The organism is Methylophaga sp. (assembly GCF_048266885.1).
Lineage (GTDB): Bacteria > Pseudomonadota > Gammaproteobacteria > Nitrosococcales > Methylophagaceae > Methylophaga.
In genome coordinates this window covers 1-94,593 of record NZ_JBLWYR010000012.1, presented here as the reverse complement: position 1 = coordinate 94,593, position 94,593 = coordinate 1, and the positions used below count along the sequence as shown (strand labels likewise).

Here is a 94,593-nt window from a genome sequence, read left to right as displayed (position 1 = left end):
CCGAACTCCAACTGAAAGACTTTTCAATTATTGGTTCAATCAGTCCAGCGTTAGTGTTAAGTATTGAAAATGACACTGCTCAGGTTTTTGTAAAACGCCAAGGTCAAATTGAATTACCCTTTTCGACCGTGAGTTGGGCACAACCACAGCTCAGTGCTAACAGTATGGGGAAAAAACCCCAAGCTATTACTGACGTATTGGCCGTTGGCGATATCATCTATCTGCGTGCTTTAGAGGATGATGCCTGGCAATTAACCCAAATCCCTGAGGCCCAAGCAGCCTTTGTGTCACTGGCATCGGAAGATGGTGCAATTACCTCATTGCAGGGTGGCTTTGATTTCTTCCAGAATAAATTTAACCGCGTTACGCAATCTAAACGTCAACCGGGCTCAGGCTTTAAACCGTTCGTTTATTCTGCGGCCTTGGAAAAAGGCTACACCGCCGCGACCGTGGTCAACGATGCACCAGTAGTGTTTGACGATCCTGGACTCGAAAATGTATGGCGTCCCGAAAATTACAGTGGACGATTTTTTGGCCCAACTCGCCTTAGAGAAGCACTGACCCACTCACGAAATTTAGTTTCTATTCGTCTGTTAAGAGATATCGGCATAGCTTACACAGTAGATTACGTGCAACGCTTTGGCTTTAAGCCTGAACAAGTGCCACCTAATCTTTCCATTGCCTTGGGTAGTGGCAACGCAGCTCCGTTAGATATGGCCCGCGCCTATGCAACATTGGCGAATGGTGGTCACTTGGTGGATCCTTATATTATTTCCCGGATTGAAACGACATCGGGCGAGGTATTAATGCAGACAAAACCCCAAAAAGTCTGCGATAGCTGTGCAAGCCCAACCGAAGTGATGAATGAGGAAGAAGCTTTAATGCAGGCCGAGCTGTTAGGGTTTTATCCTGCCAAACAAGTGATCACTCCTCAAAATGCTTATATTGTTAACAGCATGCTCCGCGATGTAGTGAAATTTGGTACTGGTCGCCAGGCCTTGAGTTTAAATCGAAATGATTTAGCAGGGAAAACGGGTACAACAAATGATCAACTTGATGCTTGGTTCAACGGTTACACACCGGATTTAGTTGCTATTGCTTGGGTGGGTTTTGACAACCCACGCACACTTGGACGCTATGAAACGGGTGGAAGAGCAGCATTACCGATGTGGATTGACTTTATGCGTGTTGCTTTGGAAGACCAGCCTGAAAACGATTTTACTCAGCCGGTGGATATGGTGACCGTACGTATAGATCCTGAAACAGGCTTACTGGCGCGTCCAGGCGATTCAAATGCCATTTACGAGACCTTCCATAAGGATAAGGTGCCGGCTATGCGTGGTGGCAGTAGTTCTGCAAATGGCCAGCAGGATGATTCACTGATCGATTTATTCTGATAAAGCTAGTGACTTTCCCTCGGCAAAAACAGCCGGGGGAAACATTCATGTTTCGCTTACCAAACTAAACTCATCCGGGCTTGTTTTATCTTTCATATCCACCACGGCTGGCGACTATTTTTGTGTCAGGCAAGGCGGAAAGCACGCCGTGTAGCCTTCCTACATAAGTGACTGACAAAATGAGTCTGGAACTCATTTGAACAGCTTAGCTGGCCGCGTAGCGGTGAAATACATGGATGTATTTCATACAACACAGGCGACCGCAAAAATAGTCCCAACTTTTCGGGTTGTGACTGAAAAAGCGTAACTTATGTCCACGGACAGACGGTATGCCGGCGCGCCAGAAGGCACGCGCCGGTCTGCGTTGCTCGACACTTATTTAGAGTTATAAAAAGGCATTCCTCGTGTCTTGATTGACGCTTTTTCAGCTCACAACAGAGCCGGAGATGAAAGATAAACACGCCCTAGATCAATTCAAGTTATCGCCTCTACTTGGTTGAGGAAATAGCTATCTAAATGTATTTGGATAAGTGCGGAGCAGGCTAACAGTTGAATTAACGAATACGTTTTGCCAATTGTCCAGGTCGTAATTCAGCATTCGGATAATGACCATTCAATAAACGTAATTGTTGAATTGGGCTATTGCTAATGCGCGTTGTAGCTGCCCAACTTGCATAACTATCGTTGTTACCTACTTGAACCACTTCAATTCGCTGTGCTTTGGCTAGGTGTTTTTCGTCTTCACGAAGCGCATGGAAGCTCATCATAGTTTGACGAAAGTCTGCATCAAACCGCTTAAAATCAGCCGCGGCTTTGCTTGTGGCAATAAAAATATAGGCTTGTTCACGCAAATAAATGACCGCAACACGGACCGTTTTACCATCAGCAGTCGCTAACCCAGTATAACCTTCAAGACCATTGCTAGAGAGAGGTTCTCCGTTTTTCAAATCTTTAATATTTAATCGATCCCGGATAAATTCTGCCGGAGTCTGTTTGCGATTGAGATCAGCAGCACCCATTTCAATAATGGCTAAACCTTCTGGTGCAACGCCTCGTAAACTGGTCGGATTATTTTGAATATGCCAATTAGCTGGAAAGCTCAAAGCAAATTGCATTTCACCATGATAAAAGTTTCTGCCCGAGCGAATACCTTGTGATTCGCTGTCGCCAAATACCATACCGTCAATACGCTTCAGGTATTGTTCAACACCCTCTTCGCCCCCAGCAGATGTTTTATATTTATCCGCGGCTTTGACGACTTCCTGCAGCCGGGTATCGTTATCGGGATGGCTGGCAAACAATCCATGATAGCCTTGGGTCTCTTGGCCTTGCTTATTAGCTTCTGCGGCAGCAAACGTCGCCTGATCTTTTAATACCCCAATGACCTCAATCATCGCTTGAGGGTTATATCCTGAGCGGGCTAAATATTCGGCCCCCAGTCTATCCGACTCTAATTCGTGCTCACGGCCGTAACCACTCAGTAAAGCACCACCGAACATATTAAATAAGTCCTGAGCACCTGCCGTACGTAATCCAGGCACTAAAATCGCGCCAAGGGTATAACCTAAATTAGCGGCTTGAGATGCACTCTGCTGGCGTACACCATGCCTTGCAGTGACATGCCCAATCTCATGCCCCAATACCGCGGCCAATTCAGCTTCGGAATTAAGATAGGACATCAAACCACGGGTGATATAAATATATCCGCCAGGTAAGGCAAAGGCATTGATTACAGGAGAATCTAATACGGTAAAGCGATACACCAAATCATCACGATGACTAACGACCGCCAGTTTTTGGCCTACATCCTGAACATATCGTTGTAATGCTTCATCTTCATACAGACCATATTCTTTAATGATCTGCGGATGATAGGTGCGGCCCATCTCCAGCTCTTTGTTTTCGCTGAACATGACAAAATCTTGACCACCAGTCACCGGATTTTGCGCACAGCCTGTTACAAATCCCAGAAACAACAAAGCCCCTGTCAATCGACAGAGGCTTTGGTATGTAGCTTTAATGATGTTCATTAGTAACTTCGGCTGAGTGCCCGGAAGTTTACTTTCCGTATTTTTGACGGAATTTATCAACACGACCGGCGCTATCAAGCATTTTTTGTTTGCCGGTGTAGAACGGGTGACATTCTGAGCATACATCCAGCGTCAGGTCATTGCCGCGTGTTGAACGGGTTTTGAAGCTGTTACCGCAGCTGCAGGTAACATTGATTTCGCTATAATCTGGATGGATATCCGCTTTCATATCTGTTCTCGCCAATAATAATGTTTGCCTGACAAACATAGATAATATGTTTGCCCTTTCTGAACCGCGTAATTCTACTGATCAGCCGTCGTTTCAGCAAGCCTTAAATAAGTATTTATTTTTATTAAGACTTTTGAGCCACTAACATAGCCTGATTCCGCCAGCCTTGGGTAATGTCTCCCAGCAAACTCTCTTCACGGTATGCTCTGATTTTAAGACCAGCAAATAAACTTAGTAGTTCATTGTCCGCTAATAAAAACTCTGGATTTTGCGGACCTTTGTTATCCACCTTGTCGCGACAAAAGGTTTGATAAAACATTAACCCATTTGGTTTTAATGCTTTAACAAGCTGACTACATAACTGACGATCCAGAAAATGACTGACCACAATCACATCAAAACTGTTTTCTGCAGGAGGTTCAGTAGACACATCCCGTTGTTCGGTGCGTACATCTAGCTGACGTCGTTGTGCTTCGGCTGAGAGTTTTGCTAATGCTTCATTGCTGATATCCCAAGCTTGGGTTTGTAAACCAAGTTTGGTCAACAATAATGCATTGGCGCCCAAACCACAGGCGAGATCTAAAGCATGGCCTTGTTTTGGTAATAAATGCTGATTTTGCTGTAGTACCAGGGCTGGTTCTGGATAACTACCTATCACTTCACGATAGCGTTGATCCCATTTTTGTTGAACATCACTCATTTAGCGACGCCAGAATGCCGGTGTTAGCACCACCAACAAGGTGAAAATTTCTAGTCGACCCAACAGCATTGCAACACATAGAATCCATTTGGAAGTGGCATTAATCTGACCAAAGTTTGCCCCCACATCACCCAGACCTGGGCCCAAGTTATTTAAACAAGCTGTCACAGCCGAAAAAGACGTGACGACATCCAATCCCGTAGCCATCAACAGTAAATGCATAATGCTGAAGCAGAAAACGTATAAGGCGAAGAACCCCCATACTGCACCAACTACTTTGGACGGTAACGCTTTCCCATTCACCTTGATGGCAAATACCGCATTTGGATGAATTAACCTGAGTACTTCACGATAGCCCTGCTTAAACAACAACATGGCACGGATAACTTTAATCCCACCGCCAGTAGAAAAAGCACAACCACCGATATAACTGGTCATCAGCAACAAAATCGGTAAAAACCCCGGCCATAAGTAATAATCTGTCGTGGTAAATCCTGCAGTCGTACCGATTGAAACGGCCTGAAAAATACCGTGATGGGCTGAGGTCCAGCCATCATCGAATGTGCCAGTAAAATAAAGATAAGTAGAAGTTATCAGTGAAATAACAAACATAATGCTGAGGAATACCCTCAGCTCTGAATCACGCAGATAATGCATCAAACTGCGGTGTCGCCAAGCCAGAAAATGAAGTGAAAAATTCATCGCTGAAATTAGCATAAATGCCACAGCGATCATCTCAATGGTCGCGCTGTTAAAGAAGCCCATACTGGCATCATGAGTGGAAAAACCACCAATAGCGACGGTAGAAAAACTATGGCCAATAGCATCAAACCATGACATACCTGCCCAGTAGTAAGCTATGGCGCAAGCAATAGTCAGACTTAAATAGATATACCAAAGTGCTTTTGCGGTTTCGGTAATACGCGGCGTTAATTTGGCATCTTTCATCGGACCCGGCGTTTCTGCACGATATAGCTGCATCCCCCCGACGCCTAACAGCGGCAGAATGGCAACGGCCAATACCACGATTCCCATACCGCCCAACCATTGTAGAAATTGTCGATAGAACAATACGGCTTCAGGTAAGGTATCCAGCCCCACTAATACGGTTGCTCCTGTGGTGGTTAAACCCGACATGGATTCAAACACCGCATCGGTAATACTCATCTCAGGTGATTCAGTGAGATAGAAGGGCAATGCACCCGAAAAACCCAATGCTATCCAAAACATTACAACGACGATAAAACCATCACGAATCTTCAATTCTTTTCGGTGATTTCTCGCCGGTAGCCATAACAACAAACCGGTTCCAACTAAAATGACAAATGCGGTCAAAAACGCAGTAGCAGCGCCATCATCAAACCACCAAGAAACCAGCACTGGCGGAAGCATGGTAATACTGAACAAGCTCAGTAAGATGCCCAGAATGCGCTGGATGGTCATTAATTGCATGGCAGATTACGACTCGATACGGCGATAAAAAAATTGATAATACGCCCACAAAGCAAGCAATAACAAAGTGATTATCAGTAATGGCCATTGCCCAAATTGCACATAAGGCGTGCTGCCCTCACGAGCTTGTATATCACCCGTTAATACAGCCAGTTCGAACTGCCGACTCTGTTGCAGGAGTTTACCCTTGTGATCAATAAAAGCTGAGATACCATTAGTCGTTACACGAAGAATCGGTCTACCCGTTTCTAAACCACGACTGCGTGAAATCTGTAAGTGTTGGTGTGGTGCAAATGAATCGCCATACCAGGCATTGTTCGTTGCATTAATTAACAATGTAGCCGCTGGCACTGTATCAAGCACCTCTGATGAAAAAGCATCTTCATAACAAATAGAAACGCCAACCGGCTGGCCCGCCAACATCATTTGCGGTTGACCATTAGCGCCGGGCACAAAACCTGACATCGGTAAATCAAAGAACTTAATTAAACCGCGTAGCGTTTCAAAAGGAACATAATCACCGAATGGCACTAAATGACGCTTATGATAAAAAACCGGCTCTTCAGTCAGACTAACCATGCTGTTGTAATAATCTTCACCATTATCATCCAACACCGGCAGACCTAGAATAATATCGGTGTTGTGTGAACGAGCCTCTTGACCTAACGAAGCAAGGTAACCATCGGCTATTTGGTGATAAAACGCTGTTGCTGCATTTTCCGGCCAGACAATGAGATCTGCATCCCAATTCTGACGGCTTAGATCAGCATACAACTGCAATGTATTCCGCAGCTGCTGGGGATCCCATTTAATTTCCTGTGGCACATTGCCTTGTATCATTGCGGCTTTGATCGGACCACCGGTAGGTTGGGTCCACTCTATTGATTGTAATGAATAGCCGCCGCCCCATATCACTACAGGTAGCAATAAAAGCAGCCATTTACGCCAACAAATTGCCACCGCCAAACCACCAGCAGTCAATGCAACTAACCAAGATGCGCCATGCACACCAATTAACGGAATAAGACCAGCAAGTGGACCTTCTATCTGACCGGTACCAACCTCAAGCCAAGGAAACCCGGTTAAAAACCAAGCCTTAAACCATTCAAATAAAAGCCAACTTATGGGTAGTAATATCAGGAAATCTTTGGCGGAAAACACTGGCCCGGTCAGGCGTTTTAACAGCCAACCCAGGACACCGACCATTAAACCTAACGCGATGACAAATAAAGCGGTTAGCAAACCTGCAAGCAATATGCTGGCCTGACCAAATACATGGATAGCCACATAGACCCAGGAAACGCCCACACCGAACATGCCAGTGCCAAACAAGCTGCCACGCCAAAATGCTTGTCGAGGAGTGACATATTGCCAACTCAAAAACAAAATGAGCAGGCTCAATACCGCTAATGGATAGAAATGAAAAGGGGCTAGGCTCAACGGCAGAATAGCGCCCGCAATTAATGCAGCCCAGCTGCCCAATGCACTTTGCCAAGCCTTTTGACCGGGGTTTGTCATTATTCTGTTTCGCTATCGCTATCAGTAACTTCGGGTAAGACCACCATGCGTAACAAATGTACGCGACGCTTATCGGCTCTTAACACGGTAAACTCAAACTGACCAATGGTGACTTGTTCGCCTCGGCCCGGTAAATGACCAAATTGATTTACCACATGGCCACCGACGGTATCAAAATCATCATCGCTCCACTCGGTTTCGAAGTACTCGTTAAAGTCTTCGACTGGGGTCAATGCTTTGATAGTGAAAGTGTTTTCATCACGTTGCAAAATCGGCGCATCATCATCCACATCATGCTCGTCTTCAATCTCACCAACGATTTGTTCCAACACATTTTCGATGGTGATCATGCCGGCCACACCACCATACTCGTCTACAACGATTGCCATATGGTTACGGCGGGCACGAAATTCGCGTAACAGTACATTTAATCGCTTGCTTTCGGGGATGAACACCGCCGGACGTAATAATTCACGCAAATCAAAATTAAATTCACCAGAGCTGACGACTGCTGACAATAAGTCCTTGGCAAGCAAAATACCGATAACATCATCACGATCATCATCAATCACTGGAAAGCGCGAATGTGAGGTTTCCGTCACCAGCTTAAGCGTTTCTTCGGGTGGCGCATCTCTGGAAACCATCACCACTTGAGAACGCGGGATCATAATGTCGCGAGCTTGCATTTGCGAAACGCTCAATGCACCTTCGACAATCGACAATGCTTCTGCATCGAGAATATGCCGTTCGGAAGCATTGCGTAATAATTCAATCAGCTGTTCCTGGTCTTTTGGCTCCAGAAACAAATTACTTAATTTTCGCACCCAGGAAACTGGACTGTCTGAGCGACTCGGTCGTCCCTCACTCATGATGTAACCCTCTTCTCTATATAAGGATTGTTAATATCAAGCTTTTGTAAAATGGTAATTTCCAACGATTCCATCTCTTCGGCCTCATCATCTTCAATGTGATCATAGCCAAGTAAATGCAAACAGCCATGCACAATCAAATGCGCCCAATGATCGTTGATGGCTTTATCTTGCTCAGCTGCTTCACGCTCAACCACAGGAACACACAAAACCAAATCACCTAATAACATAGGCTCTAACGGCACGGGTGACTCAAAAGGGAAAGATAAAACATTGGTGGGTGAGTTTTTGCCACGATAATCGTTATTCAATTCCGCACTTTCGGCTTCATCCACCAAGCGAATACTTAATTCACAGTCTTCGTTGACTTCGGCCAGTGCAGCACTCGCCCAGAGTTGAAATTGTTGTTCAGATGGCACATCTGCATCAGTCGCCTGCTGCAAATCAATAATGACGTTCACGACTTTGTTTCAGCCTTTTCATAAGCCAAGATAACTTTTTGTACCAAAGAATGACGGACCACGTCCTTGGCCTGGAAGAAAGTAAAACCAATACCGTCAACATCTTTTAACACTTCAATCGCGTGACGCAAACCAGATCTCACTGAGCCGGGTAAATCTACTTGGGTAATATCGCCGGTGATCACAGCGGTCGAGTTATAGCCAAGGCGGGTCAAAAACATTTTCATCTGCTCAACTGTCGTGTTCTGCGCTTCATCAAGAATAATAAATGATTCATTTAAAGTACGGCCACGCATATAGGCTAGCGGAGCGACTTCAATAACATTCCGCTCGATCAGTTTGGCGACTTTTTCAAAACCCAGCATTTCATAAAGCGCATCAAATAAGGGCCGTAAATACGGATCCACTTTTTGAGCCAAATCACCCGGCAAGAAACCCAGTCTCTCACCCGCTTCAACAGCCGGTCTGACCAGCACAATACGCCGGGCAAAATCACGTTCCAATGCTTCTACCGCACAAGCTACCGCAAGATAGGTTTTACCCGTACCGGCAGGTCCAACACCAAAGTTGATGTCATGCGTCATCACACGACGTAAATAGGCTTGTTGATTTTCACCGCGTGCTTTGATCAAGCCACGCTTGGTTTTGATGGTCACTTCTTTTTCTTCTTCAAAACCCGTGGTGTCGGTACCACCGGATTCACGAATCGCAAGATGAACTTGCTCAGGTTCTAAAACAGATTGCGCCGTGTCGGCATACAAGGCATGAATCACATCTTGAACTTCAGAAAGAATTTCGGGCTTGCCAATGATCTGGAATTTGCCACCACGATTATTGATTTCAACACCAAATCCGCGCTCCATCATCCGGATATGTTCATCCAGATGACCGCACAGATTGGCTAAACGGGGGTTGTCCGCAGGACTTAATTCAAAGCTTATCGTGTCAACTGTTACAGTTGGAGTGACCACAAATTAGATTCCAAAAAGGAGTTAGAGGATAACGCTATCAGCAAGAAGTTCTCCTCGCAAGGAGTTGGTGTGCGCCTCGGTGACGCGTACATCGACAAACTTGCCCACCAGCGCCATATCACCAGGGAAATTGACCACCCGATTATTTTCTGTTCTGCCGGCAATTTCTGCTGCGTCTCGGTGTGCAGCCCGCTCTACCAATACTCGTTGCACGGTACCAATCATCGAGTCACTCACTGCATCTTCCAGTTCACGCAGCCGATCTTGCATGATTTGCAGACGTTGTTTTTTCTCTTCATCAGAGACTGAATCATTAAACATTGCTGCCGGGGTACCAGGACGTGCGCTGTAAATGAAGCTGAATGAGTGATCAAAACCGATTTGATTGATCAATGCCATGGTGGCATTAAAGTCATCTTCAGTCTCATTCGGAAATCCGACAATGAAATCACTCGACAGGCTGAGATTCGGGCGAATTTTTTTCACCCGCTCAATTTTCTCAATATATTGCGCGACACTATGGCCACGTTTCATCATCGCCAGAATGCGATCTGAACCCGACTGCACCGGCAAATGCAGATGATTAACCAGCTCCGGTATTTCAGCAAACGCTTCTATTAATGAATCGGAAAACTCCACCGGATGTGAGGTAGTAAAGCGAATACGTTCAATGCCATCAATCGCTGCAACATAATGAATCAATAACGCCAGATCGGCGGTTTCATCATCTTCGATAATACCGCGATACGAATTAACGTTTTGTCCTAACAGATTGACTTCACGTACGCCCTGAGCGGCTAGCTGACGAATCTCACGTAACACAGCACCAACCGGGCGACTGACTTCTTCACCGCGGGTATACGGTACAACGCAGAATGTGCAGTACTTGCTGCAACCTTCCATGATGGAGACAAATGCTGTTGGGCCATCGGCTTTCGGTGCAGGCAGATTGTCGAACTTTTCGATTTCCGGGAATGAGATATCAATTTCCGGCTTATTATTTTTTCTGACGTCGTCCAACATGGTGGGCAGGCGATGCAGAGTTTGTGGTCCAAAAATCAGATCCACATAAGGTGCGCGTTTACGGATCGCTTCTCCTTCCTGGCTGGCCACACACCCACCAACCCCAATCACCAGATGCGGTTTTTTATCTTTCCAGCGCTTCCAGCGACCCAGTTGATGAAAAACTTTTTCCTGGGCTTTTTCACGGATCGAACAGGTATTAAGTAACAACACATCGGCTTCTTCAGCGATATCGGTTGTTTCCAGTTGATGCGACGCAGCAAGCACCTCGGCCATCTTGTTCGAGTCGTACTCGTTCATCTGGCAACCAAAGGTTCTGATAAAAAGTTTTCCGGCCATAAAATCAGTTATTGATAAAGGGCGCACAGCATACGCTTTTTAGCGCGCAGAGTACAGACAAGTGATTGTTTTTGTTAGCGCAAAATTATTCACCATAAAACAAATCACTTGTCTCTGCTGAGCTGAACCTTCTACTAATTTTTTTAGCGGGTTACAGCGTATCCAACGGGGATCTGATAACTCCATGTTTCGGATAGGGGTTGCTGATTTTCATCGACCAGTGCAGCACGCATTTCCACCACTTTATTTGGATCATGAATCTGCGTACGCATCATTAAACGCCAGCCTTTAGTGGCTGGGTTATAACGTAAGTGACTGCTTAAAATTTCGGCATGATCACTGATACTGATTTGTGTTGCCGGTACTTGATGTTCTCCACGCTCGGTCAATACTGGTCCTTGAAAATCCACTTGCAATAATATGGTTTCATCCAAATCACGGATCAGATTGGCTTGTTTGTCTTCACCCGCAGAACGTAATGTTTGTGACACCCAGGCAATATTGGGGTCAGTCAATGATGATTCATCCAACGTCCAATGAATCCGATAAGACAATTCAAGCGGTTCGCCTAGCGGCGGAAGATTATCTGGAATCCAGAAAGCACCGATATTGTCATTGGTTTCATCCGCAGTACGGTATTCAATCAATTTAATACGGCCTTTACCCCAATCACTTTTGGTTTCAATCCAACCACTGGGGCGTAAATGATATAAATCATCCAATTCCTGAAAGCGTGAAAATTCGCGACCACGTTGCAGTAAACCAAAACCTTTTGGGTTTTCGACCTGCCAGGTGCTGACGGATACGCCATCAGGATTATTCAATGGACGCCAAATCCATTCACCATTACCAGCATGAATCGACAAACCATTTGAATCGTGAATTTGTGGACGGAAATTATGCTGACTTGGCGGTTGACGACCATCATATAAAAACATGCTGGTGAGTGTCGCTAGACCCAGCTCATGAACGTCTTTACGCAAATACACTTTGGCTTCAACATCCAGCAAGGTATCGGCACCCGGTTGTAACTCAAAACGATAAGCGCCAGTAGCACTCGGCGAATCCAGCAAGGCATAAATCACCAAATTATCTTCACCTGGTTTAGGGCGTTGTATCCAGAACTCGCGAAACTCCGGAAACTCTTCGGCAATATCATCCGAAACCGCAGTATCGATATTCATGCCGCGTCCAGACAAACCGTACACCTGATCTTTACCAATCACTCTGAAATAACTCGCGCCTAAAACGCTCATAATTTCATCATATTTATCCGCCTTGTTAATCGGATACAACACGCGAAAACCGGCATAACCCAGGTTTTCCGTCGTGGCTTTATCAAAGCTTAAATCACCAAACGCAAAATTTTCCGGGTCATACTGAATTTCGCTCACGCCATTAGGCAGGATCTCATTGATCTTAACCGGTACTTTAAAGTGCATACCCTGATGATAGAAAGCCAAGCGGAATGGAGTTTGTTGATCACTCCAATGAAATTTCTCTGTTTTGGGTTGGATCTTCATGTAATCAGCAAACTGCATCTGGCTGAACTCGGTAGGCAAATTGCTTTGTGGTTTGACGTAGTCCTGCTTCACTAATGCCTGTGCTTTTTCAGCAACATCATCGAGTGAAAAGGCATACAGACTGCTTGAGAGTGTTAATAAACTGATGGCAACGAGGCGTCTGAAAAATGCGGATGAGCGTCCTGAGCGATTTGCTAAGGGATAAGACATGTTATTTCCTCTAATCAAAGCTGAAAAATAAAACTAGCTGCGTATGAAACAGAAAAGCATCTCCACAAAAAATTAGGCTTATCTGGTGGCCGTCAATGGCAACCGTTTTAATATCCATTTACGTGTAGGCACTACGGCCCGCTCCATCGACCAGACACACAAAATGATGGTGAGCAGCAAGAACAATGGATAAAACCAAAGCGATAAGCTTTGTTCGCTTGCCTGAACCGCGCAGCTGTTCCAATTCTGTAAGCAGTCCAAAGAGAAGACATTGAAAATCTTTTCTGACCGAGAAAATAAGACAAAAGCCGGTACATGCAAGACGAATAAAGGCAACGATGCCGCGCCAAGCCGACGTGACCAGTTATTAAACCATTCACTACGAGGCGTTCCCACTAAGGCACAAAGATAAATCAGTGTCAGCTGGGCAGGCAACAATAAACCGTTGTGTAACAGAAAATACCAATAACGTTCGCCTTTAAGCAACCAGATGGCGCCAAAAAAACACAACAAGACAAACAGCGTCATCATGACGCGGGTCAGTAATTTTGGATCTCGACCACTATCCCGCATCTGACGGAATAAGGCATAACTGACGATACCGGCAAAAAACTCTGGAATACGAATAATCGGCATGCGATGCAATATGCCGGTAAAAGGCATTCCATAATCGCCATTCCATATCACCAAGATGGGAGGAATGAGATAAATCAGCATTAACGCGGCAATCCATAACACTTTATGTTTTACCCGCATCAAATACGGCGCAGCAAAGGGAAAAGTCAGATAAAAGAAAAATAAGGTTGAGATTGACCATAACGGCGCGTTAAAGGTCAGATAAAAAGGGTTCCATGCCTGCAACATAAACACTTGTAAAAACGAGTTGAGCAATAACTCTCCATTGCTCATGTAGTGTTCTATTGATGCTCTGCCCGCTTCGCCTAAATCCACATTGGTGTCATAAACGACAAATCTTACCGTCGCTTTGACATCATCAGGTGGAATGCCCAAATGGCTGATAATGGTCAGCACAGTAAACGTCAACAATAATGAAAAAATATGTAACGGGTATAAATTAGAAAATCGTTTAGCCCAAAAACTGGTTGCCGCTTCGCGTAATTCACCATTTCGGCAATACACATGCGCTAACAGAAAACCTGACAAGACAAAAAAGCTACTGGTCGCAAAAAAGCCGACCCCGACCATATCCATCAACCAAGGGACTTGGTCTTTGAGTTTATAGGTATGTAGCGTATGAAAAACGACGATGTATAAGCCAAGCAAAAAGCGCAGCCATTCCAATCCTATAAAATGTTCCTTACCGCCTCGTTCCACACGGTTTCCTTAATTAAAGTCGAATACACCCGATATTACAGGTCGTAATTTAAAACGGTTTAACCAATTTTTTGTACAAGATGTTCCAATCAGCAGAACTTAGTCAGCGTTGCGATAACTACGCCGATAATTCCAGGCCTTTTCACATTCTGGCAAATCATAAAATAATACCGCCTGATCACCACCTTGATTGCCATAGTCACTATAGAAACGATCACAATATTCTTGACTACGATCCCAGTCAGCGACGCACTCCGCAGCAAATTTTTCTCTAATTGGCCGAAGTTTTTCGAGTCTGGCTACTTCACAAGCCTGGTCGAGTTGCTGTTTAACGGCATCTTGATCTTCAGCGAAAGCCAACGGCAATGTGGCATTGACAATTATAGCCATGAGCATAAACACAAATTTCATAGACATATCCTTGATCAGTTTTAAGCCAATCGGCTTAATTTAAGTTAATGCGCATATTCCGTCACTCAATGAGAGTAGACATGATTTTTCGAACTTCACCTGAAAAGGTCTTTCGTTTTATTCGGGTGATACATCACCCTGCTGGATCATATTTCATATCGAAATGCTGCTGTAGATAAATCTACATACCGTCCTTTGTGATCCTAGAATTCTTTAAGGAGCTAATCATGCACGTAACTTCAGAAGCCGCAAAAAAAGCCATTGATGGCGCACTCAAAAAAGCCGAAGAAACCGGCACTCGCATGTGTATTGCCGTTGTCGATTCCGGTGGCGCACTTAAAGCATTCTATCGTATGGACGATGCCTGGGTCGGCAGCATTGATATTGCCATCAAAAAAGCCCGTACATCAGTTTATTTTGGTATGCCCAGCGGTGAAATCGGCCAACTCTCTCAACCCGGACAACCATTGTATGGCATTGAACATTCAAATGATGGCATGATTACTTTTCCAGGCGGTGTGCCGATTGTCGATGATGAAGGGTTTATGTCTGGCGCAATAGGTGTGAGTGGTAGCTCGGTTGAAAACGATGATTTAGTCGCTCGTGCAGGAGTTGAAACCATAGGTGTATGCGATTTACCGGATCATCCTTGGAGAACATAAATATTAAAAATAATTAATGGAGAGAGAACATGAGTCCCAAACTTTTAGGCATTATCTTGTTGGTTGTCGGCGTTATTTTGCTGATTTTCGGATTTAACGCTTCGCAGTCGTTAGGCGATCAAGTCACCGAAACGGTAACCGGCCGTTTTACTGATGAAACCATGTGGTACATCATCGGTGGTGCAGTAGCCATTGTCGTCGGTGGTTTTATGACTTTAGGTCGTAAATAACCATTTTGCTTCGGCGAGTCTGCTACTAAGTCATGACAAGTTTAGCCAGAATTGCCACCATCAAAAGCTGTTAAGATGTGAAGCCAAATCAGGCTAACTGAAAAAGCCCCCGTAACGGGGGCTTTTTTATCTAAACGAGTATCCCACCATGACTGAACAAACATTTATCAAAGGCAAAGATAGCGATCTGGAAACCAGTATTGCGACTATGCAGGCCAAATTAAAATCGTTTGGTTTTGATATCGAAGAAGCCTCTTGGCTTAACCCAGTCAGCAATGTTTATTCAGTCCACATTCGCGATAAAACCTGCCCGCTGATGTTTACCAACGGTAAAGGTAGCAGTGAAAAAGCATGTCTTGCCAGCGCGTTGGGTGAGTATTTTGAACGTCTCAGCTGCAATTACTTTTTTGCTGATTTCTACCTCGGCAAACATCACAGCAGCAGCGAATTTGTACATTATCCCAATGAACGCTGGTTTGATATTGATGGCGATGAAATGCCTGAAGGCTTGATGGATGAATCGCTGTGGAAATATTTTGATCCGGAAAATGAACTGACGCCAGATATGTTATTTGACACCAACTCAGGTGATGGAGAACGTGGTATCTGTGCGGTGCCTTATCAACGTCTGCGTGATGGTGAAGTCCGTTATATTCCAGTTAACGTTATCGGCAATATTTATGTCAGCAATGGCATGTCAGCCGGTAATACCCAGAACGAAGCCCGGGTTCAGGGGTTGTCTGAAGTGTTTGAACGTTATGTGAAAAACAAAATCATCGCTGAAGGGCTGTGCCTGCCGGAAGTCCCTGATGAAGTGTTAAACCGTTTCCCTAAAATCCAGCAAGCCTTACAAGAATTGCGTGATCACGGTTATCACCTGCGAGTGGCCGATGCGTCACTGGGCGGCCAATTTCCAGTAATGTCGGTCACCCTGATCAATCCAAAAGACGGTTCTGTGTTTGCCTCGTTTGGTGCCCATCCAAGCTTTGAAGTGGCATTGGAACGCACCGTCACTGAATTATTACAAGGCCGGGGCTTAGATCAGTTGGATGTGTTCCACCCACCGACGTTTGATTTGGATGAAGTTGCCTCGCCAGCCAATCTGGAAATGCACTTTATCGATTCCAGCGGTTACATCTCCAACGACTTTTTCCGCGAAACACCCGATTTTGATTTCGTCGGCTGGGATTTTGACGATGCCACTGCTGATGAATTCAAATTCCTCAGCGATACTATTCATAACTTAGGCTTCGATATCTATATTGCTGATTACAACCATTTGGATGTCTATGCCTGCCGTATCCTGGTACCGGGCATGTCCGATATTTATCCGGTCGATGAATTGGTTTGGGAAAACAATAATGAAGGCGCTTTATTCCGCGAAGACTTTCTGACTCTGAAAGATGGCGACCCAGAGCAATGGCAAGATATTCTGGATCGTCTTGATGAAGGTGGTTATAACGATCAAACTCCAGTGGCTCCGTTTATCGGACTGGCCCCAGATCCCGGCACCTTATGGGCGGATATTCGTCTTGGCGAACTCAAAGCCATGCTGTATCTGGCGCTGGAAGATGAAGAAGCCATCGATTGGATTGACTGGTGTCTGGCTTTGGATCAGGCCAGCGAAGAAAACATTTTGTTTTACCGTTGCCTGAAAGCCCTGCTGGAAATCAAATGGGATGATGAACGCGATTACGCTGATTACAGCAAAGGCCTAGCTTTAATGTACGGTCAGCAAAATGTCGATGACGGCATTCAGATCGTCGAAGGCGAAAAACTGTTCCACAACCTGCATTGCCCCGGCCTCAGCCTGGAGGGTTTTGAACGCCACAATGCACTATTGGCGGGTTATGACAAACTTCAGCAAGCCAAGCGGACCAACTGGAAGTAAATTATCATCCATAGCTATTTTGGTATTTAAGGTTTGCTAAGGCAATTATTCAGGCTTAACTCAATCAGCTGGTAGAGACTGTTACGGGGAATACGTCCTCTTCGTTCCGCATCAATCAATCCTGCCAATATGTTATAGAAAAGTTCGGTCATCGCAGCCGCACTTATATCTAAACGAAAGACGCCTTCCTTTTGTCCTCGGAAAAAAAATGCATCTAATGCATCCTGGCCATTAAGCCAGCTTTTATCTGGATGAGACTCATCCAAATAATCTGGCCGCCAGTTATGCATCATAAAAATACCAAATTCTTTGTTGGTCAGATAGGCATTTATTAATCTCGATAACGCCTCTTCTGGGGAGCCCTTATCCAGCTCTGCACGTTTTATCGCGTTTATGTAATACAGTGCAACATGCGATATCAAGCGATCGATCAACTGTTTTTTTGACGGACAGAAACGGTAAAGCGTGGCTTTACTAACTCCTATTGAGTTTGCCAATTCTTGCAGGGTCGCACGAGGCTGGTTTACTAAAGCAAGTGCTAATGCAGGTAAAAACCGAAATTCCATATCATCATATTCTGCGGAGTTCCGATCATTAGCTGGCATCAATAATTTCCTCTACGACCATAATTTAACCTTAATCAAACTTGATTAACATTCAGTATACAGAAACCACTGAACACAGACTGAATCAAAATTGATTCATATGAATCAATTTGGTACCATCCGTTTCTAAATTCATGACCATTAACATTTTAGGAATATGATGAATGCCAGCCTTTAAACTAGTGTTACCCGCTTTAATGCTGGTAAGTATGATTTTAGCGGGATGTGTAGAAGAGGAAGTCGTTGTAGCTGGTGAGCCTAAAAAAGTAGATGTTATCGAAGTACTAACAAAGCGCTTTACCCAAACAGACGAACTTCCCGGTCGAGTTACCCCTGTTCGAGTAGCAGAAGTTCGCGCCCGTGTTGCCGGTATTATTTTGAAAAGGGAATTTGTAGAAGGTGCGGATGTAAAGGCGGGGCAAGTGTTATTTAGAATCGATCCCGCACCTTTTAAAGCCGTATTATCTCGTGCTGAAGCTGAGCTTGCGAAAGCTGAGGCAGATACGTTTAATGCCGATTCAGTAGCTCGTCGATATAGAGCTCTAGCGGAACAACGTGCAATTAGTCAGCAAGAATTAGATGCTGCAGAAGCCACTTTAAAAAGTGCCCAGGCAGCTAAAATGGCTGCTCAAGCAAATATAGAAACAGCTAAGTTAGATCTAGACTATGCAACGGTAAGAGCTCCTATTTCAGGACGAATCGGCCGAGCATTTGTCACTGAAGGCGCGTTAGTAGGTCAAGGTGAAGCGACGCCAATGGCCACTATTCAGCAGCTTGATCCCATTTTTGTCGATTTTTCCCAATCAATTGAAAAGCTAATCCAAACCCGTGAAGCGATAGAGGATGGTCGATTATCTACAAATGAAAGTGGCGATGCCATCATCACGCTAACGATAGATGGCAGCAGCCGAACACGTGAAGGTCATCTTTTATTTTCAGATATAGGTGTTGATCAAACAAGTAATCAAGTTTCTCTCCGCGGCCGATTTCCCAATAGCGACAAATTACTGCTCCCAGGAATGTACGTTCGTATACAAATGGAACAGGGCGAATATCCTCAGGCAGTTTTAATTCCTCAACGTGCCATCAGTCGTAGTACGGATGGTAAACCTCAGGTATTGGTTGTAGGACAAGACAATATTGTCGAAGCACGCTTAGTCGAGACCGGCGCAATGCATGGTAGTGAATGGCATATTTTAAAAGGACTTGAAGCTGGTGAGCAGATAATTGTAGGAGGGGCAAGCACGGTCATGCCTGCTGACACAGTCATTCCCCAGCTGGAAACAGCGAAAGCAGAAAGAGTTACCTCTCCATCAACCAAAATTTGAACTGACGTTCAGCTGATTATTGGGTAAACCATGCCAAATTTCTTTATTTCACGTCCCAATTTTGCCTGGGTTGTAGCTATTTTCATTGCTCTAGCAGGACTGTTAGCAATCCCATCATTGCCAGTTTCACAATTTCCGGTTGTGGCACCTCCACAAATCGTGATTACTGCCACCTATCCAGGCGCTTCTGCTCAGGTTTTGGTCGAAACCGTTACCAATATCATTGAAGAAGAACTCAACGGCGCAAAAAATCTGCTTTATTACGATTCAACAAGCAATTCAAATGGGACAGCTGAAATTTCCGTCACATTCGAACCCGGGGCTGACCCTGATTTGGCGCAAGTAGATGTGCAGAATCGAATCAAAACCGCTGAAGCTCGTTTACCTGCTGAAGTGATACGCCAAGGTCTACAGGTGGAGCAAGCAAATGCTGGCTTTCTCATGATTTATTCATTGACCTACAAAGGTGATGACACCAACAAAGATATTGTGGGTCTTGCCGATGTTGCAACACGTCAAATCAATAATGAAATTCGACGAGTGCCGGGTGTAGGTAAGGTTCAATACTTCGGATCAGAAGCAGCCATGCGTGTTTGGATTGATCCAGAAAAATTGCGTGGTTATAACATTTCCATGGCGGATATAAGCGCTGCTATCGCCGCACAAAATGCTCAAGTTCCAGCGGGCAGTTTTGGGGGACGCCCAAGCTTATCTGAGCAAGAGGTCACTGGAACACTGGTGGTAAAAGGTACGCTTGATACGCCAGAGGAATTCGGTCAAATTATTCTACGAGCCAATAGAGATGGTTCTATTGTTCGATTATCTGATGTTGCCAAGCTTGAAATTGGTCGACAAGATTACAATTTTGAAACCCGCTTGAACGGAAAACAAGCTGTTGCTGGTGCCGTTCAGCTAGCGCCTGGAGCGAACGCAATTGCAACGGTAGAAGCCGTTAAAAAGCGCCTTGAGGAGCTCTCGGTAAATCTGCCAAAAGATGTTGAAGCATCTGTTCCTTATGATACATCCCTGTTCGTCAAGGTCGCGATTGAAAAGGTCATACATACCTTACTCGAAGCCATGGTACTGGTATTTCTGGTGATGTTCCTGTTCCTTCAAAATATCCGCTATACGATGATACCGACCATCGTCGTCCCGGTATGCTTGCTTGGAACATTTGCTGTGATGTCGGTTTTAGGCTTCTCAATTAACATGATGACCATGTTCGGTATGGTTCTGGTGATTGGTATTTTGGTCGATGACGCAATAGTGGTTGTTGAGAACGTTGAACGCCTTATGGCTACCGAAGGCTTATCTCCTAAAGAAGCAACCCGAAAAGCAATGAAACAGGTTTCTGGTGCTATCGTGGGGATTACACTCGTACTCTCCGCCGTCTTTCTGCCGCTTGCGTTTATGGATGGCTCCGTAGGCGTGATTTATCAGCAGTTCTCTCTTGCCCTTGCTGTATCCATTCTCTTTTCAGGTTTTCTTGCGCTCAGCCTAACGCCAGCATTATGCGCCACATTATTAAAGCCTATCCCAATAGGACATCACGAAGAAAAGAAAGGCTTTTTTGGCTGGTTCAATAACAAGTTTGGTTGGCTCACAAAAAAATATGTCGGGCTGAACAGCAACTTTGTACAAAAAACTGGGAGATATATGGGCATTTATCTAGGCCTTATTCTTACCTTAGGTTATTTTTACAGCCAGTTGCCGGAGTCTTTTGTGCCAGAAGAAGATCAAGGGTACTTCATCGTAGATGCCCAATTACCCTCAGGCGCAACCTATTCGCGTACGGATGCCACCATAAAAAAACTGGAAAACTTTCTCATTGGACGTGATTCCATGCAGGACGTGTTCTCAGTAATGGGCTTTAGCTTCTCAGGTATGGGAGATAACGCAGGCATTTTATTTCCTACATTGAAAGAATGGTCTGAACGAGAAAAATGGCAATCTGCCAAGAATGAAACAGAAGCACTTAATCAGGAATTTGCCAATGTGAGTGATGGCGTCATCATGGCAGTGATGGCTCCTGCCATTGAAGGATTAGGGAATTCTGGCGGCTTTGCATTGCGATTACAAGATCGTGCAGGATTGGGACGCGAAGCATTATTAAATGCACGGGACGAATTACTTGCTAAAGCAAACAGCTCTCCCACAATTGCTTACGCAATGATGGAAGGGTTGCCAGAATCGCCACAATTGAGAGTCAACATCGATCGTGAGAAAGCTGAAACGATGGGTATCCGAATTGAAGCCATTCACAGTGTGCTCTCTACTGCATTTGGCTCGGCAACTGTGAGTGATTTTGCCAATGCCGGTCGTCTTCAACGTGTCGTCATTCAAGCAGATGTAAATGCTCGCATGACGCCAGAAGATGTTTCACAGTTAAATGTCGAAAATAGTAACGGTGTACAAGTGCCTTTTAGTGCCTTCGTTACAACAGAATGGGAAAACGGTGCAGTACAAGTTGCTCGGTACAATGGATATCCATCCATCCGAATTGCTGGAGATGCCGCACCAACCTATAGTTCTGGTCAGGCAATGGCTGAAATTGAACGCATGGTTTCTGAAATGCCAAAAGGGATTGGCTTTGAATGGACAGGACTTTCCTATCAAGAAAAAGCGGCTGGTGCACAAGTACCTTTTTTATTCTCTTTGGCGATTTTGGTCGTATTTTTGTTACTGGTCGCACTTTACGAAAGTTGGTCTATACCGTTTTCAGTGATGCTGATTGTGCCAATTGGTGCATTAGGCTCGGTTCTCGCCGTAACGATTCTTGGCATGCCTAACGATGTGTATTTCAAAGTTGGTCTGATTACTATCATTGGTTTGTCAGCAAAAAATGCCATTTTGATTGTGGAGTTTGCCAAAGAATTACACGCTCAGGGTCATACGATTATTGAATCAGCTGTTGAAGCGGCGAAACTTCGATTTCGTCCCATTATTATGACCTCCCTTGCATTCATATTGGGTGTCGTCCCATTAGCATTAGCAAGTGGTGCGGGTGCAGCCAGCCAACAGGCTTTGGGGGTCGGAGTTATTGGTGGAATGTTAAGCGCGACATTTTTAGGCGTGGTGTTTGTGCCCATATTTTTTGTTTGGGTTTTAAAGACAATGTCCAAGCTTAAGCGTGAAAACAAAAAGACTCTAAACCATAGCGACGATATATTGGCTGAGAATTAAATTCAGAAAATTAACTTTGCAATGGTAAAGCCATTTACATCATGTTCTGGTTTTTCAAGGAAAAGATTAGGTTATCTCATTAAGTAACCTAATCTTTAATCTCAATCTTCTGCATTGCCTGATCGGCGAGCGACAAACCCGCCCCTTCATAGACTTCAAACACTTCATCAGCACCGAGATTTTTCAGTCGCTCAACTTCATCAGAATATTCGACAATCGCAGCCACATGTCCTTTAAAGTCACGGCCCTTTAACTGTTTCAAAGCATACACATTACCGGCATGATGTGGCATGGCCAGTACGACAAGTTGTATTTGCTCACTCATTAACAGTTTGTCCCAGAAATCGGAATCCACTGCATCACCTTCAACGATCTTAAATTTGTCGTTTAAACGAGAAATTTTGTTTTCATCGTTATCAATACCAAGAACTTTCAATCCGTATTTTTGCTCTAGACGTTGATACGCTCCACGGCCAATTTTGCCCATTCCTAAAATGACCACTTGAGTCGAATTTAACTCGATAGGTTTATCGTGCGGATGTAACTCGCCCGTGGGTACCTCAGTTAACCGAGAACGGCTTAACTGATACACCCGTTCGTTGTAGTTATTTAATATCGCGGACACCACGAAACTCATCGCGACGGATAACGAAAGTATGACCAGCCAATCGTTGCTCAGCCAGCCTTCCGACATCGCCAGGGCTGCCACAATCAAGCCAAACTCTGAATAATTAGTCAGTGTCAGGGAAGTCAAAACGGAGGTGCGTATGCGTAATTTGAAGCGAGGAAACATCACCACAAACAAAACTGTTTTCAGTGGTAACAACACTAACAGCAACAGTGCCAGTCCCACATGCTCCCAATTAGGTAAGGCAGTGAGACCTATCGACAAGAAAAAGCCGACTAGAAACAATTCTTTGATATTAAATAATGATCGGGCCAGATTGGCCGAAGTTTTATGTGGCGCCAGCAACACGCCCATGATCAGGGCACCAAGATCGCCTTTTAACCCGACCAGTTCAAATAATTTATAGCCGAGCACTAATGCCAGTACAAAGCCAAACAATACCTGCATTTCACCATGGCCAAGACGGTCTAATAATTGGCGTAAAAAAGGTGCGGCCGGAATGAGTAAAAATAGACTTATTGCCCAGATTGAAGGCAGTGAACCAGTGGTGGAAGACAGAAAGATCACTGCAAATATATCCTGCATGATCAATATACCAATCGCCACGCGACCATAAAACGACTGAGTTTCGCTTCGTTCTTCAAGGACTTTAACGGCAAACACAGTGCTGGAAAACGATAAGGCAAAAGCCAGAATCACAATCGCGGTCCAATCGGTAGATTGCATCAGCAAAATACCGGCGAACTTCAGCAGTCCCAAAATCCCTACAAATATCAAGCTGGATAAGGTGACATGTAAACTGGCCACACCCCATACTTCGGATTGCAACAGGGTGCGGATATTGAGTTTAAGACCGATGGTAAACAGTAATAAGGTCACACCAAGATTGGCGATAGCCTCAAGGGTTGGAGTCAGTTCGTAACCCGAATAATTCAGTAAAAATCCTGCGGCAAGAAATCCGGCCAACGGAGGCAGCCGTAAAATCATTGCCAGCAAGCCACCAGCAAAGGCATAAAGAAAATAAGCCGGTTCCACGATATGACTCCCTAGTCTGATTACCGATCGAAAGCCAATCGCTAGTCTAATCATACCGCAGAAAATCGAATTTCCGCAGAGTGCAGGTGGATTATTCGTTAATAAATTTTCTCGCTCTATTTAACAAGCTTGTGAAGAAGTTACCGGATGTTATTTTCCATCCCACATGACATCAGCATCAGCTTCAATTGCCGCGTTTAACAAGTTAATTAATGGCAAGGCACGTTGTGACAGACCTGGTTTAAATTCACCCTCTTTTGGATCTTGTTCAGCCACTTTGCTGGAATCAACAGCTTTTTGCAGATTAGCCAAGGCTGTTGGTAAGTCTTGTGGTTGAAATGCCCCTGGAACGGTACCGCTATGCCCCATAATTTTTAGCATGTCTTTAGCTACATCCCCCATCATGGTGATGTTGGCATACGCTTTAGTACTAAACGTGACGATCATTTTATTCCCCAGTATTGTTATTTTTAGCCGGCAAACTGCCAAGCCACTATGAGTGCGATCAGCAGTAATACCACCGAAATCACACTCCCTATTCGGCGAGCATATATATGCAACATATAAACTCCTTAGACCAAATTAAAGCGTTCAGAATAAATCCGACGTTTGTTATCCCCGCGTTTATGCAGCTCGGGTTCGACCAAATCCATCATTGGCGGCGGCCCGCAAACAAAGTAATCAATATCTTCTGCATCTTCTGGCAAAAACTCATTCAGCAAATCTTCATCCACATAGCCAGATTCACCCATCCATTCATCTGATGGCTCAGAGAGCACATGTATCACTTGTAAAGGAAGCTTTTCCGTAAACGCATCCAGTGTATTACGCATGATAATTTCATCTTCAGATTTATTGGCATAGATCAGCCACATTGGACTTTCATTACGTTCATCTAGTCTACTGCGAATCATTGAGAGTATTGGTGTAATTCCTATACCACCGACAATAAATACCGCTCGACGCTGGGCTTTTGGATCTAGGGTGAAGATTCCATACGGCCCCTCCAGAAAGGCTGTGTCACCCGGTTTTACCTTTGATAGATACTTCGTAAAATCGCCTACTTCCTTGATGACAAATTCTAAATGTCCCGGATTACTTGAACTAGAAGCCATCGAAAATGGATGCTGTTGAGTGGAAAACGGGGAATCCCCCATGGTCAGCCAAGCAAACTGACCCGGTTTAAAATTCATCCCTGGATGTCCGTCCGCCACTAAAATAAGATCGGTAGAGTCGGCGCGGGTTTCCTCAGACTCAACCACTTTCCATGGACGTTTTTGCAAACGATATGGCCGCAATAAGCGCGTTTCCAGCAATAGTAACAATGGAATGGCTATCACGGCTATCAACAATACCTGGGTTAATAAGCCATCCGTATGATGTTTGCCCATTAACGCATGTCCCAATCCACCAGCGACGACAAATAACGACAAACTGGCGTGCAGGGTTCGCCAGGTTTCATACTGCAAACCCAGCTCTTTTCGCCATAATGAACCGATAACCAGAGCAGACACCGCTAATGCCAAAGCAATTACGCCACTGGCACGCAACCAGTCTTCAGTAGGGTCCAGCCAGGCAATAAACTGGCTATCCCCAATCATCAGCAAAACAGGATGTGACAAAATAAATAACCAAGCAGCAATGCCGGTGCGTCGGTGAAACTGCAATAAATTATCTTGGCCTACATCACCGGCAAACCATCGATGTCGCCCAGAAATAATCAATTGGGTTGCCAACATACCTAGCCCTAATAAACCCAACATCGAGCCGATTTCCACTACCAAGTTTCGCGGGGCAGGGCGATCAATACCCATTGCGATCATCATCGGTAGCAAAGCAATCACCAGATATAACACCAGCCATAAAGCAATGGTAATAGGTTTTATCGGCATATCAACTACTCCGATTTGAATGAGACAATCAGCGAAAGCGCTAAACAAAGAAGATAAAGCAGAATGCTTTACCTGAATAATTATGAATCACCCTAAAGCAGAATACTGCATACAGTCTTTAACAGACATTAAACCCTATCTATAAAAAAACCCGGAGATCGCTAACGACCTGCCGGGTTTATTTTTAACCAACGATTGAAACGATTATCTTGGTTCGACTGTTGTTTCATATTCAGGGCTGACCAAACGAGGATCACCTTTATCCAAACACAAGAACGTCACATCATAAAAGTACTTCATCTGCTGACGCTTTAAGGTTTTGGTCACTAAAACTTCTTGCCCCTGATTGGCACAATACACGCCAGCTTGTTCCAAAACTGAGGCTTTTGCCTTGGATGCATTCAAATGATCGGCTGAAACTGTATAAGTATCCGGGCCAATTTTTTTAACACCCGATGTTTTCACAGCACAGCCAGATACTAATGCAACGGCTGACAAACTGATGATTAAAGCAATAATTTTCATTATATTCTCCATGATTAACCTGTGGCCATTATCTGCTGTTTACCTTGCATTAAACAACGACTATTAAAACCCATAAAAATCAGCCTAGCTTTAACCTAAATTTATTCTATTTTTGCTAGCTAATAGTATGGCCTTCAACCTCGCTTTTGGTTAGGCTACCGTCATGCGTACAACAGCCAAAAAAAATGATGTCGTTTTAGTTCGTCCCAGAATCTATCTGGGCAAAGGCTTAGCTATTGGACCAGGAAAGGTTGATCTACTAAGAACAGTCGCCGAACTGAAATCCATCGCGGCGGCAGCACGAAAACTGAGCATTCCCTATAAACGTGCCTGGGTACTGATAGATTCACTCAATCAGGGGTTTGGTAAACCAGTGGTTGAGACCACCAGTGGTGGTAAAGGTGGTGGTGGCACCTCGTTAACGATTCTCGGGCAGCAGCTGGTTGAGAAATACGATGCCCTTGAAAAACAACTTAATGCACAAGCCGCCAAAGAATTAGCCGCGGTTCGTGCTTTAACCGACTAACCTCCTCTCTCTCAACGAGTTGTTGTAACAAGTCACATGCATTATATTGGGCGTTATGTCTAAATAAACCTAACGATATTTCTCGCTCTAAAGGGCACCATGAAAGCTATTAAATTGATCGTCAGTTTTTGTATATTGCTGCTCTGCATTCCGGCAAAGGCTGACGAGCTAAATGTAGCGGCGGCAGCTAGTCTGAAATTTGCTATTGAAGAAATCGCGACCTTATTTGAGCAGGAAACCGGCCAGCCTCTTCGTTTAGTATTTGGCTCTTCCGGAAACTTTAAAACACAAATTTTGCAAGGTGCTCCATTTCATCTGTTTCTATCTGCCGATGAAAATTTTGTTTATGAATTAGCCGATGCTGGCAAAACCGAAGACCGCGGACAAACCTACGCCGTTGGCCGTATTGGAATATTCGTTCCCCACCAAGCACCATTCAAAGCGGATGCAGAACTAAACAATCTGAAACAAGCCCTTAACGCCGGCAATATTGAAAAGTTTGCTATTGCAAACCCTGAACATGCACCCTATGGGCAACGTGCTAAAGAAGCGCTGCAACACGCAGGACTGTGGGATCAGATAAAACCCAAATTGGTTTACGGCGAAAACATTGGGCAAGCAGCACAATTTGCGACTTCTGGTTCAACCCAGGGTGGCATTATTGCTCTATCACTAGCAGTGTCCCCACAAATGGTAAAACTAGGCCAGTTTGAATTGATTCCAGAAAGCTGGCATCAGCCGCTCAAACAACGGATGGTGTTGATGAAAGATGCTCCTCCCTCAGCACAGGCTTTCTACAGATTTATGACCACGCCCGAAGCACAAGCCATTTTGCAGAATTATGGCTACGCTCACCCTTAATTATCTTTTAGGCAACTGAGAAATATGGATTGGGAAGCCCTCACGCTCTCATTAAAACTGGCCGCAATCACTTTGCTTGTGTTATTGCCGATGGGATTATTACTGGGCAGATGGTTGGCCTATACCAATGTTTCGTATAAAGCATGGATAGAAGGCTTAGTGGTTTTACCATTGGTCTTACCGCCAACAGTCTTAGGTTATTATTTATTGGTGTCGATGGGCGGCGGCTCACCCGTTGGGCAATGGCTAAACGATACCTTTGGCATTCGGTTAACCTTTAACTTTCTCGGTCTGGTCATTGCCTCAGTTATTTTCAATATCCCATTTCTGGTGCAACCCATTCAACGCGCTTTTGAATCTATCCCAAGAGAATTAGGCGAAGCAGCTGCCGTTAGCGGTTTAAGTAAATGGCAAAGCTTTTGGCGTATTGAATTGCTATTGGCCTGGCCGGGCATTTTATCCGGCATGGTGCTGACATTTGTGCATACCTTGGGCGAATTCGGCGTGGTATTAATGGTCGGCGGCAGTATTCCTGGTGAAACCAAAACCATCGCCATCTCGATCTATGATCGGGTTCAATCGTTTGATCTTGATGGTGCCAATCAAATGGCGATTACATTATTGATCTTGTCATTAGCAGCTGTGGTCGCCTCATTTTTCGCCTCTGCACGATTGGCGATAAGACGATGAAGACTAATTCTCCCGTCCTGCAAGTCACAATAGAACAATCACTGCCAATGCCATTGAAAGGCAGCTTTCATTGTGAATCTGGGCAGTTATTGGCATTGGTTGGCCCTTCGGGGGCAGGTAAAACATCATTAATGCGGATTTTGTCTGGCTTGATGCACCCCCAACAGGGCAAAGTCATTGTTGACGAAGAGATATGGTGTGATACCGACAACAATATTTGTTTGCCGCCACAACGTCGTCATGTTGGCATGGTGTTTCAAAACTACGCGCTAATGCCGCATTTTGACGCCATTCAAAATGTATCGCTGCCATTATTACATTTACCTAAATCTGAACGGCTCAAACAGGCTAAACGTTGGCTGGATCACGTTGGTTTAACGAATGCCGAACAACACCGTAAACCTGCCGATTTATCGGGAGGTCAGCAACAACGCGTAGCTGTAGCTAGAGCACTAGCTCGGGAACCCAAATTGATGCTGCTGGATGAACCGTTTTCGGCAGTGGATCAGATGAATCGTCAAAGTCTTTACAAGCTGCTGGCGGATTTACGTCATGAATTAGCCATACCCATTATTTTAGTGACCCATGATTTGAATGAAGCGCGAATGCTGGCCGATCAGCTGGTGGTGATCGATAACGGTCAGATCCTCCAACAAGGTACGCCTTCGGATATTTACAATGCGCCTCGCAATGCACGGGTTGCCGATTTAGTCGGTATACATAACCGGTTTGTTGGTGAATGGATTGGCCCAGCAGAGCAAACGGGACAAGGGCTATTACGATGGAGAAGTGAAGCTCTGCAGGTAACTCAACAACCAATATTACAGGTTCGCGATAAAGGACGGCTTCCAGAGGGCCAGCCGGTCAATTGGGTTATCCCGAGTGATGGAATTGCCTTAATTAAACAGCATGAAATAGCCCAGGAAAATGACTTCAATGCCGAAGTGACTGAATCGAGGCATTTAGGCGAAATTAATCTGCTCACATTAACGGTAGAAGAAGTACCCGGAGCCGAGTTTGTGTTGACCTTATCGGGGTCATTTCGTAACAGTTTATCCGTGGGAACAAAACTAGGCATCAGGCTGGATTTGAACTTAGTGCATGTGATGCCGATCCGTGAAGATGGCAAAGGCAAGCTGAATCGCAATTCCGCGACTCAGCTTAAAACGTCAGCGTAACTATCTTTTACTGGTAAAACTCAACATAAAATCTGACTGGCCCGATGGGTTTTACCTGATGCAATACAGTGGGCTCCACCACCCCGTATTTATTTGAATCTAACGCTATTTCTTCAAATGGCTGTTGGATGGTGTATTGCAGCTTGCCACTCATCACCACTATCTTTCCCCAAACTCCTTCTTTGGTTTGATGATTATTCAGTAGACCGGTCGGCACAGAGTTTTGATCAAATTCCGGCGTACGTTTATAAGCGACAACATTGTCAGGTAGTGATTTCATCATTTACCTCTTAAGGATCCGGCACCTGCAGACAGCATATCTGCAAATTCATAAACTCATTGGTACTCTTTTCACTTTATAACATTCCATTATGTAGTTTTGCCTATCACGCCATTCAACATTCTTAATCAGATAGGACTCGAGCCACCTGATGGCGTAACTCCGGTAATAACGTTTCCTCAAACCATGGATTATTTTTTAGCCAACGATTATTACGTGGGCTGGGATGAGGCAATGGAACCATATAAGGCCAGGTTTCACGCCAATTCGTAACATTCTCGGTCAACGTATTGGTGTTATTTTGAAAATGATATGCCTGAGCATACTGACCAATTACCAAGCTAAGACGAAGTTGTTTCAATTGTGACAGCAAAGCCTCCCGCCATAGTGGAGCGCATTCGGGGCGAGGCGGTAAGTCTCCTGAGTTGCCTGTCCCCGGATAGCAAAAGCCCATAGGAACAATCGCAATACGTCGTTCGTCGTAAAAAACTTCCCTTGATATGCCTAACCACGATCGCAATCTCTCACCACTGGCATCATTAAAAGGCAAACCAGTTTCATGTACTTTTCGTCCGGGCGCCTGACCGGCAATCAGGATGCGTGCTTCAGGATGAAATTGCACAACCGGACGGGGCTCAACCGGTAGCATTTCGGCGCAAAACCGACAACTACGAACGTCATTTAATAAAAAAGAAATATCATCATTTTGAGAATAGGCTGATCGGTTCAATACTGAAAAACCTCAACGGCAATGAAGTGAGTACGGCTGATTAGAGTTCACCACGATCAATATGTAACTCACCATCAACCACTTTATGATTGAGGATCAATCCCTCAGCGATTTCTTCAAATTTATACTGATGTTCCAAAAACACCGTTTCTGCATCCATCTCATCATCGGGATCAGCCAAATCATCTAGAGCAGCTGTAGAAACAATACACGCCACGGTTTGATTATTTGCCACGGCATAAAATGTCACATCTTGATCATTAACCAAATATTCACCGGTAAAGTCGATATCCATAACGTCTCCATGGGTTAGTTACGTTTTAGAATGTTTCTAAACACACGAAATAGATGGTTAACGTGACAGATTGTTCCGTCGTTCGCGTTAACTGATGTTAATCAATTTATGATTGTTATCAGACCAACCAGATGATCATGCTTTGGTAACACGCTTTACCGATACTCAGTAGAGAAATTCCCTTAAACTCTATTTGAGATCACGCTGCATGTTCGTTTCAAAGCTAACGCAGTTGAGTCTGATTATTGCGGGTTGTATGTTTTTATTTAGTTTTAATGCATCGGGAGAAACAGTGGTCAAAAAAGTACCAGAAAGTATCGAAACAACGATGCAATTACTATGTGATCCCTTTCTTCAACTGCCCACCGCAGATTCAGTCAATGTGGTGTGGTTTACCAACTTTGAAGGGCAAAGCCATCAACTAAAATATGCTGATGGTTTAATTGCCGAGGCGACAACCACTAAGATGACTAAGATGTTTGAAGATGCAGATTCCTTCCAGCCGGGACAGGATTATCAGACGCTTACCCTGAGAAAGGTTTATCGCCATGAAGCCACCGCAACAGGATTGATTGCCGGAAAACGCGTGAATTATGTTGTGACCAGCACGACACAAACGGGACAGAGCATCACCAGTGATGTGTTTACGATGACACCACTACCCAAGAAAAATCAGCCGCTGAAAATTTTGCTCACATCGGATCTGCAATCCAAAACCAACTCTCCCGCCAATTACCAAAAAGTGGTGGAAACTATCGGTTTACCCGATGCCGTTTTCTTTGCTGGTGATCTGGTCAATATCCCCGATCGGGCTTCGGAATGGTTTGATCAAATCGAAGATGGCGCGCCGCCCTTTTTTCCAACCATGCAGGGACGTTATCAGCAACTCAAACCTGACTCGCCATATAACGGTGGAGAAATTTTGCAACACTCTCCGCTATTTGCCGCGATTGGTAATCATGAAGTGATGGGCCGGTTTCTGCCACAGCAGCCCGATCACAGAATGAATAACAGCTTTAATGATCCGCAGCCGCGCTGGTATGTTGAACTCGCCTATGAACAATTAAAACAGCAGATCAATCCTGATAATGATCCACAGATAAAAGCGCAATGGATTCAGGATAACTCGCATAACCAGCAAACTTATCTAGAGATTTTTTCCTTCCCGGAGGATGGCCCACGCGGCAAAGAATATTACGCCATGGCGTTTGGTGATGTGTTTCTGATCTCAATGAATGTCTCGCGGATCTGGCGTTCGTGGAATGTGAGCGGTCAGCATCGCAGCAAGTTTGTTGAAGCCTTATCCGAGCTGCAAATTCCAGATGCCTGGGGCTTTGGTGAATTTATATTCGAGCGTTTTGATGCCCAGTCACAGCAATACCAATGGTTAGAATCTGTGTTGCAATCAGAAGCCTTTAAACAAGCCAAATTTAAAGTAGTGCTCGCCCATCAAGGTATTTTTGGACTGGGCGATAATGTGGTGCCTGTGCTGGCGAATCCATCGATGCAGCTAGTCGAAACAGATGAAAACGATAACGAAAAACTGACAGAGCTAACCTTTCCTATCAGCCCACAAGATTGGCAAAATATCGTATTACCAAAGTTAGCATCGATCAGTGAGATTCGTTATCAGTACCCGCTGGGAGATGATATCTGGGTGAGGGATATTGAGCCGTTATTAATGAAACATGAGGTTGATCTAGTGCAAATCGGTCATTCGCACCTGTGGAACCGAACACAAGTCGGCAAGATGCATTATCTGGAAACCTCCAATGTCGGGAATACACTAGGGGCTTATTACAACGATCCAACCGGCGAATATCAACAAAACAATCGCAATAGCAAAGCCAACTTCTGGATAGAGTTGAATTCGGAAAACCCACGTTGGGATCCAACTAACTATGCTGCTAATGGTGATCCACATGGACGGAAAATGATCCAACCAAGCGTTTTCAGTCCGATGAATTTATTAAATACAGCGTTTCCGACATTACCATTCGTTTCCAGCAACCAGCTAACCACGTTTTCGATTCTCGATACTGAGACGGGAACGGTTAAAAGTTATGTCTTCGACACCGCTGATCCAGCATCGGAAGTGCAATTATTCGATGAATTTCCGATTGGAAATGATTAAAGGAGCCAAAATTTGGCTCCTTCTTAGTGTTTCTAAAGTTAATTTTAGAATTGATATCTCAGTCCAAGTGAGTAGACATCAACCCAGACATTATCAAACTTATAGGCACCAATGCTTTGATTCGAAGAAGGGGATACAAAATTTCTGGAATTATCTGAAGACATATCACCTAAATAATAAGCTGAGTAATCAACATTTAAATACACATTATTGCTAAGTTGAATATCAGCCCCAACCCCAAGCTTATAAGCGAGACTATTTTCACTATTGCTATTAACATAAGCCCCAACAGCGCCATTTTCAGTAAACTTTTCCTCAATATTCGTGAGCTTGTTTTTGCTGTTGCCAATACCTGCTGAGACGTAAGGTAAAAGCCAATTATTGACTCTAGTCTGGTAATACACAGACAGCATATACACTTCAGATTTCATGCTGGAGTTAAAGTATGAACTTGCCCCTCCTGGAAATTCAGTTCTCCAATCGTTATCTCTTTCGCTATTGAAATAACTAAGGTCTATTCGCCAGTTTGTGTTGAATCTATAGCCCAGCTTAATACCTGCTACTGTGTCATCATCCAGTTCAATATCTTCTATCAAACCATTGTTTGATGCGCCTGCGGTACGAGTATCACGGTCAGGGTTACCAAGTGAATCAGAGTGCCCCGTAAAAGCTTCAATGTATACGCCAGAATCTGCCGCTGTAACATTAAAAGATAGCGGTAGAACTAATAAGGGAAGTAGTGCTAATTTTTTCATAAATAAATTAAGGACCTAAGTTGATTTGGTTTAACGATTTTCAATCGACAGAGTGTCAGTGCATCCTTGCCAATTCTATGGAGAATATACTTTTATAAACTCAGGTTCTGCAATGACTAAATGTGTAAGTTCATTTGATTTAGTTCGTTTATTTGTCGGATATCACAAATATCTAAAGCATTTTCCTCAGGACTCTTTACTCAAAAAAGAACTAAAAAGTACTAATGCCAGTAGCTTCCATTATGCGATACAGCAGGCGGGGCCAAAGTCTCTCATCAGCGTAGGTGGTGTAGTCAACACTGTAATGCCGGTCATTGAGGTTATTCCAACGCTCTTCAAACCAGGTCTGTCCACGTTGCAAAGGGATAGCCTCGGCGGAGCCTCTAACGATAACGTTGGTTTCCAGATTAAGATTGTGCAAATTACGCCGAGTTAAATTTGTAGAGCCGAGCACCATCGTCGTGTTGCCCTCAACACCACGATGCATCAGCCATTTAGCATGACATTGTTCGCCACGCGTATCGCACCAGCGAACGGTGACACCCGCTTGCATTAATTCATGCGCCACCGGACGGTTAGGAACACCGTTTTTCTCCCTACCAAAAGCATCCTTATTCGGATCCAGCAATACCCGTAAAATCACACCCCGCGCCACCGCAGCTTTCAAAACATTCACAATATGCCGATCAGACAGATAAAACATGGCTAAATCCAGTGTTTCTCCCGGTTTCGCGCCATCAATCAACTCCAACGTCGCACGTTCAACTGCACGCTCTGTCACTACCTGAACGGTAAGCCCATTATTCGCAGTTTCGGATAATTGCTGCAGCTCAAATATGGGATTGGCTTCTCCAGAAAATGCTAATACCCCAACTTCACTTTTAAAGAGATCCCATGCAGCGTCACCATTAAACCGTAATGCCACATTGCCATGAGCACTACTGCCATCGTGAGGGTTGGCAGACGTCACCAATGCTGTCAGTTCATGTCCATTATCAGCAATGATCAACTTGCGGTGATTGGCTTTGAAATTCAGCATAGCGAAATATGTACGCAATGAAACACGGCCTTCCCCGAATGGGTTGGGAAGCAGCTCGCCAGGACTATTACCAAATGGCTGAACAAACAGACGCCAGAAAGTTGAATACACAGGATTACTATCCCGCAAACGGGTTAAGTCAGTTAATGTGACGGGAATACCAGCCGCTTCCAGCTGGGCAAAATGCAGTGAGGGTCTTCCACCATAAAGGCTATTTATCGGATCCGAGATGACGTGCACCTCTAGCTCAGGATAACGTTGTTTTTGAGCAATCAGTGCGGCGGTCAGCTCGGCAGAAAGTGCACGATGCTGCTCCGCTCCCTGTCCTTGATAATCGTTAAACAGAAACATATCCACCAGCACTATCTGACGAGCACCCGCAATCATGTCAAAAACCGCATCGAATATTTGCTGCTCAGAACGCCGCTCACCATTCACGGTATAGGTTCTGTCAGCCAGAAATTGGATATTTGTGGCTGAGCGGACGGGTGCTGAAAAATCCACTCCATTTGGCAGCGGTTTATAGACCTGATAAACCGCGACACAAACCATTATGCTAATCAGCAGCCCCAACCAACGTTTACGTAGCATTCGCAAACCACGTTTTAACTCTGCCATTAGGTTGTGCTCCTTTTGCATCTGGATTTTTTAAGCTGTTTCAAATCCATTTGAATACACCGCCAATTATCATTGAAAATCGAAAGATGATACTTGCTCATGTCGGGTGTCGGAAGCATTTGATCAATAATCACGTTTCAATATTCTAACTATGTAGCTTAAGGCGGAACCTCGCTAATGATGTAGCGACTTCGATGACCTGATTAGGGATTGAGGATTTACTCAAAAATGGGTCGAAAAAAACTACGTTCATAGCTCACGATGCATCTAGTTTCTTCAGCATATTTAAATGCTGCTAGGCATTCTGCATCTTCTAGAGACTTGGCCCGATAAGCCTCATAGCTAGCCAAACTCGGAAAAATGAACAGTGCCAATGCAATATTATTTGCGCCTTCTGATGGAAGAAAATAACCGTTGTGTGTACCACCGAACTTGTTCACTAGCGGAATCCACATCTTTGCATAGCGTTCAAACTCAACCAGCTTATATGGGTCGATGATGTAATTCAGATAACAGGTGATCATTCACATTTCCTATACTTTTGTTGATAAATCATAAAACCTGCTCTCGAATAAGTCTGCTTTTTAATCATATTTACATCACTTAGCTATAAACGTGGCGGCAGTTATCTTTTAATTCGGCACATTAATGATATGATGTATCAAATCACTAATTGCATCACATTAAATATCTTTCCATGATGGAAAGATTCGTTATCGCCAATTTCCTCTTGTTTATTAAGAACTTAAAATGAAGCATAAAAATCTAATTTACTTAAATTCTCTGGCTAATTTGCCACTTTCGTTATCGTCTAATTCAACCAGTATTCGTTTTATCTTAGCGGGTATAACCTTAAGTTGGGCCTGTTCGGCAGTTGCTGAAAATGTAGCTAAGAACGACTCTGCCAAGGAAGAGAGCTTGCCCACTGTCACCGTTAGGGGCTTGGCCGATGCGACAACCGAAGGAAGTGGAAGTTATACCTCCCCAGTGTTAACTATAGGTAGTAAAGCTGCCGTACCGGTGATGGAGATCCCCAACTCTGTGAGTGTGATTACCCGTCAACGTATAGAAGATCAAAATCTTGTCCGTGTAGAGGAAGCACTGGCTCAAGTCACGGGCGTTACTGTCACTCCATGGGATGGCGCGACATTCCAGATTCGTTCTCGGGGCTATTTTCTTGAACCGAGCTATGATGGTTTACCTGCTTTTGGTGGTTTGAATGCCACACAGCAATTTGATATCGCCATGTTTGATCGGGTCGAAGTGTTACGCGGTCCGGCAGGTTTGTTCCAGGGATCTGGGCAACCAGGCGGCACGGTCAATTTTGTTCGTAAGCGTGCTCCCAGTGAAGCTCAAGGCTCGATGTCTCTTACGCATGGTTCCTGGTCAAATAACCGGGCTGAATTTGATGCTGGTGCACCATTGAATAAAGATGGCAGTCTGAGAGGAAGATTCGTTGCCACGATTCAAGATCGCGAGTTTTATTATGATGATGCCAATAGTCGCAAAAAATTCTTATATGGTACGCTCGACTATGATCTGACCTCATCCACAACGTTTTCACTACATTTTGCATCCCAAGATGACAAAACCACACCATTTTCTGGGTTACCTACCTATACAGATGGACGGCTTATCGACACATCTCGATCAACCAATCTTATGCCTTCATGGGCCCAATCCGACACTCGCAACCAGACTATTGGAGTTGAGGCAGCACACTCCCTAAATAATGGATGGTTGATAAAAGCCGTTGCAAGTCATTCCACTAGCGACTGGTATCTCAACGATGCTTTTCCGACGACCGGTGTAGATCCAGACAATAATCTTATAGCGAATTACAGAAGTCGAGGCTGGGATGACGAGTCCTCACGTGATGCAGTTGATCTTTACGCCACGGGACCATTCTCACTATTTGGCCGCCAGCATGAGGCAACAATAGGTTCCAACTACGAACGTTATAGCGGTGAAACACTTTACGGCGCCAATACGAACCTTTCCAATATTCCATTGGGTAGTGCAGAACTGGTCCCTGAAAACAACGTCAAGCCTTATGTAAGTGGCTCGGGGTATGAAACAAGGCAAAATGGCATATATAGCCAACTCAGATTGTCCGTTACAGAGCCGCTAACACTTGTTTTAGGCGGTCGACTCAGTAATTTCACCACGCGTAGCCGCAGAGTTTCGCCCTCAATCGCGACACCTTGGGATGTCAGAACTCGTGAACGTGATACTTTCACGCCTTATGCTGGTGTGGTCTATCGTATTAACCAACAACTCGCGCTCTATACCAGTTACTCAGATATCTTTATGCCTCAGTCACAGATGGATGTTAGCGGTAATACACTGGAACCACGCGAGGGCAAACAAATTGAATTTGGCATCAAAGCTGACGCCTATGATGGCAAGCTACAACTCGGTGCTTCAGTGTTTCGTACCCGTGATGTCAACAGGGCATTTAACGACCTTGCCAATCCAGGCTTTTCCATTTCTGCTGGAGAAGTCGAAGTAAAAGGAGCCGAACTGGAGATAAGCGGTAGTCCAACAGATAATCTTGATCTGATGGCTGGTTATGCCTATCTGACAAGCAGCTATGAGGTCGATCGACTTAATGAGGGATCGAAATTCTCGTTGTTCGAACCAAAACACTCACTCAAATTCTATGGTACATACCGATTTGCGGGTACTCCCTGGCGGGCAAGTGCAGGCATGATAGCCAACTCGGCGATCAACGGCACGGGTGAAAAGGGGGTAAGAGAAGGTAGCGGTTATGCGGTGTTTAATGCTCAGCTGGGTTACAACATCTCGCAAAATACCAGCCTTACGCTTGCTCTGGATAACCTGACCGATCGGAAGTATTACGAAAGGATTGGAGGACTCAATAGCTACAATATCTACGGAGAGCCTCGTACTGTCTCACTTAATCTCAGAACGGGCTTTTAGTGTATTCATGCATGCATTCTCCCCCAATATGGCGTTATTGGGGGAGATGTGATGTGTGAACAAACTGTGTTAAAGGTAAAATCTAATCAACATATTTTCTAGCGATAACCCAACAACCCCACCACTTCTTTCACAGCATTCATTGAATGTTCGAGTTTGGCTTTTTCATCAAAATCTAAATTCAGTTCAATGATTTTTTCAGCGCCCTTACAGCCCAAAATAGCGGGCAAGCCAATAAATAAATCGGTATAGCCGTATTCACCTTGGGTATAAACAACACTGGGAATAAGCCGTTTTTGATCTTTCAATATCGATTCAATGGTTTGAGCAGTGGCGGCTGCGGCTGCGTAATAACTGCTATAGCCAAGCAAATTAACAATTTCTCCACCACCATGTGCCGTGCGATGAATGATTTCTTCCAGACGTTTTTCACTGATCAAATCAAGAATAGGAATTCCAGAAATGGTGGTATGCGTGGGTAGCGGTACCATCGCATCGCCATGACCACCAATCACCAGACCGTTGACATCTTTAACACTGACGCCCAGCTCCATCGCAATAAAGGCTTTATAACGGGTTGTATCCAGCGCCCCCGCCTGACCGATAATGCGTTCATTGGAAAACCCGGTAATTTCTTTTACCACATGACACATCGCTTCGATCGGGTTGGTCACGACAATGACTATGCTGTTGGGCGCATAGCGTTTTATGTTCTCTGCCGCTTGTTCGATCACGCTTTGGTTGATTTTGATCAACTCATCACGACTTGGATACTTTCCGGTCTCGGGATCTTTACGACGAGGCACTCCAGCAGATACCACGACAATATTGGCATCAGCGATTATCTCAGGATCGTTACTCCCCGTTATCTTTGCATCAAAACCCGCAGCAGGTCCCGACTGCATTAAATCCAGCGCCTTGCCTTCAGCCATCTGCTCATGAATATCAAATAAGGCGATATCTCCTAATTCTTTTTGAGCTAACCAATGGGCCGTTGTAGCACCGACATTGCCAGCACCGTAGAGAGCAACTTTATTTTGCACGTGGCTTCCTTTCTTTCTGGTTAGTTTCGGCTTTACTTCAAATATCTTATTGAAATTATCAAGTTAAGGTAAGGCTTAAAGATTAAGCCGCCTGGCACCTGATCGACCTATCAAAATTAAATTTCAATTTGCTCTGCTCCTTTTAATCGCTTGTTTAATTTTTATCCATTATTGACTCAACTCGCTATATTGGCCTTTTGTGCTCTCGACGTAACCATTCTGATGCCACATCGCCCATGGTTTTAGGCTTAGCATCTTTTATCCAAGCCATAAATTCCCGATTAAATTTAAAGTCAGGCCCACAGCTTTCTTCTAAAAATCGGCGAACATTCTGCGTATTTCGATAGGTACTTGTTACTGGAGTTTCTGCGGTAATTATATCGCCGTGCCAATTGAAACGATTCATCATCAGCCTCTCCCACTAATTATTTTAACGCTGCTTTACTTCTGACGAGTGCGTGACGGGAGTGTCAGCTACGTATGCGCCTCTTTGTCCCATTGGCTTGTCTTCCCCTACGGTGGAGTCGACTTTGGTTTGAAGTTCTATCTCGGCGTTTATTTCGGCCCCCAATAGCACAACAAAGGCACTGAGATAAAACCACAAGATGAGAATGATCACACTACCGATAGCCCCGTAGGTTTCATTGTAATTAGAAAAATTTTGCACATAGACAGTGAAACCGAAAGAAGCCAAAAGCCATAGCAAAGTCGCAATGATCGCGCCTACACTGACCCAGCGCCATTTGGCATTTTTTCTATTGGGGGCAAATCGGTAAACGCACTCAAGTATCAGAATGAATATCACCGCCAGAATAGGCCAACGCAATGTTATCAATAAAGTTTCTAACGTTTTCCCCAAGGGGATCATGCTGAGAATGATAGGTACCAGAATGGCGAGCAACGCTAAAACTACAAAACTGAAAATCCCTACCACTGTAAATAAAAGCGACATCAACAGCAGATTCCAAAACGGACGCTTTTCTTGTTCTCTGTAAATAATATTACACGCCTTAATCACCGCCATAGCGCCCTTGCGTGCTACCCAAAGCCACAACACCAGCGATACGACTAATGTGAGATTAAAGGTCGCTTCTCCAGTACTTGTAAGCTCAGTAAGCTGATCAGTAAAGATAGTGAAAGCCTGTTCGGGCAACAGTTGTCGAAGCGGCTCTACTTGGGAAATAATGATGTCAGGGGATGAAAAAAGCCCAAAAAGCGAAACCCCTACATTCAATGCAGGGAAGATGGACAACATCATAAATAATGCTACGCCAGCGGCAAGTAGCGAAATATCGTGTCGATTCACATTGTTAATGACTCGCCGAGTGATATCCCACCACCCTCGCCAAGAGATATCAGGCGGCGAGCTAGCTTGATGCCCACGCTTATTGTCGGACGATGGTTCTACTGAATCCTGCGAGATGTCATCTTTTGGCATAGAGCCCCTCAGTTTGCTGGCGTCTGATTAGGTTGGTGATGGCCTTTTTCTCTGTCTCTTTAAATCAAGTTTGCAGACACCTTAAGTCCTAGAAGACTTATTAATCCAACTCTAATTCGTTGTCGAAATCATCATCATTCTGGATTTCGATCTGTTTAGGAACTTCCTTTTTAGGGGGTGGGGTTCCACCCATCTTTTCAAGTACCCAAAATTGACCCGATACGTTTTGGCAGCTATCCATAAACGCTTTACCTTCGTGAACCGTAGAGGTGGCCTGATTACCTTCAAGGCATTCACCGTTCTCACGAAATTGTGACTTTAAGCGGTAAGCATTACCTTCAGGTACAAATTTCCACATTTGACCGGTGACATTCTGGCAACTATCCGTATGCGCAGCGCCACGATATACCGGCGAGTCGGCCCAATTACTCTCGAGACATTCTTGACCCGTCTTTAGGCGATACCAGCCGGAACCAATATTTTCTACTGTCCAAAGTTGGCTCGATACAGACTGACAAGTATTCATAAAAACAGCCCCACCAACTGAGGAGGTGGATGGATTTCCTTCGAGACACTCACCGTTACCACGAAATTGGTTTTTTAATTGATAGGTGCCGGACAAGTCATCAGCGGCATAGGAAATATTGGATAATGCCAGCACTGCAAATAAGCAAAGTGATAACGCATTCTTGAATATCATGATGAGATTCTTATTCTGTGGGAGATATCTCGTAAATTAGCACAAAGCCTGAGACCAGGAATAAAAACCTGATATGCGTTATTTGTTTTCTCTAAATTAGAGGAGCGGATTAATAATTCAAAAATAAAATACTAATTTTTTGAGTTATGACGAAATGAAAAACCGTCGGATTATTGCGCTCTTTAATATATTTATTGTGACTCTATTTTTCTGCGTTCAGGTTTTCTTCTTGCTCGCCAATACGCTATACGAATAAAGGCTATTAAAGTACCGAAGAATGCCCCAATGAGATGAGCTTCGGTTATAACTATCATATCGCCGACCAAGCTTTCAAAACCTGAGTACGCCCTTATCGTCTCAACGAATACTTTCACCCATACAACGATCAAACCCGCCCAAAATATCTTGTTTTCATCTCTGGCAAGGCACACGGAGAAATAGACGACTAATGCGTGCAGTAAACCTGATAGGCCGTTATACCAGCTAAGACTTGGATAAATACACAATAACGTAACACTGATTAGAGCGGCAAAAATAAAACCATACAACAGCAGTTCACCTAAATTTATCGTCTTAAAAAACGCAAAGTAGAGAACCATTGCCGCCATAATATTTAGCACAAAATGAGTGATATTCGTGTGCACCAAATGGCCGGTCCAGATTCGCCAAATCTGACCATTCAATACCTGTTGACGATCAAATTCTAGTACACCCAAATAACTCTGAAGAACCCAGAGACAATAAACAAAAACGGCAGCACCCAGAACTTTGTTCATTGCGGAGCCCATAATAACGCTACCCTTTAGCAATCCTTACAATCGCCAAGCCAGCCAGCATCAACAGAAATGGCCATTGAATTCCGCCACCACCGCCATATCCTTGTCTGTGCGTAATTTGCACACTCTTATCTTCTTTTATCTTTTCCTTGAACCGGTCAAGTTCGACGGCCAGATTTTGTGACATATCTGCCATAGCTAATTCGAACCCCTTTTCTCTCGCCTCTCTATTGACCTGATTCACCTCTACCAATGTAGATGATTGCTGTACATCACTCACGCCTGGCGCACGGAAAAGCATTTTTCTTGAATTAACATCAAATACAGCGGTATCGACAAAAGTAGTCGCTTGATTCTGGTTTCCCTTTATGAAATAAGCACCCACAATGGTCCAATACAATACGGAGCTTTTCGTTTCCGAGGTAACGGCGACCTGGTCATAAGATACGAGCGCGACAATGTCTAGACCGTATAACCGAGCTATCTGCCCCACGCCCTCAAATCCTTTAGATGACCGCATGTATGTCTCGGGAACAATGATTATTTCTTTTACATAATCCAGCCCAACAAATTTCTGTTTCGCCTCCTCAAGTAGTCGCGTTTTTTTGGCTTCAGGCAGTGCGAAAGATGTACCTTGCTGCGCCGGCACAAACGCCAATCCCACTGTAAGCGGAAGACGGAGATGCGGTATGGTTTCCTCATGTTGTGGAGGAACCTGACCATCTGGATACAGGTAATCCACAAGGCTGCTGGAAACGCCTCTACGGCCATCTTCAAAATATGATGCGCATGAGGTTAAAAAGAAGGCGATAAACACCAACAGGCAGACTTTATTAATCATAATTCTCATAGATTCTCCTGAAAAATTGATGTCAGAGTGATAATTCAAAAATAAACCACTAATCCATTCATAAGTGGTTATGAGTTTTTAATCTGATCCCAAATATCTCAGGAACATAAGCGGCGAGATCTTCATCACCAGTAAAACACGCTTGGCGACTTACTCCTCTTTGAATGATGTTTTGGTAAATATCAGGTAAGCTAATCCATGGAAGTCTGACCATTTATCATCCTTGATGTGTGGGATAGTTAATGCACTAATAATAAATATTATTCAGTCGAACGGCTAGTTTTCACACTGACCCTAAATATCGTTATCTCTCAAATGCACGCTAATAAGGTGGGTTGATTTTGTGGGGATCCGTCAGATACTGACCCTACCCTAAATACCCTAGCGAGTCCCTTTCAGGCTTTTGTTATATCACGACTTCGTACAGTGAAACTTATATTCATTCACCACTTAAATCTAGCTCTTTCACGCTAATTATTTCGCTATTATCTTCATTCAATTCAAATGCTGATTCAGTAAAGTCTAACTCTGTGATTTCAGCATTAGCTCTTATTCCATCCATGTAATCAATGCATACATTGGCAGAAAACACTTCTGTATGCTTTTTCACAATGTGACTATAGAGTACAAACATATAGACTTTATCTTCTGGATCCCAAGGTGAACGATCGTAGTCTGCAATAGAATAGTGGGCCTTCAAGGTGACTTCAAAATCGACCTCATACTCCACTTGCTCGCTGGATACCGAAATTATGTTTTTCTTATTTATACAAATAGACTCAATATCGATTAGGTATATTTCATCATCGAAATCATTCGCCGCATCCGAATAAAATTCAGATTCGCTGATTATCTCTTTGGCATCTCCAATTAAATTCGCTTCTAGCTGATCAAAAATGCTATCTGCAAATTTAACAGGTTCTTTTAATTCCTCTTCTTTCCTCACTACCAAATCTAAAAAGTCATCAACTCTTTTTAAGTGAATCAAGTTGTCCAAAGTAGCGGCATATTTATCCATATCTCCATCATCACTGATCACGTATAAAGTATGGCCTCTATCTTTACTTACTTTAGACACAGCTTCTAAAACAAATGCATCAGGGAACTCAGATTTTTTGTTTGCTCCTCCAAATGGAGGTTCCGATTTAAAGTATTTATCGAAAACAATTGAGGCATCAACATCTTTTATATCAACAATTTCAGCGGAACTCCTATCAAGAAACTCCTCAAATTTCTCTAAAGCTACTTTATAAATATCTTCGGATTTTACTTTCTCAAAAATACCATGACACGCAAGTTCAGGAGTATTTCTTAAGAACATAGCGTCTTTTTGTAGTTTCTGTATGGCTCTTGCTGACTCTTCAGATTTTTCTAATAAGTGGGCTTTTATTTCGTTGATCGTAATTTGAGTAATTAAGAGATGAAGCCTTTCAGATTCAAGAAAGTCACAAAGCTTACCTAACGCATGTTCACTAAACTGATAATTTTTACTTTCATATGCCGATGTATCAACGAAAACCAATCGACTTTCTAATTCAATGCTCATAAGTTACCTAGTGATATAACAGTCTGTTAATGAGGTCTACGACCTCATAATAATTATTAACGTGAATGGATCATAATTATTTTTCAAAATCCATCTGCCTTTTCTAACTTATTGAAATCAAATGTCTTATTTTTAACACACTATAGCCGAAAAATATGATTGTTGATTTGCAGCAAAAACATGCTTTATTCCAATCAAAAAACTAACCGCACCAGTTCACAGAATCACCAAACTAGTTTTGTATTTATGATTCGCCATCATTAAATTTAAACTTCAATAAAATCTGAAATCGCAGGGAGCGAATCATGGCAATAAAGGACTGGCCGGCGGATGAGCGTCCGCGTGAAAAACTGCTTCAATCAGGAGCTGCAGCATTATCGGATGCTGAGCTCTTGGCTATCTTTCTTCGAACCGGTGTGACGGGGATTTCGGCTGTTGATTTAGCTCGCAAACTACTTGCTGACTTTGGAGGTTTACGAGCTTTATTTGAAGCAGATCATCAGAGCTTTTGTCAGCAGCATGGTTTGGGCACGGCAAAGTTTGTGCAGTTGCAAGCTGTGTTGGAGATGAGTCGTCGGCATTTGGAGTCTACTTTGACTCGAGGCAATGCGTTTACTGATGCTGCGACTACTCGGCTTTATTTGCAACGTCAGTTACGCCATTTTCCGCATGAAGTATTTGCCTGTCTGTTTCTCGATACCCGGCATCGGTTAATCAGTTTTGAACCGTTGTTTCGTGGCACGATCGATGGGGCCAGTGTGTATCCACGTGAGGTGGTTAAGCAGGCGTTAAAACATAATGCTGCAGCAGTAATATTTGCTCATAACCACCCTTCCGGTGTGGCTGAGCCGAGTCAGTCGGATATTCAGATCACTCAACGATTACGCAGTGCCTTGGAGCTGGTAGATATTAGGGTGCTGGATCATATTATTGTTGGCGATGCTGAAACTACATCATTGGCTGAATTGGGGCATTGTTAAGCGCCTTTTACGGGTTTTGCCACACTATTAGTTCATATCACCTATTTTTGTTGGCAAACAGACCGTTATGCTTTTGGGATTGTAAAACCTAACCATTTATAAGACGTGACCCACATCATGACGATAAGCAAAACACTTAAACCGATCAGCATTGCTCTGGCTGTCATTTATACCAATGGCGTATATGCCGAAACGCCCAACTTGCTGGATGATGCCAGCTTGAGTCTGGGAAGTATGGTGGTGTCTTCAGACAATATCGGCCCACTGACTTCACGTAATCTCTCTACTTCGGTGGATGTATTAAGCCAGGATCGCATTGAAGATCAAAATGTGAATTACACCTGGCAATTGTTTGATCAAATGCCTGGCGTGATGCTCACACAATATGGGATGGGGAATGAATCCGGCAAAATATCATTTCGCGGCTTTAATGGTGAAGGCGAAATTAATGCCGTTAAATTGCTGATTGATGGGGTTCCGAGTAATCAGAATTCAGGAAACATGCCTTATCTGGAGTTACTGACACCACTTGAGATTGAGAGCATTGAGGTGGTTCGCGGTACCAATGACCCGCGTTATGGGTTACATAATATTGCTGGCAATGCTGACATACTGACTCAACAAGGCGGCAATTATAATAAAGCGCGTGCCAGCTACGGCAGCTTTGATACGCGTCATGTTCAATTTGTCAGTGGCCTTGAAAGCAACGGTTTTTCACAAAACTATGCCGTCAGTTATCTAGATTCAAATCGCTATCGTGATCATAGTGATATCGAAAAAAGCACGTTTTCAGGTAAATGGTTTTATACTCCGGAAAGTGGCCGTGCTCAGATCGGTTTTATCGCCCGTCATGGTCAGGCCGATGCTGAAGAGGCAGGTTATTTAACCCGTTTTGAAGCCCGAGATGATCCAGAACAATCGCGTCCCCACAATGCGCCGGATGGCGGGGATCGCTCGATGAATCAATTCAGTGCACATCTGGATGTTGATCTCAGCGATAACTTATTCTGGAATACCAAAGCCTATCTGAATCAGCTTGATGAATATCGCTATGTGACCTTTGCCGCCGGTGGTAATCATAATGAACGCATCACCCAGGAAGATCACAAAGGCGCTTTAAGCACGTTAACCTGGCGACCTGAAGTGAGTTGGGCCCATGAGTTCGCCTTGATGGGTGGATTAAGCGCCGAGTTTCAAGACAATGAAAGCCGCCGTTATATTGTGGATGATTTTAGAAATCGGACTTCTAAGACACGGGATCAAAACTTTGACTTTGATATCTACGGCGGCTTTGTTCAGGCCATTTACAAACCGACCGAAAAATTAAAACTGGTACCGGCTTATCGCGTGGATACGGTTCGCGGCAGCTTGAACGATGCCGGTGTACATCGCGAGATAAATGATTATGGCAATATCAGTCAGCCAAAATTCAGTGCAGTGTATTCGCTGACCGACCGTTATGCCGTTTATGGTAACTGGGGCAAAACGTTTCAAGTCGCTTCAGGTGCCGCCAGCTACCAGAAAAATGTTTTCTCCGAAGATTTGGATGCCTCTATTAACGAAGGCTGGGAGATCGGGCTGAAATTAACGCCAACCGATTGGCTAAATGGACGTGTTGCGCTTTGGGAACAGGTTGCCTCGGGAGAGTTCAAAACAAGGTTAGGTGATGCCAATAATGACAGTGAGAATATTGGTAAGACCGAACGGCGTGGGATCGATATTCAATTTAATGCACAAGCCACCGAAAAATTAGGATTATGGTTTGCCGCTGCATTTCAAGATTCGGAAATACTTAAAGCTGGCTCAGATAAACCAGGTTCTAAAGGCAATGAAATTGATCATGTACCGAACTATTTAATTGATGCCGGTATCGATTATCAGGCCAACTCAAAACTGAAACTGTCGAGCTGGGTCAGCGCACAAGATGAGTACTATCTGACCGTGGACAATGACACTCGAAAATTTGGTCAGTATGTGTTGGTCAATGCTTCAGCCAGTTACGCGCTCACCAGCAAAGTAAAACTGGGATTGGAACTGAAAAATGTATTTGATGGTGATTATGAATATGTTTGGTTAAATACCGAAAGCATGCACTCCCCAGGTGATGGACGTGCGGTGTATGGCTCAGTTCAGGTAGACTTCTAGGGCTTGTTGATCTTTCATATCCACCACTGCTGGCGACTATTTTTGTGTCCGACAAGGCGGAAATCACGCCGTGTAGCCTTCATACATAAGTGATTGACAACGCAGGCGGCCGCAAAAATAGTCCCAGCCCCTCGGGTTGTGACTGAAAAAGCGCCACTCTGCGTTACTCGTCACTTATTTAGAATAATAAAAGGCGCTCCTCGTGCCTTGATTGACGCTTTTTCAGCTCACAACAGAGGCGGAGATGAAAGATCAACAAGCCCTAGCCCATTTTTTTTCGTTGATTCGCTGTCGATATTTGGCAGCGAATCAGCTACGTCATTCGGATAAAAGCCCACCATGAAAAACACCCGCCGAATCTGGCTGAGCATTCATTTATATCTCGGTCTGAGTATCGGTGCCCTGCTGGTATTGCTGGGGCTGACCGGCAGTATTCTGGTGTTTTATCTGGACATCGATCAAATCCTCAATCCGCAAATGGAACCCACCAGCGTTCCCTATGAAATGCCAGCCCAACAGGACATTCTAGATGCCCTGCAGCAGGCACACCCCACTCGTACCGATCCATGGCGTATTGAACAGCCGATGCATGGCGACTGGCCGATTATGGCTCGTTATTACACGCCTGTTGAATCTATTGGTAAGGACTTTGCCCCATTAATGCTAACGGTGGATCCGGTGACCTTGGAAGTCACAAGCTCCCGTTTATGGGGTGATTATGCAATGACCTGGATTTATGTTTTACATTACAGTCTGCTGCTGGACAAACCCGGCAAAATTGCCATTGGCATTATCGGCCTGATTTCATTAATCTCATTTATTTCGGGGATTTGGCTATGGTGGCCTGGTTGGGCTGGCTTGAAACAGGCATTAAAACCGCAGCTTCGCTCTGGCAAAGCTCGACTTAATTACGATCTGCATGTGCTGTCGGGTAGTTATGGTTTAGTGTTTTTGCTGATTTTAAGTCTGACCGGTGCAGCACTCGCTTTACCTGATGAAACAGCGATCCTGGTTAAGCCATTTTCACCGTTAACCAGTGCACCGAAAATTGCCTTAAATCATGACGAAAGTGTTGATCGAATTACCGCGGACCAAGCTGTTGAGATTGCCAAAAAACGGTTTCCTGACGCGGAATTACGTTGGGTTGAAACACCCGGATTAAATAACCAAAAAGCCTGGCGAATTGCGATGTACCAAGAGGGAGAACCCAGTCGACGTTTTCCTCGAACTCAGGTGTGGATTGATCCAATTAGTGGTGAGATTTTGGGGCTTCGTGATACTAAACAAGACACTGGTGGTGATGTATTAATGCACTGGTTACATCCACTGCATAACGGTGAAGTGTTTGGCATGACCGGTCGGATCTTAGTGTTTATTTCTGGATTTTTACCGCTGATATTATTTGTGACCGGACTGGTTCGTTGGTTACAAAAGCGCCGAGCTCGCCGACGAATCAGCGAGCGACAGCATTAGCCTTTTTAGAATTTAATCGGCATCAAATGGTTTTTCGTTAAACACTTTTTCACCAGTAATCATGGCCGATGTCAGGCCGTTAAGTTTGCGTTTTTCTTCGACGATGACGGCTGTGATATGAATCACAATTGACAACATCAACAGATAAAAGAAATAGGTATGCAGGGTGCGGTAAGGTTTACGAAAATCACGCATTTCCTGATAAGCAATGGCATCAATACCTTTTTCGCGATTGCCCGGTTCAATCAACGCCATTGAGGCTTCGTCTTGGGCAACCCAGGCTTTCATTTGCGATCCGAATGGCGGCATGTACAAGTCGGTACTGGCTAATATCAGGCCCGTTACGCCCTGACCAATCATCAGCAAGAACATCAGTAACACACTCCAGCGACCTAAAGGATTATGCCCCAGGAAATGCACATTTCGACCAATTTTTCGACCTTCTAAGTACGCTTGAAATTGAACTTTATAGACTCTGCCAAACGGTAGCATGGCTTTCCAACGGGCAAATCGGTTGCCAAAAAAAGCCCAGATCAAACGGACGAACAAATTGATTACAAACACATAACCTACCCAGATATGCACGGCTTTCAGAAGAATTTTACCGTCGTCGCTCACCCCGAATTCTTTGCTAAACATTAAACCTAAGCCAAGGGCCAACAATCCTATAATTGCTAACACATTTATCCAGTGAAATAGGCGAACTCCTCGATCCCATACTGGATAAGCTTTTAAGGTTTGTTGTGACATTTTGACCTTCCTTAAATTTAATCAGTTGTGTTTAGCTTGAACCTATATTCTTAAAAAAAGCTTAAGGTTCCTAGTAAACAGTGCAGCGGAATAATTATTGAGTAACCCGACAATAATCACCTTTCCATTCATGCAAATATGGGGTGATTTTTTCATGCAGTTCTAGATGGTTTTGCCACCAATTTCTCAGACAAATCAGTAATGTCGTCGGATCGTTCTCGGAAATACCCTGTAAAAAGCAGGCATCAAAGTCTTTTAAGGTTTTTGCCGCATCTGCTTTATATAACTTCATTAATGGGCATTCCAGAGCTTCTAAAATTCCCTGCTCTGTCATGAAATGAAAATTCAGATAGTTTTTCAGAATATGCACTGTCGGCTTTAACTGATTTAGTGAAAACCCCTGCTGTATAAAGTAATGCAAGGAATTGATGATCGCCACTGCGCCTCGATGTTGTTCATCAATGATTGGTTCGTGTTGCAGAAATTTATCCTGCCAGACGATATATAACGGTTTTTGGGCTTTTTCAATCATACGGCTATTGGCGCTTTAATGTGTGCTTGCGCCTCGTAATCAACGATTTCAAAATCATCAAAACGATAATCCAGTATAGAGGGCGGTTTGCGATGAATTTTCAGTTTTGGTAACGGTCCTGGAGTACGTTGTAATTGGGTTTCAACTTGCTCGAAATGATTGCTGTAGATATGTGCATCGCCAATGCTAAGCACGATTTCACCAACATCCAGATCACACTGCTGCGCCAGCATATGGGTCAAAAAAGCCAGCGATGCTGTGTTGTAGGGATTGCCCAGAAACAGATCATTTGAACGGATATACAACGAGGCGCTGAGTTTGCCGTTGGCGACATAGAACTGATATAGAACGTGACATGGTGGCAAAGCCATTCTGCCAGCAGCGGCATTTTCCCAAGGCTTTTGTTTTTCATCGGGTAATAAAGCCACATTCCAGCCGTTGATAATATGCCGACGGCTATCTGGGTTGTTTTTTAGGCCTTCAACCAAAGCTATAATTTGATCATAATTTTGGCCGTCAGCACCCTTCCAGTTTCGCCATTGCGCGCCATAAACCGGACCGAGTTCGCCATCTGGAGTAGCCCATTCATCCCAAATCGATACACCGTTTTCTTTAAGGTAACGGATATTGGTTTCGCCACTAAGAAACCACAGAAGTTCATGAAGAATGCTACGAATATGCAGCTTTTTGGTGGTCAATAACGGGAAGCCTTCGGCTAAATCGTAACGTACTTGTCGACCAAATACTGACCGTGCGCCGGTTCCGGTACGGTCGCCTTTGTCGACACCGTTTTCCATCACATCGCGAAGTAAATCGAGATATTGTTTCATGCTTGATCACTCGTTTATTGCAGTGTCGCTACTGTAAACCAAAAGTGCATTTGACGCACTGACTAAGGGTCTATTTGTGGTTTATCGCCGCCACTGCCGGGGTGTCACTTAGCTTCATCAGACAAACCATATTTTTGCATGCGATATAACAAGGTATCACGGGTAATACCTAATAATCTGGCTGCTTTGGAGCGATTACCAGCGGCCATTTCTAAAGCTTGTTCAATCAAATCCAGTTCCAGCTGCGCCAGATCAATACCTTCTGGTGGGATATTGAACTGCTGTGAAGTGGATGAGGTTTTCTGCTGCATTTCTGATGGTAAATCCTTTAACTGCACCATAATCCCCGGTTGCAATAAACTCAGACGTTGGCAGAAGTTGGATAATTCACGGACATTGCCGGGCCAGTTATAACGCTGCAGTTGTTGGATAGCTTCTTTGGCAAACCTTAGCGGTGCATTATTGCCGGCAAATTGTTTGGCAAAATAGGTTAACAACAGTGGTATATCCTCACTACGTTTTTGTAATACCGGCAATTCGATCGGCACGACTTGCAGTCGGTAATATAGATCGGCACGAAACCGTCCAGCTTTGACTTCAGCAGGCAAATCTACGCTGGTAGCCGCTAGAATTCTGGCATCAATCACATGTAATTTATGACTGCCTGCTAATTGGCATTCTCCGGCTTCTAGAAATCGCAGTACTTTGGCCTGAACACTTAATGGCAAGGCATCCACTTCATCAAGAAACACTGAACTGCCTTGTGCAGCCAGCAAACGACCCGGCTCAATCACCTCTCCATCAGCATTAGCCCGGCCAAATAAATCCACCTCAGCATCTTGCACTGGTAGAGCTGCACAATTAATGGTCACCATCGGTTTATCAGCGCGTCGACTTAACTGATGCAAACGTTGGGCAACCAATTCTTTGCCGGTTCCTGTTTCGCCAGAAATAAGCACGCTGGCATCACTCAAGGCGATCATCGGCAGCACCCGTTGAATGTGGGTGATTTGTGGAGAGTGGCCGATCATTTCAGTCGTCATATTGGCATGCTCACCTTAATGCTGATGCTCATTAGGCGCTTCATCAACTACAAAATCAGTGACTGGATTCATATCCATTTTTCCATGATGCTGATGCTCGCCCTGAGGCCACAGTAAAACCAATAAGGCCATCAACATAATCATGATGCCAGCCAATTTTCGAAACAGTTGATTGCGGGCTAATGAAGCCAACATGCCAGCAAACATACCAGCGCCCATTACCGCTGGTAAGGTTCCCAGACCAAAGGCCAGCATGACCGATGCAGCATATAGAACATCACCAGTGGTGGCAGCAACCGCTAGTCCGGCATAAACCAGACCACAGGGCAGCCAACCCCAAACCGCACCCAACAGAAACGCTTGTTTCAAGCTTCTTACTGGCAATAACTTCTGGCCAATGGGTTGCAGCTTACGCCAGATGGGTGCACCGATTTTTTCGGCGTGAGCAAACTTAGGAAACCAGCCAGCGAGATACAACCCCATACCAATCATCACCAAAACCGACAGATAACGTAAAAAAGGCAAACCATTGATTTGAGCCAAAGGCGAAGCAAGTAGCCCCACCAATCCACCTGCAATGGAATAGCTAAGAATACGACCGAGATTGTAGTTCAAAACAAATGGCAGCATTTTGCGTGGCTGCTCACGGATATGTGCAGGTAAGGTCAACGTTAATGCACCGATCACTGAGCCACACATGGCAATGCAATGGGCCGAACTGAATAAGCCCAGCAGAAAAGCGGTAACTAAAGAAGTAGTGAGCGCATCCATTTATATAACCTGAAAATCATCTTGCGGGCAGATTAACACTTTAACCCTGTAATTATTGTGTGATTTGCCTTACTAGGGCCGCAAAAAACACATTTTCCATTTATTAGCATTTACTAAACTAGTCTCGACAGGTTAGATGAGGTCTGTGTTCATAAACGATGACTGACTCATTTTGACTGTAAGACAAAAACAGCAGTTTACACGTGAATGTGGCATTGAATCACGGTTTTGCTGGTTATAAAGATAAGACTGGAGAGTGTTTAACTTGGCGCTAATTGAGTTCAAGTTTATCCATCAAAGGTCTGATGATTGATATTTAAGGGGTAAAAAATGCAAATAAATACAATAAAATCAATTGCTTTAGCCATTATGGTTGGTTTGTTAACATTCAGTGCTTTCAGCCGTGCAGAGGATAAGCCTTATACCGTCACCGATGGCAATGCTCTGGATAGTGAAACCTTTAATGGCTATAAACTCTATCGCAATTGGTGTGCTCGTTGTCATGGCACTTTTGCACAGGGCATGGTGGGACCAAATCTGGCAGATAGTTTAAATGCCATCACTAAGGATGAATTTATTGCCACCGTTACCCACGGCAAGATGGGACAAATCGGCATGATGCCAGCCTGGGAAAGCAATCCCCAAGTCATTGAAGGTATGGATGATATATATGCTTATTTAAAAGCCCGTGCTGATGGGGCCATTGGTGAAGTCAAACCGAAAAAAGCTAAATAGAAAGAACCTGCTGGCACTGAAGTATTAGGGCCAGCATCGTTTTTTATTGCGGTCGGAAAATAGCGTGATGTTGCTGCCCATCATCGGTGACAAACCGAAATTTCAGTGTTTTGGCTGATTTTAATTGCTGAAGATTGATCGTTTCATCATTCAACACAAAATCAACTGTTTCAGCACGTCTATCAGCAGGTATTGCGGTAAAAACATCACGCTGCCTGACTTGCTGAAAACCTTTGGGTAGCGGTTGCGACTCAGTCGTCGCGAACACGTTTTTGGCCGAGTCCGAAAAATCATAAAACACAGTTTGCTCGGCTTTAGCGGGAGATCCACAACTCAAATTGCCATGCTCTAATGATATAGGCGTTTGATCATCGAGCTGCAGCAAAATTAATTCATTATGAGCAAAGCTTGCAGTGTGATTATCGCTGATAATCAAAGTGCCCCAATATTTACCGTCTTTGGTTTGATTGATGGTGAAGCGATCGCCAGTATCACTCAAGTAAAGCTGTTCTTCTGCCCAAAGTGGCTGGCTTAATATCAAACTCGAAATCATTACCGATGTAGTGCGCCACATAACTTATGCTCCAGTCTCATCAACATTGACTGCTACGGTAAAGCGAAATTCCATCAAGGGCCTATTGATCTTTCATAGCCGCCTCTGTTGTGACTGAAAATGTACCAACCAAGGCGCGAGGAGTGAAGTTTAGTCATTCTAAATAAATGACGAGCAACGCAGAGTGGTGCATTTTCAGACACAACCCGTAGGGCTGAAGCTATTTTTCCGCCCAAAGTCGTAGTAAATGATTAATGTAGAACAACTACACCTCATCATATCCGCTTTGTTGAACAACAAAATAGCCTCCAGCAGTGGTGGCTCTGAAAGATCAACAGGTCCTAGTCCCGGATCTTCAAACGAATATCAATTTCTTTCAGTTCTTGTCTTTCCTGCACTAAATCGGCTTCTGTTAATGGATGCTCTTCTAACCAACCTGTTGGTAAGGTCAATATTAATGAATTGCGATGCAGACTTAGCCCAACATGGGTATCGGTTTTTTCACTACGGCCACGGTTAAATACCAATGACAAGCGCAGCAAAATCGTTAATCGCATGGTGGATTGCTGCATTTCATCCGAGAGTTGCTTGATATGTTTTCGTGGAAAACTGCGACGTTGGCCTCTGACCATTGCTGCCAGTGCTTGCTGCTCTTCACGTGAGAAACCGGGCAAATCGGAGTGTGCGACTAAGTAAGATGAATGCTTGTGATATTGATAATGTGAAATGGCTAGCCCGACTTCGTGTAGTTTGGCTGCCCACTGCATACGCTGTAAGTGCTCTTCACTATTAATTTCCCACTCGGCAGCCACTTGCTCGTATAACTCGGTAGCCATTTGGCTTACCCGTTCGGCATGGGTTTCATCGACGTGATAACGACGAGCCAATGAGTTGACGGTGCGATCACGCTCATCATCATGCTGAATACGCCCTTGTAGATCGTAGAGCAAGCCTTCACGCAAGGCGCCATCAGAGACAATCATGCGATCAATTCTTAACCGGTCAAATGAGGCTTTTAATACGGCAACACCGCCCGCTAGTACATTGGCACGTTCAGGGCTCAGACCTTCTAGTTGAAACTGATCGTAATGACCTGCCGCCACGATATGAGCAATTAATTTATCCAGAGATTCGGCAGTGATGACCCCGTTCTCGCTCCAGTTCTGAGCAGTAACAATACTGGCCACCGTGCGAATAGTCCCTGAAGCACCTACAGCCTCAACCCAACCGAGATTTTGATAAGGCCGTTGAATCGATCGTAATTTGATCGCCGCGGTGAGCAGCGCCGCCTGCATCCGTAATTGGCTTATGTTGCCATCATTAAAGAATCGCTGACTAAAGCTGACGCAGCCCATTTCAAGGCTTTCACGACGCATTCCTTCCAAGCCTTCACCGATAATATATTCGGTGCTACCTCCGCCAATATCCATCACAAATCTGCGACTGTTATCAAACGCCAATGAACGCGAAACGCCCATATATATCAGCCGCGCCTCTTCTTCGCCGGTGACAATTTCAATGGGGTGACCTAGAGCCTGACGGGCTTTACGTAAGAATTCACGGCTGTTTTCGGCAACACGTAAGGTATTGGTGCCTACGACGCGCACTTTGCCTGCAGGAAGGTGACGAATACGTTCGCCAAAGCGTTCCAGACAAGCAATGGCACGGGCCTGCGACTCCTCGGACAACATATTATGCTTATCCAACCCTGCACGTAACTGCACCATTTCCCGCAGTCTATCCATTATCTGGAAATGTCCATCTCTCAGGCGGGCAATGATCATATGGAAGCTGTTAGAACCAAGGTCTACAGCAGCGAGAACATCATTATCTTCAGTTGTTTCCATAAACTCAGCTTTTATAGACGTGATGGCATTTTGCCTGACTAAAATAGAGGATGCTATGAACTTTGCATTTTATGCTCAAAAAAAAGCCCGCCTCCATGATAGAAACGGGCCGAGTCACACAGGGGAAAACTACTCGCCGCCTTTCACCACTTTTTCCATTTTTTCCACAGATAAATGTCTGACGTCTTTACCTTCAACCAGGTAAATAATATGTTCTGCAACATTACGTGAATGATCACCAATACGTTCCAGCGAACGTGCGGACCACATCATGTCAATTACTCGACTGATAGTACGAGGATCTTCCATCATATAGGTCATCAACTGACGCATAATACTTTCGTATTCAGCATCTACCTGACGATCTTCATGGGCTACCTGCAAGGCCGCATCGACATCAAAACGCGCGAAAGCATCTAAGGTGTTATGCAACATACCCGACACGTGTTGGCCTAATGCATGTAACTCACGGTAATTCTTTTTCGGCCGATCTTTTTCAGCCAAATTCAGTGCCATCCGAGCAATACGTGCCGCTTCATCGCCAATCCGTTCCAGATCGGTAATGGTTTTCAGAATGCCTGTGACCAGTCTTAAATCGCTGGCGGTTGGCTGACGTAATGCGATGATTTGAATACAATCTTCGTCGATACTAACATCCAGTTTATTGACGTCTTCATCGCCACTGATAACTTGACGAGCTAAATCGGCATCACCTGTTACCAACGCTTCCATCGCATTGGTTACTTGTTGCTCTACCAAGCCCCCCATGGCAAGTACACGGCTGCGGATATCTTGAAGTTCTTTTTCAAACTGTTGCGAAATATGTTGTGATTTATTTGTAGCCATAAAGGATCTCCTGAACCTGCAGCTTAGCCGTAACGGCCAGTAATATAATCTTCCGTCTGTTTTTTGCCCGGATTGGTGAACAGTTCATCGGTCGCGCCAAACTCAATTAATTCACCCATGTACATAAACGCGGTGTAATCGGAAACCCTGGCCGCTTGTTGCATGTTATGGGTGACGATAACGATGGTATATTTTTCTTTTAGCTCGTAAATCAGCTCTTCAATTTTCAGTGTAGACAATGGATCCAGAGCAGAGGCCGGTTCATCAAGCAATAACACTTCCGGTTCAATGGCGATGGCACGAGCAATCACCAAACGTTGCTGTTGACCACCTGATAATCCCATTGCAGAAGATTGCAGACGATCTTTGACTTCATCCCACAACGCCGCGCCTTTTAATGATTTTTCGACCACCTTATCCAGGGTCTGCCGATCATTAATACCTTGTAAACGTAAGCCATAAGCCACATTTTCATAAATAGTTTTTGGGAAGGGATTAGGTTTTTGAAACACCATACCCACCTTACGGCGCAGGTCAGATACATTGACAGCTGGTGAGTTCACATCTTCACCATCTAACAACAACTCACCTTGAATATTAACGTTATCAATCAAGTCATTCATGCGATTGAAGCATCGGAGGAACGTCGATTTACCACAGCCACTAGGACCGATAAAGGCCGTGACTCTGTTGCGAGGAATGGTCAGGTTGATATCTTTTAACGCCTGAGCTTCGCCATAAAACAGATTGAAATTTTTGATTTCAATACAGGCAGTTTCATCAGCCAGATTCAGTTTCGGACCACGTTGCATTGATTCGATATCAATCGCGCGTGCTGCGGATTTGTTTTGATTGGCGGCTTCCATTAGTTATCACTCGCTTTAAAGTTTTCACGCAGACGATTACGAATACTAATCGCCGTTAAATTCAACACTACAATGATCAGCAGCAGCAAGAAGGCTGTGGCATAGACCAACGGCCGTGCGGCTTCAACGTTCGGGCTTTGGAAACCCACGTCGTAAATATGGAAGCCTAAATGCATAAACTGACGATCTAAATGTAAATAAGGGGCCACAGAATCGACCGCTAATGCTGGAGCCAGTTTAACCACCCCCACCATCATCAGTGGTGCTACCTCACCTGCCGCTCGGGCCACCGCTAATATCAAGCCTGTCATCATGGCCGGAGCCGCCATTGGAATGACGGTACGCCATAACGTTTCTGCTTTGGTGGCACCTAAAGCCAAGCTGCCTTCACGCATTGCACGAGGAATACGCGACAAGCCTTCTTCGGTTGCCACAATCACCACTGGCACGGTCAAAATCGCTAAGGTTAACGACGCCCACATTAAGCCTGGTTGACCGAATGTCGGCGATGGTAATTTCGCCTGGAAAAATATCTCATCGATATTGCCACCGAGGAAATAGACAAAGAAACCTAAACCAAACACGCCGTACACAATTGAAGGCACACCCGCCAAGTTATTCACTGCAATACGAATCGTGCGAGTAATAAACCCTTGTTTGGCATACTCTTTAAGATAGATGGCAGCAATAACACCGAATGGGGTGACGATCACCGACATAATTAATACCATCATCACGGTACCAAAAATCGCTGGGAAAATGCCGCCTTCAGTATTGGCCTCACGTGGTTCGCCAGAGATAAACTTCCATACTTCATGAAAATAATGCTGCAGCTTCTCGAAACGATTCATTTCGTTGGGCTTCACTACATCGACAATTTTTGCCATTGGCAAAGTCACTTCTTGGCCGTTAGACATTTGCAAAACGACCTGATCACGAACCAACGCCTGGCTTAAATCGCTGAGTCGCGTTTGTAATTTGGTATATTTGTCATTTTGCACTACTTTTGCTGCTTCAATTTCAGCATAAGCAGGATTGTCTGCAGGGACATTATCCAATTCCAAACGTCGCTCATCGAGACGCAATGACTCAAGTGCTTGGTTGATTTTGCCAATTTCAATTTTTTCAATGTATTTAATTTCAGCGACTAGATTATTGCTGCGTTCCAATCTTTGCTGAAATTCCGGCCAGGCTTGTTCACCCTCAGCAACTGTTTCACCGTTTTGCTGCACTGACAGTAAATAGCCGTAAAAATGACCCCATTCGCGACGCTCAACAGCCAGTATGTCTTCCGGGTAGCTGATATCGCCCATCCAGTCTTTATTTACCCAACGGAAATCCAAACCAAATTGATCCCGATTACCAATTTTCAGCAGGTAACGCTCGACGGTCGTCTGACCTTCTCTTAACTGATAATCAGCAGGCACTCTTTCTGCTGGCACAATTTCAGAGTTCACCTTTTCGCCCATAAGAACGGTTGGCTCTATGCCTGGTTCGTTATATGGCACCGACATAATGTCTGCTGGCCAGAAATGACTCAGGCCACGTACTGCTATCAGTAAAACGAGACCAATAACCGCGATCAGACTGATAGAAACCGCACCCGCATTGAGCCAGACCCAAGGACTGCCACTTTGATACCAGGATTTAAATGTTGAATTAGACATGCTGATCTCTGTTTAAAGGCTGCTATATTTCTTACGCAAACGTTGGCGCACCAACTCTGCAAGGGTGTTAAACACAAAGGTCGCTGAGAACAGCACCAACGCTGCAAGGAACAAGACGCGATAATGGGTGCTGTTGACTGCTGCTTCAGGCATTTCTACTGCAATATTGGCTGATAAGGCTCTAAATCCTTCAAATATATTGAAGTCCATAATTGGCGTATTACCGGTCGCCATCAACACAATCATTGTTTCACCTACAGCACGCCCCAAACCAATCATCACGGCCGAGAATATAGCTGGACTCGCGGTGAGTAACACCACTTTTGTTAAGGTTTGCCATGGCGTCGCGCCCAATGCCAGTGAGCCAATGGTCAATTGCTTGGGCACACTGAAAATAGCATCTTCGGTGATAGAGAAAATGGTGGGGATAACCGCAAACCCCATGACCATACCAACGACTAGTGAATTACGCTGGTCATAACCAATGCCGGTAGATTCCAACCAGCCAGGCATATCGCCACCAAATAAAAGATTTTCCAGTGGCAGACTTAATTTCATCGAAACGATGCCCACCAAAATCACAATAGGGATCAATATGGCTGCTTCCCAGCCATCGGGAATACGATGGCGTATTGATTTCGGTACTTTGGTCCATAACCAAGCGGTGACAAGCACCATAATTGGCGTAAGGATTAGAATACTGAAAACACCGGGCAGATTATTTTCCACCAGTGGCGCCAACCATAAACCGGCTAGGAAACCCAGAATAACGGTTGGTAAAGCCTCCATGATTTCAATGGTCGGTTTGACCAGATTGCGCATCCGTGGCGACATAAAGTACGCAGTAAAAATCGCACCCATTATGGCCAGCGGTACTGCCACCATCATGGCGTAAAATGCCGCCTTGATAGTGCCGAACGTTAATGGGGTAAGGCTGAGTTTCGGTTCAAAGTCACTACTGGAAGACGAAGACTGCCACAGATATTCTGGCTCGCTGCGGCTCTCATACCAGACTTTTTCCCATAAGGAATGCCAGGAGACTTCGGGATGTTCATTTTCAATTTCATGAAACTGCGTGTCGCCATTCATGCTAACGGTTAACAATCCATTTGCTCTGGGAGACAACGCAATTTTGGCATTGCCATCCGACAAAATATTATCCACCAGCAGATTGCGTTCGGCAGTGGTGTGATAAATACCAATATCACCGTTATCATCTAATGCAATAAAGCCTTTACGGGCTTGTTCAGGAAGAATGCTACGAATTGGTGCAGTCTGATCAGCGAAACTTCTCACCAATTCAATGGTGTAGTTATTATCAGCATCACGAACCGGGAACCACTGATCAATCTGACCATCACTACGGCCTATTAATAATGAAATACCACCAGTTAAAAATTCTGCTGTGGTGATCTCAACATCCTCGGGTACCGCACTGACACGCTGCAGCAGTCTGACATTGTCAGTATTTTGCACATCGTAATAGGCAATATCTCCGTCAGCATGAATAACATATAACTCGCGCTGGTCAATATCTAGACGGATCTTTGAAACCGGAGCATTACTGTCCAATGTGATTTCGAGAGTTTCGTTGTCTAGGGTAAAGTCAGTTTCATCGAGGAAATTCACATCCTTTGTGATACGAGACATCACCAAACGGTTATCAGCGGTTAACGCCACTAAGGTAGTCAGATCGTCATAACTTTGAACCGTAAGCATCTGCAGCGATTGCCCCTGCGGATCAACTTCGACCAACTCTTCGCCAATAGGATATTGAATTTCAGGTGTTATCAGCCGTTGCGTTCCCTGGGGATAGCTGATTTTGTAGTTTTCCTGAAACACAATCGCTTGACCATTATCCAAACCATAAGCAAACACACCGGTAGATGCACTACCTGCAGAAAAGCTGCTAACAGAGTTTTCTTCTGGGATAGGTAAATCAAAGCTAGCTATGGCATCACCATTATGTGCATTGAAGAAGCGTAAATTGGCCTTTTCATCCAGCGCTAAACCGACTTCGTTATATTCGTCTAATGTGAGATGAACATTGTTGGTCGGTACTTGTTCAAACTGCTGCTCAGTACGCAGATCAGCGCTGTTAAAGAGTGGAATAACAACATAAAGCAAATAAAAGAAAATCAGCACGATAGCGACTATCACCATAATGCCGCCACCTGTTACAACTACTCGGGCCAATTTATCTTTAAACTCTCGCCAGTTTCGCCGACGACGGGCCGTTTTTGAATTAGCAGCAGCTATAACGCTATTTTCAATAGTTTGCTCAGCCATAATCTAATTTAGTTTCCGTTTAAGAAATACGCACGCAACACGGTGATTGCTTAATGTTAATACTGTTAATCAATCTGCAAGCAAATTGATTAACGCTATTAGATAAAAAAACCCCGTACATCATGCAATGTACGGGGTTTTTTATTAAAAAATATTTACTTCAGCATTTCCATATATTTCGCTGCAGTTTTAGCTGGCAGTGGCACATAACCATCCTTAACAACAACTTCTTGACCTACTTTTGACAGAATCATTTTCATGAATTCACGGTCAATTGGAGACATTGGTTTATTAGGCGCTTTGTTTACATAAACCCATAAAAAGCGTGACATTGGATATGAACCATCAGCAGCATTTTCACCGTTAGCTTCGATAAACGGTTGACCCGCTTCTTTCGCTAATGGAACCAGTTTTACACCAGAAGTTTTATAACCGATACCTGAGTAACCTAAACCGTTGGTTGATTTAGTGACACCTTGAACAACTGAAGCGGAACCAGGTTGCTCGTTCACACTGTTTTTATAGTCGCCTTTGCATAGAGCGTTATCTTTAAAGTAACCGTAAGTACCAGATACAGAGTTACGACCATATAACTGGATTGAACCCAGACCTTCAACACCTAATTGTGACCAGTTTGTAACATCTTCTGGATAACCACATTTACGAGTAGCAGAGAAAGCAGCGTCAACTTGAGCAATAGTCATGCCTTCAATTGGGTTGTCTTTGTGTACATAAACAGCCAAGGCATCGATTGCAACAGGTATAGCGGTTGGTTTGTAACCGTATTTGTTTTCGAATTCTTTGATTTCGCTGTCTTTCATTTCACGGCTCATCGGACCTACGTTCGATGTACCTTCAGTCAAAGCAGGAGGTGCAGTTGAAGAACCAGCCGCTTGAATCTGGATGCTGACATTTGGGTATTCACGTTTGAACTCTTCTGCCCATAAAGTCATCAAGTTCGCTAATGTGTCAGAACCGACACTGGATAAGCTACCTGAAACACCACTGGTTTTTTCATAATCTGGCAGGCTTGGATCAACATCAGCGAAGCTGGCAGATGAAAATGTCATGGCCAGTGCAGCACCGTATAAAGCAAATTTTTTCTTGAACATGAGGATTCAACTCCTTGGGTTTTAAAAAAGTTCCAACACTTATCGCGTTGAGCACCGGAGCAGTATCGCGATTAACTGTGACAAGGATATGAAAGAATTATGACAATCCCGTGACAATGGGAAAGTATTGAAAACATTAGATGTCGCTGGGTTCAACCAGTTTATTTTCCGGGAAAATACAACTGAAACGCGAACCCTGTTCGATCTGACTATCAATCGTTAACACCGCATTATGACGTTGCAGAACATGCTTCACGATAGCCAACCCCAATCCCGTGCCACCGGCTTCACGTGAACGGCCAGAATCCACACGATAAAAACGCTCGGTCAGCCTTTCTAAATGACGTGCTTCAATACCATCCCCATGATCGATCACCGTAATGGAAGGCACGTTTTTATCCACTGCCCAGATTACTTCGATCTCACACTCCGTTGGAGTATATTTCACCGCATTGAAAACCAGGTTGGATATAGCACTGCGTAACTCATCTACGTCAGCCATCAGCCATTTATCACTGAGGATTTGTAAATGAATTTGATGTGATTTGTAATGTTCCAACCGTTTTGCATCATCGACAATTACCGTCAACAACCGTGGAATATCGGTAGGCCGGTGTAACAGGGGCTTATCCCCGGTTTCCAATTGCGAAAGTGCCAACAAATCCTTAATCATCAAATGCATACGCTGACTTTGCTGCTGCATAACCGGCAACGCCTGACGCCATAAATCGGGGCTGCTCTCAGTATCAAGCGTTTCCAGATAACCACGCAGCACCGTCAGTGGTGTGCGTAACTCATGTGACACATTGGCAACAAAATCACGACGCATCCGTTGTAATTTCTGTGTTTGGGTGATGTCTCTGGCAATTAGCAGACGATCACTGCTGGCATAACGCACCACTTTAAATTCCAGTTGAATTCGATCGTTCATTGGTGATGGTGCGACCACTACTACAGCCGCATCAGAATCCTTTTCCAGCAGTTGCTGAAAGGTCGGATCCCGAACCAGATTATTAACGCGAACACCATTATCACGAGGCCAACTGATGCCAAGCAATTCGGTCGCTGAGGTATTGGCCCAACTGACCTGACCAAACTCGCCCATAACAACGACCGCATCCGGCAAAGCGGCAGTGGCTGATTGGAAACGTTTAAGGTAGCCGGTGAGCTTCTTTTTACGGCTGCTGTTTTGTGCACGCATCTGCTCAATCTGCCGGCACACGTCATCAATGACACCCTCAGCTTGGGGTGAGCTATTTTTTTTAGGTTTGTCCAACCAGGTACGTAATTGAAACCACTTACCCTGTAACCAGAAAATATAGATTAACGAGGCAACAAAAAGGAAGGTCATCATATGTCCAGCCACCAGGCCAGCAAAGCCTGCCAAACTGAGCACCGTCAGCAAACGCCAATAATCCCATTGCATTAGAAGACTCCGTTATTCAGCAGAAAAACGGTAACCTACACCACGGACAGTTTGGACTAAGTTGTCATGACCGCTGGATTCCAATGCTTTACGTAAACGTCGAATATGCACATCCACTGTGCGCTCCTCTATATATACTGTGTCGCCCCAAACGAAATCCAACAGTTGTGAGCGGTTATAAGCTCGCTCTGGATTTTTCATAAAGAAGTGTAATAAACGAAATTCTGTGGGCCCTAATTCAATGCGCTCACCATTGACGGAAACCCGATGGCTTTTAGTATCCATCACTAATTCACCCATCTGCAGCTTCTGGGCATCTTCATCTTCCATCGGACGGCAACGACGTAATACGGCTTTGATGCGTGCTATCAGTTCTGGTGGAGAAAACGGTTTATTGATGTAATCATCGGCGCCTACACTCAGACCTTTGACCATATCTTCGCTTTCGCCTTTGGCAGTAAGCATAATCACCGGAATGGAGGCTAAAAACTCGTTAGCCCGCAGACGGCGGATAAACTCAATGCCATCAATTCCAGGTAACATCCAGTCGAGTAAAATCATGTCTGGTTGCTGATTTTTCAGCCATTCCAAACCTGATTCAGCATCCTTGGATGTTTCACAGGTAAATCCAGCCTGACGTAAACTGAAATTAATCATGTCACGAATGGCGGCATCATCTTCCACCAACAAAACCGATATGCTCATATCCGAAATTCCCTAATCTATTTTTGCTTAGCGTAAAGCTTAACCGGCAAATATGACAATTTGATAACAGCGCTGAAACCTTTATCAGGGCTGAGCTTGCCGCGGTAACATTTTTGAAATAATACTTGCGGCAAAAATCATCAGGGCAGAAATCAGCAAACAGGCAGCAAGCCCGGCCACTTGATAAACCCAGCCGGATAATAGCGTCCCAAATAGACGTCCAGCTGCATTTGCCATGTAATAAAACCCCACATCAAGCGATACACCAGCCGCATCGGCGTAGGACACAATAAGATAAGAATGGATGGCAGAGTTAATAGCAAAGATTGCCCCGTAAACTAGCAAACCCACTGTTAACGCAGGCAACACGGCCCATTCGAAATAAATAGCGGCTGCAATTACCAAAGGTAAAACCATTAATGGCAAGGACCATACCCAGACATGGTAGCCATCAGGTGCGTGACCTTCGGAAAAGCCGGTTAGTTTTGGTGCTAATGCTTGCACGATACCGTATGCGATCACCCATGCCGCCAGTAACCCACCTACATATATCGCTGGCCATTGCAATTGAGCGTGTAAAAACACTGGTAAGGCGACCACAAACCAAATGTCGCGAGAGCCAAACAGAAAAAACCGGGCTAGTGACAATCGATTGACTGCCGCACTTTTAGACCAGATATCTTTGAACTTAGGTTTGTTTTTTGCTTTGCCTAGATCGCGTTGTAGCATAAGGATGCTGAAAATCAATACAACAAGCAATACCACCGTCATGGCGAGAATGGCACCACGAAAGCCAATCCAGGATAACAATGCCGCACCGACAAAAAATCCCACGCCCTTAAGTGCATTTTTGGAACCCGTTAAGATGGCGATCCATTTATACAACGTCGATTGAGCGTCATCTGCCACCAGCATTTTGATGCTGGATTTAGCACTCATTTTATTGAGATCTTTGGCGATACCCGATAAAGCCTGCGCCACCATCACATAAGCAACCGTTAACCAAGCAGGGTCGACCAGCAACATACCCAAGGCTATGACCTGCAATAACAAGCCAAGATGCATCGTGACATTGAGGCCCAACCTGGCGGCTAACCAGCCACCAAACAAATTCGTCACGATGCCAAAAAATTCATACAAAACAAACAGCATCGCCACTTCAAGCGGGCTGTAACCAAGCTGATGGAAAAATAACACCACCAACATTCGTAAAGCTCCGTCAGAAACGGTAAACGCCCAATAGCTAAAGGTCACCACCAGATATTGCTGAATCGCAACGGGTAATGCTTTTAGTTTATTCAGCATTTTCAACATCCTGACAAATTATCAAATCGAATAAGAATATGTCAGTTTGATGAAGGTTTGATTACACCATGATGCCTTTGATCATAAAGAAGATGCAGGCTGATAATGTGGCTGCTGCGGGGACTGTGACCACCCAAGCCGTGACGATTTTTTTCACCATATCGCGTTTTACATACAGGTTTTTCTTATCTTTTTTGAGCAGTTTTTTAGCTTTTTTCAGTTCAGCTTTTTCTTCGTCTATCAAACGGAATAACTCGGTGATTCGTTGATATTCTTCAACAGTTTTAGCAGATTTTTTTTCCAAACTTTTCAGCTCATTGCGTAAAGCATTAAGCATTTTTTTATCGTCTTTTATTTCAGCTTTTTCACGATCGATCTGCCGTTCAATTTTGTTGGATTCATCTAACCATTCACGCAAAAATCCGACCCCGAACACACCACCAATCGCAATATGGGTGGTGCTAACAGGCAAACCTAACTGACTGGCAATGATGACGGTCAAAGCAGCAGCCATCGCGATTGAATAGGCGCGCATTTGATCTAACTCGGTGATTTCACCACCAACGGTACGAATCAATCTAGGACCGTAAAGTCCCAAACCAATTGCAATACCTAACGCACCCACTGCCATCACCCAAAGCGGAATACCGGCTTTATCAGTGATACCGCCTGACATAATGGCGTCATTTATTGCTGCCAGAGGACCGATAGCATTGGCCACATCATTTGCACCATGAGCAAAACTTAACAAGGCCGCAGCGAAGATCAATGGAATGGTGAACTGAGCATTAACACTATGACGATCATTTTTCATCGATGACATATTGCGTTTTAAAGTCTTTTTCACTAAGGCAAAGATCAGACCGCCAATAATAAGACCTATAAGAGATGCTGTCAGAAAAGTAGGTTTACTTTGTGCTTCTAATGAAATCAATGGCAATGAATTAATCAGGTCTATCCAATGTCCCCATACTTGGCCGAGCCCTTTTAAGATTAAGTAGGTCACAAATGCCCAGGCCATTACTGACACGTATATTGGCACCCAACGATAGGAGGCCTGAATTTTATCATCGCGGAAAATGATGGTTTTTTTGATAGCCAATAAAAATGAGGCGGCAATGATCCCGCCCAACAATGGCGAAATAACCCAGGAACTAACAATCGCTCCCATGGTGCCCCAATCGACAATACCGAATCCTGCAGCGGCCATACCCGCTCCCATAACGCCGCCCACAATAGAGTGAGTTGTAGATACCGGTGCACCCGCCATCGTAGCAAGGTTCAGCCATAAAGCCGCGGCCAGTAATGCGGCCATCATTGCCCAGATAAAACTGTCGGTATCCGTTCCAAATTGTTTGATATCAATGATGCCGCCTTTGATGGTGGAGACCACTTCGCCACCGGCAATAAAGGCACCCGCGGCTTCAAAGATCATGGCGATCATAATCGCGCCACCCATGGTCAACGCCTTGGAACCGACTGCCGGCCCGACATTATTGGCGACGTCATTGGCACCTATATTCATTGCCATATACCCACCAAATACGGCAGCGATAGCGAGGAAAAGATTGTTTGGGACACCGCCGGTAGTGGCGAAACTGTATGCGAGGATAGCGGCGAGGAAAAATAAGGCGAAACCTATTCGTGCTATTTCAGCATGGCTCTTTTTATAGGCCTGCTTTTCAAGTTTATGAATGGTTTTGATTTCCACAAGACACCTGTGTTTTGCCAAAAATGAGGCTAATTATTACAGTTTAAAGACAACATGACATCCTGTTGCACTCACTCGTGTAACGATCGACTGTTAGAATGGTCTGTAACTGCAACGAATCTGTGGCGATAACTTGATGAAACAATTTTTAATCTTGCTCATGCTGCTCAGCAGTATTACTGCACAAGCGCGGCCAAGCCTATTGGAAAAATTTGGTTTTGATACAGCCGACTCGCCGCCCGAAGTTGATGAAGCCTTTGCTTTTGATGCGGTGCTAACCGATCCAGAAATGATTCTGGCTGGCTGGCAAATCATGGAAGGCAATTATTTATATCAAGATAAGATCCGATTCGAAATAACCGATGACAGCAATGTGCAGCTAGGTGAGTTTACCCTGCCGAGCGGCCATATGAAAAATGATGCGTATTTTGGCTTATCTGAGGTTTACACCAGTGATGTGCAGATCAACCTGCCGCTGATACGGACTCAGTCTGAGGGCACCAGCATCACGCTGACAGCGCATTACCAGGGCTGTTCTGAAACGTTTGGCATCTGTTATCCACCTACCCGCAAAACGATCAACCTGGATTTACCTTTGCTCGCCGAGAGTAAAGCCACAGAAACTTCTGGCGCGCCAACATCTTCAACATCGGCTTTATCTTCAACACCAATTAGCCAACAAGATGAAATTTCCCAACGTCTTCAAGATGACAATCTGTTACAAATTTTGCTCGGCTTTCTAGGACTTGGACTGTTACTCGCCTTCACACCCTGCGTGTTCCCCATGATCCCCATTTTGTCGGGCATTATTGTTGGTCAGGGTGAACAAATCACCACCCGACGAGCGTTTATTTTATCGTTAACTTATGTGCTAGCCATGTCCGTTACTTACACTGTGGCTGGCGTACTAACTGGCTTACTCGGTGGAAATTTGCAGGCTATGCTGCAAAATCCATGGGTGATTTCCAGCTTTGTCGGCATCTTGCTACTACTTGCCTTATCTATGTTTGGTTTTTATGAATTGCAGTTACCGCACGGATTGCAACAACGCCTGCATCAACTCAGCCATCGTCAACGCGGTGGTACGTTAACTGGTGTGGTGTTAATGGGTTTGTTATCAGGATTAATTGTTGGCCCTTGTCTGGCGCCCCCATTAGCGGGTGCGTTGTTGTTTATCAGTCAACATGCCGATCCGGTATTAGGTGGCGCAGCCTTATTTGCGATGAGTCTAGGCATGGGAATTCCGTTACTGATTATTGGTACTTCAGCTGGAACGCTGCTGCCCAAAGCTGGACGCTGGATGGAAAATATCAAGGCGTTTTTTGGCGTTATGCTGATTGCCTTAGCCATCTGGATGCTGGATCGCATTTTGCCAGGTTGGGCCATTCTGTTTATGAGCGGAGCACTTTTAGTTATTACGGCGGTATATCTGGGCGCACTCAATAGTCTGCCAATCGAGGCCACTGGCTGGCAGAAGTTTTGGAAAGGACTCGGATTGTTATCACTTATTAGTGGTGCTTTGTTGTTGATTGGCAGCGCCAGTGGTGGACAATCTATTCTGCAACCTTTGCATAAATTGAACATGTCATCCAACACAACAGCGGCTCAACCTAGCTTGCAATATACCTACGTGAATTCATTGGATGAGCTGCAAACTCAGCTAAGCCAAAGTAATCAGCCAGTGATGCTGGATTTTTATGCGGACTGGTGTACTGATTGTAAAAGTATGGAGCAAACCACTTTTCGTGATGCTCAAGTAGTCAATACTTTGCAGAATTTTACGTTGTTGAAAGTCGATCTGACTGACAATACCGCTGCGCACCAAGCATTATTAAAAGCACTTCGGGTGTTTGGCCCACCCAGCATGTTGTTTTATGACAAAAATGCTGAAGAATCTTCCTCACATCGTTTAGTCGGACATGTCTCTGCCGCCCAGTTGAACGCCCATTTGGCGGATTTTCTGTCCCAACAATCGAAATAGCGAGAATAACTGTATTTCGGCGAAATTAGCGACAAAAAGCCGGATTTTTAGTTAAAAAGCTGGACAATAAAGCGCTGGCTGGTGCAAAATCCCGCCTTATATTTCCAGTGCTGGTGTGTGATTATTATGGCGAAATTTCTTGTGTTGCACGGCCCCAATCTGAATCTGCTGGGTCAGCGCGAGCCTGAAATTTATGGTGCCACAACACTCGACGATATCAACACTCGATTACAACAGCTGGCACAAGCTGATGGCCATCAACTCAATTTTCTGCAAAGTAATGCCGAACATGAACTTATCTCAGCCATACAGTCCGCTCGCCAACAATATGATTTTATTTTAATAAACCCCGCAGCTTTTACGCATACCAGTGTGGCAATTCGTGATGCTCTAGCTGCGGTCGCGATTCCGTTTATAGAGATACATCTTTCAAATGTGCATCGTCGTGAAGCATTCCGCCAACAGTCCTATTTTTCTGATTTGGCTGTCGGTGTGATTTGTGGATTCGGTGCACAAGGCTATGAATTGGCATTACAAGCTGCCATTAAACACATCAACCCTCAAGGCTAAATCATGGATATTCGTAAAATAAAAAAATTGATTGATTTGATTCAGGAATCAGATGTTGCTGAAATCGAAATTTCTGAAGGTGAAGAATCTGTTCGCATCAGCCGCGCCAGCACTGCATACCCACAACAACAACAATATTTTGCAGCTCCACAGCCTGCACCGGCATCCGCACCCAGTGTGCCGTCATTTGCCAGTGAAGCTGCAACCGCTGCTGCCGCTACCGCAGCAACTAAATCATCTAATGAAGCCAATGCTGTACGCTCGCCAATGGTTGGCACATTTTACGGTTCACCATCTCCTGATGCGGCTGCTTTTGTGGAAGTAGGCCAACAAGTCTCTGCCGGTGATGTGATTTGCATCATTGAAGCGATGAAAATGTTCAATCAGATTGAAGCCGATCGCAGTGGAACAGTTAAAGCTATCCTGGTAGAAGATGGTCATCCGGTTGAGTATGACGAACCCTTGATCGTTATCGAATAATATTGCTGACAGCTTCGGCTGTTATCGCATGCCAAAAACTGCGGATAAAACATCATGATTGATAAAATTGTCATCGCTAATCGTGGCGAGATTGCTTTGCGTATTCTCAGAGCTTGCTGGGAATTAGGTATTAAAACTGTTGCCGTCCACTCTGACGTGGATCGTGATTTGAAACATGTGCTGCTGGCCGATGAAAGTGTCTGTATCGGGCCTGCGCCTTCCGGTCTCAGCTACCTAAATGTACCTGCCTTAATCAGTGCGGCTGAAATCACCGATGCCACGGCGATTCACCCTGGTTATGGTTTCTTGTCTGAAAATGCTGATTTTGCTGAGCGAGTTGAAGAAAGTGGCTTTATTTTCATTGGCCCCCGCCCTGAAACCATTCGTATCATGGGTGATAAAGTTGAAGCTATAAAAGCCATGAAAGCCGCTGGGGTCCCTTGTGTACCAGGCTCTGATGGTCCACTGGGCAATGATGATGAGACTAATATGCGCTTGGCACGTGAAATCGGTTATCCGATTATCATCAAAGCCGCTGGCGGCGGTGGTGGTCGTGGTATGCGTGAAGTTCACAGTGAAGCACATTTGCTGAATGCCATTGCTTTGACCAAAAGCGAAGCTAAATCTGCGTTCAGCAATGATATGGTTTACATGGAGAAATTCCTGGAAAACCCACGTCACATCGAGTTCCAGGTACTGGCCGATGAACACGGCAATGCAATCCATTTAGGCGAACGCGACTGTTCTATGCAACGTCGCCACCAAAAAGTAGTTGAAGAAGCTCCAGCACCAGGCATCACCAAAGAAATGCGTGATCGTATGGGTAAAGTCTGTGCCGATGCCTGTGTACGTATCGGCTACCGGGGTGCAGGTACCTTTGAGTTTCTGTATCAGGATGGCGAATTCTATTTCATCGAGATGAATACCCGTATTCAGGTTGAACACCCCGTAACAGAACGCATTACAGGCGTTGACCTGGTGGTTGAACAGATTCGCATTGCATCAGGTTTACCACTGTCTATTAAACAAGAAGATGTAATGATTCGTGGTCATGCCATTGAATGCCGGATTAATGCTGAAGACCCCCGTACCTTTATGCCAAGTCCTGGTCTGGTTACCCATTATCATGCTCCGGGCGGTGCCGGTATTCGTATGGATTCACATCTATACAGTGGCTATAAGGTTCCACCTAATTATGACTCGTTGATTGGCAAACTGATCGCTTATGGTAATACCCGTGAATCGGCGATTGCCCGTATGCGTACGGCATTGAAAGAAATCGGTATTGAAGGCATCAAAACCAACGTCGAACTACAGCGCGACATCATGGATGACACGCATTTCCAAACCGGTGGCACTAATATCCACTATCTTGAAAAGAAACTCGGACTGTAAGTCCGTTAATTATGGCTTGGATCCAACTTATTTTCACCAGCTCACCGCAGCAGGCAGAAGCATTATCTGATGCACTGTCTGAGTGCGGTGCTGCGGCTGTTACTTTTCAAGATAATGCCGATCAGCCTATCTATGAACCGGCGATTGGTGAAACACCTTTATGGTCGGCAACCTCAGTTATTGCATTATTTGATGCCGAAACTGACACTGATTCTCTTCTAGCATCATTAAAATCGCAACTAGCTGATTTACCTGAATGCAGGATTGAAGCGGTTGAAGATAAAGATTGGGAACGGGAGTGGATGGATAACTTCAAACCCATCTGCTTCGGTGAAAAATTATGGATTGTGCCCAGCTGGCATCAACCGCCTCAACCAGAAGCCATTAATATTCTGTTAGATCCCGGCTTGGCGTTCGGCACCGGCACGCACCCGACCACCGCATTATGTTTACAATGGTTAGATCAAGCTGATTTAACCGGTAAAACCGTGATTGATTACGGCTGTGGCAGTGGCATCCTGGCGATAGCAGCGGCGCTGCTTGGGGCAAATAAAATTATCGGTGTCGATACAGACCCGCAGGCATTGGAAGCAACCCAGGCCAATGCACTGCGTAATGGCGTCATTATTGAAACCTATCTGCCACAACATTGCCCGACCATTGAATGTGATTTATTACTGGCGAATATTCTGGCTGGTCCGTTACTTGAATTAATGCCACGCTTTTTAGAATTAACCCGTCCTCAATCGCAACTGGTGTTATCAGGATTATTGGATGTACAAGCTGATACTTTACGTCAGCATTACCAAACAGCTTTTGAGATGGATACCCCTGTTGTACTAGAAGAATGGGCTCGTCTGACTGGAGTTCGTCATGGCTGATAAAACACTTTCTATTGGTCCGTACACCTTACCCAATAATTTGTTTCTGGCTCCAATGGCCGGTGTTACTGATCGTCCATTTCGGCAACTGTGCCGAAAACTTGGTGCCGGTATGGCGGTTTCTGAAATGATCACTGCCAATAAAGCGTTATGGGCAAGTAAAAAGTCACTATTACGGGCCAACCACGAAGGTGAACCGGAACCAAGAAGTGTGCAGATAGCCGGTGCTGATCCACAAATGATGGCTGAAGCCGCGCGGCATAATGTGGCAGAAGGCGCTCATATTATTGATATCAATATGGGCTGTCCGGCGAAAAAAGTCTGCAATGTGATGGCGGGTTCCGCTTTGTTACAACATGAAAAGCTAGTCGGTGAAATCCTCGAAGCAGTAGTGAATGCGGTTGATGTTCCGGTGACCTTAAAAATACGTACCGGCTGGGATCGCGATAATCGTAATGGTGTGCGTATTGCTCGAATTGCTGAAGATGCCGGTATTCAAGCCTTAGCCGTGCATGGTCGTACTCGCGCAGATGCCTATAAGGGTGATGCTGAATACGACACCATTGCAGAAATCAAATCGCGAATCGCGATTCCAGTGATTGCTAATGGGGATATTGCCAGCCCAGAAAAAGCATTGTTAGTACTACAGAAAACCGGTGCTGATGGTTTGATGATTGGTCGTGCAGCGCAAGGCAACCCATGGATATTCCAACAAATAAATCATTTTCTACAAACTGGTAATAATTTAGCTGAGCCTTCTGTAACAGAAGTGCAACAGATCTTGATTAGTCACCTCAACACGCTGTACGATTTCTATGGTGAATATTCCGGTGTGCGTATGGCGCGTAAGCATATCGCTTGGTACAGCAAAGGTTTTCGTAATGGAAATGCCTTTCGCCAACAGATGAATACACTGGAGAAAGCTGAACAACAGCTGGCTTTTACAGATGGTTTTTTTGCGCAACTCGCTGACAAGGATTCACTGGCCGCATGAATAACGCGCTGAACAACGACTTAGCTGATTGTATTGATCTTGGCGTGACCGCTGAACAGCAACATGCACCTTTAAATCAATGTGTCACCAACGCGCTGAAAACCTATTTTGAGCAACTGGATGGCCACTCCCCCGCCAATCTTTATGAAATGTTGATGACAGAGGTTGAAGTACCTTTGCTACAAGCAGCATTAGCACACACCCATGGAAATCAAAGTCGCGCTGCCGAAATTCTGGGCATTAATCGCGGCACCCTGCGAAAAAAACTCAAGCAATACGGCTTGTAATCAAGCCTAAATCTCAATCTGGAATCCTGATGAACTCGATTAAACGCGCACTGTTGAGTGTTTCTGATAAAACCGGCATTGTTGAATTTGCCAAACAATTACAAGCTTTGAACGTTGAATTACTGTCTACCGGCGGCACCGCTAAATTGCTTAGCGAAGCCGGTATAAACGTTAAAGAAGTCTCCGAACATACCGGTTTTCCGGAAATGATGGATGGCCGCATCAAAACATTACATCCTAAAATTCATGGTGGCCTGCTGGGGCGTCGCGGCAAAGATGACAGCATTATGCAACAGCATGATATTGCGCCGATTGATTTGGTGGTGGTGAACCTGTATCCGTTTGAAGCGACCGTAGCGCGTGAAGACTGCCCGCTGGAAGATGCGATTGAAAATATTGATATCGGTGGCCCGACCATGTTGCGCGCAGCAGCCAAAAATCATGCTGATGTAACCGTGATTGTTGATCCGGCTGATTACACTCGGGTGATTGAACAGATTCAATCGCAAGGTGGTACCGATGATCACACCCGTTTTGATCTGGCGCTGAAAACCTTTGAACACACAGCCCACTACGATGGTGCTATCGCCAATTATCTGGGCACTATTCAGGCTGATAAAAGCAAATCCGCATTCCCACGCACATTTAACAGTCAGTTCCAGCTCAAACAGGCGATGCGTTATGGTGAAAACCCGCATCAAAAAGCCGCTTTTTATGTTGAAAAACAGGCTGAGACTGGTTCAATCGGTGCTGCTATTCAGCTGCAAGGCAAAGAATTGTCCTATAACAATATTGCTGATACCGATGCCGCCTTGGAATGTGTCAAAATCTTTAAAAATAAATCGGCCTGTGTGATTGTTAAACATGCCAATCCCTGCGGTGTTGCTACTGCAGATGATTTGCTGACAGCTTATGATCTGGCCTATCAAACCGATCCCACCTCTGCGTTTGGCGGTATTATTGCCTTTAACCGTGAGCTGGATGGCAAAACAGCACAAGCCATTATTGACCGTCAGTTTGTTGAAGTGATTATCGCCCCAAAAATCAGCGATGCTGCCAAAGCCGTGGTTGCCGGTAAAGCCAATGTGCGTTTGCTGTGCAGTGGCGATTTCCCATCCACTCCGACCACTGATTTTGATTTCAAACGTGTGACAGGTGGATTACTGGTGCAGGACCGTGATATTCAGATTGTCACTGAGGCTGAATTAAAAGTTGTCACTAAACTGCAACCTACCCAAGAACAACTGGCTGATCTGATGTTTGCCTGGCGAGTGGCTAAATTTGTGAAATCCAACGCGATTGTTTATGCCAAAAACCAGCAAACCGTTGGTATTGGTGCCGGTCAAATGAGCCGCGTAGTCAGCAGCCGTATTGCAGGTATTAAAGCTAATGATGCTGGATTAACGGTTCCCGGTGCGGTAATGGCATCCGATGCCTTTTTCCCGTTCCGAGATGGACTTGATGCAGCTGCCGAAGCTGGAATCAGCGCGGTTATTCAACCTGGTGGTTCGATGCGTGATGATGAAGTCATTGCTGCAGCGGATGAGCATGGCATTGCGATGGTATTTACCGGCATGCGGCATTTCCGCCACTAAGTTTGAGTGACTTGTGGATCGCGCTCAGGCTCTACGTGTATTTCAGGCACATAACCGCGCCAGAATCAGCCGTTTAATAGAGTTAGCGCCGCCCAAGCAGGCGATGTTTTATCGTCTGCTGCCATTGTTGTTTCATATTAATCATAAACTGCTGCCGGGCTATGTCAGTGATGACTGCCCGGCAGGCATAATGGATTATCAGCCTGATAGTGAGGCACTGAACTGTGCCATCAGCCTAAATCGAAATTTCAGCCATCGACGTAAAGCCCTACGTCGTTATGCATTACGCGGCCTCTATCTAATTAATTCTTCAGGACAAATTCGCTACCCAGAGTCTGCCAGCTTTGATTTATGGTTGGTGCATCACGCGACATTAAAGTCAGAGCAACTAGAAATGTTGCAAAAAAAAGCGGAGACAATCTCCCAATGGGCAGCCAATCTGGGGATTCATTTACGCTATCGCTTATTAGACGAAACACAATGCCGGGCTGAGGCCATTTCCAGTTCAGAACGTGAACAGTTTTACCTGCAGGGACTTTGTATCGCTGGTAGTGCTCCACTTTGGTGGCTAATTACCACTGAAGAACAAAAAACTTATGCGCAAATTGCTGAACGTTTATTGTCTCAAAGAGGCTTAACCCAGATCAGTTTGCTGGACTTTGGTTTTGACCAAGCAGCTGAAGCAACTTCTTTATTCAATGAAGCCAGCAAAGCACTGACTAAAGGCATTCAAGGTGATATCACGGCCTTGCTGGATTTAGTGTTTCTGCAACGCCAATTATCGCTGTTCCCAGATACTATTCATTTATCCGAACGCTATAAACAACAGGTGGAGCAATCTGAAACGGACAGTATGTTGGTTGAACCCGCCAGCTTAAAGCTCGCTGAAATAGAACAGTTTGCCAATAGTGAAGAACTGCATCTCGCCCGGCAAGCTTATTACGCACTGTGTTCGGAGAGATTATCCCTTCAAGTTAAACATCCTCCGTTTGCCTGGCGGCGTTATAGTCTGCAAAAGCTTCAAGCTGATTGGAATTGGTCTGCTGAGACACTTAAAATTGAAGATAGCCGCATTAGTTGGAGCTACCCGCAACGCCAACAATGGTGGACATCTCTCACACCAGCATTACAACGGTTTATGGCAACTTTGCAGCTATTTGCCGATCAGCATTTGCCTGGTGGTGTGGATAAGCTCAATGATTTGCAGCAATTACTTGCCATCAGTCTAGACAATGAAGCATCCAGCATTGAACAATTGCCTATTGCTTTGCAGATGAATGAGGGGCCTGAACAGCTGTATCTATATCGATTCAGTGAGCAGGCCGAATGGAAGCTCAGCACTATTCCGCTCAACGATGCAAAACAAATTGGGCTGCAACAACACACCTCTTTGTTACATTTATTGGCTTGGGCCGTGCGTAACCATATCCTTACCTCACGAAGTTGGTTAAGGGTATCTGACCATAAAAATCAGATAAATATTAATCTAGTGCTGGAACTTACCCAGACCTTACTGAAATCTACTTTACCCTACCCTCAGTCAGAAATTACCAGCGAATTATTGCAACAACCGGCAAAAGCAGAACAGGTTATGTTGTTTGCCAATCTGCAAACGGCTGGTGTTGATACTCAACAGGCTGGTGCGGTGCAAATGGCCAGCCTGAATAACGATCCGTTAAGTTATACCTCCAGTAGACAAAATCTGGTGCAAAGTCTTGATCTGTTGATTTATAACAGTTGGGGAAAATGGCATCACTATCGATATGACGGCGACCATGCAGTGGTTGAAACACTAAGCCAGATTCTCAAGTGCCAGCCAACCACCCAACTCAGTAGCCATACTACATGTTGGTGTGCCACCGGCTTTTTTGGTCAAGCTATTAACACACGGTTATTGCGTTTATTTGAGGCGGTATTGACGCATTATCAGTATCACTCTCAACAAGGACGTTATCTGTTAATGCTGGGAGATCGTCTGTCTCAACTGCAATGGCATAACGGTCAAATACACATAAAACTGTTTGCTGCAGAAAAATCGCTGCACCAAGCTCTCGCCGAAGAACAAAAACTATATCTACCGACCCGCGTGGACAGCTATCTGGATACAGATAATTTGCTGAACGCTTTATTAATGTATCAACAACAACAAACCGTTAGCTTATTTGCCTATCGTTTGACAGAAACGACGCAGATTTATGTCGTGGATGAACTGGGCCGCTTACAACAATTTGTTTATCCTGCATTATCGGAGGCTCAGCTCCTCGCACAATTGAAATTATTTATTCGTAACAGCTTGGGTGATGTTGTTATGTACTGCAATTGTTATCAACTACTTAGGCAACAACAGCGCTGGCAGATCAATGCAACCCAACCCGCCCGCCCTAACTCAGCGACTTTCTCAGTTATCTGGCAAATTACCGGCGCTCAGCTGGCATTAAGCTTAAATGCACATACGGTAAAAACCGATCTCGGTGATCCGCAGTTAGTACCCATTTTGACCGAATTATTTCATCAAAACATAGGTCATAAACCTGCCTTTTATTTTATTGATAAGTTACAGTTCGTTCCTAAGGCACCCTACTCCAGTTTATTTTTCCTGAATCGAAAATACGAATTAGAGCAGCAGTTTAATCTTGTTAGACTTTAGATTTCGCCACAGCTCTTTTATGATGTGGAACCTGACCAACAATAAAGAATATGTATGATTAAAGTAGGAATTGTCGGCGGCACTGGTTATACCGGTGTTGAATTACTCCGGTTATTAGCAGTTCACCCACAAGTATCGTTGGAGGTTATCACCTCGCGCAGCGAAGCTGGAATGCCGGTGAGTGACATGTACCCCAATCTGCGTGGACATGTTGATTTGTGTTTCACCGTTCCTGATGACGATGCATTAGCCGCCTGTGATGTAGTGTTTTTTGCTACCCCCCACACAGTAGCTATGGCCACTGTGCCCGCTTTAATCGAACGTGGTGTACGGGTAATTGATTTGTCAGCTGACTTCAGGCTTAAGAATATCGAGTTGTGGGAGAAGTGGTATGCAACACCTCATACCTGCCCGCATTTGGCCGAGCTTGCTGTATATGGTCTGCCTGAACTTAATCGTGAACAAATCCGTGATGCACAATTAGTTGCTGTTGCTGGCTGTTACCCAACCGCTGTCCAGTTAGGTTATATGCCATTGCTGGAAGCTGGACTGATAGATCCGAAACATTTGATTGCCGATGCAAAATCAGGCGTCAGTGGTGCTGGACGCAAAGCCAGTTTCGGCACAATGTTGACCGAAACCAGTGAAAATATGAAAGCTTATGCCGTAGCAGGTCATCGTCATTTACCTGAAATTCGGCAAGGTTTGAATCAAATGAATGGCTCAGAAGTTGGCCTGACATTTGTGCCACATTTAACTCCAATGATTCGCGGCATTCATGCCACGCTATACAGCCAGCTGCAAAAATCAACTGATTTACAAAGCTTGTTCGAACAACGTTTTGCTGATGAACCGTTTGTGGATGTGATGCCAGCAGGTTCTCATCCGGAAACCCGTAGTGTCCGTGGCGCTAATGTTTGCCGAATTGCCGTACATCAACCAGAAAATGCTGATACTGTTGTGGTTTTATCAGTAATTGATAATTTGGTGAAAGGCGCATCAGGTCAGGCGATACAAAATATGAATATCATGTTCGGTCTTGATGAACGTTTAGGCATTAATCACATTGCGACACTTCCCTAATGACGTCACCATTGGATAATTATGTTATTCAACCAAAGCGCACTCGACGTTTTATCTTGTGGATAGTTTTTGCCGTCGTTGTCACAGGGTTACTTCAATGGTATTGGTTTAATCATGACAGCGGCGAAAAGGCGCGTTTGATTGAGCATAATAAACAGATGACGGAACAAGTTGCTTCATTGAAAACGCAACTTATGCAACAAACTGAATCCTCCCAGAGCATGCAACAACTGCAAGCCATGCATCAAGCAACGGTGCAGCAATTGCAAAATCGGCTTGAACAATTGCAAAAGAACGTGATCGAGCTGGACAAAGAACTGCTTTTTTATCAAAACATCACTCAAGGCAATAGTACCAGTGAACTGCAAATACGCGATTTACAGATCCGCCCAGATCCAGAAAACCCGACGCAGTTGCGCTATCGTTTAGCCATAACCCAAGGTAAAAATCTTAGCGAACCTATCACTGGTGAGGCCATTATCAGACTCCAAAACGTTGAAGGCGAAGGTGAGAAAGCGAAAGCCATTGATCTTAACGTCATCGAACACCCACTTAACCTTCGTCATGTACAAGTTATTGAGGGCATATTTAATATGAATGAATTAAAAACGCCTCAGCAAATCAACGTTAGTTTGCGCCAAAAAGACAAAACCCTTGTTTCACGCACCTTTGATTGGCAAACAGATTCGCCCATCGACCAATGAGGTAATTCATGTTCAGTAGTAAAAAGCAAACACGCCGTAAAGCCGCCCGAATAGATACATTAATTGGTGAAAACACCCATATTAAAGGGGATATTCATTTCAGTGGTGGATTACGTATTGATGGTGTTATTACCGGGAATATTACAGCGGATGAAGGCGAACCAGCCTTGTTGACCTTAAGTGAAAAAGGCCGCATAGAAGGTGAGGTTCGAGTACCTTTTCAACTTATAAACGGTGATGTGAAGGGTAACCTTTATGCTACTGAACACATCGAACTTGCCGATAAAGCCAGTATCCGTGGTAACGTTTTTTACAAATTTTTAGAGATGGCAATGGGCAGTGAAGTGAACGGCCAATTAATTCATGTTGGCGAAGCAGAAGAGTCAAATCTTAACCTTGATCATTCCCAATCTGACCCCAACTTAAATATTGAACAACAGTCATAATTCTTGACTATTTTAGTCAGAATTGGATAATAAATGAACAATCTTAGATATTTACGGAGTTAATCATGACCAGCGAAATGCCAAGTCCAGTTCTGTTTACCGATTCGGCGGCGTCAAAAGTCAGTGAACTGATTGCGGAAGAAGGCAATGACCAACTGAAACTGCGCGTATTTATTACAGGCGGTGGTTGCTCCGGATTCCAATATGGTTTTACTTTTGAAGAAGAAGTTAGCGAAGGTGACACCGAAGTTGAAAAATCGGGTGTGACATTGTTGATCGATCCCGCCAGCTACCAATATTTGGTAGGCGCTGAAATTGACTATACCGATGGTGTTGAAGGCTCACAATTTGTGATTCGTAATCCAAATGCCACTACAACATGTGGTTGTGGTTCATCTTTCTCGCCATAGTTCTCACACTTAAAATAGTGCAAAGAAACCACTTTCCCGCGATGCGGTAGAGTGGTTTTTTTATGCTCGTTTGAAATGCACAGCAGGATAAATAAGCTGTAAAACGTTTAAATAAGGACTTTAGAGCATGTTATCCAAATGGCAATGGTTTCTCTCTCAACTCACACGCACTCTGTGGATCCGCGCTTCATTTTTTGCCCTGCTTGCCGTTGTGACAGCACTCATTGCTATTCCAGCCCAACATATGATCGACAACCCGTTTCCATTTAGTGTCGGCTCTGATTCAGTCGGTCAGATTTTGGATATTCTGGCCTCCAGCATGTTGGCAGTAACGACATTTTCATTAAGTGTAATGGTCGCGGCTTACACGGCAGCAAGTAGCAGTGTGACGCCACGTGCCACTAAATTAGTTCAACAAGATACAACCACACAAAATGTTTTAGCCACATTCATTGGCTCATTTTTATACAGTTTAGTTGGCATTGTGGCTTTAAGTACCGATCAATATGGAGAAAATGGCCGCTTAATTTTATTTGTCGTCACTATCGGTGTGATTATTTTAATTGTCATTACTATTTTGCGGTGGATTGAACACCTCTCTCAACTCGGACGAGTAGGTGAAACCACTGAGCGAGTTGAAAATGCTGCAGCCGAGACCATCCTGCAACGCATTAAGAACCCAACACTGGGGGCTAACGAGCTTGTTGAGAAAGATGTCATTCCTGATAATGCCGAAGCGATTTTCGGTAAGAGCATCGGCTATGTTCAACATATTGATATTGGTGCATTGAATGCTTGTGCCGAAAAATATCAGGCTGAAATTGCTGTGCTGGCATTACCTGGAGAATTTGTTCATCCGGCAAAACCGATCGCCTGGATAAATCTGCATGCTAAGGATGAAATCGTTGCGAGTATTTGCTCTGCGATTACTTTAGGTAATGAACGTTCGTTTGATCAAGATCCACGCTTTGGTTTATCCGTTTTAGCAGAAATTGCCTCCAGAGCGCTGTCACCAGCCGTCAATGATCCCGGTACGGCGATTGATGTCATTAACCGTGGGCTGCGAATCTTAATTCCTTGGAAAGACTACAAATCTACCATTAACGATGAGCAAATAATTTATCCCCATGTGTTAGTTCCAGCATTAAATCTTGCTGATTTGTTTGATGATATTTTTATGCCCATAGAACGTGATGGTGTCAATATGATCGAGGTGCAACTTCGTTTACAAAAAGCGTTGGCTTCGCTTGCTCAAGTTGCCCCAAATATTTTTGGCCAAGATGTTTCACGTCATTTGCAGCTTATGAAACAACGCACGTCTCAGTCATCGTTAATTGAGGCAGATAAACAGCGGTTACAACTTATTTATGATGAGCTAATCTAATATTTACCCAATTAACAGTCTCCATATCTCAATAACTTTTTGGCTTTTGTTAACTTTACCTTAACCTAGGACAAGTATATTATGAATGAACGTTCATTCATAAAAGCGTCTTATGTCTCCAGCGAAACCCTCCATCGATAAACGGGAAATTATTTTTTCCGCCACGATAAAGCTACTGGCCAAATATGGATTCCATGGATTTTCCATTAAACAACTCGCTGAAGAGGCCGGGGTTGCTGCCGGTACGATTTATCTTTATTTCAAAGATCGTGATGAGCTTATTCGAGAGTTAAACACCCAAATAATTGATGACTTCATTAAAGCAACGCTTGACGGTCATGATCCAGAGCAATCCATCAAACATCAATATCGCCGTATGTGTTGCAATCTCTGGCATTTTTGTATTGAAAACCCCTGCATTACCCATAGCAAAGCGCAATTTGATCACCTTCCACCGGATATATTACGCAGCCAACGTAGTCATGCATGGGTTGGCCTTCAACCGGTTAAGAATTTGTTTGAGCAGGGACGTAATACAAAACAAATCAAAAATTTATCTGACGATATCTTAATCAGTTTAAGTTTCGAACCTTACTTGTTTCTTTCTCGTCAGCATTTATTGGGTCTTATCCAAGTCAACGACGAGACACTTACACATATCATTGATGCTAGTTGGGACGCTATTGCTTGTTCAACAGCAACTCACGGAAAACACAATCAGGAGTAACAAATGCTGCGCCATTTTTTAACTTATAAAACACTGATGTGGATGAGTATCGTAGCGCTCAGTTTAACGGCATGCCAATCACCAAGTTCCGATGAAGCTCAACAAAACAGCACACCGCCGCCAGCGGCTAAAGTAGATGTTCTGACCTTAATTCCTCAAACAGTTACCGTTATTACTGAATTACCTGCGCGCACCGTAGCATTTCGACAAGCAGAAGTGCGCCCACAGGTTAATGGCATCATCGAAAAGCGTCTGTTCGAAGAAGGGGCGGAAGTTAAAGCAGGTCAACAGCTTTATCAAATAGATGAGGCGCCATTTCAAGCGGCATTACAAATGGCTAAAGCCGAATTAGCCCGAGCTGAGGCAAATATCAAATCCACTAAAGCACGTGCCGATCGCTTTGAGGGGTTAATCAATAATAAAGCCATCAGTCAGCAAGATTATGATGATGCCTTAGCATCATACTTACAGGCGCAAGCCGAAGTTGCTGTAGCTCAGGCAAATATTAAAACAGCTGAAATAAATTTACGTTATACCAAAGTAGATGCGCCGATTGAGGGTCGTATTAGCCGGTCAAATATTACCGAAGGCGCACTGGTCACCGCTCAACAAGATAATGCGTTGGCTACGATTACCCAAATTGACCCAATTTACGTCGACATTTCTCAAGCGTCAAAAGAAATCTTGAGATTACGCCGGCAATTAATGTCGGGGAAAATTACTGAGGGAGATGCTGCTCAAGTCACATTAAAGTTGGAAGATGGATCGACTTATCAACATAAAGGTGAACTGCAATTCTCCGAAGTAAATGTAAATGCAGATACTGGAAGCCTGGTGATGAGAGCCAAATTTCCTAACCCAGAGGGCCTGCTTTTACCTGGCATGTATGTAAAAACTGAAATCAATGAAGGAACAATGCAAGATGCGATTTTGGTGCCGCATAAAGCCGTCATGTTTTCACGTGAAGGTAACGCAAATGTCATGTTGGTCAATAGTGAAAATAAAGTTGAGCAACGCCTTATCGAAGTGAAGCAATCGATTGGACATAACTGGTTGGTGTATGAAGGTCTCTCAGGCGGAGAAAAAGTGATTGTAGAAGGTTTGCAGAAAATTGGCGTAGACGCTCCTGTAGAAATCGAAGTCGATACTGAGTCCACTAGTCTGGAAACTAAGGAGTAATCATGGCGCGCTTTTTTATTGATCGCCCTATTTTTGCTTGGGTTATTGCGATCTTAATCATGCTGGCCGGTTTGCTGTCGATTTTCCAGTTACCGATTGCACAATACCCAGGTATCGCCCCTACTGCCATTGAAATTCGCACAACTTATCCAGGTGCTTCGGCCAAAGTAGTGGAGGATTCGGTGATTCAGGTTATCGAGCAAAACCTCACCGGTTTGGATGACTTGCAATATATCAGCTCCACCAGTGATTCCAGTGGCGTTGGACAAATAACAGTAACCTTCCAAGCCGATACTGATCCCGATATTGCACAGGTTCAAGTACAAAATAAACTGCAAGCAGCCATGCCTTTGCTGCCTCAGGAAGTACAACAACAAGGACTTGAGATCACTAAATCCAGTACAGGTTTTTTGATGGTGTTGGGGTTTGTTTCAAATAACGGAAAAATGGATCGATATGATATCGCCGATTATGTCGCGGCCAATATCCAAGACCCAGTGAGCCGAGTAAACGGTGTCGGGCAAATCAATCTCTTTGGTTCGCAATATGCGATGCGAATTTGGCTAAATGCCAATAGTCTGGCCAATTACAAATTAACCACCGCTGATGTCGTCACGGCTATTCGTGAGCAAAACGTGCAAATTGCCGCGGGCGAAATTGGTGGAACACCAGCCGTCGAAGGGCAACAAATTGCTGCCAGTATTGTGGTCGAAACGCGGATGGAAACCATCGGCGAATTTGAAAACATTCTACTGCGAGTCAATCAGGACGGCTCCGAAGTCCGTATTAAAGATGTTGCTGACGTGTCGTTAGGTGGTGAAAATTTTCAGTTTGAAACCGAATACAATAAACAATCTGCTGCCGGACTTGGGATCACCTTGGCTTCGGGTGCAAATGCACTTGAAACTGCTCAGATGATCCGTGATCGCATTGCCGAACTCGAGCCTTTCTTTCCAGAGGGCTTAGAAGTCACTTACCCTTATGACACCACGCCTTTTGTCAAAATATCTATCGAAGGCGTCGTAAAAACACTGGTTGAAGCGATGATTCTGGTGTTTCTGGTGATGTATCTGTTCTTACAGAATTTTCGTGCCACGCTGATCCCGACCATTGCGGTACCGGTAGTAATTTTGGGTACCTTCGGCATTCTGTTTGCGTTTGGTTTCTCCATCAATATGTTGACCATGTTTGCCATGGTGCTGGCGATCGGTCTATTAGTGGATGATGCCATCGTTGTGGTGGAAAACGTAGAACGGGTTATTCATGAGGAAGGCTTGCCTCCCAAAGAAGCCACCCGAAAATCTATGGACCAAATTACCGGCGCGCTTGTCGGGATTGTGTTGACCGTTTCCGCTGTGTTTATACCCATGGCCTTTTTCCCAGGTTCGACCGGCGTAATTTATCGACAATTCTCCATCACCGTGGTCTCGGCAATGGCGTTATCATTATTAATCGCCGTCACCCTGACACCAGCACTTTGTGCTTCATTACTGAAAGATGCCAAACACGATCCAGCGAATAAACGCGGCTTTTTTGGCTGGTTTAACCGCAGCTTTGAACGCACCAGTAAAGGCACTCAAAGTGCCGTCGGTTATTTAATTAAACGCTCATTACGCGTGATGCTGATTTATGTATTGATTTTGGGTGGTTTGGCCTATTTATTTACGCAATTGCCTTCTTCATTTTTCCCAGATGAAGATCAGGGTATTTTATTCACTGAAATGCAGTTACCCGTTAATGCTTCAAAAGAACGTTCGATTGAAGTGATGAATCGCATTGAAGATTATTACCTTGAACAAGAAGGTGATAATGTCGAATCGATTTTTTCTGTCATCGGTTATAGCTTTAGTGGTCGAGGCCAAAACAGTGGCCTGATTTTTGTGAACTTAAAAAGTTGGGATCAACGCACTGAACCTGAACAAAGTGCACAAGCCATTGCCAATCGTGCTTCTGGTTATTTCAGTCAGTTTAAAGATGCTGTCGCGTTTGCAATTGCCCCTCCCCCTATTCGCGAGTTGGGTAATGCCAGTGGTTTTAATATGATGCTGCAGGATTTAGGTGGACTCGGCCATGATGAATTGATTGAGGCCCGTGATACTTTGTTAATGCAAGCCAATCAAGATCATCGATTAAACCAAGTTCGACATAGTGGCTTGCAAGATCGTCCACAATTTAAGATTGATATTAACCATCAAAAAGCCATGTCTTTTGGGGTTTCTTTGGATGATATTAACAGCACATTTGGAACAGCATGGGGCTCCACCTACGTAAATGACTTCATTGATAAAGGTCGTGTCAAACGAGTTTACGTTCAAGGTGATGCACCATTTAGAATGATGCCTGAAAATGTAGGCGACTGGTATGTGCGTAATGATGTTGGAGATATGGTGCCATTATCGGCGATAAGTGATTCCCGATGGATATTTGGCTCACCACGTCTTGAACGCTACAACGGTGTTCCAGCGATGAATATTCAGGGGCAAGCTGCAGCTGGTCTAAGTTCCGGTGAGGCAATGGAAGCCATGGAAGAATTAGTCGCTCAATTGCCAGAGGGTTTTGGCTATGAATGGACAGCACTTTCTTTACAAGAACGTGCTTCCGGGGCACAGGCGCCTCTTTTGTATGCATTATCGATTTTAGTGGTGTTTCTATTCTTAGCTGCCTTATACGAAAGTTGGTCGGTTCCCTTTTCGGTCATGCTCGTTGTTCCACTTGGTGTGTTGGGAGCCGTGGCACTTGCATTAAGCAGAGAAATGTCTAACGACATTTATTTCCAAGTAGGATTGCTGACAACAATAGGCTTATCCGCTCGAAATGCCATTTTAATTGTCGAGTTTGCGAAGTCACTTTATGAAGACGGCATGTCGCTGACGGATGCAACACTGGAAGCAATCAGAATGCGGCTTCGTCCAATTGCCATGACAGCTTTGACTTTCATGCTTGGTGTCACACCGCTAATGTTGGCGAGTGGTGCAGGTAGTGGTGCGCAAAATGCTATTGGCACTGGTGTGTTTGGTGGCATGTTAGCAGCGACGACGCTGGCGATATTTTTTATCCCTGTATTCTTTGTAGTGATCTTTACATTGGCCCAAAAAATTACTGGTAAAACACCTGCCAAAGCGCAGGTTTCTCAAGGAGAAACGGCATGAATGCCAAATTAAAACTCATTTCTGTAATGACATTATCTGCAGTGCTAAGCGCTTGCTCAATGATTCCAGATTATCAACGTCCCGCTAATCCGGTGATGCTGGAAAACGCTGATTCGGCCGTTAATGCCTCATTGGCTGCTGATACAGGTTGGCAGGATTTTTATCAGGACAAACAACTACAGCAGCTCATTGCCCTGTCATTGGAAAATAATCGCAACCTTCGTGCGACTGTTTTGCAGGTTGAGCAATTACGAGCACAGTACAAAATCCAACGTGCAGAGCTCTTCCCAGCGGTTGATGGTACTGCCAGTGCTACGCGTCAACGAGTACCTGAAGGTCTTAGCTCAAGCAGTCAAACTATTGGTGGTGGCGGAATTTACGAAGAATACCAAGTTGGCGTTGGAATATCCTCTTGGGAAATAGACTTTTTCGGGCGGATCGACAGTTTGCGACAAGCCGCTCTGGAGCAATTTCTTGCGAGTGAGTCCAGTCGAAGAAGCATTCAATTGACATTAGTTTCCGAAGTAGCAGATGCCTGGTTCAGCTGGCAAGCAACCGTTGCCCAATTGGATTTTTCTAGCTCGACACGCAAAGCTCGTGAAGAAAGTTATGAACTTATTAATAAACGCTTTGAATCTGGTCTAGCTTCTGAACTTGCGTTGAGACAAGCGGAAACGGCATTGCATGAAGCCCGCATTGCCGAGTCCAGCTTTCAGCAACAAGCCAATCAAAACTTTACCGCACTTGAGTTATTGGTCGGCCAAACCTTGGATCGTCAACAATGGCAAGCGGATTGGGATGATGATGGGGAGTTGCTGCAAGACTTACCGGTGAATCTCTCGTCAGAAGTGTTACTGGCAAGACCAGATGTCATGCAGGCTGAACATCAGGTTAAGGCTGCATATGCCGATATCGGTGCAGCTAGGGCAGCATTTTTCCCGCGTATTAGCTTAACAACAGCCATTGGTATTGGCGGGTCTACACCTTCAGATCTAAGCAACTCTGGGAATCGTAGTTGGCAGATTTCCCCACAATTATCTTTACCTTTACTCGATTGGGGTGTGAATGATGCCAATCTTGATGTGGCTGAATTGCAAAAAGATATCAATATCGCTCGCTATCAAGAAACCATTCAGCAAGCTTTCAAAGAAGTGTTAGATGAAATGCAGGCGAGAGAAACGCTTGATGCTCAACTTAGCGCTCAACAGGATTTAACCAAAGCCACCAATCGCAGTCTAGAATTAGCCCAAATTCGTTATGATGCCGGTGTGGACAGTTATCTAGAAGTATTGGATGCACAGCGCAGTCACATTGATGCTCAGCTGGCCCAGATTGATACCCGTTTAGCCAGATTACGGAATCAATTGACACTCTATAAAGCTTTGGGTGGCGGTCTGAAAGCATATGCTGGTGAGGTAATCGAACCAGCTACACCATGAAAATAGTTGGTTTAACAGACCATTTATCGTTATGCTAGGACAGACTAAATTTTTATCTGACTAGCAAAGGAGCGACAAAATGGGTGTTGAAGTTGGTGGTCTGTTAGGCCTGATTTGGCTAATCATCATTATTTGGGCCATTTTGAAAGTGGCTAAGAGTGGTGCAGGTACTATGTCCAAAGTATTATGGATTTTAGTTTTACTGCTTTTCCCACTAATCGGCCTGATATTCTGGTTCCTTCTAGGGCCTAAAGGCTAGACCGCTATATCACCGTACAAACTGCAAGCAGTTTGTACGGTTTTTTTCTGCACCGGCCAGCCGGCATGCAATATGCCGATAATGTAAACATACTCATAGCCATTACATTGTCCGCATCAGGCTAAGGCCTTTCATTTTCATATTGCATGACCCACGTGATTCGTCTGAATCCAAAACGGAGTTTGATCATGCAAACTGAGTCCAAAATTCCATCTACTATCCTCGTTCCTGTGTTCGTACCCGCAGTTATTATCACGTTATTGTTAGTAATCGGCACAATTAGCAACCCAGAATTAGCTGGCGAGGCCTTTGCCGCCACGCTCAGTTATTTGACCAAAACCTTTGGTTGGTTTTATATGCTGGCAGTCGCTTTCTTTCTGGTTTTTATAGTGACGGTGGCGATCTCCAGTTGGGGAAAAACGAAACTAGGACCTGATCACGCCGAACCGCAATACAGTTTTCCTGCTTGGTTTGCGATGTTATTTTCAGCGGGTTACGGTATTGCCCTGTTGTTTTTTGGGGTGGCTGAACCGGTATTGCATTATGCATCACCACCACAAGGCGCCCCTGAAACCGTTGATGCGGCTAAGCAGGCTATGCAAATCGCCTTTTTCCACTGGGGCTTTCATATCTGGGCAATTTACGGATTAACCGGTCTGGTTCTGGCTTATTTTGCCTTTCGCCATGGTTTGCCGTTATCGATGCGGTCTGCACTTTATCCACTTATCGGCGAGCGAATTTATGGCCCCATTGGTCATACCGTGGACGTCATTGCCATTCTGGGCACTTTATTTGGTATTGCTACGACACTCGGGCTTTCTGTTGCACAGATAAACGCCGGGATGAATTATTTATGGCCCAGTATTCCAGTGAGCATATTTGTTCAGGTTGTCACCATAGCGGGTATTACTTTGCTTGCTATTTTTTCTGTGGTGGCCGGTCTTGATAAAGGCGTAAAACGCTTATCTATCCTCAATATGGTGTTGGCCGTATCGTTGATGCTGTTTGTATTTATTGCCGGTCCAAGCATAATTATTTTAGAAACTTTTTTACAAAATACCGGCAGTTATCTGAACAATATTGTTGAACGAACCTTTAATTTGCAGGCTTATACACGCAGTGACTGGATCGGCAACTGGACCTTGTTTATCTTTGGCTGGACCATCGCATGGGCACCGTTTGTCGGGCTATTCATTGCCAAGATTAGCCGTGGCCGGACCATTCGTCAGTTTGTGTTCGGAGTGCTATTGGTACCTACGATATTTACTTTTATCTGGTTCTCTATTTTTGGTGATACCGCCCTTAACATGATTATGAACCAGGGCTATACGGCGCTGATTACCGAAGTGCAAAACGACACTGCCATAGCGTTGTTCAAGCTTTATGAGCGTTTGCCTCTAACCTCGATAGTGTCGTTTATCACTGTGATTTTGATCATGACGTTCTTTGTTACCTCCTCTGACTCGGGGTCACTGGTAATTGATTCATTAGCTTCGGGAGGCGCCAGCGTAACGCCAGTATGGCAACGGGTTTTCTGGGCAACTTTAGAAGGACTGGTAGCGGCAGCGTTATTAATTGCCGGAGGCTTAAGTGCCTTGCAAACCATGAGCATTACCAGTGCATTGCCGTTTGCCATCATTATGGTGCTGGCAGCCATTGGTATGTGGCGGGCCCTAGCCATTGAAGGCCATCGTGAGGCGAGTTTGTCAGCTTATATGCATAGCTCACAACATAGTCCCGGTAATTGGAAAAAACGCTTAGCTGGATTAATTCATTATCCGGATTATCAGCAGGTGGCTGAGTTTATTAAAACGACAGCTCATCCGGCAATGCAGAATGTTGAGTCGGTTTTACGTGAGAAAGGCTGGCCAGTAAATGTGTTTTTTGATGATACCCAGCATCGTGCCTATATTGAGGTTGTTCGTGATGAAGAGCTGGATTTCATCTATGAAATCCGTATGCGTGGCTATGCTATGCCGACATTTGCCTACCCGCAGATGTCAAGCAGTGAAGATGGTGACAAACGTTATTACCGCGCCGAAGTGTTTATGCGAAGAGGTGGCGCTGCTTATGATGTGTTTAACTGCGATCAGCAGGAAGTCATTGATGACATTCTGAATCAATTCGAAAAATACCTGCATTTTATTCATATCTCACCCGGTATCTTGCCTTGGAAAATGCAAGAGCATGATGAGATGCTTAATGACAAAGGTGAACTGAATGATGAACGGTTAAAGTCTTGATTAGACAAAAGTTACTCACTCTGGCTGACAGCAATGTTGCGCTGGAGTGAGTTCTACATATTCAGGTCATAACGAAATCCCACCAAAAACAATTTTCCGCCGCTAATATTGGCATCAAAACCATCAAGTCCCGCTTGTTTAGCAGTGATAGCGGCGGTTTCCTGCTCTTGATAAAACTCAGCAAACAGTCTTAAGTCCTGATTGATTCGATGATCGATACCTAAATGAATGACTGCTTCGCCATAAGCTTCAACATTGGCCAGCATTATTTTGTAGGTATTCTTATCCTGATAATAAGCACTGTATAAATTAATAGCTTGCGCCCTATCACCATAAAAACTGTTGGGGTTATCGGTATCAGTAATTTCGTATTTAACCGCCCAAGACCATGCTCCTTTCGCATGAGACAATGTCATGCCATAAATCCTATCCTGGTAACCATCGGTATTTCCACGGTCGTCCATTCCAATGGCAAGGCGTGTCTTATCAGCTAATTGATAACTAGCTACCGCTTGAATACGACGGTCATCAATCCTGGAAGGTGAACGGATATTGCCATCACGTGTGGAATAAGAACCGCCAAAGCTTAGCCCTCGCCAAACCGGGCTTTCATACGCAAGCGTTTCTTTCACGCGAAAGGTGGTGTAGGTTGCAAACCCGCTGTAAAAGCTACTGAATTGATCTACTGGAAAGGTAATGGCGTTGTAATAAGGCATCCACTGCTGCCCCCCCGTGATAGTACCGATATCGCTGGTGAGACCTATTAAACCTACACGAACAGTTTCTGCGTTAGTGCGTCCGACTCCACCCTGATCGTAAGAATCACGAAAACGAAAATTGGCAATATCAAAAGGCAATTCCAACTGAGTAAATAAAGATGTGTCCTCAGAAAACTCATATGCGGCATTAAAACCGACACGTGAATAGGCATCACGTAAACCACGATAAGCAGACATCGCTTGCTCGTTATCAGTATTCACCGCTTCTGCTTGCATGCGGATTGAACTGTAGATGTTATAACTGAACGCGGATTCATCGCTATATGCCCCTGCACTTACCGCAAGATTCAGCCACAAAATCTTAGTGGCGCATCTCATAATTCACTCCTTTGCTTTTTACTAACCTAACAGAGGTGTGGCAAACGAGAGTAGCAAAATATCCAAGGCGTATTAAAAATAAAAAACCCGGTGTACTTTGCAGCAACACCGGGAAAGGGCAAACAAACAATAAATCGGGGAGCGTTTTATACCATTTATGTATTAATTCACGATGTTAATTCTTTCTTAACCGCGGCTTGTTTAAGCTAAACACACTAAAAAGTACACCAACGTTTCAATGGTGGTGGAGATCCATTTAATTCTTTACAATGCTCTTCACTAGATGCAAATGATATTGCTTATTATTTGTATTGGAAAGCATTTAATCATCAACATCAAGTTGCAAAAATCTGAACGGGATTATTATGAAAAATCGTGCAGTTTTGCCAGATATGAAAGCGGTTGTCGCCTTTGTAGAGATCATTCGATCTGGTAGTTTGACTTTTACCGCGGAACAACTGGATATTCCAAAATCAACCTTGAGTAGACGTATTACCCAACTTGAAGATCGTGTAGGTCAAAAATTACTGCGCCGCGAATCTAACCGGCTCATCCCCACACAGGCTGGTCAGTTATTTGCAGATTATTGTCAGCAATTTATCGACCTCGCCCAACAAAGTCAGCTGGCATTAGATGCTCTGCAAATGGAAGTTAGTGGAGAGCTTAACTTCACTTTTCATAATGCATTCAGTTGTTCTTGGCTTAGCGATAAAGTAGAAATGTTGATGGCTGAACATCCCAAGCTGCATCTCAAAATGCGAACCGGCTTTAATCTACCTCAGGCAACTGTAGGAGAATCTGTCACCTTGTGGCTGGGCAACATCAATGAAAATGGTTTACGTCAGGAGTGTCTGGGACACCTCAGCCAAGGAATTTATGCTAGTCCTGACTATCTCCAACACGCTGCTGAAATCAATCATCCTCGTCAGCTGATTGAGCATGAATGGGTTGATACCTTAGAGCAATCTAATGAGGAAATTTCACTTAAAAATCCTCAGGAAAAAACATTTAAATTACCCGCCAGACCATCCCGTATGTCAGCAGATCAATTTGTGATGCAGGCTGATGCAATTGCTCGTGGCAAAGGCTTAGGTTTTTACCCAAACTGGCTGGCTGAATTAAAACTAAAAAATACTTCTCAGGTTTTACATCGATGCTTACCAGAATGGAATGGACCCGCCTTACCTATCTGTTTGGTGTTTCCATAT

At 44.5% G+C, this 94,593-nt stretch carries 84 protein-coding genes; 37 read left to right on the top strand and 47 right to left on the bottom strand.

The window, feature by feature from the left end; translation table 11 throughout:
- Window positions 1–1,397: penicillin-binding protein 1A (locus ACN0V2_RS07890; RefSeq protein ID WP_417550263.1), on the top strand; the 1,397-nt coding region annotated here is incomplete at its 5' end.
- 554 nt (window positions 1,398–1,951) lie between these two features.
- Here ACN0V2_RS07890 and ACN0V2_RS07885 read toward each other — a convergent pair.
- From ACN0V2_RS07885 to ACN0V2_RS07830, 12 genes are all read right to left on the bottom strand, one after another.
- Window positions 1,952–3,427: a M48 family metalloprotease gene (locus tag ACN0V2_RS07885; protein ID WP_417550262.1), complete on the bottom strand. Its 1,476-nt coding sequence runs from the start codon at window positions 3,425–3,427 to the stop codon at window positions 1,952–1,954.
- A 28-nt stretch (window positions 3,428–3,455) separates the two neighbouring features.
- Complete coding sequence (rpmE, locus tag ACN0V2_RS07880) at window positions 3,456–3,656, bottom strand: 50S ribosomal protein L31 (RefSeq protein ID WP_014705308.1); 201 nt, start codon at window positions 3,654–3,656, stop codon at window positions 3,456–3,458.
- Window positions 3,657–3,780: 124 nt separating this feature from the next.
- Complete coding sequence (locus ACN0V2_RS07875) at window positions 3,781–4,356, bottom strand: class I SAM-dependent methyltransferase (protein ID WP_417550261.1); 576 nt, start codon at window positions 4,354–4,356, stop codon at window positions 3,781–3,783.
- Complete coding sequence (locus ACN0V2_RS07870; RefSeq protein WP_417550260.1) at window positions 4,357–5,808, bottom strand: TrkH family potassium uptake protein; 1,452 nt, start codon at window positions 5,806–5,808, stop codon at window positions 4,357–4,359.
- Between the two features lie 6 nt (window positions 5,809–5,814).
- Window positions 5,815–7,326: an apolipoprotein N-acyltransferase gene (gene lnt, locus ACN0V2_RS07865; protein ID WP_417550259.1), complete on the bottom strand. Its 1,512-nt coding sequence runs from the start codon at window positions 7,324–7,326 to the stop codon at window positions 5,815–5,817.
- Window positions 7,326–8,195, bottom strand: a complete 870-nt coding sequence (locus ACN0V2_RS07860; protein ID WP_417550258.1) for an HlyC/CorC family transporter — start codon at window positions 8,193–8,195, stop codon at window positions 7,326–7,328. The genes lnt and ACN0V2_RS07860 overlap by 1 nt, the downstream gene beginning before the upstream one ends.
- Window positions 8,192–8,656 (bottom strand): rRNA maturation RNase YbeY, encoded by a 465-nt coding sequence (gene ybeY / locus ACN0V2_RS07855; protein WP_417550257.1) that lies wholly within the window; start codon window positions 8,654–8,656, stop codon window positions 8,192–8,194. The genes ACN0V2_RS07860 and ybeY overlap by 4 nt, the downstream gene beginning before the upstream one ends.
- Window positions 8,653–9,627 carry a PhoH family protein gene (locus ACN0V2_RS07850; protein ID WP_417550256.1) on the bottom strand — a complete coding sequence of 325 codons (975 nt, stop codon included), beginning with the start codon at window positions 9,625–9,627 and terminating at the stop codon, window positions 8,653–8,655. Before ACN0V2_RS07850 ends, ybeY begins: the two co-directional genes overlap by 4 nt.
- A 21-nt stretch (window positions 9,628–9,648) precedes the next feature.
- Window positions 9,649–10,989, bottom strand: a complete 1,341-nt coding sequence (gene miaB / locus ACN0V2_RS07845) for a tRNA (N6-isopentenyl adenosine(37)-C2)-methylthiotransferase MiaB (RefSeq protein ID WP_417550255.1) — start codon at window positions 10,987–10,989, stop codon at window positions 9,649–9,651.
- Between the two features lie 143 nt (window positions 10,990–11,132).
- Entirely contained in the window at window positions 11,133–12,722 is a 1,590-nt protein-coding gene (locus tag ACN0V2_RS07840) for a glucan biosynthesis protein G (RefSeq protein ID WP_417550254.1), read from the bottom strand.
- A gap of 78 nt (window positions 12,723–12,800) precedes the next feature.
- A complete protein-coding gene (locus ACN0V2_RS07835) occupies window positions 12,801–14,057 on the bottom strand; it encodes an acyltransferase family protein (protein ID WP_417550253.1) in 1,257 nt (418 codons plus the stop codon).
- A 99-nt stretch (window positions 14,058–14,156) separates the two neighbouring features.
- A complete protein-coding gene (locus ACN0V2_RS07830) occupies window positions 14,157–14,468 on the bottom strand; it encodes a hypothetical protein (protein ID WP_417550252.1) in 312 nt (103 codons plus the stop codon).
- Between the two features lie 227 nt (window positions 14,469–14,695).
- Here ACN0V2_RS07830 and ACN0V2_RS07825 point away from each other — a divergent pair, with 227 nt between their 5' ends.
- From ACN0V2_RS07825 to ycaO, 3 genes are all read left to right on the top strand, one after another.
- A complete protein-coding gene (locus ACN0V2_RS07825; protein WP_417550251.1) occupies window positions 14,696–15,130 on the top strand; it encodes a GlcG/HbpS family heme-binding protein in 435 nt (144 codons plus the stop codon).
- Between the two features lie 29 nt (window positions 15,131–15,159).
- Window positions 15,160–15,360: a DUF3185 family protein gene (locus tag ACN0V2_RS07820; RefSeq protein ID WP_417550250.1), complete on the top strand. Its 201-nt coding sequence runs from the start codon at window positions 15,160–15,162 to the stop codon at window positions 15,358–15,360.
- A 148-nt stretch (window positions 15,361–15,508) separates the two neighbouring features.
- Window positions 15,509–17,251, top strand: a complete 1,743-nt coding sequence (gene ycaO / locus ACN0V2_RS07815) for a 30S ribosomal protein S12 methylthiotransferase accessory factor YcaO (RefSeq protein ID WP_417550249.1) — start codon at window positions 15,509–15,511, stop codon at window positions 17,249–17,251.
- 26 nt (window positions 17,252–17,277) lie between these two features.
- Here ycaO and ACN0V2_RS07810 read toward each other — a convergent pair whose 3' ends face one another.
- Window positions 17,278–17,856: a TetR family transcriptional regulator gene (locus tag ACN0V2_RS07810; RefSeq protein WP_417550248.1), complete on the bottom strand. Its 579-nt coding sequence runs from the start codon at window positions 17,854–17,856 to the stop codon at window positions 17,278–17,280.
- Between the two features lie 164 nt (window positions 17,857–18,020).
- On the opposite strand from ACN0V2_RS07810, the gene ACN0V2_RS07805 reads away from it, so the two are divergent.
- Together ACN0V2_RS07805 and ACN0V2_RS07800 are read left to right on the top strand one after the other, a co-directional pair.
- Window positions 18,021–19,184, top strand: coding sequence for an efflux RND transporter periplasmic adaptor subunit (locus tag ACN0V2_RS07805; protein WP_417550247.1), 1,164 nt, complete (start codon window positions 18,021–18,023; stop codon window positions 19,182–19,184).
- Window positions 19,185–19,214: 30 nt separating this feature from the next.
- On the top strand, window positions 19,215–22,367 hold the full coding sequence (locus ACN0V2_RS07800) for a multidrug efflux RND transporter permease subunit (RefSeq protein ID WP_417550246.1): 3,153 nt from the start codon (window positions 19,215–19,217) through the stop codon (window positions 22,365–22,367).
- A gap of 88 nt (window positions 22,368–22,455) precedes the next feature.
- Here the strand turns inward: ACN0V2_RS07800 and ACN0V2_RS07795 are convergent, their stop codons facing one another.
- The 4 genes from ACN0V2_RS07795 to ACN0V2_RS07780 all read right to left on the bottom strand — a co-directional run bounded on the left by ACN0V2_RS07795 (window position 22,456) and on the right by ACN0V2_RS07780 (window position 26,447).
- The gene (locus ACN0V2_RS07795) at window positions 22,456–24,030 is read right to left on the bottom strand and encodes a cation:proton antiporter (RefSeq protein ID WP_417550245.1); all 1,575 of its coding nucleotides are present in this window, start codon (window positions 24,028–24,030) and stop codon (window positions 22,456–22,458) included.
- Between the two features lie 150 nt (window positions 24,031–24,180).
- Entirely contained in the window at window positions 24,181–24,477 is a 297-nt protein-coding gene (locus ACN0V2_RS07790; protein WP_417550244.1) for a DUF1840 domain-containing protein, read from the bottom strand.
- 125 nt (window positions 24,478–24,602) lie between these two features.
- Window positions 24,603–25,922 (bottom strand): ferric reductase-like transmembrane domain-containing protein, encoded by a 1,320-nt coding sequence (locus tag ACN0V2_RS07785; RefSeq protein WP_417550243.1) that lies wholly within the window; start codon window positions 25,920–25,922, stop codon window positions 24,603–24,605.
- Between the two features lie 204 nt (window positions 25,923–26,126).
- Complete coding sequence (locus ACN0V2_RS07780; protein WP_417550242.1) at window positions 26,127–26,447, bottom strand: hypothetical protein; 321 nt, start codon at window positions 26,445–26,447, stop codon at window positions 26,127–26,129.
- A gap of 163 nt (window positions 26,448–26,610) precedes the next feature.
- On the opposite strand from ACN0V2_RS07780, the gene ACN0V2_RS07775 reads away from it, so the two are divergent.
- The 4 genes from ACN0V2_RS07775 to ACN0V2_RS07760 all read left to right on the top strand — a co-directional run bounded on the left by ACN0V2_RS07775 (window position 26,611) and on the right by ACN0V2_RS07760 (window position 29,702).
- Window positions 26,611–26,973, top strand: a complete 363-nt coding sequence (locus ACN0V2_RS07775; RefSeq protein WP_417550241.1) for a winged helix-turn-helix domain-containing protein — start codon at window positions 26,611–26,613, stop codon at window positions 26,971–26,973.
- Between the two features lie 99 nt (window positions 26,974–27,072).
- Window positions 27,073–27,834 (top strand): molybdate ABC transporter substrate-binding protein, encoded by a 762-nt coding sequence (gene modA / locus ACN0V2_RS07770; RefSeq protein ID WP_417550240.1) that lies wholly within the window; start codon window positions 27,073–27,075, stop codon window positions 27,832–27,834.
- Window positions 27,835–27,858: 24 nt separating this feature from the next.
- Window positions 27,859–28,524 carry a molybdate ABC transporter permease subunit gene (modB, locus tag ACN0V2_RS07765; protein WP_417550239.1) on the top strand — a complete coding sequence of 222 codons (666 nt, stop codon included), beginning with the start codon at window positions 27,859–27,861 and terminating at the stop codon, window positions 28,522–28,524.
- Window positions 28,521–29,702 (top strand): ABC transporter ATP-binding protein, encoded by a 1,182-nt coding sequence (locus ACN0V2_RS07760; protein WP_417550238.1) that lies wholly within the window; start codon window positions 28,521–28,523, stop codon window positions 29,700–29,702. Before modB ends, ACN0V2_RS07760 begins: the two co-directional genes overlap by 4 nt.
- 7 nt (window positions 29,703–29,709) lie before the next feature.
- On the opposite strand, the gene ACN0V2_RS07755 is transcribed toward ACN0V2_RS07760, so the two are convergent.
- The 3 genes from ACN0V2_RS07755 to ACN0V2_RS07745 all read right to left on the bottom strand — a co-directional run bounded on the left by ACN0V2_RS07755 (window position 29,710) and on the right by ACN0V2_RS07745 (window position 31,007).
- Complete coding sequence (locus tag ACN0V2_RS07755) at window positions 29,710–29,985, bottom strand: DUF1971 domain-containing protein (RefSeq protein WP_417550237.1); 276 nt, start codon at window positions 29,983–29,985, stop codon at window positions 29,710–29,712.
- A gap of 121 nt (window positions 29,986–30,106) precedes the next feature.
- Window positions 30,107–30,712 carry a uracil-DNA glycosylase family protein gene (locus ACN0V2_RS07750; protein ID WP_417550236.1) on the bottom strand — a complete coding sequence of 202 codons (606 nt, stop codon included), beginning with the start codon at window positions 30,710–30,712 and terminating at the stop codon, window positions 30,107–30,109.
- 40 nt (window positions 30,713–30,752) lie between these two features.
- The gene (locus ACN0V2_RS07745) at window positions 30,753–31,007 is read right to left on the bottom strand and encodes a DUF1488 family protein (protein ID WP_417550234.1); all 255 of its coding nucleotides are present in this window, start codon (window positions 31,005–31,007) and stop codon (window positions 30,753–30,755) included.
- Between the two features lie 292 nt (window positions 31,008–31,299).
- Between ACN0V2_RS07745 and ACN0V2_RS07740 the strand changes: the two genes are divergently transcribed.
- Window positions 31,300–33,141, top strand: a complete 1,842-nt coding sequence (locus tag ACN0V2_RS07740) for a metallophosphoesterase (RefSeq protein ID WP_417550233.1) — start codon at window positions 31,300–31,302, stop codon at window positions 33,139–33,141.
- Between the two features lie 44 nt (window positions 33,142–33,185).
- On the opposite strand, the gene ACN0V2_RS07735 is transcribed toward ACN0V2_RS07740, so the two are convergent.
- The 3 genes from ACN0V2_RS07735 to ACN0V2_RS07725 form a co-directional block, all read right to left on the bottom strand.
- Window positions 33,186–33,896: an outer membrane protein gene (locus ACN0V2_RS07735; RefSeq protein WP_417550232.1), complete on the bottom strand. Its 711-nt coding sequence runs from the start codon at window positions 33,894–33,896 to the stop codon at window positions 33,186–33,188.
- A 211-nt stretch (window positions 33,897–34,107) separates the two neighbouring features.
- Entirely contained in the window at window positions 34,108–35,553 is a 1,446-nt protein-coding gene (locus tag ACN0V2_RS07730) for a phospholipase D-like domain-containing protein (protein WP_417550231.1), read from the bottom strand.
- Window positions 35,554–35,771: 218 nt separating this feature from the next.
- The gene (locus ACN0V2_RS07725) at window positions 35,772–36,077 is read right to left on the bottom strand and encodes an NIPSNAP family protein (protein WP_417550230.1); all 306 of its coding nucleotides are present in this window, start codon (window positions 36,075–36,077) and stop codon (window positions 35,772–35,774) included.
- A gap of 226 nt (window positions 36,078–36,303) precedes the next feature.
- On the opposite strand from ACN0V2_RS07725, the gene ACN0V2_RS07720 reads away from it, so the two are divergent.
- A complete protein-coding gene (locus ACN0V2_RS07720; RefSeq protein WP_417550229.1) occupies window positions 36,304–38,496 on the top strand; it encodes a TonB-dependent siderophore receptor in 2,193 nt (730 codons plus the stop codon).
- Between the two features lie 98 nt (window positions 38,497–38,594).
- On the opposite strand, the gene mdh is transcribed toward ACN0V2_RS07720, so the two are convergent.
- The 7 genes from mdh to ACN0V2_RS07685 form a co-directional block, all read right to left on the bottom strand.
- The gene (mdh, locus tag ACN0V2_RS07715) at window positions 38,595–39,539 is read right to left on the bottom strand and encodes a malate dehydrogenase (RefSeq protein WP_417550228.1); all 945 of its coding nucleotides are present in this window, start codon (window positions 39,537–39,539) and stop codon (window positions 38,595–38,597) included.
- Window positions 39,540–39,723: 184 nt separating this feature from the next.
- Entirely contained in the window at window positions 39,724–39,948 is a 225-nt protein-coding gene (locus ACN0V2_RS07710) for a DUF6434 domain-containing protein (protein ID WP_417550227.1), read from the bottom strand.
- A gap of 21 nt (window positions 39,949–39,969) precedes the next feature.
- Window positions 39,970–40,977 carry a YihY/virulence factor BrkB family protein gene (locus tag ACN0V2_RS07705; RefSeq protein ID WP_417550226.1) on the bottom strand — a complete coding sequence of 336 codons (1,008 nt, stop codon included), beginning with the start codon at window positions 40,975–40,977 and terminating at the stop codon, window positions 39,970–39,972.
- Window positions 40,978–41,077: 100 nt separating this feature from the next.
- Window positions 41,078–41,677, bottom strand: a complete 600-nt coding sequence (locus ACN0V2_RS07700) for an RICIN domain-containing protein (RefSeq protein WP_417550225.1) — start codon at window positions 41,675–41,677, stop codon at window positions 41,078–41,080.
- A gap of 191 nt (window positions 41,678–41,868) precedes the next feature.
- Window positions 41,869–42,453: a rhombosortase gene (gene rrtA, locus ACN0V2_RS07695; protein WP_417550224.1), complete on the bottom strand. Its 585-nt coding sequence runs from the start codon at window positions 42,451–42,453 to the stop codon at window positions 41,869–41,871.
- Between the two features lie 19 nt (window positions 42,454–42,472).
- Window positions 42,473–43,303: a rhombotarget lipoprotein gene (gene rhlP, locus ACN0V2_RS07690; protein ID WP_417550223.1), complete on the bottom strand. Its 831-nt coding sequence runs from the start codon at window positions 43,301–43,303 to the stop codon at window positions 42,473–42,475.
- A 439-nt stretch (window positions 43,304–43,742) separates the two neighbouring features.
- Window positions 43,743–44,849: a PIN domain-containing protein gene (locus tag ACN0V2_RS07685; RefSeq protein WP_417550222.1), complete on the bottom strand. Its 1,107-nt coding sequence runs from the start codon at window positions 44,847–44,849 to the stop codon at window positions 43,743–43,745.
- 305 nt (window positions 44,850–45,154) lie between these two features.
- On the opposite strand from ACN0V2_RS07685, the gene radC reads away from it, so the two are divergent.
- From radC to ACN0V2_RS07670, 3 genes are all read left to right on the top strand, one after another.
- Window positions 45,155–45,829 (top strand): RadC family protein, encoded by a 675-nt coding sequence (gene radC, locus ACN0V2_RS07680; RefSeq protein WP_417550221.1) that lies wholly within the window; start codon window positions 45,155–45,157, stop codon window positions 45,827–45,829.
- 117 nt (window positions 45,830–45,946) lie between these two features.
- Window positions 45,947–47,974 (top strand): TonB-dependent receptor, encoded by a 2,028-nt coding sequence (locus ACN0V2_RS07675; RefSeq protein ID WP_417550220.1) that lies wholly within the window; start codon window positions 45,947–45,949, stop codon window positions 47,972–47,974.
- Window positions 47,975–48,313: 339 nt separating this feature from the next.
- Entirely contained in the window at window positions 48,314–49,447 is a 1,134-nt protein-coding gene (locus ACN0V2_RS07670) for a PepSY-associated TM helix domain-containing protein (RefSeq protein WP_417550219.1), read from the top strand.
- A 12-nt stretch (window positions 49,448–49,459) separates the two neighbouring features.
- Here ACN0V2_RS07670 and ACN0V2_RS07665 read toward each other — a convergent pair whose 3' ends face one another.
- The 5 genes from ACN0V2_RS07665 to ACN0V2_RS07645 all read right to left on the bottom strand — a co-directional run bounded on the left by ACN0V2_RS07665 (window position 49,460) and on the right by ACN0V2_RS07645 (window position 53,373).
- Window positions 49,460–50,197 (bottom strand): cytochrome b/b6 domain-containing protein, encoded by a 738-nt coding sequence (locus tag ACN0V2_RS07665; protein WP_417550218.1) that lies wholly within the window; start codon window positions 50,195–50,197, stop codon window positions 49,460–49,462.
- Window positions 50,198–50,291: 94 nt separating this feature from the next.
- Window positions 50,292–50,729 (bottom strand): bacteriohemerythrin, encoded by a 438-nt coding sequence (locus ACN0V2_RS07660; RefSeq protein WP_417550217.1) that lies wholly within the window; start codon window positions 50,727–50,729, stop codon window positions 50,292–50,294.
- Entirely contained in the window at window positions 50,726–51,559 is an 834-nt protein-coding gene (locus tag ACN0V2_RS07655) for a thymidylate synthase (RefSeq protein WP_417550216.1), read from the bottom strand. The genes ACN0V2_RS07660 and ACN0V2_RS07655 overlap by 4 nt, the downstream gene beginning before the upstream one ends.
- A gap of 104 nt (window positions 51,560–51,663) precedes the next feature.
- Window positions 51,664–52,602, bottom strand: a complete 939-nt coding sequence (locus ACN0V2_RS07650) for a sigma 54-interacting transcriptional regulator (protein ID WP_417550215.1) — start codon at window positions 52,600–52,602, stop codon at window positions 51,664–51,666.
- A 15-nt stretch (window positions 52,603–52,617) separates the two neighbouring features.
- Window positions 52,618–53,373: a sulfite exporter TauE/SafE family protein gene (locus tag ACN0V2_RS07645; protein WP_417550214.1), complete on the bottom strand. Its 756-nt coding sequence runs from the start codon at window positions 53,371–53,373 to the stop codon at window positions 52,618–52,620.
- A gap of 330 nt (window positions 53,374–53,703) precedes the next feature.
- Between ACN0V2_RS07645 and ACN0V2_RS07640 the strand changes: the two genes are divergently transcribed.
- Window positions 53,704–54,108 carry a c-type cytochrome gene (locus ACN0V2_RS07640; protein WP_417550213.1) on the top strand — a complete coding sequence of 135 codons (405 nt, stop codon included), beginning with the start codon at window positions 53,704–53,706 and terminating at the stop codon, window positions 54,106–54,108.
- Window positions 54,109–54,151: 43 nt separating this feature from the next.
- Here ACN0V2_RS07640 and ACN0V2_RS07635 read toward each other — a convergent pair whose 3' ends face one another.
- The 11 genes from ACN0V2_RS07635 to ACN0V2_RS07585 form a co-directional block, all read right to left on the bottom strand.
- The gene (locus tag ACN0V2_RS07635) at window positions 54,152–54,682 is read right to left on the bottom strand and encodes a hypothetical protein (RefSeq protein WP_417550212.1); all 531 of its coding nucleotides are present in this window, start codon (window positions 54,680–54,682) and stop codon (window positions 54,152–54,154) included.
- Between the two features lie 320 nt (window positions 54,683–55,002).
- The gene (gene ppx / locus ACN0V2_RS07630; RefSeq protein WP_417550211.1) at window positions 55,003–56,508 is read right to left on the bottom strand and encodes an exopolyphosphatase; all 1,506 of its coding nucleotides are present in this window, start codon (window positions 56,506–56,508) and stop codon (window positions 55,003–55,005) included.
- A 129-nt stretch (window positions 56,509–56,637) separates the two neighbouring features.
- The gene (gene phoU, locus ACN0V2_RS07625) at window positions 56,638–57,354 is read right to left on the bottom strand and encodes a phosphate signaling complex protein PhoU (protein ID WP_417550210.1); all 717 of its coding nucleotides are present in this window, start codon (window positions 57,352–57,354) and stop codon (window positions 56,638–56,640) included.
- A gap of 23 nt (window positions 57,355–57,377) precedes the next feature.
- Entirely contained in the window at window positions 57,378–58,220 is an 843-nt protein-coding gene (gene pstB / locus ACN0V2_RS07620; RefSeq protein ID WP_417550209.1) for a phosphate ABC transporter ATP-binding protein PstB, read from the bottom strand.
- Window positions 58,220–59,887, bottom strand: coding sequence for a phosphate ABC transporter permease PstA (gene pstA, locus ACN0V2_RS07615; protein WP_417550208.1), 1,668 nt, complete (start codon window positions 59,885–59,887; stop codon window positions 58,220–58,222). Before pstA ends, pstB begins: the two co-directional genes overlap by 1 nt.
- 12 nt (window positions 59,888–59,899) lie before the next feature.
- Window positions 59,900–62,176, bottom strand: a complete 2,277-nt coding sequence (locus ACN0V2_RS07610; RefSeq protein ID WP_417550207.1) for an ABC transporter permease subunit — start codon at window positions 62,174–62,176, stop codon at window positions 59,900–59,902.
- A gap of 155 nt (window positions 62,177–62,331) precedes the next feature.
- Complete coding sequence (locus ACN0V2_RS07605) at window positions 62,332–63,288, bottom strand: PstS family phosphate ABC transporter substrate-binding protein (protein ID WP_417550206.1); 957 nt, start codon at window positions 63,286–63,288, stop codon at window positions 62,332–62,334.
- A 136-nt stretch (window positions 63,289–63,424) separates the two neighbouring features.
- A complete protein-coding gene (gene phoR / locus ACN0V2_RS07600; RefSeq protein WP_417550205.1) occupies window positions 63,425–64,714 on the bottom strand; it encodes a phosphate regulon sensor histidine kinase PhoR in 1,290 nt (429 codons plus the stop codon).
- Window positions 64,715–64,726: 12 nt separating this feature from the next.
- Window positions 64,727–65,419, bottom strand: coding sequence for a phosphate regulon transcriptional regulator PhoB (phoB, locus tag ACN0V2_RS07595; RefSeq protein ID WP_417550204.1), 693 nt, complete (start codon window positions 65,417–65,419; stop codon window positions 64,727–64,729).
- 84 nt (window positions 65,420–65,503) lie between these two features.
- Window positions 65,504–66,724 (bottom strand): organoarsenical effux MFS transporter ArsJ, encoded by a 1,221-nt coding sequence (arsJ, locus tag ACN0V2_RS07590; RefSeq protein WP_417550203.1) that lies wholly within the window; start codon window positions 66,722–66,724, stop codon window positions 65,504–65,506.
- A 61-nt stretch (window positions 66,725–66,785) separates the two neighbouring features.
- Complete coding sequence (locus ACN0V2_RS07585) at window positions 66,786–68,435, bottom strand: inorganic phosphate transporter (protein WP_417550202.1); 1,650 nt, start codon at window positions 68,433–68,435, stop codon at window positions 66,786–66,788.
- 136 nt (window positions 68,436–68,571) lie between these two features.
- Between ACN0V2_RS07585 and dsbD the strand changes: the two genes are divergently transcribed.
- The 20 genes from dsbD (at window position 68,572) to ACN0V2_RS07485 (ending at window position 92,288) form a co-directional block, all read left to right on the top strand.
- Window positions 68,572–70,416, top strand: coding sequence for a protein-disulfide reductase DsbD (gene dsbD, locus ACN0V2_RS07580; protein WP_417550201.1), 1,845 nt, complete (start codon window positions 68,572–68,574; stop codon window positions 70,414–70,416).
- A 126-nt stretch (window positions 70,417–70,542) separates the two neighbouring features.
- Window positions 70,543–70,986 (top strand): type II 3-dehydroquinate dehydratase, encoded by a 444-nt coding sequence (gene aroQ, locus ACN0V2_RS07575; protein ID WP_417550200.1) that lies wholly within the window; start codon window positions 70,543–70,545, stop codon window positions 70,984–70,986.
- A gap of 3 nt (window positions 70,987–70,989) precedes the next feature.
- Window positions 70,990–71,466: an acetyl-CoA carboxylase biotin carboxyl carrier protein gene (accB, locus tag ACN0V2_RS07570; RefSeq protein ID WP_417550199.1), complete on the top strand. Its 477-nt coding sequence runs from the start codon at window positions 70,990–70,992 to the stop codon at window positions 71,464–71,466.
- Window positions 71,467–71,520: 54 nt separating this feature from the next.
- Window positions 71,521–72,861 carry an acetyl-CoA carboxylase biotin carboxylase subunit gene (gene accC / locus ACN0V2_RS07565; protein ID WP_417550198.1) on the top strand — a complete coding sequence of 447 codons (1,341 nt, stop codon included), beginning with the start codon at window positions 71,521–71,523 and terminating at the stop codon, window positions 72,859–72,861.
- Between the two features lie 11 nt (window positions 72,862–72,872).
- Entirely contained in the window at window positions 72,873–73,742 is an 870-nt protein-coding gene (prmA, locus tag ACN0V2_RS07560; RefSeq protein ID WP_417550197.1) for a 50S ribosomal protein L11 methyltransferase, read from the top strand.
- Complete coding sequence (gene dusB / locus ACN0V2_RS07555) at window positions 73,735–74,736, top strand: tRNA dihydrouridine synthase DusB (protein ID WP_417550196.1); 1,002 nt, start codon at window positions 73,735–73,737, stop codon at window positions 74,734–74,736. Before prmA ends, dusB begins: the two co-directional genes overlap by 8 nt.
- Complete coding sequence (gene fis / locus ACN0V2_RS07550) at window positions 74,733–75,023, top strand: DNA-binding transcriptional regulator Fis (protein ID WP_069294753.1); 291 nt, start codon at window positions 74,733–74,735, stop codon at window positions 75,021–75,023. The genes dusB and fis overlap by 4 nt, the downstream gene beginning before the upstream one ends.
- A gap of 29 nt (window positions 75,024–75,052) precedes the next feature.
- Entirely contained in the window at window positions 75,053–76,618 is a 1,566-nt protein-coding gene (gene purH, locus ACN0V2_RS07545) for a bifunctional phosphoribosylaminoimidazolecarboxamide formyltransferase/IMP cyclohydrolase (protein WP_417550195.1), read from the top strand.
- 13 nt (window positions 76,619–76,631) lie between these two features.
- Window positions 76,632–79,265, top strand: coding sequence for a class I adenylate cyclase (locus tag ACN0V2_RS07540; RefSeq protein WP_417550194.1), 2,634 nt, complete (start codon window positions 76,632–76,634; stop codon window positions 79,263–79,265).
- A gap of 54 nt (window positions 79,266–79,319) precedes the next feature.
- A complete protein-coding gene (argC, locus tag ACN0V2_RS07535; protein ID WP_417550193.1) occupies window positions 79,320–80,348 on the top strand; it encodes an N-acetyl-gamma-glutamyl-phosphate reductase in 1,029 nt (342 codons plus the stop codon).
- Window positions 80,348–81,052, top strand: coding sequence for a DUF6776 family protein (locus ACN0V2_RS07530; RefSeq protein WP_417550192.1), 705 nt, complete (start codon window positions 80,348–80,350; stop codon window positions 81,050–81,052). Before argC ends, ACN0V2_RS07530 begins: the two co-directional genes overlap by 1 nt.
- 8 nt (window positions 81,053–81,060) lie before the next feature.
- Window positions 81,061–81,498 (top strand): bactofilin family protein, encoded by a 438-nt coding sequence (locus tag ACN0V2_RS07525; RefSeq protein WP_417550191.1) that lies wholly within the window; start codon window positions 81,061–81,063, stop codon window positions 81,496–81,498.
- Window positions 81,499–81,563: 65 nt separating this feature from the next.
- Window positions 81,564–81,908 (top strand): iron-sulfur cluster insertion protein ErpA, encoded by a 345-nt coding sequence (gene erpA / locus ACN0V2_RS07520; protein WP_292358372.1) that lies wholly within the window; start codon window positions 81,564–81,566, stop codon window positions 81,906–81,908.
- 127 nt (window positions 81,909–82,035) lie between these two features.
- Window positions 82,036–83,292: a DUF2254 domain-containing protein gene (locus ACN0V2_RS07515; RefSeq protein ID WP_417550190.1), complete on the top strand. Its 1,257-nt coding sequence runs from the start codon at window positions 82,036–82,038 to the stop codon at window positions 83,290–83,292.
- Window positions 83,293–83,404: 112 nt separating this feature from the next.
- Complete coding sequence (locus tag ACN0V2_RS07510) at window positions 83,405–84,019, top strand: TetR/AcrR family transcriptional regulator (RefSeq protein ID WP_417550189.1); 615 nt, start codon at window positions 83,405–83,407, stop codon at window positions 84,017–84,019.
- Between the two features lie 3 nt (window positions 84,020–84,022).
- Window positions 84,023–85,198: an efflux RND transporter periplasmic adaptor subunit gene (locus tag ACN0V2_RS07505; protein WP_417550188.1), complete on the top strand. Its 1,176-nt coding sequence runs from the start codon at window positions 84,023–84,025 to the stop codon at window positions 85,196–85,198.
- A 2-nt stretch (window positions 85,199–85,200) separates the two neighbouring features.
- Window positions 85,201–88,347 (top strand): efflux RND transporter permease subunit, encoded by a 3,147-nt coding sequence (locus tag ACN0V2_RS07500; RefSeq protein ID WP_417550187.1) that lies wholly within the window; start codon window positions 85,201–85,203, stop codon window positions 88,345–88,347.
- Complete coding sequence (locus ACN0V2_RS07495; RefSeq protein WP_417550185.1) at window positions 88,344–89,786, top strand: efflux transporter outer membrane subunit; 1,443 nt, start codon at window positions 88,344–88,346, stop codon at window positions 89,784–89,786. Before ACN0V2_RS07500 ends, ACN0V2_RS07495 begins: the two co-directional genes overlap by 4 nt.
- 79 nt (window positions 89,787–89,865) lie before the next feature.
- The gene (locus tag ACN0V2_RS07490; protein WP_417550184.1) at window positions 89,866–90,045 is read left to right on the top strand and encodes a PLDc N-terminal domain-containing protein; all 180 of its coding nucleotides are present in this window, start codon (window positions 89,866–89,868) and stop codon (window positions 90,043–90,045) included.
- Window positions 90,046–90,233: 188 nt separating this feature from the next.
- Window positions 90,234–92,288, top strand: coding sequence for a BCCT family transporter (locus ACN0V2_RS07485; protein ID WP_417550183.1), 2,055 nt, complete (start codon window positions 90,234–90,236; stop codon window positions 92,286–92,288).
- Window positions 92,289–92,341: 53 nt separating this feature from the next.
- Here ACN0V2_RS07485 and ACN0V2_RS07480 read toward each other — a convergent pair whose 3' ends face one another.
- Entirely contained in the window at window positions 92,342–93,385 is a 1,044-nt protein-coding gene (locus ACN0V2_RS07480) for a porin (RefSeq protein ID WP_417550182.1), read from the bottom strand.
- Window positions 93,386–93,750: 365 nt separating this feature from the next.
- On the opposite strand from ACN0V2_RS07480, the gene ACN0V2_RS07475 reads away from it, so the two are divergent.
- A partial coding sequence (locus tag ACN0V2_RS07475; RefSeq protein ID WP_417550181.1) for a LysR family transcriptional regulator occupies window positions 93,751–94,593 on the top strand: 843 nt, incomplete at its 3' end.

What these genes read in the sequence shown, in the direction of transcription:
- ACN0V2_RS07885 (WP_417550262.1), bottom strand. Translation starts at nt 3,427, where the DNA reads ATGAACATCATTAAAGCTACATACCAAAGCCTCTGTCGATTGACAGGG.
- rpmE (WP_014705308.1), bottom strand. Translation starts at nt 3,656, where the DNA reads ATGAAAGCGGATATCCATCCAGATTATAGCGAAATCAATGTTACCTGC.
- ACN0V2_RS07875 (WP_417550261.1), bottom strand. Translation starts at nt 4,356, where the DNA reads ATGAGTGATGTTCAACAAAAATGGGATCAACGCTATCGTGAAGTGATA.
- ACN0V2_RS07870 (WP_417550260.1), bottom strand. Translation starts at nt 5,808, where the DNA reads ATGCAATTAATGACCATCCAGCGCATTCTGGGCATCTTACTGAGCTTG.
- lnt (WP_417550259.1), bottom strand. Translation starts at nt 7,326, where the DNA reads ATGACAAACCCCGGTCAAAAGGCTTGGCAAAGTGCATTGGGCAGCTGG.
- ACN0V2_RS07860 (WP_417550258.1), bottom strand. Translation starts at nt 8,195, where the DNA reads ATGAGTGAGGGACGACCGAGTCGCTCAGACAGTCCAGTTTCCTGGGTG.
- miaB (WP_417550255.1), bottom strand. Translation starts at nt 10,989, where the DNA reads ATGGCCGGAAAACTTTTTATCAGAACCTTTGGTTGCCAGATGAACGAG.
- ACN0V2_RS07840 (WP_417550254.1), bottom strand. Translation starts at nt 12,722, where the DNA reads ATGTCTTATCCCTTAGCAAATCGCTCAGGACGCTCATCCGCATTTTTC.
- ACN0V2_RS07830 (WP_417550252.1), bottom strand. Translation starts at nt 14,468, where the DNA reads ATGAAATTTGTGTTTATGCTCATGGCTATAATTGTCAATGCCACATTG.
- ACN0V2_RS07825 (WP_417550251.1), top strand. Translation starts at nt 14,696, where the DNA reads ATGCACGTAACTTCAGAAGCCGCAAAAAAAGCCATTGATGGCGCACTC.
- ACN0V2_RS07820 (WP_417550250.1), top strand. Translation starts at nt 15,160, where the DNA reads ATGAGTCCCAAACTTTTAGGCATTATCTTGTTGGTTGTCGGCGTTATT.
- ycaO (WP_417550249.1), top strand. Translation starts at nt 15,509, where the DNA reads ATGACTGAACAAACATTTATCAAAGGCAAAGATAGCGATCTGGAAACC.
- ACN0V2_RS07810 (WP_417550248.1), bottom strand. Translation starts at nt 17,856, where the DNA reads ATGCCAGCTAATGATCGGAACTCCGCAGAATATGATGATATGGAATTT.
- ACN0V2_RS07805 (WP_417550247.1), top strand. Translation starts at nt 18,021, where the DNA reads ATGCCAGCCTTTAAACTAGTGTTACCCGCTTTAATGCTGGTAAGTATG.
- ACN0V2_RS07800 (WP_417550246.1), top strand. Translation starts at nt 19,215, where the DNA reads ATGCCAAATTTCTTTATTTCACGTCCCAATTTTGCCTGGGTTGTAGCT.
- ACN0V2_RS07790 (WP_417550244.1), bottom strand. Translation starts at nt 24,477, where the DNA reads ATGATCGTCACGTTTAGTACTAAAGCGTATGCCAACATCACCATGATG.
- ACN0V2_RS07785 (WP_417550243.1), bottom strand. Translation starts at nt 25,922, where the DNA reads ATGCCGATAAAACCTATTACCATTGCTTTATGGCTGGTGTTATATCTG.
- ACN0V2_RS07780 (WP_417550242.1), bottom strand. Translation starts at nt 26,447, where the DNA reads ATGAAAATTATTGCTTTAATCATCAGTTTGTCAGCCGTTGCATTAGTA.
- ACN0V2_RS07775 (WP_417550241.1), top strand. Translation starts at nt 26,611, where the DNA reads ATGCGTACAACAGCCAAAAAAAATGATGTCGTTTTAGTTCGTCCCAGA.
- modA (WP_417550240.1), top strand. Translation starts at nt 27,073, where the DNA reads ATGAAAGCTATTAAATTGATCGTCAGTTTTTGTATATTGCTGCTCTGC.
- modB (WP_417550239.1), top strand. Translation starts at nt 27,859, where the DNA reads ATGGATTGGGAAGCCCTCACGCTCTCATTAAAACTGGCCGCAATCACT.
- ACN0V2_RS07760 (WP_417550238.1), top strand. Translation starts at nt 28,521, where the DNA reads ATGAAGACTAATTCTCCCGTCCTGCAAGTCACAATAGAACAATCACTG.
- ACN0V2_RS07755 (WP_417550237.1), bottom strand. Translation starts at nt 29,985, where the DNA reads ATGATGAAATCACTACCTGACAATGTTGTCGCTTATAAACGTACGCCG.
- ACN0V2_RS07745 (WP_417550234.1), bottom strand. Translation starts at nt 31,007, where the DNA reads ATGGATATCGACTTTACCGGTGAATATTTGGTTAATGATCAAGATGTG.
- ACN0V2_RS07735 (WP_417550232.1), bottom strand. Translation starts at nt 33,896, where the DNA reads ATGAAAAAATTAGCACTACTTCCCTTATTAGTTCTACCGCTATCTTTT.
- ACN0V2_RS07730 (WP_417550231.1), bottom strand. Translation starts at nt 35,553, where the DNA reads ATGGCAGAGTTAAAACGTGGTTTGCGAATGCTACGTAAACGTTGGTTG.
- ACN0V2_RS07725 (WP_417550230.1), bottom strand. Translation starts at nt 36,077, where the DNA reads ATGATCACCTGTTATCTGAATTACATCATCGACCCATATAAGCTGGTT.
- ACN0V2_RS07720 (WP_417550229.1), top strand. Translation starts at nt 36,304, where the DNA reads ATGAAGCATAAAAATCTAATTTACTTAAATTCTCTGGCTAATTTGCCA.
- ACN0V2_RS07710 (WP_417550227.1), bottom strand. Translation starts at nt 39,948, where the DNA reads ATGATGAATCGTTTCAATTGGCACGGCGATATAATTACCGCAGAAACT.
- ACN0V2_RS07705 (WP_417550226.1), bottom strand. Translation starts at nt 40,977, where the DNA reads ATGCCAAAAGATGACATCTCGCAGGATTCAGTAGAACCATCGTCCGAC.
- ACN0V2_RS07700 (WP_417550225.1), bottom strand. Translation starts at nt 41,677, where the DNA reads ATGATATTCAAGAATGCGTTATCACTTTGCTTATTTGCAGTGCTGGCA.
- rrtA (WP_417550224.1), bottom strand. Translation starts at nt 42,453, where the DNA reads ATGAACAAAGTTCTGGGTGCTGCCGTTTTTGTTTATTGTCTCTGGGTT.
- rhlP (WP_417550223.1), bottom strand. Translation starts at nt 43,303, where the DNA reads ATGAGAATTATGATTAATAAAGTCTGCCTGTTGGTGTTTATCGCCTTC.
- ACN0V2_RS07685 (WP_417550222.1), bottom strand. Translation starts at nt 44,849, where the DNA reads ATGAGCATTGAATTAGAAAGTCGATTGGTTTTCGTTGATACATCGGCA.
- radC (WP_417550221.1), top strand. Translation starts at nt 45,155, where the DNA reads ATGGCAATAAAGGACTGGCCGGCGGATGAGCGTCCGCGTGAAAAACTG.
- ACN0V2_RS07675 (WP_417550220.1), top strand. Translation starts at nt 45,947, where the DNA reads ATGACGATAAGCAAAACACTTAAACCGATCAGCATTGCTCTGGCTGTC.
- ACN0V2_RS07670 (WP_417550219.1), top strand. Translation starts at nt 48,314, where the DNA reads ATGAAAAACACCCGCCGAATCTGGCTGAGCATTCATTTATATCTCGGT.
- ACN0V2_RS07665 (WP_417550218.1), bottom strand. Translation starts at nt 50,197, where the DNA reads ATGTCACAACAAACCTTAAAAGCTTATCCAGTATGGGATCGAGGAGTT.
- ACN0V2_RS07660 (WP_417550217.1), bottom strand. Translation starts at nt 50,729, where the DNA reads ATGATTGAAAAAGCCCAAAAACCGTTATATATCGTCTGGCAGGATAAA.
- ACN0V2_RS07655 (WP_417550216.1), bottom strand. Translation starts at nt 51,559, where the DNA reads ATGAAACAATATCTCGATTTACTTCGCGATGTGATGGAAAACGGTGTC.
- ACN0V2_RS07650 (WP_417550215.1), bottom strand. Translation starts at nt 52,602, where the DNA reads ATGACGACTGAAATGATCGGCCACTCTCCACAAATCACCCACATTCAA.
- ACN0V2_RS07645 (WP_417550214.1), bottom strand. Translation starts at nt 53,373, where the DNA reads ATGGATGCGCTCACTACTTCTTTAGTTACCGCTTTTCTGCTGGGCTTA.
- ACN0V2_RS07640 (WP_417550213.1), top strand. Translation starts at nt 53,704, where the DNA reads ATGCAAATAAATACAATAAAATCAATTGCTTTAGCCATTATGGTTGGT.
- ACN0V2_RS07635 (WP_417550212.1), bottom strand. Translation starts at nt 54,682, where the DNA reads ATGTGGCGCACTACATCGGTAATGATTTCGAGTTTGATATTAAGCCAG.
- ppx (WP_417550211.1), bottom strand. Translation starts at nt 56,508, where the DNA reads ATGGAAACAACTGAAGATAATGATGTTCTCGCTGCTGTAGACCTTGGT.
- phoU (WP_417550210.1), bottom strand. Translation starts at nt 57,354, where the DNA reads ATGGCTACAAATAAATCACAACATATTTCGCAACAGTTTGAAAAAGAA.
- pstB (WP_417550209.1), bottom strand. Translation starts at nt 58,220, where the DNA reads ATGGAAGCCGCCAATCAAAACAAATCCGCAGCACGCGCGATTGATATC.
- pstA (WP_417550208.1), bottom strand. Translation starts at nt 59,887, where the DNA reads ATGTCTAATTCAACATTTAAATCCTGGTATCAAAGTGGCAGTCCTTGG.
- ACN0V2_RS07610 (WP_417550207.1), bottom strand. Translation starts at nt 62,176, where the DNA reads ATGGCTGAGCAAACTATTGAAAATAGCGTTATAGCTGCTGCTAATTCA.
- ACN0V2_RS07605 (WP_417550206.1), bottom strand. Translation starts at nt 63,288, where the DNA reads ATGTTCAAGAAAAAATTTGCTTTATACGGTGCTGCACTGGCCATGACA.
- phoR (WP_417550205.1), bottom strand. Translation starts at nt 64,714, where the DNA reads ATGCAATGGGATTATTGGCGTTTGCTGACGGTGCTCAGTTTGGCAGGC.
- phoB (WP_417550204.1), bottom strand. Translation starts at nt 65,419, where the DNA reads ATGAGCATATCGGTTTTGTTGGTGGAAGATGATGCCGCCATTCGTGAC.
- arsJ (WP_417550203.1), bottom strand. Translation starts at nt 66,724, where the DNA reads ATGCTGAATAAACTAAAAGCATTACCCGTTGCGATTCAGCAATATCTG.
- dsbD (WP_417550201.1), top strand. Translation starts at nt 68,572, where the DNA reads ATGAAACAATTTTTAATCTTGCTCATGCTGCTCAGCAGTATTACTGCA.
- aroQ (WP_417550200.1), top strand. Translation starts at nt 70,543, where the DNA reads ATGGCGAAATTTCTTGTGTTGCACGGCCCCAATCTGAATCTGCTGGGT.
- accB (WP_417550199.1), top strand. Translation starts at nt 70,990, where the DNA reads ATGGATATTCGTAAAATAAAAAAATTGATTGATTTGATTCAGGAATCA.
- accC (WP_417550198.1), top strand. Translation starts at nt 71,521, where the DNA reads ATGATTGATAAAATTGTCATCGCTAATCGTGGCGAGATTGCTTTGCGT.
- prmA (WP_417550197.1), top strand. Translation starts at nt 72,873, where the DNA reads ATGGCTTGGATCCAACTTATTTTCACCAGCTCACCGCAGCAGGCAGAA.
- dusB (WP_417550196.1), top strand. Translation starts at nt 73,735, where the DNA reads ATGGCTGATAAAACACTTTCTATTGGTCCGTACACCTTACCCAATAAT.
- fis (WP_069294753.1), top strand. Translation starts at nt 74,733, where the DNA reads ATGAATAACGCGCTGAACAACGACTTAGCTGATTGTATTGATCTTGGC.
- purH (WP_417550195.1), top strand. Translation starts at nt 75,053, where the DNA reads ATGAACTCGATTAAACGCGCACTGTTGAGTGTTTCTGATAAAACCGGC.
- argC (WP_417550193.1), top strand. Translation starts at nt 79,320, where the DNA reads ATGATTAAAGTAGGAATTGTCGGCGGCACTGGTTATACCGGTGTTGAA.
- ACN0V2_RS07530 (WP_417550192.1), top strand. Translation starts at nt 80,348, where the DNA reads ATGACGTCACCATTGGATAATTATGTTATTCAACCAAAGCGCACTCGA.
- ACN0V2_RS07525 (WP_417550191.1), top strand. Translation starts at nt 81,061, where the DNA reads ATGTTCAGTAGTAAAAAGCAAACACGCCGTAAAGCCGCCCGAATAGAT.
- erpA (WP_292358372.1), top strand. Translation starts at nt 81,564, where the DNA reads ATGACCAGCGAAATGCCAAGTCCAGTTCTGTTTACCGATTCGGCGGCG.
- ACN0V2_RS07515 (WP_417550190.1), top strand. Translation starts at nt 82,036, where the DNA reads ATGTTATCCAAATGGCAATGGTTTCTCTCTCAACTCACACGCACTCTG.
- ACN0V2_RS07510 (WP_417550189.1), top strand. Translation starts at nt 83,405, where the DNA reads ATGTCTCCAGCGAAACCCTCCATCGATAAACGGGAAATTATTTTTTCC.
- ACN0V2_RS07505 (WP_417550188.1), top strand. Translation starts at nt 84,023, where the DNA reads ATGCTGCGCCATTTTTTAACTTATAAAACACTGATGTGGATGAGTATC.
- ACN0V2_RS07500 (WP_417550187.1), top strand. Translation starts at nt 85,201, where the DNA reads ATGGCGCGCTTTTTTATTGATCGCCCTATTTTTGCTTGGGTTATTGCG.
- ACN0V2_RS07495 (WP_417550185.1), top strand. Translation starts at nt 88,344, where the DNA reads ATGAATGCCAAATTAAAACTCATTTCTGTAATGACATTATCTGCAGTG.
- ACN0V2_RS07490 (WP_417550184.1), top strand. Translation starts at nt 89,866, where the DNA reads ATGGGTGTTGAAGTTGGTGGTCTGTTAGGCCTGATTTGGCTAATCATC.
- ACN0V2_RS07485 (WP_417550183.1), top strand. Translation starts at nt 90,234, where the DNA reads ATGCAAACTGAGTCCAAAATTCCATCTACTATCCTCGTTCCTGTGTTC.
- ACN0V2_RS07480 (WP_417550182.1), bottom strand. Translation starts at nt 93,385, where the DNA reads ATGAGATGCGCCACTAAGATTTTGTGGCTGAATCTTGCGGTAAGTGCA.